This window comes from Brevundimonas sp. TWP2-3-4b1 (assembly GCF_049897665.1).
GTDB classification, from domain to species: Bacteria; Pseudomonadota; Alphaproteobacteria; order Caulobacterales; family Caulobacteraceae; genus Brevundimonas; species Brevundimonas subvibrioides_B.
The window spans coordinates 333551-445014 of record NZ_JAFCWQ010000001.1 but is presented as its reverse complement, the minus strand read 5'-3'; the positions used below and the strand labels follow the sequence as shown (position 1 = coordinate 445014).

Here is a 111464-nt window from a genome sequence, read left to right as displayed (position 1 = left end):
GACGGTCGAAAACGCGAACAGCGAGCTCTCGCACGCCGTTCAGCTGACTGGCTCCGCCCGCAAGCACGAGACCCGCGCCCGGTTCAAGGCCGACGCCGGCGTTCCTCAGGCGGTCGCGCAGCAGTTCGAGGGTCTCCTCAACACGCGGTGCGATCACCGTCTTCAGCATGGCCCGGGGCACGATGACCGGGCCAGACCCGGCGTCCTCGCCGCGCGGCGGGGCTTCGAGCATCTCGCGGTCCTCGTTGGCGCTGGCCATGGCCGAGCCGTGCAGGGTCTTCAGTCGCTCGGCGCCCGCCCTGGACGTCGACAGGCCGCGCGCGATGTCGGCCGTGACATGATCGCCGCCGACATTCAGTGATTCGATGTGCAGCAAGGACCTGCCGCCCCACACGGCGGCGGAGGTCGAACCGCCGCCCATGTCGATGCAGACGCAGCCGAGATCCATCTCGTCCTCTTCCAGCGAGGCGAGCGAGGAGACCACCGGCGCGGCGGCGACGCCCTGGAGGTCGAGGTGCGCCAGCTCCAGACAGTGGCTCAAGGACGCGAAGGCCCCCTCCGCCATCGACACGACCAGCAGGTCAAGGCCCAGCGAATGTCCGCGCATGGCGCGCGGGTCGTGGACTCCACGCGCGCCGTCCACCGACCAGGCGATGGGCAGGACGTGGATCGGCCTCCGGTTAGGCAGGCGTATCTGGGCCAAGGCCATGCCAATGGCCCGGGCCAGGTCAGCGTCGCTGACCGGGTTGGCGCCGAGAGAGACGCGGGCCTGCACCCGATGGCTGGCCATCTGGCCGATGGCCGTGGTGACGATGACGCCAGAGACCGGAGCGCCCGCGGTGCGCTCGGCGCGTTCGACGGCGTGACCGATGGCCTGTGCGGCCTCGTCCATGTTGACGATGGCCCCGCCGCGCACACCCTTGGACTGGACGTGGCTGGCCCCGGCGACGCGGATGGTCCGGTCGGCGTGACGCACGCCGTCCGGCTTCATGATGAAGCAGGCGACCTTGGACTGGCCCAGATCAAGCGCGGCGACCACGGGCGCGCGCGCCGCCGCACGGCCGTCGTTTCTGGCCGCTTCCGTCGTCGGATCCGCCTTCTTGCCCGCCATGATGCCTGCCGCCCTACTCGAAACTGTGTGTTGTTAGACGCCGGCGCCCGGCCGGACCGCGACCTGGCCCTCGGTTCGGAGGTCGATGCGGGAAAAGCCCAGCTCCAGCAGCCGCTCGCGCTGGTCCAGGGCGTCAAGCTGGATCAGGGCCGCCTCCTGTTTGACGGCCGGCAGCTGAATGATGCCGCCGTCCTTCAGTCGCAGGTCCCAGCGGCGCTCGTCGACACGCACCAGGGCGTCGATCCGGCTCATCAACCGGGGACGTTGCGTCAGCAGAGGCAGGATGTCGCCCGCCGCCTTGTCCGCTCCGACGCCGACGACCAGCGGCAAGCCCGGATAGCGTCCGGCGTCGGCGCCCGGGATGGCGCGGCCCTCGCCGTCGATGACGAAGACGCGCCCGCCGGTCTGCCACACAGCCAGGCGGTCATGTTCCCTGACCTCGACGATCAAGGTATCGGGCAACAGTCGCACCACGCGCGCCTCCTTGACCCAGCCGACAGCCTGGATGCTGGCCTGCAACGCATCGAGATCCAGGCTGGTGATCGGCTGGCCTGCCTCAACGTTCAGCGCGCGTTGGATCGCGGGGGTTGCCTCGGCCGAGGCGCCGGTGATGTGCACACGGCGGAGCTTCAACCCCATGCCGGTGGTGATCTGGTCCATGCCGTGTGTGACCGACTGGCCGATGCGCTCGGCCCGGGCGCCGGTGGCCAGCACCAGGGCCAGAACGCCGAATCCCGCGCAGATCGAGAGAACAACGGCGCGCGGAGTCAGATCCAGCTTGCCCAGCGCGGCCATCTTGCCGGGAACGCCGCCGGCGTTGCGAGGCGCGCCTCCGCGCGAGCGCCCGCCCTGCCCTTTCGGACCCCCGCTTCGCTTGGGCGCAGGCGCGACATTCGCGCGCCGACCGCCGCGAACTACCGCGGGCATGAGGCGTCCTCCACCATCCACCGGACCAGATCTTGATAACCCATCCCGACGTAGGCGGCCTGCTCCGGAACCAGAGAGGTCGGCGTCATGCCGGGCTGGGTATTGACCTCCAGAAGGACCAGTTCGTCCTTAACATCGTCATAACGGAAGTCGGTTCGCGACACGCCCCGACACCCCAGCGCGGCATGCGCCTGCTCGGATTCCCGAAGCGCAGCCTCGAAAACATGAGCGGGGAGATCGGCTGGAAGCTTGTGGACGGATCCGCCAGGCGCGTATTTGGCCTCGTAGTCGTAGAAGCCTTTCACCGGGGTGATGTCGGTGACGGTCAGCGCGCGCGGGCCGGTCACCTCGCCGATCACGGCGACGGCCAGCTCCTTGCCCGGAATGTAGGGCTCGACCATCACCCTCTCGCCATAGGTCCAGTCGTCGGCCCCGACCTCGGTCTGCGGGCCGTTCGCCCCGGCGAGCACCAGATAGACGCCGACCGACGACCCCTCGGCATTGGGCTTGATGATGTAAGGCGGCTCGATCACGTGGCGACGCGCCACCTCGCGCCGGTCGAACAGCCCGCCGCCCGGCACCTTGACCCCTGCCGCGCCCAGCACGGCCTTGGTCTTGTCCTTGTCCATCGTCAGGGCCGAGGCCAGTACGCCGGAATGGCTGTAGGGAATCTGGAGCGTCTCGAGGATGCCCTGGACGCAGCCGTCCTCGCCCCATTCGCCATGCAGCGCATTCAGGACGACGTCGGGCTTCAGATCGGCCAGCACCTGGGCCAGGTCGCGGCCGGCGTCGATGCGGGTGACGCGGGCCGCCTGCCCTTCCAGGGCCTTGGCGCACTGCTCGCCCGAGGACAGCGACACGTCCCTTTCGGAGGACAGTCCGCCCATCAGGACGGCGACGTGCAGTTCTGACAGGGGACGGGTCATCTGGGTTCTGGGAGCGTTCTGCGGTTACAGGGGTCGGCCGACCCTCTTGATCTCCCATTCGAGGTTTACGCCGAGTTTACTTTGAACGTCGGCGCGGACAGTTTCCCCCAATCCCTCGATGTCGGCGGCGGTCGCCTCACCCGGGTTGATCATGAAATTGGAGTGCAGCTCGCTGAACTTCGCGCCGCCACCGCTGACGGCGTGCAGCTTTCCGCGCCAGCCCGCCTCGTCGACCAGTTTCCACGACGAATGGCCGGGTGGATTTTTGAAGGTCGAGCCGCCGGTCTTTTCCCGGATCGGCTGGGTCTGTTCGCGGCGAGACGTGATCTCGGCGATGCGGGCGGCGACCGCCTCGGGCGCGTCCGGCGTGCCGCGATAGACAGCCTCGATCCAGATAATGTCGGCGGGCGCCTCGGAGTGGCGGTAGGTGTAGCCGAAGTCGGCCAGCGAATAGTCGACCCGCTCGCCCGACCGCGTCAGACCCCAGGCGGAGACGAGGATGTCCTTCGTCTCGGAACCATAGCAGCCGGCGTTCATGGTAAGGGCGCCGCCGATCGTGCCCGGGATGCCGGCGTAGAACTCCAGCCCCCCCAGCCCTGCCCTGGCCGAGGCCTTGGCGACCATGGCGTCCAGCGCGCCGGCTCCGGCCGTGATCGTGTCGCCTTCGGTCGTGATGCCGACGAAGGGACGGCCGGCCAGACGAATGACCACGCCCTCGATCCCGCCGTCCCTGACGATGACGTTCGAACCCACGCCGAGCACCGTGACAGGTACGGCCGGATCGATGGCCTTCAGGCATGCGGCCAGATCGTCGGCATCAGCCGGGATGAACAGGACTTCGGCGGCGCCGCCCACCCGGAACCATGTGAAGGGCGCCAGCGGCTCATCGACGAGGAGCTTGCCGCGTACGGCAGGAAGGGTGTCACGCCAGCTCATGCGTGCCCTCCCCTTTCGTCATCCTTCGGCGAAGCGCAGCGGAGACCGGGGGACCCAGCGGCGCCGAAGGCGATCTGTGCAGGCACGATGTTGGAAACAAGGGTGCAGGCGACAGGTTCGCGCTCTCGCACGCCGCTGGGTCCCCCGGTCGCTTCGCGCCGGAGGATGACGAAAGAAGAAGAGATCACTGGGCCAACGCTTCCAGCTGCGCCGGCAAGGCGTAGGCCCAGGCCGTGATGTCACCGGCGCCCAGCAGAACGACCACGTCACCCGCCTTGGCTTCCTCGGCGATCACGCGTGGCAGGACGGCGGCGTTCTCCAGCGCCGAGACCCGAAGGTGGCCGTAGCGACGGATGCCGTCCACCAGCGCCTGTTTGTCCACGCCCTCGATCGGCGCCTCACCCGCAGCGTAGACGTCGGCGACGATGACGCTGTCGGCATCCGAGAAGCTGGTCGAGAACTCATCCATCAGGTCGCGCAGCCGGGTGAAGCGATGCGGCTGGACCACGGCGATGACGCGTCCCTCGGCAACCTGGCGGGCGGCTTTCAGGACGGCGGCGATCTCGACCGGGTGATGCCCGTAGTCATCGACGATGCGCACGCCGCCCACCACGCCGGTGGTGGTGAAGCGCCGCTTCACACCCGCGAACGCCGCAAGACCTGACCGGATCGCGTCGTCCGAGACGTCCAGCTCCCGCGCCACGGCAATGGCGGCCAGGGCATTGGCGACATTGTGCCAGCCGGCCATCGGCAGGTGCAGGCCGGTGATCCGCACCGGCTCCTCCAGCGCGGCGAGGCCACGCCCCTGGATCACGACGTCGAACCGGCAGCCGTCCGGGCTCATCTGGCAGTTGTCGGCGCGGACCATGGCCTGAGGGTTCATGCCGTAGGTCACGATCCGGCGGTTATCGATCTGGGCGACCAGCCGCTGGACCTCGGGGTGGTCGAGACAGACGGCGGCGAAGCCGTAGAAGGGGATGTTTTCGACGAAGTCGCAGAACGCCTTCCGCACCGAGTCGAAGTCGCCGTAGTGGTCCAGGTGCTCCGGATCAATGTTGGTGACGATGGCCACGGTGGATTTCAGGCGGAGGAAGCTGCCGTCCGACTCGTCTGCCTCGACCACGATCCAGTCGCCGTCACCGACCTTGGCGTTGGTGCCATAGGCGTTAATGATGCCGCCATTGACCACGGTCGGGTCCAGACCCGCCGCGTCCAGCAGGGCTGCGACCATGGAGGTCGTCGTCGTCTTGCCGTGGGTGCCGCCCACAGCGATCGAGAACTGCAGCCGCATCAGCTCGGCCAACATCTCGGCCCGGCGGACCAGGGGGATGCGACGCTCGCGCGCGATCATCATCTCCGGGTTCGTCGCCTTGACCGCCGTGGAAAAGACGACGGCGGAAACGCCGTCGCCGACATGGGCGGCGTCGTGGCCGATGAAGATCCTGGCGCCCAGAGCTGCCAGCCGCTCGGTGTTCGCCGACGACTTTGCGTCCGAACCCTGAACCGAATAGCCGATCTTGAGCATGATCTCGGCGATGCCGCTCATCCCGATCCCGCCTATGCCGACGAAGTGGACGGGACCGAGGTCGAACGGAACGGGGCGAAGGCGAGCGATCATCCCTGCGTCATAGCGACGGCTTTTCGGGAATGCACGAGTGTGACGGAATCAACTCCGCCTTAACCGTAAGGATTCACTAGTTCAGGCTCCACTCCCCGGGAGCGTATCCGTGACTGACCTGAAGACCGACATTATCCACCGGGGCGACTGTATCGAGATCCTGCGGTCCCTGCCGGACAAGTCCGTCGACATGGTCTTCGCCGACCCGCCCTATAATCTCCAGCTGGGCGGCGACCTGCTTCGACCCGACAACTCCAAGGTCGATGCGGTCGATGACGACTGGGACAAGTTCGACAGCTTCGCCGCCTACGATTCCTTCTGCCGCGACTGGCTGAAGGAATGCCGCCGCGTCCTCAAGGACGAGGGCTCGATCTGGGTGATCGGCAGCTATCACAATGTCTTCCGCCTGGGCTCGGCGATCCAGGACCTCGGGTTCTGGGTGCTGAACGACATCATCTGGCGCAAGACCAACCCGATGCCGAATTTCAAGGGCACGCGTTTCACCAACGCCCACGAAACCCTGATCTGGGCCGCCAAGAGCCGTGAGCAGAAGCGCTATACCTTCAACTACGACGCGCTGAAGGCTTTCAACGAAGACACCCAGATGCGCTCGGACTGGACCTTTGCGCTCTGCACCGGCGAGGAGCGGATCAAGGGCGAGGACGGCAAGAAGGCGCATCCAACCCAGAAGCCCGAGGCCCTGTTGCACCGGGTGATCCTGGCCGCGACCCGGCCCGGCGATGTGATCCTGGACCCCTTCTTCGGCACGGGAACCACCGGCGCGGCCGCCAAGCGGCTGGGCCGTCACTACATCGGCATCGAACGCGATCCCGAATACGCCAAAGTCGCCGAGACGCGGATCAAGGCGGTCATCCCGGCCCGGCCGGAGGACCTCGTGGTCACGGGCTCCAAACGCGCCGAGGTCAAGGTTCCGTTCGGCGCCCTGGTCGAGGCCGGGCTGCTGTCGCCGGGCGATGTCCTCTACTGTCCCAAGGGCGAGCGCGAGGCTCGCGTCCGGGCCGACGGGTCGCTGGTATCAGGGGCCATGACAGGCTCGATCCACAAGCTGGGGGCGCTGTTCGAGAACGCGCCGGCCTGCAACGGCTGGACCTATTGGCGCTTCCGCACCGACACGGGCCTGCGCTCGATCGACGCCCTGCGCGCCGAGGTGCGGGCTGGGATGCAATAAGCCTCGACCAGGTCCTGCACCGGCTTGAGGCGGATCGCAGAAGTGTCGGAAAGCGGACCTTGGGTCCGCGCTAACGCACCGCAATCCTTGCTGAAATTCTTCGTTCCTCAGGGAACTGCGCCGTTGCGATATCATTGATGTCTACGGCCCGGCTGAGCGGGTCGGAGTAAGCCATCATGAAGATCGCCCAGGTCACTCCGCTTTACGAGGCCGTCCCTCCCAAGCTGTACGGAGGCACCGAACGGGTCGTCGCCCACCTGACCGACGCCCTGATCGATCTGGGCCATGAGGTGACCCTGTTCGCATCGGCAGAGGCCCAGACCCGGGCCAGGCTGGTGCCTGTCCGGGACCAGGCGATCCGGCTGGATCCGGCGCCGCTCAAGTCGGATCTGGCCTCGCACATGAGCATGCTGGCGGAGGTCCTGCGTCGCGCGGACGACTTCGATGTCATCCATTTCCACACTGACATGATCCATTTCCCGTTCTTCGAGCGGATCGCGAACAAGACCCTGACCACCCTGCACGGGCGGCTCGACATGAAGGACCTGCCCGAGGTCTATGAGCGCTGGCCGCAGTTCGGTCTGGTCTCGATCTCGGACGATCAGCGGCGCCCCCTGGCATTCGCCAACTGGAAGGCCACCGTTCACCACGGGATGCCGGCGGAGCAGTATGTCTTCTCGCCGAAGTCCAAGGGCTACCTCGCCTTCCTCGGTCGCATCTCGCCCGAGAAGCGTCCCGACCGGGCGATCGAGATCGCCACCAAGCTGGGCAAGCGGCTGAAGATGGCGGCCAAGGTCGATGCGGCGGACCGGGTCTACTACGAGACCAGGATCAAACCGATGATCGACGGCAACCCGTTGATCGAGTTCATCGGCGAGATCGGCGATCACCAGAAGTCGGAGTTCCTTGGGGGCGCCGAGGCCCTGCTTTTCCCGATCGACTGGCCCGAGCCCTTCGGCCTGGTGATGATCGAGGCGATGGCCTGTGGGACGCCGGTCGTCGCCTTCCGCTGCGGCTCGACCACCGAGATCATCGAGGACGGCGCGACAGGTTTCCTGGTCGATACCCTGGAGCAGGCCGTAGCCGCCGCCGATCGCGCACCCATGCTCGACCGCGAGGCCGTCAGGGCCTGTTTCGAGCTGCGGTTCTCGGCTGCGGCGATGGCCCGGCGCTATCTCGATGTCTACGGCGACCTGCTGGCGAAGAAGCCTTACGCCGAAGCGATCCTGGACGATGTGGTGGTTCCGCTTCACGAAGACCGGAGCTTTGCGGTTTCCGCCTGAACCTAACCTCGCCTCGGCCATTGTCCTATCGCATTCGCACGCCAGGCTGGTGCCAGGCGGGGGCGCCAGCGAGGTCCCATGGACGACGGCTATTCGGTTCAGCAGACGGCCGCAGAAAGCGCGGAGACCGGCGGCCTGGATACTCTGCAGGCTCTGAAGGACGGCGACACCTTCCTGGTGGCGGACAACTGGGGAGACCTGAGGGGCGGGGCCGACGGCCTGTTCGACCGCGACACCCGGATCCTCTCACGGTTCGTGATGACCGTGGGGCTGGCGAGGCCATCGCGGCTGAGTTCGGGCGTGTCGCGAGACAACGTCTTCTTCACGGCCCACACGACCAACAGGCCCCTGCCGCCAATGGGTGGTCGGTCGGCGCCGGCGGGGGTGCTGCATATCGAGCGGCGTCGGTTTGTCTGGGACCGGCGGCTGTTCGAGCGGGTCCGGATGGTGAACCACGGGATCGAGGACGTCCTGTTACCGCTGGCTTTCGAGTTCGGAGCCGATTTCGCCGACATCTTCCAGGTGCGTGGCACCCTGCGCGAGAAGCGCGGCGCAGGCGAGGTTCCGACCACCGACGGACGTCGGGTCACCTTCCGCTATACCGGGCTCGACGCGGTGGTGCGGACGAGTTGCCTGGCGTTTTCCGAACCGCCCGCCCGACTGAACGGCTCGCGAGCCGAGTTCATGCTCAGCCTGCCTATGGGCAAGGAACTGGATCTCTATATCGAGTGCGGTCCCGAGATGTGCCTGACGCCGGACGCCCAGCGCTGGCGTGAGAACGCGGTGCAGGCGCGGTTGGCGATGCGGCGCCGGCGTCGTCGGGGAGCCTCGCTGAGGGGCCCACGAAGCCCGCGCTTCAACGCCTGGCTGGACCAGTCGCGATCCGACATCGCCCTGCTGACCACCGACCTGCCGACAGGGCCGTATCCCTATGCAGGGACGCCGTGGTTCTCGACGCCGTTCGGGCGGGACGGGATCATCTCGGCCTGGCAGATGCTGTGGCTCGATCCGTCGCTGGCCAAGGGGGTGCTGACCTATCTGGCTGCGCGACAGGCGACAGAGGTCTCGCCCTTCCAGGACAGCCAGCCCGGCAAGATCATGCACGAGACCCGGGGCGGCGAGATGAGCGCGCTCGGGGAGGTGCCCTTCGGCCTCTATTACGGCGGGGTAGACACCACCTGTCTGTTCGTCGCCCTGGCCGGCGCCTGGTTCCGCCGAACCGGCGATCAGGAGACGATCCGGGCGCTGTGGCCCAATCTGGTCGCCGCGACGGAGTGGATGCGGGACTATGGCGACAGCAATGGCGACGGGCTGATCGACTACGCCCGGGCGGCCGAAACGGGCCTGTCAAACCAGGGCTGGAAGGATTCCGAGGACTCCATCTTCCATTCCGACGGCCGGTTCCCGAAGGGGCCGATCGCCCTTCTGGAGGTCCAAGGCTACGCCTTTGCGGCCTGGCGGGCGATGGCCGATCTGGGCGCACTGCTGGGCGACGCACGGGCCCCGGCCTGGAACCAGCAGGCCGAGGAGGTCCGGCTGCTCGTCGAGGACCGGTTCTGGATGGAGGATGAGCAGTTCTACGCCATCGCTTTGGACGGCGACGGGAACCCCTGCGAGGCCATCGGGTCGAACGCCGGCCATCTGATGTTCACCGGCCTGCCGTCTCCGGCGCGGGCCGCAGCTGTGACGAAGCGGCTGCTGGGCGCGGAGTTCCGCTCGGGCTGGGGCCTGCGGACGCTGGCGAGGGGGCAGGCCCGGTTCAATCCGATGAGCTATCACAACGGCTCGGTCTGGCCGCACGACACCTCGCTGGGGGTCGCCGGCATGGCCCGCTACGGCGAGAGGGACGCGGTCGGGATGATCCTGGGCGAGATCTACGCCGCAGCCAGCCATTTCCAGATGCGCCTGCCGGAGCTGTTCTGCGGCTTCGAGCGGGAGCCGGGCGAGGGACCGATCGCCTATCCGGTCGCCTGTCTGCCCCAGGCCTGGGCGGCAGGGTCGGTATTCCTGATGCTGCAGGCTTCGCTGGGGGTGTCGATTGACGCCCTGACGAAGACCGTGACCATCGACGCCCCCACACTGCCCGCCGGGATCGAGCGGCTGACCGTCAGCCGGCTCCAGGTCGGCGACGCCGTCCTCGACCTGGCCTTCGAGCGGCTGGGTGACCAGGTGGTGGTCATGCCGAGGAACCGCGTCGGCGAGGTCAGGATCGTGACGACGCGGTAGGCCGCCCTCCGTGCAACCGGGGAAGGCCGCAGGGCCAGATCACCGATGGGGATGGCCGGGATTGCGCAAAGGTTTGTGGGCCTTAGCAGCGAGTCTTCCATCTGGACCCCGGCCTTCGCCGGGATGCACGGAGGTGGGTTGCATTGCCAGAGCCCGTTCCAGCGCCTTGCGGAACACCGTCGGCAAGGCCGCCAGGGCCTCGGCTTCCGGCGTCCAGAGGAAGTCGCCCTGCCCCGTCGCGACGCGCACGGCCAGCGTCAGGGAAAAGTGGGTGAAGACGTGTTCGACGGCGCCCGCGTCTTTCCAGATCAGGGCGGGCCAGTCGGCGGCGACCGGCGGGAAGGCGTCCGGCGTGCCCCCGGTCCAGTCGCTGGTCGGGAGGCCGACCATGCCGCCGAGGAGACCCTTGTCCGGGCGGCGGACGAGGGCGATGCGGCCGCCGTCGTCGCGGAGGACCCAGGCGACGCCCTGACGATGCGGTCGGGCGGCCTTCTTCGTCCTGACCGGATAGTGTTCGGGCTCTCCGGTCGCGCGGCCGGCGCAGAAGCCTGAGATCGGGCACATCAGGCAGAGCGGGGACTTCGGGCGGCAGATGCCGGAGCCGAGGTCCATCAGGGCCTGGGCCCAATCCCCGGGGCGGTCATCGGCGACGAGGGCCGCGGCGAGGCGTTTCAGCTCGGGCCGGGCGGCGGGGACGGGCGTCTCGACGGCGAACAACCGGGCGACGACGCGCTCGACATTGCCGTCCACGACATTGGACGGCCGGTCGAAGGCGATGGCGGCGACGGCGGCGGCGGTGTAGGCGCCGACCCCCGGCAGGGCCAGAAGGGCGACCTCTGTGTCGGGGAAGACGCCGCCGTGATCGTTGGCCACGGCGCGGGCGCAGGCCAGCAGGTTGCGGGCGCGGGCATAGTAGCCGAGCCCCGCCCAGGCGGCCATCAGGTCTGAGTCCTCCACCGACGCCATATCTTTGACGGTCGGCCAGCGCGCGGTGAACCGCTCGAAATAGGGGGCGGCGTGAGGGACGGTGGTCTGCTGCAGCATCACCTCGGACAGCCAGACGCGGTAGGGGTCGGTCCGTTCGGCCGCACCCGGCGGCGCGCGCCACGGCAGGGTGCGGGCATGGGCGTCGTACCAGGCCAGCAGGGCGGCGCGCAGGGTGGCGATGTCGGCGGGAGGCATTGCCTGTTCTTATCCCGTCATCCTCCGACTTGTCCCCTCCCCGTGCACCCCGGCCCCCGGGTCCGGCTTCGCCGGCCCGAGGATAAACCAAGGGCCGGGGTCCAGATCACAGACAGGGACAGCAGGGATGTCTTATGAATTCCGCTGATCCCACCACCGCATCCGCCATCCGGATCCCGGCCTTCGCCGGGGTGCACGGTGATTGTTTCAACGGGTTGGGTTAGGGTGTGGTCATGGCGCGCGATCTGCCCACAGACGCTGAGACCCGCGAGATCCTGTCGCGGCGACGGACCCGGCCCATGCCGCGCCCGACGCCTCCGGCCGGTCGGGCCCTGGCCCCTCTGATCCGCGAACTGGACGAGAAGTTCGGGCGCGGCGCAGGCGCGCTGGAGCCCCGCTGGCGCGAGATCGTCGGCGACCAGCTGGCTCGCGTCACCCGACCGCAGAAACTGACCAAGGGGCGGGCCGGAACCGGCGGGACGCTGGAGCTGCGCGTCGCGGGCCCGGCGGCCCTGCTGGTCCAGCATCAGTCAGCCGACATCCTGGCGCGGGTGAACCTGTTCCTCGGCCCCGGAGCGGTGGACAAGCTACGCATCGCCCAGGGGCCGGTAAAGCCCCTGGCCCAGATCGCCGCCTCGACGAAGGGCGCGCGGCGGCGGATCGACCCGCTGGACGCGGCGGCGGAGGCGGAGCTGACGAAGTCGGTCGAGGCCGCGCCGGACGCGTTGAAGGCGGCGCTGGCGAACCTGGGCCGGGCCGTGCTGTCGGATGCGGCGAAGGGGCGCGGGCGGTAGGGGTCAAGCCCCCTCTCAACGACCATCGTTCTTTCTGGTTGTCAGAAATAGACAGGGTCAAGCGTCTGACTTGGTTCGAAAAACCAGCATTACGGAAAGCGTATGGTCGGACCCATGCCGTCTTCACGCGCAGGGGGAAAACCAGTGCATCCATCGCCCGTTTCGGGGGCGTTTCGCCCCGCCTTTTCGGTCCGCCGTCTGTTCGGCTGGCTCGCCCTAGCGGCGGCTTGCGCCGCCACGCCCGTGTCGGCCCAGACCGCCTGGATCGGCCATCGCGGCCCGGAAAACGTGCTGCGCATCAACACGGCGACGGACACGGTCGTGGCGGGGACAGCGCCAGTGGGCAATAACCCCTACGGTCTCCTGGCGACCCCGACCCGCGTCTATGTCACAAACCTGGGTTCAGACACCGTCACGGTGATCGATGCGGCCACGGCCACGGTCATCACCACCGTGAACGTCGGAGTCCAGCCTTTCGGTCTGGCGATATCGCCCGACGGAACGCGCCTGTTCGTCGCCAATCAGGCGTCGCAAACCGTATCGGTCATCAATACCGCGACCAACGCCGTGGTCTCGACTCTCACCGGAGGAAACCGTGCTGCGGGCGTGGTAGTGAGTTCGGATGGCGCGACCCTCTATATCGCCAACGAGCTCGGCAATACGGTCACGGCGCGGACCATCGCCACCAACGCTCTTGTCGCGACCTACACAGGCTTTTCGGGACCCAAGCAGATCGCCCTTTCGCCCGACGGGCTGACGGCCTACGTGCCGAACTACAGCGCCAATACAGTCAGCGTCCTGACCTTGGCGGGGGGCGCGGTGACTACGGTCCCGGTCGGTACGGGCCCTTGGGGGATCACCCGCTCGCCCGATGGGTCGGCAATCTATGTGTCGAACTTCTCGGCAGGCACTGTCTCGCGCATCGCGACGGCCAACAACGCCGTCACCACCGTGGCGGCCGGAACCGGCCCCATCGGCGTCTCGACGACGCCCGATGGAAGCAAGCTCTATGTCGCCAATCAGAACAGCAGCAACGTCAGCGTCTTCAATGCGACGACGATGGCGCTGATCACGACCATCGGCGTGAGCCCCGGGCCCGTGTCGATGGGCCAGTTCATCGCGCCGGCTGCGGCGCCGGCGCCTGTGCCGACGATGTCGGAATGGGCGATGATCTTGTTCGGACTGATTCTGGCGGGTGGCGCTGCGCTCTACATCCAGCGGCGGCGGCTCGCGGCCTGACCTTCGCCTGACTCAGGACGGCCCCTCTGGATGCGGCGGCGGAGGCGGAGTTGGCCAAGTCGGTCGAGGCCGCGCCGGACGGGCTGAAGGCGGCGCTGGCGAACCTGGGCCGGGCCGTGCTGTCGGATGCGGCGAAGAGGCGCGGGCGGTAGGGGGCGCGTGAGCCTTTTGAGGCCGGTGGGCGTCCGCTTCTGGCAGCGGAGCGAATGTGAGCCCACCGCCGGTGCATGAATGTCCGGTTCTGGCGCCGAGCCGACAGGATCAAGCGTGCCGGCCAGTTTTCGCTGCCGCGCGAGCTCACTCCCAACTGCCGGCAGCTGTCGCCTGGTCGACGGGTCTTACCGGTTCAGACTCGCAGATCGGCCAGGGCCGCCAACTCATCGTAGATTGCGTCGCCCGTACGACTCCTGGCGTTCCCCCAACTGGTTGCCGTCGTTGGGTTCACCAGAACGCCGTCACCTGTAAGCACCAGCACATTCGGCAGACCCGGTAACTCCTGAATGCCGAACCGAGTGGCGATGCCCAGATTGTGTCCGTCACCGCTGCTTGGCATTCCGATGTTCACGAAGACCAGTTCGTACTTGCGTTCGATCAGTTCGGCGAAGCGATCGGTCGCCAGCCAACCCGCGAGGGCGCGGCTGTCGCCGCACCAGTTGGCTCCCATCACCAACAGGACCCGTTTGCCCGACTGCCTGGCCCGCGCCAACGCAGCGTCCACGTCGGCCGACGCGTTCTCGCTCACGTGGTAGGAGCGGGCTTCTGGCTTGGGCGCAGTCGCCGGCGCGGACGCGCAAGCCGCCACGGCCAACGCCGCCGAGAGGATCAGCGTAACTCGTTTCACCGGGCAATCTCCCATGGACGGCGCGTTCAGCGGTGATCAGTCCCGCGATGTCGCCGTGCAGAAGCCCCGCTTCGACACGAATTCGAGGATGGGTCAAGCTGCGGCCGCGTCCCGGGTCACCCGTCCGCTACCGATCGGCTGGTCGGTGTGCCGTGGAGCCGCTCCGTCTTCGCATGACCCGCCATCGTAGTTTGGTCGAATGTCCGTTTTCCGGCAGCATCCTGTGTCCGCTCGTGGCGCAAATCAGACGTCTACCGAGAGGAGACTGAAGATCCGCTTCCGGCGGCATGACCTCCACAATGCGTCGCTACCCCGTCGCCGCCCAATCAGATTCCGACGGCTGGCTCTTGACCTTTTTCCGCCGCACCTGTTCTCGACAACCATGGAATTCGCGCAGCCGTCGGGGAATCGCGCGATCATCCGGAACTTGAGTTCTTAAGGAAGACGCCATGCGCGCCAGCGGCCCGTTCAAATACGCCTCCATGAGCCGCCGCGCGGCCGTGACCGGAGCCGCCCTGGCGGCCATGACGATGCTGGCGGCCTGTTCCGGCGCCCAGACCGGCGCCCCGGCCGAGGGCGACATGGCGCTGGGGGCCCCGGAAGGCGCCAAGGTCACTGTGGTCGAATACGCCTCGGTCACCTGCAGCCACTGCGCCGCCTGGCAGGATCAGGTCTGGCCGGAGTTCAAGACCAAATACGTCGACACCAACCAGGTCCGCTACATCTTCCGCGAATTCCCGACCGCGCCTGAATCCGTGGCCGTCGCCGGCTTCCTGATCGCGCGCTGCGCCGGGCCGGACAAATATTTCCCGGTGATCCACGAGATCATGGCCAGCCAGAACGAGATTTTCGGCGGCGTCCCGCCCCGCTCCGTCCTGCTGCGCATCGCCAACGGCGCGGGCCTGTCGGAAGAGCAGTTCCAGGCCTGCGTCACCGACGCCGATGCGATCAAGGCGATGGACACGCGCATCAAGTCGGCGCTCGACGCCGGCGTGACGGGCACCCCCTATTTCATGGTCAATGGCGAACATGTCGCCGACAGCTCGCTGAGCGGGCTGTCGGAAAAGATCGACGCCGCCATAGCTGCGAGCTGATCCGATGATCCTGTTCCGCAACCTGTTCCTCGCCCTTTCCGCCCTGGCCCTCGCCTCGTGCGGGGGGTCGAAGGCGGTCGTCGACGGCGACATGGCCTTGGGCGCCGCCGAAGGCGCCAAGGTCACCGTGGTCGAATACGCCTCGCCCACCTGCCCGCACTGCGCCCTGTGGCAGCAGAACACCTGGCCGGCATTCAAGGCCGCCTATGTCGACACCAACAAGGTCCGCTACGTCTTCCGAGAACTGCCGACGCCGCCGGCCGAGGTCGCCGCAGCCGGCTTCCTGCTGGCCCGCTGCGCCGGACCGGACAAGTATTTCGACGTCATCCACGCCATCATGGAGAGCCAGACGGAATGGCGCACGGGGACCAACCCGCGCGACAGCCTGATCCGCATCGCCGGCGGCGTGGGCATCGACGAGGCGGCGTTCACCCGTTGCGTCACCAACCCGGAAGCCATCGCCGCGCTCGAGACCCGGGTGAAAGCGGCGACGGACGCGGGCGTGATCAACACCCCGACCTTCTTCGTCAACGGCCGCCAGGTGTCCTCGCCCGGCGGCGAGGGCACGGTCATGGCCGACCTGGCCCCAGCCATCGAAGCAGAGTTGGCCAAATGATCCGTTCGCTGGTCCTGATGCTGGCGCTGGTCGCCACCCCGATGGCGGCGTCCGCCCAGACGCCCGCACCGCCCGCCGTGACGAGCGCCGACCGGGTGCTGGGCCGCGCCGACGCCCCGGTGACGGTGATCGAATACGCCTCGTTCGTCTGCTCGCACTGCGCCCACTGGCACACGACCGTCCTGCCGGCCTTCAAGGCGCGGTTCATCGACACCGGCCAGGTTCGGCTGGTTTACCGTAACCTGCCGACCGCGCCGGGCCAGGTCGCGGCGCGCGCCGCCGGCATCGCCCGCTGCGCGGCTTCGGCGCGATTCTACGAGGTGGCCTCGTCCTTCATGACCGGTCAGGCTGCGATCATCGACGGCGCGCCGCTGGCCGACTGGTATGCCGCAGGGGTCGCCGCCAGCGGCCGGACCCAGGCCGAGATCGACGCCTGTCTGGCCGATCCGGCGACGCTGAACGGCATCCGCGCCGAGATCGCGGGCGCCACGGCTGCCGGGGTCCAGGGCACGCCGAGCTTCTTCGTCAACGGGCGCGCCGTGTCGGACACCTCGCTGGACGGTCTGTCCGCTGCGATCCGGCCCCTGCTGCCCCGCAGCTGACGAAGGCATGCAGTTCCAGCGCCTCCGGCTCGTCGGCTTCAAGTCGTTCGTCGACCCGGCGGAGGTCTGGATCGAGCCGGGCCTGACGGGGATCGTGGGACCGAACGGCTGCGGCAAGTCGAACGTGCTGGAGAGCATGCGCTGGGTCATGGGCGCGAACTCGGCCAAGGCCATGCGCGGCACGGGCATGGACGACGTGATCTTCTCCGGGGCCTCGAACCGCCCGCCCCGGAACCACGCCGAGGTCCAGCTGACCATCGACAACGCCCAGAGGCGCGCGCCCCAGCCCTTCACCGACAGCGCCATCATCGAGGTGTCGCGCCGGATCGACCGGGGCCAGGGCTCGACCTATCGCATCAATGGCAAGGAGGTGCGGGCGCGGGACGTCCAGCTGCTGTTCGCCGACGCCTCGACGGGGGCGAACTCTCCGGCCCTGGTGCGTCAGGGGCAGATCAGCGAGCTGATCGCGGCCAAGCCGCAGAACCGGCGGCGGATCCTCGAGGAGGCCGGCGGGGTGGCGGGCCTGCACACTCGGCGGCACGAGGCGGAGCTAAGGCTGAAGGCGGCCGAGGCCAATATGGAACGGCTGGACGACATCGGGCGCGAGCTGGAGACGGCCCTGACGCGGCTCAAGCGCGAGGCGCGGCAGGCGGAGAAGTACAAGAAGATCTCGGCCGAGATCCGGGCCCTGCAGGCGGCCCTGCTGTTCGTGCGCTGGAACGACGCGCGGCTGGCGGCGGAGGCGGCGGCGTCGGAACTGGCGGCGGCGGACCGGGCGGTCGCCGAGGCGACGGCGAACGCGGCGAAGGCCCAGACGGCGGCCCTGTCGGCGCAGGAGGGGCTGAAGCCTGCGCGGGAAGAGGATGCGGTGGCGGCAGCCCTGCTGCACCGGGCCTCGCTGGAGCGCGACCGGCTGGACATGGCCGAGCAGTCGGCGCGGGCGGAGGTCGACCGTCTGACCGCCGAGGCGCAGCGGATCGCCAATGACACCGAACGCGAGATCGCCATGTCGGGCGACGCCGAGTCGGAATTGACCCGGCTGGGCGCCCAGCTGGAGGTGCTGACGGCCGAGATCGCGGCGGCGCCCGGGCGCGGGCCGGAGCTGGAGCGGGCGCTGGAGGCGGCGGAAGAGAGTCGGCGCGCGGCCGACGCCGAGGTCGAACGGCTGGCGGGCTCGCTGGCGGCGGTCGAGGCGCGCGCGAATGCCGAGACGGCGCGGAAGCGGGACGCCGAGGCGCGGGTGGCGCGGGCGGTCGCGGCCCTGAACGGCGCCAGACGGGAGCGCGAGGCGCTGGGGCCGCTGGAGACGCCGGAACTGGCCGCCGCGCGCGAGGCGCTGGAGACGGCGACGGCGGCGCTGACCGAGGCACGGGCGGGTGTGGAAGCCGCCGAGGCCGATCGGGCGGAACGCGCGCGGGCCGAGCAGGAGGCGCGGACGACGGCGCGGGCGGCCGAGGATCGGATGGGGCGGTTGCAGACCGAGGCGCGGGGGCTGGCGTCGCTGCTGGTCTCGGGGCGGCGGGACCATCCTCCGGCGCTCGACCAGGTCGGGGCGGACAAGGGATACGAGGCCGCTCTGGCGGCGGCCTTGGGCGACGACCTGGACGCGGCGCTGGATGCGAAGGCGGCGGCTTATTGGGGCGGGGCGGACGTGCCGGAGCCCTTGTGGCCTGTCGGGATCGACCCGCTGGGCAAGCATGTGACGGCGCCGGCGGCGCTGGCGGCGCGGCTGGCCCTTTGCGGGGTGGCGGCGAAGGCGGAGGCGGCGGGTCTGGCAAAGTCGCTGCCGGTCGGGGCGCGGCTGGTGACGCGCGAGGGCGACCTCTACCGCTGGGATGGGTTCGTCAGCCGGGCCGATGCGCCACGGCCGGCGGCCGTAAGGCTGGCCCAGCGCACGCGGCTGGCCGAACTGGAAGCGGACATCGATGCGGGCAAGCCGGCGCTGGAGACGGCGCAGGCGGCTTTGAAGGCGGCGACCGAGGCGTTCCGCGTTTCGGAAGAGGCGGTCAAGGCGGCGCGGCTGCTGCCCTTCGCGGCCGACAAGGCCGTGACCACGGCGCGGGACGCGGTGCAGCGGCTGACCAATGAACAGGCGCGGCGCGAGGCGCGGGCGACGGCGCTGGACGAGACGCTGGAGCGGCTGGCGGTCGAGCATGAGGCGGCGGAGGCGGCGCTGGCCGAGGCGCTGGCGACCGACGCGCCATCCGAGACGCTGGCGGGACTGAAGGCCGAGCTGGCGACGGCGCGCACGGCGGCGGATGCGGCGCGTGGCGCTGCGGCCGGGGCGCGGGCGGACCGGGATGCAGAGGCGCGGGACCGGGCCGGACGCGAGCACCGGCTGGGCTCCCTGACGCGGGAGCGCGACAGCTGGGCGGCGCGGGCCAAGGATTCGACGGCGCGGATCACGGTGCTGGAGGGCGACACGGACAAGACGGCCGCGTTGCTGTTGCAGGCCGAACGGGCGCCGGAAGCGTTGGCTGCACAGCGATCGAAGCTGATGGACATGCTGACCTCGGCCGAGACGCGGCGGAAGTCGGCGGCGGATTCTCTGGCGGTGGCGGAGGCGCAGGCCGGCGAGGCGGATCGCACCAGCCGGGCGGCCGATGCGACGGCGGCGAGCGCGCGCGAGGCCCGGGCCGGTCTGGCGGCGCGGTCGGAGGCGGCAGCCGAACGGCTGCTGGACGCCGGGAACAACGTCCGCGAGACGGCACAGATGTCGCCGGAAGAGCTGGGCCAGAAATTGACCGACGACGCCATCGCCCGGCCACCGGACGCGGCGGGGGCGGAGAGCCTGCTGTTCGGTCTGGAGCGCGAGCGGGAGATGCTCGGCGCGGTCAATCTGTTGGCCGAGGACGAGGCCGAGGAGTACGGCGAGCGGCTGCAGACCATGCGGCTGGAGCGGTCGGACCTGACCGGCGCCATTGCGAAGCTGCGCGACGGCATTGACGAACTGAACGCCGAGGGGCGTGAGCGGCTGGTGGCGGCGTTCGACGTCATCAACGACAACTTCAAGAGCCTGTTCGAGGCCCTGTTCGGCGGCGGGCAGGCGGAGCTGAAACTGGTCGAGTCCGACGATCCTCTGGAGGCCGGACTGGAGATCTTCGCCTGTCCGCCGGGCAAGCGACTGTCGGTCATGTCGTTGATGAGCGGCGGCGAGCAGGCCTTGACGGCGGCGGCGCTGATCTTTGCGGTCTTCCTGGCCAATCCGGCGCCGGTCTGCGTGCTGGACGAGGTGGATGCGCCGCTGGACGACGCCAATGTCGATCGCTTCTGCCGGATGCTGAACGAGATGCGGAACCGGACGGACACGCGGTTCATCGTCATCACCCACAACCCGGTGACCATGAGCCGGATGGATCGGCTGTACGGCGTGACCATGCCCGAGCGCGGCGTGTCGCAGCTGGTCAGCGTGGACCTGACCCAGGCCGAGACGCTGGTCGCGTGATCCAGGACGCTGCGCCTCTCCCGCCCGAGGCGCATGCGCTGGTCCTGACCGGGATCGGGCGGTTCGTCGTGTTCGCGGATGCGGCCACGATCCGGCGGGAGCCGGACGGGGTGCGGATGCGGTCGCTGCAGGTCGTGGAGGAGGACTTCACGGTCGGGACGACACGGTATCTGGGGGGCTGGTCCTGGTGGCGGTTCGGCTGTGATGTCGGGACGGCGGACCGGCTGGACTTCGCCTCGGTGGCGGTCGGCGGAGCCGAGGGACCGAGCACGCCGGAAGGGCAGCCGGCCTATCCGGCGGCGCCCGGCGGGGATGCGGCGGAGTTGCTGGCGGTGGCGTGTGGGACCGTGGAGCAGAAGGTTGTGGCGACGACGGTGGAGGCTGCGGTCAGGATCGGGCGGGCGGCGATGGCGGAGTAATCCCTCTCCCGGTGGGAGAGGGCTTGAGCGCCTGGGAGCCGCAGGCGATCAGACTTGCGCGAAAGGGTGAGGGTCGAACCCCACCGGAAACGCACGGCCCTCACCCTTTCGGCCAAGGCGCATCGCTATCGCTCTGCGGGCCTCAAGCCCTCTCCCACCGGGAGAGGAGAGGGGTTTCGCTCGATGGCGATGCGATCTTGAGGCAAGGCTTCCGGGCATTCGTCCCGCATGAAGGCCAGCATCTTCTCCCTGATCTCGCAGCGCAGGTCGAAGGCCACCGGGGCCGAGCGGGCGCTGGCGAGGCAGCGGACCTGGGCGACGCGGTCGGTGATGTCGGTGACCTGGAGGTTTACGATATCGCCGTCCCACAGCGGAGACGCCTTGCAGATGCGTTCCAGCTCGGCGCGGAGGCGGTCCATCGGGGCCTCGTAATCGACGCAGAGCATGGCCGTGCCGATCAGGCGTGACGTCTCTCGTGTCCAGTTCTGGAACGGCTTCTCGATGAAATAGCTGAGCGGCAGGATCATCCGCCGCCAGTCCCACAGCTTGATCACGACATAGGTGGAGGTGATCTCCTCGACCGTGCCCCACTCCCCTTCCACGATGACGGCGTCGTCGATGCGGATGGGCTGGGCGGTGGCGATCTGGATGCCGGCGATCAGGTTGGTCAGATAGGGCTGGAGCGCGAGGCCGGCGATGATGCCGACCACGCCGGCCGAGGCCAGCAGCGAGACGCCCCACTGACGCACGGCCCCAATGGTCATCAGGGCCAGGGCCACGGTGATCAGGCCGATGAGGATGACGGCGGCGCGTTGCAGGATGCGCGTCTGGGTGACGTGCTTGCGTGCGACCAGGTTGTCCTCGGTCTGCATGTTGAACTTACGGAGATGGACCACGGCCCACATGTCGACGGCGCCGGCGACGATCCAGCCGAGGACGAGGATGGTCAGGAACAGGATGACGGCGCGGACGCTCTGGGACGGCTCCGGGTCCAGCGGCGAGACGGTGATCGAGAAGCCGATGGCGATCAGGATAATCAGGATGCGCAGTTTCTTGCGGACCCGTTCGAGCACCCCGCGCCAGTACAGGTCGCGGTTCTTCACGACGCGGCGAAGAATGGAGAAGACGATGCGGTGGATGATCCAGCCGGCGCCGACGAAGACGGTCACCACGATGGCGACCACGAGCCACTCCGGCAGCCAGTAGAACTGGCGCCACAGGGTGACGATCTGGCGGGTCAGGTTGGTGATTTCGGGGGGCATGGACGCAAACAGCGTGTCAACGGCGTCTTCCGTTCCCACCGGCGGCAGGGCCGCGCCGGTCATCCGGCCGTAGCCTCGGCGAGGTCCGCGAGGCGTTGGGCCGCGTCGGGTATGGCCACGGAGCGGGCCGCGGCGCTCATGGAGGCAAGGCGCGCGGGGTCTGCGAGGACGCCCGCGACGGCGGCGGCCATGGCGGCGACGGTGACGTCGTCCTCGAGGATGACCTCGGCGGCGGCGACGTCGGTCAGCAGTCTGGCGTTGAGACGCTGGTGGTCGTCGGTGGCGATCTTCAGCGGGATCAGGATCGACGGCATGGCCGCGACCGCCAGCTCGGCGCAGGTCGAGGCGCCGGCGCGGCCGATGACCAGGTGGGCGGCGGACAGGCGGGAGGCCATGTCGCGGAAGAAGGGGGCGACCTCGGCCTCGATCCCGGCATCGAGGTAGATCTGGCGCGAGGTCTCCAGGGTTTCGGGGCGGGACTGCTGCTGAACCTTGAGGCGGCGTTTGATGGCGTCCGGCAGGGCGGCGAGCGCTCGAGGCGTGGTCTCGGAAAGAAGGCGGGCGCCCTGGCTGCCGCCGGTGACGAGGATGCGGATGAGGCCGTCGCCCGGAGGCGCCCAGGCGCGGTCGAACAGGGCGCGGATGTCGGCGCGGACCGGGGCGCCGACGACCTGGGCGCGGGCCTTCACGGCCGGCGAGGCGCGCTCCAGCGTCGGGAAGGACGAGGCCACGGCGCGGACGTGGGGGGCGAGGGCGCGGTTGGTGCGGCCGAGGACGGCGTTCTGTTCATGGATCAGGGTCGGGCGCTTCTGCAGGATGGCGGCGACCAGGGCGGGGGCGGACGGATAGCCGCCGAAGCCGACGACGACACTGGCGTCCAGGCGGTTGAAGGCGGTCTGGGCCTGACCGATGCCGCGCACGATGGCGACGCCGGCCTTGATCAGGCCGATGGGACCGGCGCCGGTGGCGGCGTCGAGGGCGAGACGCTCCTCGGCCGGGAAGGCCTGGGCATACTGTTCGCCGCGATGGTCAGTGGCCAGGACCACGCGCCAGCCGCGCGAGGCCATCTCGCGGGCGAGGGCCTCGGCCGGGAACATGTGGCCGCCGGTTCCGCCGGCGGCGACGACGCAGAGTTTGGTCATGGAGGTGGCTTAACCGACGCGCCGCCAGTCGTCATCCTCTCCCTCCCCCTCGGGGGAGGGTGGTCGGAGCGAAGCGGAGACCGGGTGGGGGCGACCCCGCGATCCGGACACGCCTCCGGGAACTTGCCTTGCCGCCCCCACCCGGTCGCTACGCGACCTGCCCTCCCCCAAGGGGAGAAGGGAAAAGGCGTTTACGGCATCAACAACCGGCGCGGCCGCTGGAGGCTTGCTCCGGGCTCGTAGGCGCCGGGACGACGGCGCGTCAACGCCAGGGCGAAGCCCATGGTCAGGCCCATGGCCATCATCGAGGAGCCGCCGTAGCTGATGAAGGGCAGGGTCATCCCCTTGGTCGGGATCAGGTTCAGGTTCACCGCGACATTGATGGACGCCTGCAGGCCGATCAGCATGAACAGGCCGGCCGCCGCCGTCTGTTCGAATGGATCGTTCAGCTTCATCGCCCGGCCCATGCCGCGGAAGACGATGAAGGCGTAGAGGCCGATCATGACGAGGCTGAGGACCAGGCCGAACTCCTCGGCGCCGACGGAGTAGATGAAGTCGGTGTGCAGGTCGGGGACGGAGCGTTTCATGACCCCCTCGCCCACGCCGCGTCCGACCAGGCCGCCGGCGCGGATGGCCTCGGAGGCGCGGTCGATCTGGTGGGTGTCCTCGACGCCGGGCGAGACGAACTTGGCGACGCGCGCCTGGACGTGGGGAAACAGCAGATAGATGGCGGTCATGCCGGCGACGAACATCCCGCCCAGCACCGCGACCCAGCGCAGGGGTACGCCGGCCATGAAGAAGACGGCCATGAAGGTGGTGGTGATCAGAAGCGTCTGGCCGATGTCCGGCTGGATCAGCAGCAGGGCCACGGTCACGACGTAGAAGCCGAAGGCGATGGAGACGCCGGGCACGCCCTGCCCCTTCTGGCCTTCGGCGAACATCCAGGCGGCGAAGACGATCAGGCTGGGCTTGGCAAACTCGGAGGGCTGGAGGCTGAACGGGCCGAGGTTCACCCAGCGGGCCGCGCCCTTCACCGTGTCGCCGATGAAGGGCAGCATGGCCATGACGACAATGGAGCCGAGCAGGCCCAGGACCGCGATCCGTCGCACGCCGCGGGGCGACAGCAGCGACATGGTCAGCATCAGGCCGATGCCGCCGCTGGCCCAGACGATCATGCGCCAGGCATAGTGGAAGGGGTCGGTGATCGACTCGTCGGCCAGGATGGCGGCCGGGGACGAGGCGAACGACAGCATGACGCCGAGGCCCATGAGGGCGAGCGCCGCGCCGAGCAGGCCGCGATCCACCGTCCAGAACCACTGGGCGATCGGGCTCTGGTCGTTGCGCGAGAAGGGGTGGGAGTAGACAGCCTGGGTCATGGTTTCTCAACCCTGAACGAAAGGCGTAGCCCCGAGGTTAAGAACGGCGGCCCGGAACGCCTCTCCGCGCGCCTCGAAGTCGGGGAACTGGTCGAAGCTGGCGCAGGCGGGGCTGAGGAGGACGACGGGGTCGCCGCCGGCTTTCGCGGCGTCCTCGGACGCGAGGGCGACGGCCGTGGCCATGTCCCTGGCGATGACGTGGGGGATGTCGCCGAGGGTGGCGGCGAAATCCTCGGCCGCCTCGCCGATGAGGTAGGCCTTGGCGACGCGGGGGAAGAGGTCGGCCAGTTCGGCGATGCCGCCGTCCTTGGCCCGCCCGCCGGCGATCCAGAAGCTGGTCGGGTAAGACATGAGGGCCTGACGCGCGGCGTCGGCGTTGGTGGCCTTGGAGTCGTTGACGAAGCGGACGGCGCCGAGCTGGCCGACAGTCTCCATGCGATGGGCGAGGCCGGGAAAGGTCATCAGGCCTGCGACGGCGGCCTCATGCGACACGCCGATGGCGCGGGCGGCAGCGTAGGCGAAGGCGGCGTTCTGGGCGTTGTGACGACCGGGGAGCGAGCAGGCTGCGGAGACGTCGATGATCTGGCCCCCCGAGAGCACCAGACACCCTGGGTGCGCGACAATTCCTTCTCCCCTTGCGAGAGAAGTTGGCTCGCGCAGCGAGACGGATGAGGGGTCACGCTGACCGCCGAAGTTGGGGGCTTGATCGATCCGCTCCACCGGCCGGTGTGACCCCTCATCCGTCAGCCTTCGGCTGCCACCTTCTCCCGCAAGGGGAGAAGGGCGTGTGGACACGCTCAGGGCGACCCAACCAAAGGATTGGAGTTCACGGAGGATTTCCAGTCCGGGCTCTTCGTCGATCCCGATAACCGCAAGCTTCTTATCATCCGCCGGAGAGTCACATGCCCCGCTCATATGCTGGAATAACCGTCGCTTCGCCGAAACATAACCCTCCATCCCGCCGTGGCGGTCGAGGTGGTCGGGGCTGATGTTGGTCAGGATGGCGACGTCGGGGGCGAAGCTGGTGGTCAGGTCGAGCTGGTAGCTGGAGACCTCGATCACATAGGCCTGGACCTCGGCGGGGGGCGGCAGGGCGAGGACGCCGATGCCGATGTTGCCGCCGACGGCGATCTTCATGCCTGCCTGTTTCAGCACCCAGCCGATCAGGGCCGTGGTCGTCGACTTGCCGTTGGTGCCGGTGATGGCGATTACCTTGGGCCGCAGGGAGGCCGGGGTGGCGGCGATGGCCCGGGCGAACAGTTCGATGTCGCCGATGACCGGGACATTGGCAGCCTTCGCCCTGTCGACGGTCCAGTGGGGCTTCGGGTGGGTCAGTGGCGCGCCGGGCGACAGGACGAGGGCCGCGAAGTCCGACCAGTCGGCCGTGGTCAGGTCCTCGACCTCGAACCCTTCGGCCCCGGCCTGCATGCGGCCGGAGACGCCGTCGTCCCACAGGATGGGCTCTGCGCCGCCGGCCTTGAGGGCGCGGGCGGCGGTGATGCCCGAGCGGCCGAGGCCGAACACCGCGACGCGACGGCCTTCGAAGCCGGGGACCGGGGTCATGCTTCCCTCTCCCGGTGGGAGAGGGCTTGAGCGCCCGAGAGCCGCAGGCGATCGGACTTGCGCGAAAGGGTGAGGGTTCGACCTCGCCTCATTCGCACCATCCGCCCCTCACCCTTTCGGCTTGCGGATCGCTGCGCTCTCCGAGCCTCAAGCCCTCTCCCAACGGGAGAGGGAGCAGCAATGCGCGCCCTCACCGGAGTTTCAGCGTGCTGAGCCCCACCAGCGCCAGCATGGCGGCGACGATCCAGAAGCGGATGACGACGGTCGATTCCGGCCAGCCCATCTTCTCGAAATGGTGGTGGATCGGGGCCATCAGGAAGATGCGCTTCCTGGTGGCCTTGAAATAGGCGACCTGGATCATGACCGAGGCGGCCTCGATGACGAACAGGCCGCCGACGATGCCCAGGACCAGCTCGTGCTTGGTGGCGACGGCGATCGAGCCGAGCGCGCCGCCCAGAGCCAGCGAACCCGTGTCGCCCATGAAGATCTTGGCCGGCGGGGCGTTGTACCAGAGGAAGCCCACGCCGCCGCCGATGATGGCGGCGCAGAAGATGGCCAGCTCGCCCGAGCCCGGCACGTGGTGGACGCCCAGATACTCCGAAAAGATGAAGTTGCCGACGAGGTAGGAGATGATGCCGAAGGCCGCCGCCGACATCATCACCGGCACGATCGCGAGGCCGTCGAGTCCGTCGGTCAGGTTCACTGCATTGGAGAAGCCGACCATCGTGAAGGCGGCGAAGGCGACGTAGAACCAGCCGACGTTGAGCAGCACGTCCTTGAAGAACGGGAAGGCGATCGAGGTCTCCAGTCCCGGAGAGGTGGGAGACTGGGTCATCCAGAGCACCACCAGCACCCCGGCGATCACCGAGACGACGACCTGGGCCAGCAGCTTCTGTTTCGAGGTCAGGCCGGCCGAGGTCTGTTTCGTCACCTTGGCGTAGTCGTCGATGAAGCCCAGTACGCCGAAGGCCGCCGTTACGCCGGAGACGATCCAGATATAAGGATTGGTCAGGTCGCCCCACAGGAAGACGGCGACGGCGATGCCCGCCAGGATCATCAGTCCGCCCATCGTGGGGGTGCCGACCTTGGAAAGGTGCGAGACCGGCCCGTCGGCGCGGATCGGCTGACCCTTGCCCTGTTTGACCCGCATGAAGGAGATGAACCGGCTGCCCATCGCCACCGCGACGATCATGGCCGTGGCCATGGCCAGGGCGACGCGCACCGTCTGGTACTGAACCAGGTTCAGCAGCGGATACTCGTTCGCGACGTCGGCGTAGTAGAGATACAACAGATAGAACATCGACGGCCCCCGGGTGTCCCTAGCGCTCTAGCGCCGCAAGGGCGGCGGCCACAAGCGACGCTTTCGACCCGTTCGAGCCCTTGACCATAACGATGTCCGTCGGCCCGACCAGATCGGCGGCCTGGGCCGCGAGACCGGCGGCGCTTTCGGCCCACACGCCGCGACGGGCGGGCGGCAGGGCGTCATAGAGGTGGCGCATCTCCGACCCTGCGGCGTGGACGATATCGAGGCCCGCCTGGTCGATCGGGGCGGCAAGGCCGGCGTGAAGCGTTTCGGACTGGTCGCCGAGTTCCAGCATGTCGGTCAGGACGACGATGCGACGCCCACCCTCGGCGACAGGCTTGACGCCCAGCGAGCGGAAGCCGGCCGTCATGGACAGCGGATTGGCGTTGTAGCTCTCGTCGATCAGGGTGAAGGCGCCGCCGGGGATGCGGACCGTGCGGGTCTCGCCCCGGCCCTTCAGCGGTTCGAAATCAGCCAAGGCGGCGAGCGCCGTCTCGACCGGCACATCAAGCGCGTCGAGCATCAGGATGACCGCCAGGCTGTTGAGGCCCCAGTGGAGGCCGGACTGTTTCAGCGGGAAGACGTGGCGGTGACCGTAGACCTCGGCGGTGACGACGGCGCCGAAGGCATTGGGGATGAAGTAGATCAGGCGGGCGTCGTGGGCGGGCTCGGAACCGAACGCAGCCACCCGGGCGCCGACATGCAGCGCCGCCTGACGCAGCATCGGCTCCCAGACGTTGTCACCGTTGATGACCGCCAGACCGCCCGGGCCCAGGCCCTGAAAGATGGCGGCCTTCTCGCGGGCGACCCCCGCCTCGCCGTCGGCGAAGGCCTCGATGTGGACCGGGCCGACGGTGGTGACGCAGGCGGCATGCGGCTGGACCATCCTGGCCAGAGGCGCGATCTCGCCGGGCGCGTTCATGCCGATCTCGAAGACGGCGCGTTCGACCGAGGGGTACATGCGGGCCAGCGTCAGGGGCACGCCGATGTGGTTGTTGTAGCTCTTGATCGAGGCATGGGCCGGACCGGCCAGATCGAGGCCGGCCTTGATCGCCTGGGTGACGCTGGTCTTGCCGACGCTGCCGGTGACGGCGCCGCGACGGACATGGGGGGCGCGGTCGCGGGCGGCGGCGCCCAGGGCCTCCAGCGCATGGAGAGTGTCGGGAACGACGATGCAGGGGCCGCCCTCGACCGGGTGTTCGACGAGCGCGCCGGAGGCTCCGGCGGCGAAGGCCGAGGCGGCGAAGTCATGGCCGTCGCGTGCGCCCTTCAGCGCGAGGAACAGCTCGCCCGGTCCGATCTCGCGGCTGTTGTAGGTCAGGCCGTTGGCATCGAAGTCGCCGCCCTCGATCCGTCCGCCGGTGGCCGCCGCGATTTCCTGCGCGGTCCAGAGGGGCGGTGTCGTGTCAGGCATTTACGCAGCTTCTCCTGGAGCATGATCTTATCCGAAAACCGCCGACACTTTTCGGGATCACGCTCGTAGGGCCTCGGCGAGTTCGGTGGCGTCGTCGAAGGGATGAGTCGTCCCGCCCACGATCTGACCCTGTTCATGCCCTTTTCCGGCGACGACGACCACATCTCCGTCGCCCATCATGGCCGTGGCCTCGCGAATGGCGGTGCGGCGGTCGCCGATCTCCATGGCGTCGGGGCAGCCCGCGCGGACCTCGGCGCGGATGACGGCAGGGTCCTCGGACCGGGGATTGTCGTCAGTGACGATGGCGACGTCGGCAAGGCGGCCGGCGATCTCGCCCATCTGGGGACGCTTGCCCTTGTCGCGGTCGCCCCCGGCGCCGAAGACGACGATCAGGCGGCCGGTCGCGTGGGGACGAAGCGCCTTGAGCACGGTCTCGAGTCCGTCGGGCGTGTGGGCGTAGTCGACATAGGCCTCGCCCCCTCTCACGCTATCTGGCCCGCCCGAGACGCGTTGCAGGCGGCCAGCCGCGCCGGTGATCTTTTCGAGGGCGTGCAACACCCTGGCGGCCTCTTCGCCGGCGGCGATGCACAGGCCCGCCGCGACCAGGGCGTTGGAGGCCTGGAAGGCGCCGGCCAGCGGCAGCAGGACGTCGTGGCGGTCGCCGCGCACATCGAGGATCAGGCGCTGGCCCTCCGGCACGGCGCGACGTTCAATGAGGCTGAGGTCCCTGCCCCGCTCGCCTACGCCCATGACGGCCAGGCCGGACATGATCGAGGCGGCGGCAAAGGCGTTGTAGGCGTCGGAATCGGCGTTCAGGACGGCAGTGCGGCCGCGCGGCAGCAGGGTCTCGAACAGACGCATCTTGGCCGCTCGATAGGCTTGCATGTCGCCGTGATAGTCGAGGTGGTCCTGGGTCAGGTTGGTGAAGGCGGCCGCCTTCAGCGTCACGCCGTCGAGGCGACGCTGGTCAATGCCGTGGGACGAGGCTTCGAGCGCCAGGTGGGTCACGCCGCCCTCGGCCAAGGTGGCCAGAAGACGGGCGGCGTCGCCGGCGTCCGGGCTGGTCAGGCCGGGCGGGGTCAGGATCTCGGTGGTCGCACCCACCTGGGCGACGACGCCCAGGGTGCCCATGCTGGCGGCCTTGATGCCCAGGGCGGCCCAGATCTGACGGCAGAAGGCGGCGACCGAGGTCTTGCCGTTGGTGCCGGTGACGGCGACGCAGGTGGCGGGCTGGGCGCCGTAGAAGCCGCGCGCCGCGAGCGCATAGGCGCGGCGGACGTCACCGGAACGGACCAGCAGGGGCGCCAGGCCTTCCGGCGTGTCCTGGGGTGCGAGGACGGCGGCCGCGCCTTGCGACAGGGCCTGGGGGATGAAGGCGCGGCCGTCGGCGGCGCTGCCCGGCAGGGCCACGAACAGGGAGCCGGGGGCGACCTTGCGGCTATCGGCCGTCACACCCGTGATCATCGGGTCGGTCGCGACGTCGCGGCGCAACAGGTCGGAGAGGCGAACGGCGCTCATCGAGCGACCTCGGCCGCGACGGGCGGATCGATGCGGCGCTGGAGGCCCAGGAAGCCGGCGATGCGGTCTGCGACCCGACCGACGACGGGGGCGGCAATAGCCCCGCCGAGGCGCGACCCCTGGCTGGGCTCGTCGATCAGGACGAAGATGACGTAGCGCTGCGCATCCTCCGGGCCGTCGGCCGGGAAGACGGCGGCAAAGGAGCCGACGCCGTGGCTGGCGTCATAGCGGCCGTTGACCAGCTTGTTGGCCGAGCCGGTCTTGCCGCCGACGCGCAGCCCCGTCGCGTCGGCCTGACCGCCCGAGCCGCGCAGGACGTTGGCGCGCATCAACTGGCGGATGGCGGCGGAGGTCTCGACGCTGACCACGCGATGGCCTTCCGAGCCCGCGCCGCCGCGGCGCAGCGATAGCGGGCGGTAAATCCCGCCATTGACGAGGGCGACCGTGGCCGCCGTCATCTGCAGCGGGGTGATCATGATGCCGTAGCCGAACGACATGGAGGCGCGGGTCGTGTCGCTCCAGTCCTGAGGACGGCGCGGACGGGCGCTCTCGCGCAGCTCGATCGGGGCAGCGTCGAGCAGGCCCAGCTTGGTGAAATAGGAACGCATCGTGTCGGCGCCCATTTCGACGGCCAGACGCGAGGTGCCGATGTTGGAGGAGTGCAGATAGACCTCCTCCAGCGACAGGATCTTGTTGGTCGCGTGGAAGTCCGAGATGCGGCGGTTGCCGATCATATAGGCCTGGGACGCGTCGATCATGGTGTCGAGATCGGCCAGGCCTGTGTCGATGGCGGTGGCGATGGTGAAGGTCTTGAACACCGATCCCATCTCATAGTGGGCCGAGGTGACGCGGTTCAGGGCGGCGTCGTCGGAGGCCTGGCCCCGGCGGTTGGCGTTGTAGGTCGGCCATGAGGCCATGCCGAGGATCTCGCCGGTCCGGGCGTCGGCGACGACCCCGACCGCGCCCTTGGCGCCGGCTTCCGCAGCCGTGGCGGCCAGTTCGTTCTCGAGCACGCCCTGAACGCGAAGGTCGATAGACAGGGCGAAATCCGCGCCCGCCGCGCCTGCCTGGCGGATGGCGTCGTTGAAGGCCAGTTCGGCGCCGGAGACGCCCTGACCGCCGGTATCGGCGGCGCCGATCAGGTGAGCGGCGGAGCTGTTCAAGGGATAGACGCGGCGATCCTCGGGCTCGAACGAGAGACCTCCCAAGGCCAGGGCATGCACCGCCTGGCGCTCGGCCGGGGTCAGGCCGGGCTGGGCGATCAGGCGACGGTCGCCGGCCAGGACGCGGCGCAGGCGGGTCGCCGAGATCCCCGGCAGGGCGCGGCGGATCTGGCGGAAGGCGGCGTCCTTGTCCCAGACCTCGGACGGATCGATGTAGAGGCCGTAGTGGGTGATGTTGGTGGCCAGCAGGGCCCCGTTGCGGTCGGTCAGGTCCGCACGCTGCAGGGCGCCCGCGACGTGGGCGGCGCCGGACCCGCCCCTGGGCGCCAGCAGGGCCGCGCGGGCAGCGCCCAGGGCCAGCAGGCTGAATACCGCGACAAAGACCATGCGGATCAGGAAGATGCGGACGCGGGTGTCCTCCTCCGGCCGGGCATCGGCGCGAGCGCGTTCGAAGGCGTGTTCGATAAACCAGACCGCCTCGCCCATCCAGCGCAGCCAGGGCGAGACGGTCGAGGTCAGGGGGCGACTGGCGCCGGGAGCCGGACGGTAGGCGCGGGGATCCTGAACCGTCATCGCCCAGCCCCGGCGACGGTGGCGGCGGCAGCGGGGGGAGCGGGGGGAGCGGGGGGAGCGGGGGGAGCGGGGGGAGCGGGCGCGTCCCCGGCGGGTTCGGCGACGGCCGGAGCGGGAGCGGCCGGTACCGACGCGACGACCGGGACGTGGACGGGTTTCAGGGTTGGCAGAACATTCTCTTCGACCTGCCGCTCGGCCTTGACCGGAGCCAGGGCGGCGCCGCGTGACAGGGTCTCCAGACGGCCAGGCTGTTCCAGCCGCGCAGCCTCGGCGCGGAGAAGGCGAACACGCTGGGAGTTCTCGGCGATCTGGCGTTCCAGCTGGCCGATGGCGGCGCTTTCGCGTGCGGCGGCGGCCTTGGCGACATAGACCGAGAAGACCATGGCGGCGACGCACATGACGCCGACGATCTCGATCCAGCGGATGCCGCGGATCTTCCAGTCGAACAGGCGCTGGACTGGATTGCGGTTCATGCAGCCGCCTTCCAGGCCGGAGCCCCGGTGCGGACGGCGGCGCGCAGCTTGGCCGAGCGCGAACGCGGATTGACGGCCAGTTCGGCCTCGCCCGCCTCGCGCGCGCCTTTAAACTGGAGCGTGAAGCTGGGCTTGCGGGTCTCGATGGCGACCGGGGCGTGGCGCGAACCGCCGGGCGCATTGCCGCTGCGCTCGGTCAGGAAGGCCTTCACGATCCGGTCTTCCAGCGAATGGAAGGTCACAACGGCCAGACGCCCGCCCGGCGACAGGGTGCGTTCGGCGGCCTCCAGCCCCTTGGTCAGCTCGCCCAGCTCATCGTTGACGGCGATGCGCAGGGCCTGGAAGGTGCGGGTCGCCGGATGGGTCGGGGCGCCGCGACGGCCGCCGAGCGCCTTCTCGACGACGTCGGCGAGATCAAGGGTGCGGGCGAACGGTTGAGCGATACGGCGGCGCAGGATGGCGGTGGCGATACGGCCGGACTGACGCTCGTCACCGTATTGCTTCAGAATATGGGCCAGCGGGCCGTGGTCCCAGCCGTTGACGATGTCGGCGGCGCTCTCGCCCTCGCTCGACATGCGCATGTCCAGCGGGCCGTCACGCATGAAGGAGAAGCCGCGCTCGGCCTCGTCCAGCTGCATCGAGGAGACGCCGATGTCGAAGACGGCCCCATCGAGCTTCGTCTCACCGGCATCAACAAAGGCGTCGGCGAGGCCCGAGAAGGCGGTGCGGATCAGCTGGAACTGGCCCGGGAAGTCGTTGGCCACGGCGTCGGCGTGACGCTGGACCGTCGGGTCGCGGTCCAGAGCGATGACCCGGGCGCCAGTGGCGAGGATCGCGCGGGTGTAGCCGCCGGCGCCGAAGGTCGCATCGATGATCACGTCGCCCGGCTTCGGGGCCAGGGCCTCGATGACTTCATCCAGCAGGACGGGGGCGTGCGGGCCGGTCACGTGTCGTTGCCCGGCATGCGGCGGCGAGCGACGTCGCCACGTTCGCGCATGGCCTTCCTCGCCAGCACGCGGCGCTCGTCCTTGCGGGCGTTCCAGCGGGCGCGATCCCAGATCTGGAAGCGGGGGCCGAGACCGACGATGACCACGTCCTCGCCGAGGCCCGCTTCCTGGCACAGGCTTTCCGGCAGGGTAATGCGGCCGCCGCCGTCATAGGCGAGCTGTTTCTGGCCGCCGTAGACGGTCTCTTCCAGGGCTGTGCGCCAGTCATCGCCGAACGGCAGGGCCTCGATCATGGCGACATACTCGGCCATCAGCTTGTCGCCGCCGGCCTCGAGGCAGTCGGACTCGACCGAGAAGAAGCAGAAGACGCCCAGGTCGGCGCCGTTTTCGGAGGTGCGGAACTCCTGCGGGATCAGGAGACGGCGCTTGCCATCCAGCTGCTTCTCACTGGTTCCGAGAAACACGCCCGTCCCAATCGAGCCTGTCGGCCCGCCCCTGAGTTCATCCCCGCGCCTGAATCGCCGGCGCCGCCAATCCCCGCGTAGTTGTTATGGGATAGCATGGGATGAACTGGGTCTCAATGGGAATGGTTGACGATATTTAACCAAGTTGCCGATGTTGCAGGATCGCGACAGCACAAATCAGAACATACACAGAACACGACAAGTATTAACAGGCTGGGGAGTGTGTGCCGTGGTTTGGTCCCAGGGGTTAATGCGGCGTGGCCAGAACCCCTCCGTCACGACGCGAAGATGCGCCGCGCCACCTCCCCATCCGCCAGGCGGCGGACAGGGAGGAGACTGCCCTCATCGGGCTAAAGCAGCGAGCGACCGCGTCGCGAGCGGCAGCCCCCAACAAGGATCAAAATGCCAGACGGCCTGTAAGCCGGGTTCTGTTCCGCCCGAAAGCGGTGACGATCATTCCTCTGGACCGCCCGTTGCCGGACGGTTCTCGCGACCTACCCGGACGCCTCGGGCGGTGAACCCTGCGACCGAAGTCGCGCGACGTCCCTATTCGGTCTTGCTCCAGGCGGGGCTTGCCATGCCGTCGCTGTTACCAGCAACGCGGTGGGCTCTTACCCCACCCTTTCACCCTTACCCGCGTCGAAACGCAGGAGGTTTGCTTTCTGTGGCGCTGTCCCTCGGGTCGCCCCGGGCGGGCATTACCCGCCGCCTTTTCACCGTGGAGCCCGGACTTTCCTCGACGGGAGCAAGTCCCGCCGCGACCGCCCGGCCGTCTGGCGGGGGTTCAGTGCGCGCTCAGGCGGCGAAGGTCAACGCCGGGCGTCAGTTCAGCACGCCGGTCACACTATCGGCCGTCGCCAGCTGCAGCACGCCCATCAGCGTCGCGCGGGTCTCGCCGTCGGCGATGCCGTCGACCTTCGACGGACGCCAGTGGCGTTGGAAGGCCTCGACAATGATGCGTGTCTCGTCGGTGTATTTGCCGTCTGGCAGAGGCTCGTAGCCCAGGCGGTGCAGTCCGGCCTGCAGGACGTGGACGCCGAGGCCTTCGTCGCCGATCGTCAGGGGCGGGCCAAGGGCGGCGATGCGCTCGGGGGCGGGTTCGAACCACAGGCCCTGGCGATGGGCGGCGAGGGTCTTCCACGGGAAGCGTTCGCCGGGATCCTGTTTCCGGGCCGGCGCGACGTCAGAGTGGCCGAGGATGCGGGCGTCCTCAATGGCCCAGCGAGCGCGGATCCCGTCGATCAGTTCGATGACGGAGGCGACCTGGGCATCTGGAAAATCGCGATAGCCAAACTCATGGCCCGGATTGACGATCTCGATGCCGATGGAGACGGCGTTGATGTCGGTCTCGCCCTTCCACCAGGACTTGCCGGCGTGCCAGGCGCGGCGCTGCTCGGGCACGAGACACAGGATGCGGCCGTCCTCGTCCACGACATAGTGGGCCGAGACCCTGGCCTCCGGATCGCGCAGGCGCGCGACGGCGGCCTCAGCGGTCTGCATGCCGGTGTAGTGGAGCAGGACCATGTCGGGCGGACCGCGACGCTGGTCGAAATTGGGCGAAGGCGCTTCGGCGATAGTCGGCATGGGCTTAGCGCCGATGCCTAGCGATGGGGACGTTCCCAGCCGTAGGCGACCCAGGTGTCGCCGACCTTCTCGGCCTCGATCACATCGTCATTGCGCCGGGCGCGGACGGTGACGCGACGACGGGCCCGCATGGCCAGTCCGGCGAAGAAGATCAGGATACTGGCGCAGAGGGCGATCACGGCGACGGCGGCGGCCGTGAAGACCGCCAGCAGCGCCCCTACGGTCAGAGCCGCCACGGTCGCGATCAGGCCGCACAGCCACATGATCGGCGCGAGCAGCCCTTGGGGCCGACGGCGATTCTGAAAACCGAGGGTGGCGAACGGATCCTGCGTCATCTCTATTCCTTGTCGAGCGTCCCGCAGAACGCCTGAACACCAATGTCGGTCCACAGAGGCGAACGGTCAATGACCGGCCGCTTCACAGGCGAGTGTTAATCGCCGCACCCCGACGGGGGAGGATTACAGAGGCTGGTCGGCGAGGACCGAGGCCCCCTGCCCACGCATCCGCTCGGTCTCGACGCGCGACAGGACGGCCTGGGCGCGCGGGTCGGCCATGACGCCGCCGAGGGCGACGAGGCTCCGGGCGGCCTCGGACTGGACGCCAAAGGCCGACGACAGCGCTTCCCACGGCGACTGGGGCGTGGGGAAGCGTTTGAAGCGGACCGACTGCGACTCGGGAATCCCGGCCAATTCCCTCGCCTTGCCGATGGCCTCGGTCAGACCGCCCAGTTGATCGACGAGGCCCAGGGTCTTGCCCTGGGCTCCCGTCCAGACGCGGCCGCGGGCGATTTCGCGCACGCGGGCGATCGGGATGCGGCGGCCGGTGGAAACGCGCTGGACGAACTCCTCGTAGGTGCGATCCATCGAGGTGGAGAAGGCCGCACGCTGCGATTCGGAGAAGCCGGACGAGGGGCTGAAGGCGTTGGAGTATTCGCCGCCGACCGACAGGCCGCGCAGGTCGACGCCGAAGCGGCCGAGCGCCTCGGACACCACGAACTTGCCGCCGAAGACGCCGATCGAACCCGTCAGGGTCGAGGGCTGGGCCACGATCCAGTTCGCCTCCGACGAAATCCAGTAGCCGCCCGAAGCCGCATAGTCGCCCATCGAGACCACGACCGGCTTGCCCGCCGCCTTGGCCGCGCGGACGGCGGCCAGGATCTGTTCGGAGGCCTCCGGCGAGCCGCCCGGCGAGGAGACGCGGAATACGATGGCCTTCACCGACCGGTCCTCGATGGCGTCGTAGATAGCCTCGGCCGTAACGTCGGAATGGATCGAGGATCCGCCGCCGAAGCCGCCGCTTCCGCCCGTCCCGGTCATGATCGCGCCCTCACCGCCAACGATGGCGATGGCGTCGCGGCCGGAGCCCATGCGCTCGCCCTGGGACGAAGCGTAGTCGGAGAATTCGATGATGTCGGCGCCCTTGCCCGCGCGACGCCTGGCCTCGGCCTCGGCCTCCTCGACCTGACCGATCTTGTCGATCAGCTTCAGCTGGAGCGCCTGGGTTGCGGAATAGGGGCCGGCTTCGATCGTGGTCTTCAGCGCCGGCGCCTCGACCCTGCGGTCGACGGCGGCGTTGGCGAGGGCGGAGTCGTAGATCGATGTCATCCAGGCCGTCATCGCCTCGCGGTGGGGGCCGGTGTAGTCGGACTGGGTGAACTCGTTGACGGCATTCTTGTACTCGTAGCGCTGCTCGAACTCGGCGCGGACGCCGTAGCGTTCAAAGGCGCGCCCCAGGAAGACGCTGTCGGCCGAAAAACCCGTCGCCTGGAAGTTGGCGGTGTTCTGCATCCACAGCTCGGAGGCGGCGGCCCCGACCATATAGCTGGAGATCACCGTGCCGACGGGCATGAAGCCCTGGGAGTGGGCTATGACCGGCTTGCCCGAGGCGCGGAAGCGGCGGACGGCCTGACGGATCTCGTCGGCGGCGGCCGGGGCGAGGCCCGCTTCCGGCAAGCGGATCAGCAGAACTTTGACGTGGGTGTCCTTTTCCGCCTGGGCCAGGGTGTCGACAATGCCGACGACGGAGAGGCCCGAGCCGCCGAAGGCGGCGAAGGGATTGGTCGAGACCTGGTCGGTGAGGCCTTCGCGCAGGTCCAGCTCGAGGACGGCGTTGGCGGGCGTGGCCGGCTCGCTCGACGAGGCCGCAGCCGCGATGATCAGCACGATCGGCAGAACGACGAGGAACAGGATCAGGCCGGTGAAGACACCAAGCACCGTCAGGAAGAATTGTTTCATGGGCGAGGGGGCGTCCGGTCCGGCGGCCAGGGTCGGCCTGGGCCTGAACATAGGGACCGCGGCGTTGCGGTCAAATGAACGTGGTGCAACAGGGGAATCCGTAAGGGCAGGTCATTCTGCAATCGCAGCATTGCGATTGATGGCGGGCCGGGAAATCCCATATCAGCGACCTGCGAGCGGGGGCCTATGCCCCGCGTCATGACTGGACCGCACCTCCCATGCTGGTCACCCTGATGAAGGCCAAGCTGCACCGCGCGACGGTGACCCAGGCCGATCTCGACTACGAAGGCTCCATCGCCATTGACGGCGACCTGCTGGATGCGGCCGGGATCTTCCCCAACGAGCAGGTCGATGTGCTGAACATCACCAACGGCGCGCGCTTCACGACCTATGCGATCGAGGCCCCCCGCGGGTCGAGGGTCATCGGCGTCAACGGCGCCGCCGCGCGCTTGGTGCAGAAGAACGACAAGATCATCGTGGTGACCTATGGCCAGTTGCCGGCCGAAGAAGCGCGCCAGTGGTCGCCAAACGTAGTGCTGCTGGACGAAGGCAATGCGATCAAGAACGCCGCCTAGTTTCCTTCTCCCCTTGCGGGAGAAGGTGGCAGCCGAAGGCTGACGGATGAGGGTCACGCGGACCTCACCGATCATCTCTCCTGAACCTTGACCACCGGCCGGTCTGACCCCTCACCCGACCGCGCAAGAACGACGGCTGACGCCGTCGTGCGCAGGCTCCCTCTCCCGCAAGGGGAGAGGGGCTAGGCCCTCACCGCCCCGCGCGCGGCGGCCACCCCCAGCGCCTTCAGCGCCGACGCCGCGATATGCTCCGCGTCCAGTCCCGCCTCGGCGTACTGCGCCGCCGGGCTGTCCTGGTCCTGGAAGACGTCGGGCAGGTGCAGCGTCCGTATCTTGAGGCCCGCATCCAGGGCGCCTGCCCCGGCCAGATACTGAAGCACGAAGGCGCCGAAGCCGCCCATTGCGCCCTCCTCCACCGTGATCAGGGCTTCGTGCTCACGCGCCAGGCGGGTGATCAGGTCGTGGTCGAGGGGCTTGGCGAAGCGGGCGTCGGCGACGGTGGCCGAGACCCCGTGGGCGGCCAGGATATCGGCGGCCTTGAGCGATTCCTGCAGGCGGGTGCCGAAGGACAGGATGGCGACGGCCGTGCCTTCGCGGACGATCCGGCCGCGACCGATCTCCAGCGGGGCGGACAGTTCGGGAATTTCCACGCCGACGCCGTCGCCACGCGGATAGCGGAAGGCGGACGGGCGGTCGTCGATCTCGCAGGCTGTCGCGATCATGGCGGCGAGGTCGGCTTCGTCCGCCGCGGCCATCAGCACCATGCCCGGAAGCGCGCCCATGTAGCCGATGTCGAAACTGCCCGCGTGGGTGCAGCCGTCGGCGCCGACCAGACCGGCGCGGTCCATGGCGAAACGGACCGGCAGCTTCTGGATCGCCACATCGTGGACGACCTGGTCGTAGCCGCGCTGAAGGAAGGTCGAATAGATGGCGCAGAACGGCTTCATCCCGTCGGCGGCGAGGCCAGCGGCGAAGGTGACCGCATGCTGCTCGGCGATGCCGACGTCATAGGTGCGGTCCGGGAAGGCCTGGCCGAACAGGTCGAGGCCGGTGCCCGATGGCATGGCGGCGGTGATGGCGACGATCGCAGGATCGTGAGCGGCTCGCTTGATCAGTTCGGCGCCGAACACCTTTGTGTAGCTGGGAGCGTTGGACACGGACTTGTTCTGCTTGCCCGAGACCACGTCGAACTTGACCACCGCATGCAGCTTGTCGGCGCTGCTTTCGGCCGGGGCGTAGCCCTTGCCCTTCTGTGTCACGACGTGGACCAGGACCGGGCGGTCGGTGATGGCGGCGGCGTTTTTCAGGATCGGAACGAGGTTGTCCATGTCGTGCCCGTCGACCGGGCCGATGTAGTAGAAGCCGAGCTCCTCGAAGAAGGTGCCGCCGACGATCATGCCGCGCGCATATTCCTCGGCCTTGCGCGCCGCATTGCGGAACGGGCGTGGCATGTGTTCGGCGACCTTCTTGCCGAACTCGCGCAGGTTCCTGTAGGCGCCGCCAGAAACCTGTTTGGCGAGATAGGCGCTCATCCCGCCGACCGGAGGGGCGATCGACATGTCGTTGTCGTTGAGGATGACGGTCAACTGGCCGGTCGTCTCGGCCGCGTTGTTCATCGCCTCGTAGGCCATACCTGCAGACAAGGAGCCGTCGCCGATGACGGCCACGACCTTGTTCTTCTCGCCCTTCTGGTCGCGGGCGGCGGCGAAGCCGAGGGCGGCGCTGATCGAGGTGGAGGCGTGGGCCGCACCGAACGGGTCGTATTCGCTCTCGCTGCGCTTGGTAAAGCCGCTGAGGCCGCCGGGCTGGCGGAGGGTGCGGATGCGGTCGCGGCGGCCGGTCAGGATCTTGTGCGGATAGCACTGGTGACCGACGTCCCAGATGAGGATGTCCTTCGGCGTCTCGAACACATGGTGCAGGGCGACGGTCAGCTCGACTACGCCGAGGCCGGCGCCGAGGTGACCGCCGGTCGTGGAGACCGCGTCGATCGTCTCGGCCCGCAACTCGTCCGCCAGCTGACGCAACTGCGCAGCGTCGAAGCCGCGCATGTCAGCGGGGGTGTGGACCTTGTCGAGCAGGGGGGTGTCAGACATCAATAACTCTAACGCGCGTCAAGACCGACGGTTTAGCACGAAGTCCACGCTCGCCTTGAGATTTTCAGCGTCGGAACCGAACACGTCGAGGTGGCTGCGGGCCTGATCGGCGAGGTGCGCGACGCGATGTCGCGCCGCGTCGACGCCCAGCAGGGTGACGAAATTGGTCTTGCCCTGGGCGGCGTCCTTGCCATTGGCGGCCTTGCCCAGGATGTCCTCGTCGCCGTCCACGTCCAGCAGGTCGTCGACGATCTGATACGCCAGGCCGATGTCGTGGGCGAAGCTGGTCAGAGCCTGGCACTGGTTGTCGCGCGCGCCGGCGATGATCAGCGGGATCTCAAAGGCGTAGGTAAACAGGGCGCCGGTCTTCAGCCGCTGCATCCGGGCGACGCCGCCCAGGTCGTCGCGGACTCCGAGCAGGTCGATCATCTGGCCGCCGGCCATGCCGCGTGCGCCGGAGGCCAGCGACAGCCGGGCCGCGAGGGCGCAGCGGATGGCGGCGTCCTCATGGGTGTCGGGGTGCAGGATGATGTCGAAGGCGGCGGTCTGGAGCGCGTCGCCAGCGAGAATGGCCGTCGCCTCGTCATAGGCGATGTGCAGCGTCGGCCGGCCGCGACGCATGTCGTCATTGTCCATCGCCGGCAGGTCGTCGTGGACCAGCGAATAGGCGTGGACGCATTCCAGGGCGCAAGCGGCGCGCAGCACCGGACGCTCCTCGATGTCGAACAGCCGGGCCGCCTCCATCGCGAAATAGGGACGCAGCCGCTTGCCGGGCCCGAGCGCCGCATAGCGCATGGCCTCGGTCAGGCGGGACTCCGGCCCGTCGGCGCGGGGCAGAAGCTCGTCCAGCGCCACGGTGACGAGGTCTGCGACCTCGGCGACACGGTCGATGACGGACTGCTCCGGAGAGTTGGCGGCGTGGGGTTTCGCGAGAGGCGGCTGGGTCAAAACAGCCTCCCGCCTATCACCGCATCGCGATCGACGCCGGCCAGCACGACCTCGCCGTCCGCGTCCGGGAAGCCGAGCGTCAGGACCTCTGACATGAAGGGACCGATCTGGCGCGGCACGAAGTTCACCACTGCCGCCACCTTGCGGCCGGTCAGTTGGTCCAGGGTGTAGTGGCGGGTGATCTGGGCCGATGAGCGCTTCACCCCGATGTCGGGTCCGAAGTCGATGGTCAGCCTGTAGGCGGGCTTCCGCGCCTCCGGGAACGGCTCGGCGCGGAGGACTTCGCCGATGCGGATATCGACCTTCATGAAGTCGTCGAAGGCGATGCGGTCGGCGACAGGGCTGGCGGCGACGGCATTGGTCATCAGCTGAACTCGGCCGGTTCGACGCCCTTGGCGGAGCCGTCCGCGCCGACGACGATCTTGTCGACCCGCAGCTGGGCAGCCTTCAGACGGGCCTCACAATGCTGCTTCAGCTTCGCGCCCTGCTCGTAGAGGCTGATGGATTCCTCCAGCGGTGCCTGGCCGGACTCCAGGCGCGAGACGATGGTCTCCAGACGCGACAGGGCGTCCTCGAAGCTGAGATCGGCGGGAATGGAGGGCGCTGCGTCTGACATTGGAGCGACCCTAGAGGCGAGCCGCTTTCGCTTCAACGGGGAACAGGCCTCGCGGGGTAAACGGCTTTCAGCCGCGCTCGTAGCGACGCTGGGACCAGTATTTGAAACCCTGGTTGTGAACCAGCTTCCAGCCGTCAGCCTTCAGTCGTCCGCCGACCATGTGGTTGAAATAGCCGTGGGCCAGGACCAGCACGTCCTCGCCGGCCTCGGAGCGGGCGATCAGCCGCTGCGCCGCCTGTTCGGCCCGAACCTCGGCCTGGGCCCGGGTTTCCTGTCCATCGTGGTGGTCGAAGGCGTGCCACCAGAAGCGGGCCACCGCGCCCCAGTATTTCGGCGGCAGCTTGAACCACGACGGGAAGTGCGGCGGCGGCAGGGGCGCCTCGATGAACATGACGTCCGAGGTGATCTCGCGGCCCGCCGAGATCGCGAGCGCGGTTTCCTGGGCGCGCTGGCGGGTCGAGGCGAAGATGACGCCGGCACCGGCCGCTGTGGTCAGCAGTTCCGGCGGGGGAGTCTGGCCGGCCAGGAGGCCGCCGAGCTCATACTTCGCCCACCAGTCGCGGTACTGGTCGGACGTCAACATGCACTTTCGCGACAGGGCCGGCTCGCCATGACGGGCGAGGGTGATCGAGCCGGGGCGCGAAGGCTTCAGCATCTGGCCGGCATCTTGTTCGACACTGTCTGACGTCATGCTGCGGATGAAAGGGAAGACGGCCCAGGATAACCGGGTGCCGACATGGACCTTCCTTACGCCTCCCCCAGGGCCCGCACATGGGCGAGGGCCGATTGGCCCAGTCCTTCGAGGTCGTAACCGCCCTCCAGCGAAGAGACAACCTTGCCGCCGCAATGCCGCCGCGCGACCTCCAGCACTGCGCGGGTCGCCCAGGCGAAATCTTCAGCCTCAAGGCTCTGGTGGGCGAGCGGATCCCGCCGGTGGGCGTCGAAACCGGCGGAAATGATCACAAGACCCGGAGCGAAGGCGTCGAGCGCCGATATCAGTCCCCCGGAGAAAGTGGCGCGCCATGATTCGCGGGCGGCGTGCGGCTCGACGGGCGCATTGACGATATTGCCGACCCCCGTCTCCGAGGGCGCGCCGGTGCCTGGATAGAGGGGCATCTGGTGGATGGAGGCTAGGAACAGGGTCGGGTCGGCCTCGAACGCCGCCTGGGTGCCATTGCCGTGGTGGACGTCGAAATCGACGACCGCGACCCGGGCCAGGCCGAGAGACTGAGCCACACGGGCGGCGACAGCGACGTTGGAGAAGAGGCAGAAGCCCATGGCCTGGTCCGGTTCGGCATGGTGGCCGGGTGGGCGGACGGCGGCGAAGGCGCGTTGGGTCTGGCCGGCGGCGATGGCCCGAACAGCGTCGATGGCGGCGCCGGCGGCGAGACGGGCGGCGCGGACGCTGCCCGGCGACAGGATGGTGTCGGCGTCGAGCTGGGCCCGGCCGGTCGAGGGCGAGGCCTCGATCATGCGGGCGACGTAGGCGGCGGGGTGGATGCGCTCGAGATCAGCGACGGCGGCCTCGGTGGCCTCGCGGCGATCCAGCTTCAAGTCGGCGTCCTCCAGGGCGGCGAGGACGGCGGCGAGGCGCTCGGGCCGTTCGGGGTGACCCGCGCCGGGGGCGTGGGCGATCATGTCGGTGTGGGTGAACAGGGCGACGGACATCGCGTCAGCTTACAAGCGCATCGGGATGCACGGAATAAAATGTTGAGCGATCGCGTCGACCAAGCGAAACCCTCCAGATGACAGACGCCGTGATCCGCCCCCCTCGCCCCGAAGACGCCGCAGCGCTCGGCGCGCTGGGACGCCAGACTTTCATCGACACCTTCGTGGCCGAAGACGGATTCGCCATCCCCTACCCTGCCGACGACCTGGCGGCCTTCCTTGACGCCAGCTTCAGCGCCGAGGCCACCGCCAGGAAACTCGCCGAACCGGACGCAGCCTGGTGGGTGGCGGAGCGCGGCGGCGACCTGCTGGCCTTCGCCAATGCGGGGCCCAACACCCTGCCCCACCCCGAAAGCGCGCCGAGCCAGATGGAACTGAGAAGGCTCTACGTCGGAAAACCGGCACAGGGGCTGGGTCTCGGAACCCAACTGCTCAAGCTGTCGCTGGGCTGGATGGACGCCAACAGCACCGGGCCTCTGTGGATCGGTGTCTGGAACGGGAATCTGAAGGCCCAGAAGCTTTACGCGGCCTACGGATTCACGAAGGCGGGCGAGTACCAGTACCCCGTCGGCGCCTGGCGGGACGACGAGTTCATCTTGCGGCGCGGCTGACCTGGGTCCAGGGTTTCAGCCATGCTCCTCCCCTTCTTCACCGCCCTGCGCCAGGCGAAAGTTCCGGTCTCGACCAAGGAATGGCTCCATCTGATGGAGGCCATGGACAAGGACGTGGCGGGGGGACGGGTCGAGGACTTCTACCACCTGTCACGCGCGGTGCTGGTCAAGGACGAGAAACACTACGACCGGTTCGACCAGGTGTTCGGCGCGGTGTTCAAGGGGATCGAAACGATCGGGGCGGGGGAGGAACCCAGCCTGGACGTACCCGAGGACTGGCTGAAACTGCTCAACGAAAAATTTCTGACCGAGGAGGAGAAGGCCGAGATCGAGGCGCTGGGCGGCTTCGAGAAGCTGATGGAAACGCTGAAACAGCGGATGGAGGAGCAGGAGAAGCGCCACGAGGGCGGGAACAAGTGGATCGGCACCGGCGGGACCAGCCCGTTCGGCCATGGCGGCTACAACCCCGAGGGCGTGCGCATCGGCGGACCGGCCAAACAAGGTCGCGCGGTCAAGGTCTGGGAGAAGCGCGAATACAGGAACCTGGACGACACGGTCGAACTGGGGACGCGCAACATCAAGGTCGCCCTGCGTCGCCTGCGCCGGTTCGCACGCGAAGGCGCGGCCGAGGAACTGGACATCGACGGCACCATTGACGGCACCGCGCGCCAGGGCTGGCTCGACATCCGCATGCGGCCGGAGCGGCGGAACACCATCAAGGTGTTGCTGTTCCTCGACGTCGGCGGGTCGATGGATGGGCATATCAAGCTGTGCGAAGAGCTGTTTTCCGCCGCCAAGACCGAGTTCAAGAACCTGGAGTTCTTCTACTTCCACAACTGCCTCTACGAGGGTGTGTGGAAGGACAACCGGCGTCGCCATGGCGAGAAGATCCCGACCTGGGACCTGCTGAACAAATATCCCGGCGACTGGCGGGCGATCTTCGTCGGCGACGCGACCATGAGCCCCTATGAGGTCACCATGCCCGGCGGCTCGGTCGAGCACTGGAACGAGGAGGCCGGCGCGGTCTGGATGCGGCGCGCGCGGCTGCAATGGGACAAGTCGGTGTGGCTAAACCCCGTGGCCGAGCGGTTCTGGAGCTATACGGCGTCGGTGAAGCTGCTCAGCGAGGTCATGGACGAGCGGATGTATCCACTGACGCTTGACGGACTGGACCGGGCCATGCGGGCGCTGACGCGCTAGGACGGGTTCGCTGACACGCAGGCGTGAGGTGTCCAAACCCACGTTTCATGCGAACCTCGCGGCTGTTCAGGAGGGCTCAGAATGCTGACCGTTTTCGCCATGACCCTGGTGATGCAACAGGCCGCAGGGGCGGTGAGCTGGCAGGCGCCCGCACCGGACCTCGATCCCCGACCAGAACCTGCCATCGTCTCGACAACCCTACCCGCCTGGGCGCTGGCCGATCCGTTCGCCTGGGAACGATCGCAGTGCAGTCCGCTGGTGAGCCGCGAACCGCTGGATGTCTGTCAGGCGAGGGTGCGGACCGAGCTGTCAGCGGTGCTGGGCGACCGGTTGCCGGCGGGATTGAGGCCTGCGGGCGAACCGGTGCCATGCCTGGCCACGCCGGGCGACGACGGCGCCTATCCGGTCCAGTGCGGTACGCCTGAGCGACAGGCGGCGGCAACCGCGACGCCACCTGTTCCCGACTGCCGTCCCCGTCCGCAGCGTCAGGGCGAATCGGTGGCCTTCGTCACCGATTGCCGCGCGGAGAACGCGGGCGACCGTGGATTGTCGGTCCGGCTGTTCGGCAAGGACTGAGCCCGGACAGAAAAAGGCCGCCCCGAGGGACGGCCTTTCATGTTTCGACTCTGACGGTTGTCAGTGCTTTTCGTTGATGGCGTCCTTGATGCCGCCGATGGTGTTCTGGACCTTGCCTTCGACCTGTTCGGCCTTGCCTTCGGCTTTCAGCTTCTCGTCGCCGGTCACGTTGCCGACGCCTTCCTTGATCTTGCCGCCCATATTCTTTGCGGCGCCTTCGATGCGATCATTGTCAGCCATGGGGGGAGCTCCTGGTACTGGCGTCGCCCCGGCGGCGGCGCTTCACCTTGGAGAGCGGACAAAGGCCATTGCCGTTCCGTATGGCGATGCTTAGGCCTTGTGCCTCAACCACCGGGCCACGGCCCAGGCGTGGGCGTCGTGCCGCAGTTCGGCCAGCGCCGTGCGCGGATGCAGCCAGACCAGTTCGTGGTCGTCCTCGACCTTCCTCGACGGATCGAGCGCGAGCATCCCGGCGACCCAGAAGCCGCCGACATTGTTGACCGCCTCGCCGTCGGACTTGCGGAAAAACTGCCCGGCCTCGGCGATGCGCTCGATCAGGCGGACGCTCATGCCGGTCTCTTCGCCGTACTCGCGGACCAGGGCCTGTTCCTCGGTCTCGTCGCCGTCCACCGCGCCGCCGGGCAGGTCGTAGTAGGGGGTGTCGCGAGTGACGCGGACGCAGGCGATCTTCTCATCATGAAAGACCAGGCCGAAGGTCGCGGGGCGGAACAGATAATCGACGCCGTCGTCGGCGCGGCCGAACTGGAGCGAGGGCTTCACAGGTCGAAGGCCAGACGGGCGCGGACGCCCTTGTGGGCGCCGTCGAACTCCACGGCGGAACGCAGGCCCGAGGCCATGGCGGTGATGATCTTGCCGCCGAGGCCAGTGCCCTTGGGCTTGCCGTCGCCCAGGCCCGGGCCATCGTCCTCGACCGTCAGGATGGCGCGGCCCGAAGGGTCGGGCGCCAGGCTGACACGGATCTCGCCCGCCTCGCCGGTCGCATAGGCGTATTTCACTGCGTTGGTGACCAGTTCGGTGACGATGACGCCCAGCGACACGGCCTGGTCGGTGGAGACGCGCATCGGCTCGGCCTGAAGGGTGATGTTCGGCGAGGCGGCGTCGGATCCCAGCGACTTGGTCAGCTCGCCGACCAGACCGTCGAGATAGGCCTGCATGTCCACCGTCTCCATGTCGCCCGAGGTGTAAAGGCGGCGGTGCACATGGGCGACGGCCTCAATGCGAGCCTGGGCTTCGCGGAGCGCATCGCGGGCGCCCTCGTCGGCCATATGACGCAGTTGCAGCGACATGAAGGTCGAGACGAGCTGGAGCGAATTGCCGACGCGATGATTGACCTCGCGCAGCATGGCCTCGGCGCGGTCCCGGGCAATGCGGACCTGTTCCTGGGCCTCCTCGTTCTCGCGTTCGAGGCGGCGACGCAGCAGGGCGTCTTCGAGCGCCGAGCGCAGCAGGGCGGTGAAGTCCTCTGACACGTCCTTGATGACATAGTCGGCGGCCCCGGCGCGCAGGGCGGCGACGGCGATCCGGCCCTCCTGGGCCCCCGTTACATAGACGACAGGCGGGGGCGCGGGGCGATGCAGGATGTCGGGCAGGACGTCGAGGCCGTCCCGGCCGGGCATGTAGTGGTCGAGCGCGCAGATATCGAAATCGTCGGCATCCAGCGCCGCCACGCCCGCGTCTCCATCGGCGGCGAGAGTGACCTCATAGCCGTGACGGCCGAGTTCCTTCTGTACGAGCCGCGACAGGCCGCGGTCGTCGTCGATGTAGAGCAGCCGGATGGGCGGCCTTTCGGTCGTCATTCGATCTCGGGCGCTTGCATGACGGAAAGGAACAGGCCCAGCTGGCGGATGGCGCCGGCGAAGCTCTCATAGTCCACCGGCTTGGTGATGTAGACGTTGCAGCCCAGATCGTAGCAACGCTGGATCTCGACCTTGTCGTCGGTGGTTGTCAGCACCACGACGGGGACGCGTTTCAGCCGTTCGTCCTTTTTGACCTCGGCCAGGATGTCGGTGCCCTGCATGTCCGGCAGGTTCAGGTCCAGCAGGATCAGCATCGGGCCGTTGGCGCGGACGTCCTCGCTGAACAGATAGTCCAGCGCCGGCTGGCCGTGGTCGAAATGAACGATCTCGTTGGAGATGTTGGCCCGGCGGATGTTCTTTTCGATCAGCTTGGCGTGCCCATGGTCGTCCTCGACCATAACGATCTTTACGGGGTTGCTCACTGGGTGTCTCCGGCCTCGTCGAGGATCAGGCGTTTGGGGAATTTCAGACGGAATGTCGAGCCTTCGCCGAGCGCGGATTCGACGTCGATGGAGCCGCCGAGACGGCGAACGCTGTTCCGCACAAAGGCCAGCCCCAGCCCCTCGCCCGAACGGTCCTGGCGGCCTGAGCGGCGGAACAGTTCGAAGATGCGTTCGTGGTCCCTGGGTGCGATGCCACGACCCTGGTCCGCGATGGCGATCTCGACCCACCCGCCAGCCAGATCGCGGCCGCTGACCTCGATACGGTTGGGGCGGGAAGCGTGCGAGTATTTGACGGCGTTCTCGATCAGGTTGCCGATGATCTGCTCGATCGCCAGACGGTCGCTTTCGAAGGCGACCATTTCGCCGATCACGACCTCGGTCCCGGTCTCTTCCAACTGATGGCGGATGCTGTCGGCGGCGGCCCTGGCCATTTCGCCGACGTCGATCGTTTCCGCGACAAGACCACGCCGGCCGTCGCGCGACAGCTTCAGGATGGCGTTGATCAAGCGGTCCATCTTCTGGGTTGAGGCGCGGATGAAGCCGATCGCCTCAGGCATGTCCTCACGCGCGGCGACGATCGCGTCCTTCTCGATCAGGTCCGGCGCGACGGTCTCCACCTTGGTCAGCTGCAGGTCGATGGTCCTGCCGGCCTGTTCCAGCTCGGCGGTGTAGCCCATGACGTTGACGAGCGGCGAGCGCAGATCATGGCTGACGATATAGGCGAAGCGCTGCACCTCTTCATTGGCGCGGGTCAGGGCGGCGGTGCGGGCCTTGATCGTATCCTCCAGTCCGGCGTTGACGCGATCGAGATCGGCGCGCGCGCTCGCCAGGTCCATCAGGTATCGACGAATCAGGATGGCGACGATGCCGCCGAGGACAAGAATCAGGACGCCGGCAAGGGCGTTGACGATGATGGTGAAGACGGCGGACCCCTCGGACCTCGCCTGCTGGGCCGACAGCCGGGCGCCGAGCTGAGAATCGAGGGTGGAGATTTCGGTGTCCATCTGCTCCATCAAGGTCTTGCCTCGACCGGAGCGGACCTGATCCCGCGCCTGGGCGTTCTGCCCGCGCCGCGACATGTCAGTGATGCTCGACATCTCCAGGAATTTGTCGCGCGACAGCCGCGTCAGGGACTCCACCGAAGCCTGACCGACCTCGTCGTCGCCGGCGAGCTCGGTCAGCCGCTCGAGCAGCCGCGGTGCGGCCTCGGCGCTCTGGTCGTAGGTCAGCAGAAAGCTGGTCTGGCCGGTGAGCAGATAACCGCGCTGGGCTGCCTCGGCGTCCTTGATGTTCAGCAGGACGGTCCGCGCCGCGCGACGCAGCTGCCATGTCGCGTCGACTTGCTCGTTGAAGGCCGCGGTGCGCTGGATCAGGATGAAGGTCGAGAGGTTGACCAGCAGCAGCAGGGCGATCGCGCCCGCCAGCAGGAGGAAGATCGATCGGCCGAGCGTCCCCTCGCGCAGGAACCGGCCGAACTGCGAGAGGGTTTGGGGAAAGATCGACGACATATGGCGCAAGCTTTAGCGGCGCACATTCGCGTGTCCAGTGAAGTCATTCGCCGGGCAACCTGTGCAGGACCAAAGTGTTCCGTTAACAAGCTTTGCAGTTTCGGGAGTGGATTGAATGTTCTGGTGGTGGTGGATCGCACCGACGGCCGTGGCCATCATCGGCGTCCTGATTCTGTTCGGCGGACTGGGCTCGCTGTTCAAAGGCAAGTTCTTCGGCGGGTTGTTCGGTACGGCCGGGGGCGCGGCGTTGCTGGCGGCAGCCCTGGCGGGCGGTCTTCTGGGCCAGAACGTCCAGACCTATTCGCGCCTGACCTATGAGCGGCCGGTCGCGAGTTTGTCGATCCGGCAGCTGGCGCCACAGTATTTCGAGGTCGTCGTGACCCAGCCCGCCCAGGGCGAGGCGCCCGCCCGCACTGCCGTCTATCCGGTCAACGGCGACGAATGGCGGATGGAGGCCCAGGTCCTGAAGTGGAAGCCGTGGGCCAATGTGGTCGGTCTGGATTCCCAATACCGGCTCGACCGTCTCTCGGGCCGCTATCAGACCATTGAGCAGGAACGCACCGGCGCCCGCAGCGTCCACGCCCTGTCGGGGGGCGACGTGAAGACCGGGCCGCTGGCCTATGTGCCGTGGACCCTGAGCGTCTGGGACGTGGCGCGGAAATACCGTCGCTATGTCGACGCGGTGGACACCCTCTATGGTTCCGCAGCCTACATGCCGATGGCGAACGGGGCGACCTATGAGGTCTGGATCACCCAGTCCGGCCTGATCGCGCGGCCGACCAACGATGCGGCGCGCGAGGCGTCGGCGGGCGGGTTCGTACGGGTGAACTAGACGAAGTGCGCTTCTCCTCCCCGTCCGAAGGACGGGGAGGAGAGCCCTTACACCGACCCCAGCGTCCGCAGGCGCGCCTTGGGGTGCACCTCGTTCTGGCTCATCACCACGGTCTGACCGCGGAAGCGTTCGATAATGGAGCGGACGTAGGGACGGATCTGGGGGCCGGTCAACAGGACCGCGCTCTCGCCAGACATGGCGGCGCGTTCGAAGACGTCGCGGACAGCGCGGATGAAGTCCTGGAGCCGCGAGGGAGCCATGGCCAGCTGCTTGTCCTCGCCCTGGCCGACCAGGGCCTCGGCGAAGGCGGCCTCCCAATCGGGGGACAGGGTGATGATCGGCAGGGCGCCGTCGTCGCCCTTGTTCTGCCAGCACAGCTGACGGGCCAGGCGGGTGCGGACGTGTTCAACCAGGGTAGTGATCGACGACGAGTGCGGCGCGGCCTCGGCCAGGCCTTCCAGGATGGCGCCAAGATCGCGGATCGAGACCTTCTCGCGCAGCAGGGTCTGGAGCACGCGCTGCAGGGTGGTGACGGTGACGACGGAGGGCACGAGTTCTTCGACCAGCTTCTTCTCCTCCGGCCCCAGTTCCTTGAGCAGCTTCTGCACCTCGGCATAGGTCAGCAGGTCCGCCATATTCTCCTTCAGGATCTCGGTCAGATGCGTGGTCAGCACCGTCGACGGATCGACGATGGTGTAGCCGCGGAAGGTGGCCTCCTCGCGCAGGCTCTCGTCGATCCAGGTGGCGGGCAGGCCGAAGGCGGGTTCTTTGGTGTGCTCGCCGGGCAGTTCGACCTGGCGGCCGGCCGGGTCCATGGCCATCAGCGAGCCCAGACGGACCTCGCCGGCGCCGGCCTCCATCTCCTTGATGCGGATGGCGTAGCCCTGGGTCGGCAGGCGCATGTTGTCGAGGATCCGCACCGACGGCATGACGAAGCCATACTCCTGGGCAAGGGCGCGACGCAGGGCGCGGACCTGGTCGGTCAGGCGGCGGCCCTCCAGGTCGTTGATCAGGGTCAGCAACGAATAGCCGAGCTCGATCTTGACCTCGTCGATGGTCAGGGCCGTGCCGATGGGCTCTTCCGCATCGTCCTTGGGCTTGCCGGCGCCGGCGGCGGCCGCGAGTTCGGCCTCGGTGGGCTGAGGCTTCAGTTTCGCCCGCCCGTGATGCCAGGCCATGTAACCCGCGCCGATGGCCAGACCGGCGAAGGGCAGGATCGGCATGCCGGGGATCAGGGCCAGCAGGGCGGATGCGGCGGCGACCATGCCGAGGCTGACGGGGTTGGTGGCCAGTTGGGCGACCAGGGCCTTGTCGGCGGAACCCTCGACGCCCGCCTTGGACACCAGGAAGCCGGCGGCGATCGAGATGATGATGGCCGGAACCTGGGTCACCAGGCCGTCGCCGATGGTCAGCTGGATATAGGTGTTGGCCGCTTCGCCGATCGGGAGGCCGTGCTGGATCGTGCCGATCAGGATGCCGCCGATGGCATTGATGGCGACGATGATCAGGCCGGCGACGGCGTCGCCGCGCACGAACTTCGAGGCGCCGTCCATGGCCCCGAAGAAGGTCGATTCCTGCTCCAGCTCCTTGCGGCGCAGCTTGGCCTGATCCTCGGTGATCAGGCCGCTGGACAGATCGGCGTCGATGGCCATCTGCTTGCCCGGCATGGAATCCAGGGTGAAGCGGGCCGAGACCTCGGCGATCCGGGTCGAACCCTTGGTGATGACCACGAAGTTCACCACCAGGATGATGGCGAAGATGATGATGCCGATGATGAAGCTGCCGCCCATCATCAGGGCGCCGAAGGCGTTGATGACCTGACCGGCGGCGTCATGCCCCTCATGGCCATGGGTCAGGACCAGACGTGTGGACGCCAGGTTCAGACCGAGGCGAAACAGGGTCGAGATCAGCAGCACCGTGGGGAAGATGGCGAAGTCCAGCGGGCGCTTCATCATCAGCGCCGTCATCAGGATCAGCACGGACGAGACCAGCGAGATCGCCAGCAGCAGGTCCAGCAGCATCTTCGGAACGGGCAGGATCAGCAGCAGGATGACGCCGATCACGCCGACCGCCATGCCGACCTCGCCGCGCATCAGCCAACCGCGGATGTCCCCGCCGGTCGGACGGGCCATGCCGTCCTTCATCATGACCGGCGTGTCGGTCATGCGCGACCCAGCTGAGCCAGGGCCCGACGGGTCGCCTCGGCTATGACGGCCTCGTTGGCCGGCGCGTCGGACGCGGCATGGTAGTAGGCGGCGACGATGATCGGCTCGCCGGTCGGCGGATACAGGATGCCGATGTCGTTGGTCGGGCCGTAGCCGCCGGTGCCGGTCTTGTGCGCCACGCGCCAGTCGGCCGGCACACCCGCCTTGATGCGATCGACGCCGGTCGGCGAGGAAAACATCCAGCCCAGCAGCATCGTCTTCGAGTCCTGCGACAGGGGCGAGGCCGGATCCATGAACAGGCGGTGGATGTTGGCGGCCGACTGGGTCGGGGTGATGGTGTCCTTGTCCCCGTCGAGGCGGTTCATCTCGGGCTCGAACCGGTCCACGCGCGTCGAGGCGTCGCCGATGCCGCGATAGAAGGCCTGCATCGGCGCGATGCCGCCCAGCGCCTTCAGCAGAAGGTTGGCGGCGGGGTTGTCGGAGACCTCGACCACGGCCTGCATCAACCGCTCGACCGTCAGGCTCGAGCAAATGGCCGGCTCGGTGACGGGGGCATGGTTGACCATGTCGGCGCGGGTCACGGGGATCAGACGGTCGAGCTGTTCGTCGCCGGCCTGGACGCGCAGCAGGATCGCGGCGGCGAGGTACATCTTGAACGTCGAACAATAGACGAACCGCTCGTCGCCGCGCGCCGTCAACTGGCGCCCCGTGCCGAGGTCATGGGCGAACAGACCGAAGCGACCACCGTGCGCCTGTTCCAGACCGGACAGGTCGAGCGTTTCCGGCGCGGGCGGCGCGACGGGAGCAGCGGCCTCGCCCCTGGGCGAGCAGCCGATCAGACCGAGCGCGCCAAGCCCCGTCAGGACCATCCGACGATCGGTCACGCTGCGTTGGCGCCGTAGGCGCTCGTGGCGATGCCCGTCTGGGGCGCCATGATCTGCGTCCCCTCATCCGAATACTCATTCAGCTTGTTGCGCAGGGTGCGGATCGAGATGCCCAGGATGTTGGCCGCATGCGTCCGGTTGCCCAGGCAGTGGGTCAGGGTGTCCAGGATCAGGGTCTTTTCCATCTGGGCGACGGTCTGGCCGACATAGGCGCGGGAGACGGCGTCGGCGGTCTGGGCGGCGCGGGCGGCGGGACCGACGTCGGAACCGGCGATCGCGCCCGTCAGCGGCTGACCGTCCGGCAGGCGGATGGCCTCGGCGTCGATCTCGGCGCCGACGGCCAACAGGACCGCGCGGTGCATGGCGTTCTCAAGCTCCCGCACATTGCCGGGCCAGCGGTGGGCGGCCAGTGCGCGGCGAGCATCCTGGGACAGCGGCCGGGCCGGCACGCCGTTGGCGGCGGCGTATTTCTTGACGAAGTGATCGGCCAGCACGGCCACATCGCCAGGACGTTCGCGCAGAGACGGAAGACGCAGGTTCACGACGTTCAGGCGATACAGCAGGTCTTCGCGGAACGTGCCCTCCGCCACGGCCTTGGCCAGGTCGCGGTTGGAGGTGGCGATGATGCGAATATTCACAGGTACGGGCCTGGTGCCGCCGACGCGGTCGATGACCCGCTCCTGGATCGCGCGCAGCAGCTTGGCCTGAAGCCGGGCGTCCATCTCCGAGATTTCGTCCAGCAGCAGCGTACCGCCGTCGGCCTCCTCGAACTTGCCGATCCGGCGGGCGACGGCGCCCGTGAAGGCGCCCTTCTCGTGCCCGAACAGTTCGGATTCCAGCAGGTTGTCCGGGATGGCGGCGCAGTTGACGCTGATGAAGGCCCGCTCGGCGCGCTTGGATTGCTGGTGCAGATAGCGCGCCATCACTTCCTTGCCGACGCCGCTTTCGCCGGTGATCAGGATGGAGGCTTCCGAGCGCGCGACCTGGTCGGCCAGTTTGATCACGGCCTGCATAGACGGATCGGCCGAGATCAGCGGGCGCTCGTCGTCGGCGACCGCGGCCAGGACGGCGGCGATCAGGTCGGCGTCAGGCGGAAGCGGAATGAACTCCTTGGCTCCGGCGCGAATGGCGGCGGCGGCTTTTTCGGCGTCGTTGTCTACGCCGCAGGCCACGACCGGCACGAAGATCCGCTCAGCGTCGTTGGCGGCGATCAGGGCCCCGATGTCGAGATTGTAGTCGACCATCAGCAGGTCGGCCCCCTGCCCGCGCCGGAGCTGTTCCGTCGCCTGATCCGTGCGTTCGACGTGGCTGACCTTGGCGCCGTGCGCCATGGCCATCTTCACCGCCGCCGCGAGCTGGCCCGAAAGCCGACCGACCACCAGAAGCCGCATGGGTCTTCTCCCTTAATCCGTACCGGAACCGGCGCGCCCTAGGCGGCCGAATCCTCTGTCTTGATGATTTCCGTCATGGTCACGCCCAGGCGATCCTCGACGACGACGACCTCCCCGCGCGCGACCAGACGGTTGTTGACGAAGATGTCGATGGCCTCGCCGACCTTGCGGTCCAGCTCGAGCACCGACCCGCGATTGAGCTTCAGCAGCTGGGCCACCGTCATATGGGCCTTGCCCAGGACGGCGGAGATATTGACCGGTACGTCGAAGACGGTCGACAGGTCGGCGGCGGACTTGTCCCCGGCCTCGTCCATCATGGCGAGGGATGTCGACTCGGGAAACTCTTCCAGGGCGAGATCGTCGGCGGCCATCAGAGGTCACTTCCGTTGATGAGGGGTTCGGCATGCCCGGCCTCGGCGGCGAGGGCGGAGGTCAGGACGGCGGCGATCCGGTCGGCGGCGGCGGCGGGATCGAAGTCGGCCCGGCCGTCGGCCCATTCCAGCTGGAAGGCCGCGAGCGGCAGGGACAGGTCTTCGCGGAAGGCGACCACGCCGGTGAAGCCGGCATCGATACAGATCGCCTGGATCTTCTCCTGGACCCCAGGCTCCAGGCCCGAGGCGCGGACCACGAGACGGGGCGAGCTGTCGATCTCCTGGCCCAGGCTTTCCAGCGCCGATTGCAGCGGGCCGATCGGCAGCCGCTCCAGGGCGGCGGCGGCGATGACGCGGGCGGCGGCGAGCGCGAGACCGGCCGATTGCTCGCGATGGGTCTGGGCGACATGGGTCAGGGCCGGAATGGCCTGCCCCATGGCCTGACCGATGGCGGCGACGCCCATGGCCTCGATGCTGGCGGCCTCGGCCAGGGCCGCCTCGCGCGCCTCGAACCGGGCCTGGGCGACCAGGGCCTCGACCTCGGACGGCATATAGGCGCGCTTGGTCGGACGGAACTCGGAGGCGTGCACGACCGAGCCCGCGCCGTCGAACTCGGTGTCGAAGGCGAAGGGGCGGCTGGTGATGGGAGCGTGATCGGTCATGTCAGTAGATCAACTCGTCGTCGCCGGCCGCACCGGCCAGCATGATCTCGCCGCGCGCCGCCAGATCCTTGGCGACCTGGACCATGGCCATCTGGGCGGTGTCGACATCCTTCAGGCGGACGGGCCCCATGGATTCCATGTCCTCGCGCATGATCTTGGACGCCCGCTCGGACATGTTGGTGAAGAACATTTCGCGCAGGCTTTCCGAGGCGCCCTTCAGGGCCAGGCCCAGAGAATCCTTCTCGACCGACCGCAGCAAGGTCTGGACGCCGCCGGGGTCCAGTTTGCTCAGATCCTCGAAGACGAACATCAGGGCGCGGATGCGTTCGGCGGACTCGCGATTGCGCTCTTCCAGGGCGCCGATGAAGCGGGCCTCGGTCTGGCGGTCGAACGAGTTGAAGATGTCGGCCATCGCCTCGTGGCTGTCGCGCTTGGAGGTGCGGGCCAGGTTCGACATGAACTCGTTGCGGAGCGTCTGTTCGATCTTGTCGAGAATTTCGCGCTGGACCGGCTCCATGCGCAGCATCCGCTGGACGCATTCGAGGGCGAAGTCCTCGGGCAGGGAGGTCAGCACGCGTGCGGCGTGGTCGGGCTTAACCTTCGACAGGATCACGGCGACCGTCTGCGGGTATTCGTTCTTAAGATAGTTGGCGAGGACGGCCTCGTTCACATTGCCCAGCTTGTCCCACATGGTCCGGCCGGCGGGACCGCGGATCTCCTCCATCAGCCCTTCGACCCGGTCGGTCGGCATAAAGGAGGCGAGCAGGCGTTGGGTCTGTTCGAAGCTCCCCATGAGCGAGCCGGAGCCCGACATGCCGGACACGAACTCGATCAGCAACTCCTCGACCACTGTCGAGCTGACGGTGCCGAGGCCGGCCATGGCCTGCGAGATTTCCTTGACCTCTTCGTCGTCAAGACCCTGCCACAGGCGGGTGTGCTCCTCGCCGAGCGACAGCAGGATGACCGCCGCCTTTTCCGGGCCGGACAGTTTTTTGGCGTCGTCGACGGATGCTTTCTTGTTTGCCATCCTTGCGACCATCAGCCTTCGTGGACCCAGCTGCGCAGGATGGACGTCGACTCATCGGGATGCTTCTCGACGAAGTCCGCGACCTTCTTGACGGACGACGCCTTCACCTGACCCTCGATACGGGCGATGTCGAGCCGCTGGTCCATGTCAGACGGACCTGCCAGCTGGCCCGCGCCGCCGACCACGCTGGTTTGCAAAGAGGTGACGCCGATCTGGCCGCCACCCGCGCCGGCCAGGGCGGACATGCCGCCGGGACCGGTCGCCGACTTCAGCAGCGGTCGCAGGACGAAGAAGATTAGCAGCAGGCCCGTGATCAGAAGAACAAGCAGCTCAACGCCGCGCATGATGTCGTTCTTGGTGAAGTTGAACAGCGGCGAGCCGCCATCGGTGCCCCCGGCCGACACCAGGGCGTCCCGGTTGAAGCGCACATTGGTGACCCGCACCTGGTCGCCGCGCGTCTGATCGAAGCCCATGGCCGCCTTCACCAGATCCTCGATCTGGGTGATTTCTTCCGGCGTGCGGGCGGTGTAGGTCGGCTCGCCGCCGGCCTCGACGGGCGGAGTCAGCTTGCCGTCCACGGCCACGGCCACCGACAGCTTGCGCACCTCGCCCGGCTCCTTGGTCGTGGTCGTGGTGGTATTCGAGATCTCGTAGTTGGTGGTCTCGCCCGTGACGCTCTCGGTCGAGCCCGCCGGGGTGACCGCCGGGGCCTCGCCGCCGGGGATGTTGTTCGTCGCCGTGGCCCCGCCATCGGCCGTTCCCTCACTGTCCTGGGACTGGGAGCCGTTGGACGAGGTCGAGCGCACGACCTGGCCGTCGGGATCATATTTCTGCTCCTGGGTGGTGGAGCGGCTCATGTCGATGTCGGCGGTCACCTGAACGCGCGCGGCACCCGGACCGACCACGCCCTCGACCAGATCCTTGATGCGGGCCTGAAGCTGGGCTTCGGTATCGGTCTTGGCGGCTTCGGCGGTGGCGGAGGAGAAGCCCTCCTCATCGTCGGCTGCAGCGAGGGTCTGGTTGGTCTCATCGACCACGGTGACCTTGCCGGGCTTGAGGTTCGGCACGGACGAGGCGACGACATTGCGGATGGCGCGGACCTGGTCAGCGCTCAGGGCGCGACCGCCCAGGCCGACGACGACGGCGGCTGTGGGCTCGGCGGCGTCCTGGGCGAACAGTTCGCGGCGCGGCAAGGCGATCTGCACGCGGGCCGAAGAGATGCCGCGCATGGACATGATGGTGCGGGACAGTTCGCCCTGCAGGGCCCGCTGTTCCGAAATCTGCTGCTGGAACTCGGTCTGGCCCAGCACCGACTGGTTGTCGAACAGCTCGTAGCCGACCGAGCCTGAGCTCACGAGCCCCTTGCCGGCCAGCATCAGACGGGCCGTGCCGACGTCGTCGCGATTGACCATGATGGTCGAGCCGTCGCCACGGGTGGAATATTTGATGCCCGCCTGCTCCAGCGAGGACGTGATCTCGCCGGCCTCGCGCAGGTCGAGGTTGGAATACAGCAGGGCGTCCGGCGCCTGGCCGACACGCATCATCACGGCCACGAGGATGGCGGCGACGCCGGCCCCGACGCCGAGGATCATGGCGAGCCGCCCGATCCCAAATCTCTGCAATGCCGCCGTGAAGCCGCCCACGCGTCCCCGCCCAAATACTGTCACGGGGGAGCCGACTGCCCTCGCTAGGCAGAAACTGCCGCCCGCGTGGTTAACGGCGGTTTAAGTGTCGGGGTTGGCTGGCCGATTTTCGGGGTTAACGTCGAAGTTCCTCAAGCACCGGGCCGGCGCCGGACGGCAGGGTGGCGTTCGGATCTCGCAGCACCGCCTCCACGTCGCGGAACATGACCTCCGCCTGCCAGTCGCGGTTCAGCAGGTGCCAGCCGTCGGGATACCAGCCGGTGCGCAGGTTCGGCGGATCGCCGGCGCGGATGAGGGCGCGGCGCATGGGGCCCTGTTCGATAATCTGGTCCCTGGCGCCGTACAGCAGCAGCGTCGGCGCCCTCACCTGCCCAAGCTTGAGGGTCGCGCTCTCCATCAGATCGACGAGGCCGGCCAGGGCGTCGAACCGCGTCGAGCGGATGAAGCCTGGATCGTTCCCGTTGGCGACCAGTTCGATCAGGTTGTCGGTGGCCCGGATGCGCCGGACCGCCCAGTCCGGCGGCGTAATCGAGCGAGACCCCATCAGCCGCGCTGCGGCCCACAGGCTGGCGCGGTTGGGCAGGCTCTGGCTGGACCAGCCCCAGACAGCGGGGGCCAGCAGGATCAACTGGTCGGCGACAGGCGGCCGATCCGAAGCGAAGGCCGAGATGGCGACTGCCCCGCCCATGCTCTCGCCCGCCACGGCGATGCGGGCGTTCGGATGGCGGGCGCGGACCAGGGCGACGACCGTGCGCAGATCCTCCGCCATCCGTGCCTCGCCCGCCCACACGCCCCGACCGGGGGACGCGCCGAAGCCGCGCTGGTCATAGGCGTAGGTGGCGATGCCGCGCTCCGCCCACCACGGACCCGCGAGTCGGAAGGCGGCGGCATGGTCGTTCATGCCGTGCAGGCCGATAACGATCACCTCCGGCTCCTCAGGTCCCCAGCGCAGGTAGGGCAGCCTCGCCCCGTCATCGACAACGAAGGCGCCCGGCTCGATGCGGGGACCAGCGAAACCTGCGGGCGGCGTCAACGGCGGCTGGACATGGGGCGTGGCGCAGGCGGCGAGGCCTAGCAGCATCATGGACAGGGCCAGCGCGCGGATCATGCGAACAGGATGCCCCGGACCCTTTGGCGAAGATACGGCACGACCTCGGCCTCAAACCACGGATTCCGCCTGAGCCAGGCGGTGTTCCGCCACGACGGATGGGGCATGGGCAGGATGTCAGGGGCGTAATCCCGCCAGGCGCGGACGGTGTCGGTCATATTGGCCCTGGCCCGCTCGCCCAGCGCCCAGACCTGGGCATGGCCGCCGACCAGCAGGGTCATCTCCATCGGGGGCAGGGCCTCCAGCAGCCGGGGCCGCCACAGGGTCGCGCAGCGCTTCGGCGGCGGATAGTCGCCGCCGCTTCTTCCATTTTTCTGTGGCGCCGTGCCGGGATAGCAGAAGGCCTGGGCCGCCACGCCGATGCGGTGGTCGGCGTAGAAGGTCTCGTAGTCCACGCCCATCCAGTCGCGCAGCCGGTCGCCGGACGGATCGGTGAAGGGCAGGCCGCTCTCATGCACGCGGCGTCCCGGCGCCTGGCCGCAGATCAGCAGGCGGGTCTCGGGAAAGACCCGGACCACCGGTCGCGGTTCGTGCGGCAGGTCGCCGAGACACGCCCGGCAGGCGCGGATGTCCGAAAGGACGTGTTCGAGGCACTCCCCCTTCCGCTCATCCCCGCGAAGCCGGGGATGCTCGGATCTAGTCGTCGGCGTCTTCATCCGCCTTGGGCGGCAGGGCGGCGAGGGCCGCGGCGGTCTCCGACCCGGTCGGCAGGCGCAGACGGGTCACGCCGCGGAAGTTCGCCGGATCGACGACCTTGCCCTTCTTGGTGATGGTCAGCTTGCCCTGACGCATCAGGCCAAGCGCCGTCGCCCGGACCTTGGGCAGGACGCGCTGCCACTGTTCGGTCTGGATATGTTTGGCCACATCCGCCGGTTCCACGGACTTGCCGCCGACGCCCTTGGGGTCAGCTTTCGCCAGGGTCTCGTAAATTGCTGCTTCGATTGGATCGCTCATGGGCCCTATATGCTGCACTGCGACACTGAAAAGAAGGCGAGTTCGGAAATGGTCGAGAAGATCACGGTCACGGAGGGCGAGTTCACCGGTTGGCAGACGTACGATCTGCACGGCACCTTCGACCAGGTCGTGGGTCCCTTCTACTTCAAGCCGGATCCGGATGGGAGGATGCGCTGCGCCTTCCGTGCCGAGCCCAAACACATGAACGCAGGGCACAGGATGCACGGCGGCTGCCTGATGACCTTCGCCGACATCGCCCTGTTCCAGACCGCGTATCAGCAGATGGAGGGAATGAACGGCGTGACCGTACAGCTCGATTCCACCCTGATCGACGGGGCCTACGTCGGCGAACTGGTCGAGGCGACGGGCGAGGTGGTGCGCGCGGGCGGGTCGCTGATCTTCGTGCGGGGCCAGATCAGCACGGGCGAGCGGACGTTGATGACCTACAGCGGGATCATCCGGAAATTCACGCCGCGGACCTGAACTCGAAGCACCCGGCCGCCTCCCATGGACCGCCGCGATAACGCCAGACTAGCAGCGCTTCTGCCCTGGCGGTCCACGGGGCGAAGTCGGCGGCCAGACGGTCGTGTAACGCCAGGGCCTCGGCAGGGTCCACCTTGTTCTGGATCGTGACGTGGGGACGAAAACCCTGCCGGTCCTGAGGCGTGAGAACATCGGCGAAGCGTGAGGCCAGCCTGCTCCTCACAGCTGCAAGAGCCGAGCTTTCCAGCGAGAAGCCGACGCCTCGCCCCAGCTTTCGCAAGCCGGTGACGCGCATATCGAAGGCCGTAACGTCGTCGGCTGTCTCGGCCACCGCTGCAGCCACCCCAGCCAGTCCATCGCCCGGCAGATGGTGAAACAGCGTCAGATGCGCGGGGATCGGGTTCAGGGCTGCCGGAAAATGGGCGCGTCGCAGGTCATCGAAACACTCGAAGGATGCGCGATCGAAACCGAGGCTGAGGATCAGAGGATCGGCATCGCCGGTCACACCCCGACCTTCGCCGCCGGACGGGCGCGGCAGTCTTCAAGCCAGCGGGACAGGTGGGTGAACTCCTCGGGCGGGCGGTATTTGACGAGGCGCGCGAAATCGAAACCGACGGCGGCGACGATGTCGGCGATGGTGAACCGGTTCACCGCAATGAACTCATGGTCGGCCAGGCGCCGGTCCAGGGTGCGCATGAAGCGTTCGGCGGCGACGCGGTTGTAGTCAGCGACCTGGGGCTGCTGCGCCGATTCCAGCGCCGCAAGCGCCGGATGGGTCAGGCGCACGTTCAGCATGATCGGGTTGGCCAGATAGAACTCGCAGCGGCGGGTCCACATCTCGACGATGGCCTGTTCGCGGGCGTCGACGCCGAACAGGTTCGGCTCCGGATACATCGACTCCAGATAGCGGCCGATGGCGACCGACTCAGAGATGGTGGTGCCATCGTCCAGTTCCAGCGCAGGGACGTGGGGGACGCCGACGCGGGCTCGGTATTCCGGCGTCTTGTGCTCGCCCGACATGATGTCGATCGGCACGATCTCGACGTCCTCGATGCCCTTCTCGGCCATGACCCAGCGGACGCGCCGGGGATTGGGGGCGCGGTGGCTGTCGTAGAGCTTCATCGAGCGGGTCTCCGGTTCAGCGGAATATGGAGGCTGGCATGGCGCCGACAACCGCTGCCGTCATCAAGGTCGCCAGGAATCCGGCGAACAGCGCCTTCCACACCATGCCCAGCACCTCTTCGCGGCGCTCGGGGATCAGGACCGACAGGCCCGTGACCGTGATCCCGACCGAGCCGATGTTGGCGAAGCCGCACAGGGCATAGGTCAGCAGCATCCGGGTGCGTTCGCTCATCTCGCCGGCCGGAACCTCGCCCAGACGGATGAAGGCCACGAACTCGGTCAGGGTCAGCTTGACGCCCAGCAGCCAGCCCGCCTTGCCCGCCTCGGACCAGTCGATGCCGATCAGCCAGGCCAGGGGCATGAAGATCCAGCCCAGCAGGCGCTCGACCGTGATGTGGTCGCCGAACAGCCAGAAGCCGCCCAGCATGATGTTCACGAGGGCGACCAGGGCCACGAAGACGATCAGGACGGCGGAGATGTTGAGGACGACCATCAGGCCGTCGGCCGTGCCCTTGACGATGGCGTCGATGGCCGAGTCGTATTTCAGCGCCGAGCCGTAGTCCGCGACCTGACCACCCTCGCCCGGCTTCTCGGGGATGATGATGCGGGCCAGCAGAACGCCCGCGGGCGCGGAAACGATGGAGGCCACCAGCACATGACCGGCGGCGTTCGGCAGGGTCGCCGACAGGATGGTCGCGTAGGCCACCATGGTCGAGCCGGCGACCGTCGCCAGGCCCACGACCATCATGAGGAAGATCTCGGACCGGGTCAGCTTGTCGAGATAGGCCCGGATCACTATCGGGCTCTCGATCATGCCGAGAAAGATATTGGCCGCGACCGCCAGGGCCGAGGCGCCGCCCAGGCCCATGGTTTTCTGGAACAGGATGCCGAAGCCGTGCGTCAGCCACTTCAGGATCTTCCAGTGCCACAGCAACGCAGACAAGGCCGAGATCACGAGGATCATCGGCAGGACGTTGAAGGCGAAGGTGAACAGGCCGCCCGCGTTGGTCACGGCATAGGGCTGGTCTCCGCCGGCGAGATAGCCGAACACGAACTTCGCCCCCTCGGACGTCGCCCGCGACAGGCCGTCGACGGCGCCGGTGATCGCGGCAAGCACCGTCTGCGAGCCCGGAATGGCGAACAGGGCCAGCACCAGAAGAGCCTGCACGCCGATGGCGCCGAGCGTCAGCCGCCAGGGAAAGGCGCGCTTGTTCTCCGACAGCCCCCAGCAGGCGGCGACAATGACGAACAGACCCAGAAGGCTCTGAAGATTCAGAATGCTGAACATGGAAACGACGGTCTTCCCCACACCGGCGTCGCCGGGTCCGTTGCCGGTTGAACGCGAGTGCGCGCCGGGCCGCAAGTCCATTTGTCGCAGCCCATAAGGCAGAACGGCCCGGCGTCGCCGCCGGGCCGTTCGTCTTGTCTCGAAGGCGTCGTCTTATTTGATGCGGCGAACCAGCTTGCCGTAGTCGTCCATCAGGGTCAGCGACAGGTCGCCCGGCGTGAAAGCGTACTCGCCGATCGACTGGACCGGCGTCACCTCGGCGGCCGAACCGGTCAGGAAGCACTCGCTGAAGGTCGACAGCTCTTCCGGACGGATGTGGCGCACCACGACCTCGATGCCCTTGGCGCGGGCGATGTCGATCACCGTCTGGCGCGTGATGCCGTTCAAGATGTGGGTCACGTCCGGCGTGTGGATCACGCCGTCCTGGACGAAGAAGACGTTGGCGCCGGTCGCCTCGGCGACATAGCCGCGCCAGTCCAGCATCATGGCGTCGGCGAAGCCGCGCTTCTCGGCCGCATTCTTGGACATGGTGCAGATCATATAGAGGCCGGCGGCCTTGGCCGTCGTCGGGGCCGTCAGCGGGTCAGGGCGGCGCCACTTGGCCCACTCCAGCTTGATGCCCTTCTTCTTGACCTCGGGGTCGAAATAGCTGGGCCAGTCCCAAACGGCGATGGCGACGTGGACCTTGTTGTTCAGGGCCGAGACGCTGACCTGTTCCGCGCCGAGGTAGGCGACGGGGCGGATGTAGGCGTCCTCCATACCCATCTTCGCGCAGGTTTCCCTGCAGGCCTGATCGATTTCAGCGGTGCTGTAAGGCAGCTCGAAGTCCAGAAGGTTCGCCGAACGGGCCAATCGCTCGGAATGCTCTGTCAGCTTGAAGATTTCCCCGCCATACATACGCTCACCCTCGAACACCGACGAACCGTAGTGAAGGGCGTGGGTCAAAACGTGCGTTTTCGCTTCCCGCCACGGAATGAATTCGCCATTCATCCAGATCCAACCGTCACGATCGTCGAAAGGAACCAAGGCCATTGAACAACGTCTCCTGCGCAGATTTGCCGGTTAGAACGCCCGAAGCGCCGAAGGTCAACGGCGCGCGCACGGGAATGTTCGCATGAGCAGCAGCCGTTCAGGACCTGTGGCGGGCGCAGGCGTCGGTCGCCACCTGCTGATCGTCGACGACGACGACCGGATTCGCGAGCTGCTGAAGGAGTATCTGGCGCGCGAGGGCTATCGCGTGACCGGGGCCGCGCACGCCGCGGCGGCGCGTCGCCTGATGGAGTTGATCGAGTTCGACCTGGTCGTGCTTGACGTGATGATGCCGGGCGAGAGCGGGCTGGAGCTGACCACCTGGGTGCGGTCAAAGGCGCAGTTGTCCAGGACGCCCGTGTTGCTGCTCACCGCGCGCGGCGAGGCATCGGACCGGATCGACGGCCTGTCGCGCGGCGCCGACGACTATATGTCCAAGCCCTTCGACCCGAAGGAACTGGCCCTGCGTATCGACGCCATTCTGAGACGGACGGGCGTGAAGCCGATCATGCCGCGCGAGATCAAGCTGGGCACGGCCACGTTTGATCTGGAGCGCCTGGAGCTGACCCGGGACGGCGCGCCGATGCGGCTGACCGAGGCCGAGGGGCAGTTGCTGAAGACGCTCGCCCTGCACGCCCACGCGCCGGTCGAGCGGATGGACCTGTCGCCGGACACGGCCGACATCACCGGCCGCGCGGTCGACGTTCAGGTGACCCGCCTGCGCAGGAAGCTGGAAGCCGATCCGAAGAACCCGCGCTATCTCCAGACGGTGCGCGGCGTGGGCTATATGCTGGCGCCCGACTGACATGAGGCTGCTGCCCTTCCCCGTCCTGGCGCGGTTTCTGAAGCGGCAGTTGCCCACATCGCTTTGGGGGCGGTCGCTGCTGATCATCGTCCTGCCGATCCTGATCATGCAGGGGGCGGTGACCTGGGCCTTCTTCGACATGCACTGGCAGACGGTGACCGCGCGCCTGTCCGAGGGGCTGGCCGGCGACGTGGCCTGGGCGGCGGAGAGCTATCGCGACGAACCGACCGAGGCGAACCTGGCGGTGATCGCCGACCGGGGCGAGCGGTCGATGCAGTTGTCGATCGCGCTGCGGCCCGGCGCCACCCTGCCCGAGGAACAGCGACGCGGGGCGATCGGTGTGGTGGACCGGACACTGGAGGCGGCGCTGGCGTCGCGTCTGGACCAGCCCTTCTGGTTCGATACGACCCGCTATCCCGCCTATGTCGACATCCAGGTCCAGCAGCCGACAGGGGTGCTGCGCATTATCGCGCCGCGGGAGCGGGCCGTGGCGACCCAGGCGCATATCTTCGTCCTGTGGCTGATGCTGGCGACGGTGCTGCTGATGAGCGTGGCCATCCTGTTCATCCGCAATCAGGTCCGCGCCATCGAGCGGCTGGCCGAAGCGGCGGAAGCCTTCGGCCGGGGCGAAATGTCGCCGAAATTCAAGCCGCACGGCGCGCGCGAGGTGCGTCAGGCAGCGGTCGCCTTCCTGGCCATGCGCGACCGGATCCAGCGGCATATCGAACAGCGGACGGCCCTGCTGGCCTCGGTCAGCCACGACCTGCGCACGCCCCTGACCCGGCTGCGGCTGGAGCTGGCGCTGGCCCCGCAGTTCAAGCGTCAGGCCGCCATGAAGGGCGACCTCGACGAGATGGAGCATATGATCGACGAATACCTCGCCTTCGCGAAGGGCGAGGCCGGCGAGGCGCCGCAACCCGTCGATGTCTCGGCCCTGCTCAAGGCGGCGGGCGAGGACGTGAAGCGGGCGGGCGCGGAAGTCGAGATCGCCGCGCCAAACGACCTGACCGCCTCGTTGCGACCGCTGGCCTTCAAGCGGGCGCTCACCAACCTCGCGGGCAATGCGGCGGCGCATGGGGAGCATGTGCGGCTGTCGGCGCGGGCTCTGGCGTCGGGCGGACTGGAGATCGCGATCGAGGACGACGGTCCGGGCATTCCAGACGATATGCACGAGGAGGCCTTCCGCCCGTTCAGCCGGCTGGACGAGAGCCGCAACCAGAACCGCAAGGGCGTCGGGCTCGGCCTGGCGATCGCGCGGGACGTGGCGCGGGGGCACGGCGGCGACATCACCCTGGCGCGCAGTGATCTGGGGGGCCTGCGGGCGCTGATCCGCCTCCCGGGCTGAAGGCTTCAGCGTCACGGAGGCGTCTCTCTGGCGCGGCCCTTGCGCAAGGATTGCGGAGACGGGCCGCTGAGCCCATCTTGCCCCTGACAGGGACTTCCCGGAGATCGTCATGCGCAGCTTCGCCTTTCTCGCCCCCCTCGCTCTTGCCGCGGCCCTCGCGGCGCCCGCGTTCGCCCAGACGCCTCAGGTGACGGTGACCGTCGGCGGCGATCTGACCGAAGAGGTCAACAGGCTCGGTCAACGCGACGTGGATCGCCAGCTTGAACGGCTGCAGACCGTCGTCGAACGTCGCCTGGCCCGCGACGGCGCGCTCGAAGGCGCGACCATCAACCTTGTGATCACCGATCTGCAGCCGAACCGTCCGACTTGGCAGCAGGCCGCCGACAGGCCCGGACTGTCGATCATGGACAGCTTCTCCATCGGGGGCGCGACGGTGGAGGGTGAGGTCATCACCGCCGACGGCCAGCGACTGCCAGTGCGCTATTCGAACTATTCGAGTTCGATCGCCGAGGTGCGGGGCTACAACACCTGGCAGGACGCCGAGCAGACTTACAACCGGTTGGCGAACAATCTCGCCTCAGGCCGGCTGGTCGCCCGCTAGCGCCCTCGCCCGGGCCACGGCGGCCTGAACCGCCGCACGGCCCGCCGCGTCCAGATCGAAGTCCTTGAGCGCGTCAAGCCCGGCGCGCGTCGTGCCGCCGGGCGAGGCGATGCGCGCGATCAGATCATCCAGCGATGCGTGCGTTCCCGCGCCTGATCCGGCCGAACGAAGCGCGCCGCGTGCCAGCCTTTCGGCCGCGTCCAGCGTCAGCCCCACCTCGACACCGGCCTGCGCGAGCGCCTGGGCCAGGGCGTAGAAGAAGGCGGGCGCGGATCCGGCCACCGCAGTCGCGGCGTCGATCAAGGACTCTTCGTCGAGATCGACCGTGTCGGCGACAGGGTCGAACAGGGCGTGGGCCAGGGCGCGCGCGGCCGTATCATCGGACCAGATGGCGGCGACGCCCTGAGCCTGGGCCACAGCGGTCGTGGGCATGACGCGGGCCACGGCCCGGCCCGGCAAGGCGGCGGACAGGTCAGCGGCGCGGACGCCGGCCATGACGGAGATCACGGTCGCGTCGGCCGGCAGGGTCGCCAGCACCGGGGCAACGGCCCCGCGCCAGGCGGCGGGCTTGACGGCAATCACCAGGGCCCGGGTGTCAGGCGGGCAGACCGGCGGGACAGCGCGGGTCAGGACGGTGGGGCAAGGAACCGTCCCGGTCAGCCGCCAGCCCTCGGCGATCGCGGAGCCGAGGCGGCCATGGCCGAGGAGGGTGACCTGCATCAGAGTCCTCGCAGGGGATCAGGCCGTGCCGACGGTCTCGAACAGGCAGCTGTCGATCGCATCCTGGGGCTTCTTGTGGCCACGGATCATGAAGTCGAAGGCCGGGTAGTAGCGGTCGGCGGCCTCGACGGCGGCATCGATCATCGACGCGGCCTGGGCCAGGGTCGGCCGCTCGCCGTGCGGCAGGGCCAGGGAGTGACGGAAGACGATCTCGCCATCCTCGGACCAGACCTCGAAATGGCCCATCCAGGTGCGCTGGTTGACCATGGAGACGAGTTCGTAGGCGGCGTTGCGGCGGGACTTGGTCGCGCGCAGGTCCAGGGCGCAGCACAGCTGCAGACAGTCGCCCTCGGGGCGCCATGCGAACCAGAGTTCGTAGTCCTTCCAGTCGCCGGCAAGAGCGAAGGCCAGGTCGCCGTCGTCCGTCCGGTCGAACGGGAGGTTCTCGGCGTTCAGCACATGCTCGACCACGTCCAGCGGATCGTAGGGGACGTCGACCTCTTGGGGTCCGGCAGCATCCATCAGGTGAACTCGATCTCGCGGGAGGGCAGGGACGACAAGGTCTGGGGCGACTCAGGGCCGCCTTCGAAAAGACGGTAGGCGTGTTCGGAGATTCGGCTCAACCGGCTGCGTCCGGGAGACGAGTTCCATCTGTGGAGGTTCCCGTCTGAGGCTTCTTCGCCTTGGTCGGGGCGGCTCTCAGCGTGGCCAGCTCGGCGCGCAGGGCGGCGACCTCGGCCTTCAGGGCGTCGAACTCGTCGCGCCGGACCAGGTCCATCTCGGCGACGACGCGGTCGGACTGGGCGCGGAAGGCGGCCCTGGCCTCTTCGCCGGCGGCCTGGGCCAGGCCCATGGCGCTGGTCGAGAGCTTGGCGAACTCGTCGAGGATGGGGTTGCGCGCCTGCATGGTCGTCTCCGGCCCGCGAGCGGCGGGCGTCGTTAAGGGAAGGTTGCCTGATATGGTGAACGAAACCTTTCCAGACACCCCCTGATTGGGGGCAATCGGGGCCGAAACGTGTCACGCTCGCGCGACCGAGCGACGCTTGCTAAAGGCGGAGCGAATCGTCGCAGGAGCCTTGCTTGACCTTTCCCGAGTTCGATCCGGTCCTGATCCATCTGGGGCCGTTGCCGATCCGCTGGTACGCCCTGGCCTATGTGGCCGGCATCGTGCTGGGCTGGATCTATGCCGCGCGGATCCTCAAGAGCGACCGGGTCTGGGCGCCGGGCAAGCCGCCGCTGGCGGGCCCGCAGCTGGACGACCTGATCCTGTGGATCACCCTGGGCATCATCCTGGGCGGCCGGTTCGGTTACGCCCTGTTCTACAAGCCGGTCATGTTCCTGCAGCTGTTCACGGGTTCGAGCCTCGGCGAGCGGCTTGAGCTGTTCCAGCTGTGGACCGGCGGGATGTCGTTCCACGGCGGGATGCTGGGCTGCACGCTTGCGGTGCTGATCTACGCCTGGAGGACGAAGGCCAATGCGCTGAGCATCGGCGACATGGCCCTGGCGGCCGCGCCGATCGGCCTGCTCTTCGGACGGATGGCGAACTTCGTGAACGGCGAGCTGTGGGGGCGGACGACGGACGTGCCCTGGGCCATCCGCTTCTGCAACGCCCGCATCGAACAGATGTACGGCTTCTGCCCGGCCGGAAACGAACCGCGTCACCCGAGCCAGCTGTACGAGGCGGGGCTGGAGGGGGTTCTGCTCTTCATCGTGCTCGGCCTGGCGGTCTGGAAATGGAAGCTGCTGGCCAAGCCCGGCTATGTCACCGGCCTGTTCCTGGTCGGCTACGGCGCGTCGCGGGCGCTGCTGGAGAATGTGCGCCAGCCCGACGCCGGGATGGAGAACTTCCCGCTGGGCCTGACCATGGGGATGATGCTGTCGATCCCGATGATCCTGGTCGGGGCGTGGTTGATCCACCGCGCGTGGAAGCGTCCGCCGGTCGCCGCCGCAGGCTGAGATGTCGCTGAAGGATCGACTGGCGCGGGAGATCGCCCTGACCGGGCCGATGACGGTGGCCGACTATGTCACCCGCTGCCTGCACGATCCCAGGGACGGCTACTACGCGACGCGTCCGGCTCTGGGAGAAGGCGGTGACTTCATCACCGCGCCCCTGGTCAGCCAGATGTTCGGCGAACTGATCGGCCTGTGGGCGGTCGAGGCCTGGCATCGGCTGGGTGCGCCGGAGCGGTTCCGGCTGGTCGAGGTCGGGCCCGGCGACGGCGCCCTGATGGACGATGCGCTGCGGGCAGCACGCGTCGCGCCGGGGTTCCTTGAGGCCTGCGACCTGATCCTGATCGAGCCCTCGGGGCCCTTGCGGGAGATTCAGGCGCGCAGGCTGTCCCAGGCCGACGTCTCGCCCCGCTGGGTCAGGTCGCTGGGCCAGATCGACACCGATGCGCCGGTCATCCTGATCGCCAACGAGGTGCTGGACTGTCTGCCGGCGCGTCAGTTCGTGCGGACCGACGGCGGCTGGGCCGAGCGGCGGGTCGGGGTCACCGACGACGGCGGACTGACCTTCGGACTGGTGGGGATCACCGGCGGGTTCGAACGGCCGCCGTTCGAGGTCGAGCCGGGCCAGGTGGTCGAGGTCTCGGACCAGCAGGCCGCGTTCGGGCGGGATCTGGGCGCCCTGCTGCACCAGACGTCGGGGGCAGCGCTGCTGATCGACTACGGCCGCGACCGGCCGGGCGTGGGCGATACGCTGCAGGGCTTGCGGCGGCATGCGAAGGTCGATGTGCTGGCGACGCCGGGCGAGGCGGACCTGACCCAGTGGGCGGACTTCCCGGCGGTGCAGGAGGCGGCGATCCGGACCGGCGCCGACGTCACGGGCTGCGTCGGCCAGGGCGAGTTCCTGAGGCGGCTGGGGATCGAAGCGCGAGCCGAGCGGTTGTCCTCGGGAAGGCCCGAGGCGGCGCCCGTCATCGCCCGCCAGCTGGCGCGGCTGACGGCGGCGGACCAGATGGGCGACCTGTTCAAGGCGGCTGCGATCTTCTCGCCCCGCAGCCTTACCGTTCCGGGGTTCGAAGCATGACCGAGACGACGCCGATCACCCATCCGCTGCTGGATAAGGCGGGCCTTCGCCACGGCTTCTTCACGCGGCGGGGCGGGGTTTCGACCGGGCTCTACGAGGGGCTGAACACCGGCCTGGGGTCGGCGGACGACCCGGCGGCGGTCGAAGAGAACCGGCGGCGGGTGGCGGCGACGCTGGGCGGCGGGCCGGACGATCTGGCGGCCTGCTACCAGATCCATTCCAGCCTGACACGGATCGCGACCGGGCCTTGGGCCGGCGAGCGGCCGGAGGGCGACGCGGTGATCTCGGCGACGGTCGGGGTGATCCCGGCGGTGCTGACGGCGGACTGCGCGCCCGTGCTGCTGGCCGACGCCGAGGCACGGGTGGTGGGCGCGGTCCACGCCGGCTGGAAGGGGGCCCTGGGCGGGGTCGTGCACTCCGCCCTGACGGCGATGGAAGCGCTGGGCGCACGACCGGACCGGATCGTCGCCGTGGTCGGGCCCTGCATCGGCCAGGCCAGCTATGAGGTCGGGGCCGACTTCCAGGAGCGGTTCGATCACCATGACCCGGGCGCCGAGAGGTTCTTCATCGAGGGCGCGACGGCGGACAAGCGGATGTTCGACCTGCCCGGCTTGGTCCTGTGGCGGCTGGAGCAGGCGGGGGTGGGCGAGGCAGCGTGGACCGGGCACGACACCTGCGTCGACGCGGCGGCCTTCTATTCGAACCGGCGGGCGTTCCAGCGCGGCGAGCCGGACTTCGGGCGGCTGATGTCGGCGATCCGGCTGGTCTGAGGGTCTGCCGGGCCGTCGGACTGGACTCTAAAAAAACAGAGTCCAAGAGTGCAACTCGAAGGAAATCAGGAAGTTATCGGCAACTCCGAATTGCACTGCGTGGCACTGTGCATCCTGGGCCCCAGGCGTTGACGGGCCTGCCCACGACATGGAGCTGGCCAGCCTTCGCGCAAGGGGCGCGATAGGAATAAATCCTCCCAGCAACTTTCGTCATCCTGGGGCGGCTCTTTACCGAGAGCAGCAGTCGCGCGTCGTAGCGATTTGACGTCCGAGATCGGCGCGGCGACACGATCCACGATGACGGGCGACGGTGCATCGGTCGTTGGCGCGCTTTGCTGACCAGCCACCACCCGCATCGCCACCGGTCGGCCATCGTCGGAGCGCCGAGGATGGAAGAACAACCCGAACATTTCCGTCTCCCGACCTCTGGCAGACGCTGAGATGGTGAGAGGAGCTCTATCGTCAAGGTTGAAAGGAGGACGGTCCACTTCCCAGCCCCAGGGGACCTCCAGGGCGTCCGCCGCTGGGCGGGTGACGCGAGGCCCGCTGTCGGACGGGAGGCCGAGGACCGCTCCCGACCCATATCGGACATTCCCGGCGCGGGATTGCCAAGTCCGAGAGTGACTCGTCTGAGACGCTCGGAAGGTCCGCTTTCGAGACGGCCACTCCAAGATTTGCTTGACAACGCAAGCGTGAGGTTGGCTGCGATGTCGAGCATTGAACGCTGTCGATGTTTGCGTCAGGACCGCGTCGGGATCAGCAGTAGATCAAGTCCGCATGCCGGAAACCATCATGTTGGCGTACGTTTCGCCAATCTCGCGCGCGCTCTGGGGCGAGGTCTCGGGGCGGAACCAGCGATGGGTCCAGCCGACGACGCCCAGCATTCCGTAGGCCACCACGCGCGACGGCCCGACGTCGCGCAATGTGCCGTCGGCATAGCCTTCCTCGATGATTGAAATGAAAGCGTTCTCGATCATGCGGTTCACCTGCCGCATGTCCGATGACCATTTCGAACGGGTGCCCGAAACGCGACCGAGGTTCTCGCGAATGTAGATGAAGAGCAAAGGATAGTGCTCGCCGTAAGATTCCATGATCGAGACGATCAGTTTCCACAGCTTGTCCGGCGCCGGCAGCGTGCTGGCGGCGATGTCGGTGGCGATCTGCGAGTTTCGTTCGGCCACGGCACGCAGGACCTCGTCGAACAGCTCTTCCTTGGATGAAATGTAATAGTAGACGGAGGCGCGATCGATGCCGAGCTCGGCAGCCACCGCGCTGATGCTTGCGCCCTGCAGGCCCAGACGGTCGAACACACGGACGGCCGCCTCCGCGATCTCTCGCCGACGCCGTTTGTAGGCGTCGGAACTTTCTTCCTTCGCCGCCTTCCGGCGCTTGCCGATACCGCTGGTCTTGTCGCTGGTGGGGCTCATACTGCGACCTGATTAGCGAGCGAGGGGCGAAAGACCAACCCGTCCCATTCAGCCGCGCGGCCCGCCTGCCACGAACAAAACCTGACCCGAGACGAATCCGGATCGCGGGTCGGCGAAGAAGGCGACAGCGTTGGCGATGTCCTCGGGCTGGCCCGGCCGGCCAGCAGCAATATCGCGCACGACGTCCGCGATCATCGCCTCGAAGGTCACGCCCAGCCGCTCGGCCACGGCGGCCGTCATAGGAGTGACGACGAAGCCCGGGGCCACCACATTGGCGGTGATGCCGGATTTGCCCATCTCCAGCGCCAACGTCTTGGTCAGGCCGATCAGCCCCGCCTTGGCCGCGGCATAGTTCGCCTGCCCATAGGCTCCGAGCGCGGCGATGCTTGCCAGGTTGACGATTCGGCCATGCCCCTGTCGGCGCATGGCTGTCTGGACCTCACGACACATCAAAAAGGCCCCTCGCAGGTTCACGTCCTGGACGACCTGCCAGTCGTCGAGCGTCATCTTGGCCAGGGTCTTCTCGCGCAGGACGCCGGCGTTGTTGACCAGAACGGCGGGCGGTCCCAGCGCGGCTTCGGCCGCTTCGACAGCGGCCTGGACCGAAGCCTCGTCGGCGACATCAACAGCCACTGCGACCGCCCGACGTCCCAGCGCCTCGATCCGCGCAACGGTGTCGACGCAGGCGCCCGGGTCCAGATCCATCACCGCGATGTCGCAGCCGTCCGCGGCCAGGCGTTCAGCGATGGCGGCCCCGATGCCGCGTGCGGCCCCGGTCACGAGGGCGATTCGGGAGACTTCGGTCATGACAGGCCTAGACGTTCGCTAGCCAACCGGGACAGCAGGAATTTGCGCGGTCGCCCTGACGGCGTCAGCGGCACCTCTTCCGCCGCGATCGGCAGGACGTGGCGCGGCACCTTGAAGCGCGCGAGCCGTTCGGCGCACCAGTCGATCAGGGCCTGAGGCTCCAGCACGTATCCCGGGCGCGTCACGATCAAGGCAATGCCGATCTCACCCATGCGGTCATCTGGCACGGGGGCGACGTGAGCTTGCAAGACGGACGGGTGGCCCATCAGCACATCCTCGATCTCTGAGGGCGTGACCTGTTCGCCGCCGCAGCGGTAGCTTTCCTTGACCCGCCCGACGAGGCTCAGATAGCCGTCGGCATCGATCCGGCCGAGGTCGCCGGTGTGCAGCCAGCCCTCGGCATCGAACGCTTCGGCCGTGGCCTCCGGCTTGTCGTAATAGCCGGCGGTCACGCCGGGCCCCCTCGCCATCAGCTCGCCGACCTCTCCGGGCGGCAGTACCGCGCCCGACTGCGGGTCGACGACTCGGTAATCGACGATGCGGTGTCCAATGGCCGGATCACCCGCCGGCCCGACGTCTCGCAGGCGACCATTGGTCGTCACAAGCCGGTCGGTCGGGTCGTCCGGCCGGGTCACGGTCGTGGAGGCCGTGCATTCGCTCATGCCATAACCGGTCGTGATCTCGATGCCGTCGAAGGTCGCGAGAATACGATTCCACAGGCCCGGCGGTGTGCGCCCCCCGGAGGACAGCATCCCTTTCAGCGATCTCGTGCCGACCGGTGTGTCGACGAGGGCATCGAGCACGGCCAAGGTCATCGTCGGGATCAGCAGGAGGTCGCTAACCTCGTGGCGCTCGACGGCCCGCAGCGTTTCTCGCGGATCAAACTTCAGGTGAGGTACGATCGCGCCACCGACGAAGAGGGCCGCCAGAAGCCCCTCGACATAGCCGTATACATGGTTCATCGGCAGGCTGAAGTGGATTCGCCGCCCGTCCTCGAACGCCCTGGCATAGGCGCTCCCGAAGGCCGCGCGCAGCAGCATGTCGTGGGTCAGGACGACGCCCTTGGGTGAGCCGGTCGTGCCTGAGGTGTAGATGATGTCTGCAGGCGCCGCCGGGTCAACCTCGGGAAGCGCGCCCGCACCGCCATGGAGATTTTCGAACGTGGTCGCTCCGGCCCGCCCGCCGCCTTCGGCCTGGAAGATCGCGACCGAGCGCAGGTCGGGCAGAGCCGCGCCGCCTCCATCGCTCTCCCAACCCGGGGCGATCTCGTCCAGCATCCCCAGGTAGTCGAGGTCCCGGAACCGGTCCATCGTGACCAGCATGACGGCCCGGGACTGGCGCAGCACATAGGCCAGTTCGTCCCGGCGGTTGAGGATGTTGACCGGAACGGCCACGGCACCGATCGCGGCAACGGCAAACTTCACAGCGGCGAAGGCTGGATAGTTGGCCATGACCAAGGCCACGTGCTCGTCAGGCCGAACCCCGGCGGTGACCAGGCCGCCGGCGACCGACGCCACCCAGTCGGCCATCTGGCGATAGGTCCACGTCCGGGTGTCTGTGATCAGATAGGGGCGATCCGGATGCCGCTCCGCCGCATGAACCAGCATGTCGTAGAGGGTGCGCGGTCGCCACGGATCGAAGCCCCGCGCCATGGCGGCCTGACGTTCGGCAACGGGAGGAAGGAACGCGCTGGCAGGCATGATCGGTTCTTGGACGCTCTCGAAGGCCATCGTCAGGGGTTCAGGATCTCATGGTGCTTGCGATAGTCACGCCGTCCCCAGCCAAAGGCCAGAGCGGCCAGCAACGTGGAGATCGACAAGGTGATGCCCAGTGAAAGGCCGAGCGCGGTTTCGGAATGGAAGATGTAGTCGTTGAGCAGTCCGGGCAGCAGGGGCCCCATGGTCAGTCCGCCCAGGTTGGCGACGAACAGGATCAGCGCGAGGGCCTGGCCCCGGACCTGGTTGGGCAGGACCATCTGGGACGCCGCATAGCAACTGCCCGCTGGCATCGCGAGAAGAACGACCCCGATCGCAAAAACCGTGACCGTGGCGGTGGCTGAAAAACCCTGTGCCCAGATCAGCGCCCCAAAGGCGAGGGTGCCCAGAATGGAGCTGAAGGTCGCGATGCGAAGCGCGGCGTCCCGTCGACCGGCCACCAGGCCGCTGTCGCTGAGGCGCCCTCCCATGAGCATGCCGAAGCTGCCGCCGATCAGCACGACCAGACCCATCACGAGGCCTGTCTGTTGCGGCGTCCAGTCGAAGGAGCGCTGCAGCACGCCCGGCGACCACAGCATGAAGGCGTAGAGGGCAACGGCCTGGAACATCAGACCCAGGGCGATCGAGGCGACGGCGACCCGCCGTTTGGCGATTTCCGCCATGGTCTCGCGGATCGTGAGGCGTGCGACGGCTCCGTCGGCGGCGACGATCACCTTGCGTCGGGCGGGCTCGCGCAGCGTCAGGACCCAGAGGGCGACGAGGAGGCCGGGAATACCCGTGACCAGGAAGGTCGCGCGCCATGAAGCGATCTCGCCGAAGATAGGCAGGGTCAGGGTCGCGGTCTGGGTGACCAGTTGCACCACCAGTCCCCCGACCAGCAGCGCCAGACCCGAACCCAGATAGATGCCGACGCCATATAGGCTCATGGCGGCACCCAGCTTTTCGTTCGGGAAGGTGTCGGAAATCATGGAGACGGCGGCGGGGGCCAGGGTCGCTTCTCCGACACCCACGCCCATGCGGGCGAGGAACAGGCCCGGATAGCCCATGGCGACCGAACAGGCCGCGGTCATCAGGCTCCAGAAGAAGACGCCCGCGGCTATGATGTTGCGGCGGTTCAGCCGGTCGACCAGACGGCCCGCCGGAAGGCTGACGATGGTGTAGAAAAGCGAAAAGGCCAGGCCGCCCAGTAGCCCGACTTGGGTGTCCGACACCGCGAACTCGGCTTTGATCGGACCGACCAGCAGGCTGAGGATTTGGCGGTCGATGAAAGACAGGGTGTAGCAGACCGTCAGAACCGCGACCGTGTACCAGGCGTAGCCGGTGGCGGGCGGGGCTCTTGACGACGAAACCGCCGGATCTTTCGATCCGGCGGCCTGGGTCGTGTCCGTCATCAGAACTTGGCCGAGAACTGGAGCGCCACTTCGCGGCCCCGCGCAACTACGCCTCGCTGCTCGCCGATCGCGCCGGGCACGCTGGCTCCGCCCGTCCGGTCCGCCGCATAGAGGATGTAGTTCTCGTCCGAGAGGTTGCGCCCGATCAGTTGCGCGGTATAGCGCCCGTCCGGCGACGTTACCGTCACCCCGGCGTTGTAGCGCCAGAAGGCCTCCTGCAGCGTGGCGGGAGCCATGGTTTCCGCCGCATAGTAGCTGTCGCTGTAGAAGCCGTCGCCGGTCAGGGCCACGCCGAACCCGGCGATCTGGGTTTCATAGGTGAAGCCTGCGCTTCCCGACCACTGGGGCGCGCGGGCGGGTGCGCGACCATCGAAGTCCTGTTGCAGGGTCAGGGCCGTCGTGTTGACGAACGAGCAGTTCGTCGGAGCCACCGCTGTCGCCCGCACCGTGCCGGTCGGGAAGGCGTAGGAGTAGCACTGCCCCACGAAGTCGTTGAACTGTGCATCAACGTAGGCGATCGCCCCGCGTAGCGACAGGGCATCTGTGGCCTGCCAGGCGCCGTCGGCCTCGAACCCGCGCTGCTGGACCTCACCCGCATTGTTGATGGTGTAGGCGATCCGCGCCGGATCGTAGGTGTTCACCTGCAGGTCTTCAAAGCTGTATGCGAAGGCTGCGATGTTGGCGCGCAGGCGACCGTCGGCGAATATGCCCTTGGCCCCGGCCTCGAACCCGCTGGCGGACTCGGAACCGAAGTTAATGTCGCCGATCTCCGTCCCGGTCTGCAGCGGGCTGGTCAGACCAAACCCGCCGGACTTGTAGCCCGTCTTGTAGGCCACGAAGACCGTATGATTCCTGTCGGGACGCCAGGTGATGGTGGCTTCCGGTGAAAGATTGTCGTCCTCGAACTGACCCTGGATTTCGCCGACAATGGTCGACCCGGCATAGTTCGTGTTCTGGGTCGCGAAGGTGCCGATACCGTAAAGGTTCCTCTTCGCGAAATCCTTGGATTCGCGCGTCCAGCGCACCCCTCCTGCGATCTCGATGGTGTCGCTAAGGTCGTAGATCAGCTGACCGAAGACCGACTGGGTTTCGCCGCTCTGTTTTGCATAGTCCTCATAGGTGGAGAACCGGCCGGACGCGGCCTGGTAGTTGCTGTCGCGCAGCTTGGTGTCGTTGGTCGTGAACAGGTCTGTCGCCTGGAAGAAGGCGCCCAGCATGAAGTTCAACGGACCCGCGTAGTCACTGCTCAGGCGGAATTCCTGGCTGATCTCCTGGTTGGTCTGTCGATTGTAGAAGGCCAGCTGCGAATAGGTCGTCTGGTCCAAGCCGGACAGGAATTCATACTGGGTCGAGTTGTAGCCAGTTGTGGACGACAGGTTCAGCGTGTCGGTCAGGGCCCAGTCGAAATCCAGCACGCCGGTGAACACGTCCAGCTCGCCATAGGCTTTGTTGTTGCGGCGATAGCCGCGCATCGTTCTCGCGATCGCGTCGGGGAGGTCGCCGCTGGTCGTCCGGTTGTCCGCGACACAGTCCGCGAATGGATCGGCGATGCCTGCGACGCGCGGATTAGGCCCGCCCGAGCACGATCCGATGTTCTGGGTTGCGACGCCTGGGCCGGCGTCCTCATTATGGCCCATGAACAGTTTCAGTCGCCCGGTAATGGTCGGGGCGATCTCGGCCGTGAGGGTCAGGCGGCCGAGGATTTCCTCGTCACCGGGGCGGCTGTCCGAGACGCCCGGCAGCGTCGCGGCGCCGATCGGGGCCCCGGACGCGACCGTATAGAACGGATTTGCGATCGGCTGGGCGGTGTTGGTGAGCCAGCCGTCCAGGTTGCGATAGCGCAGGGCCAAACGGGCATTCAGGCCCTCGGCGAGTGGGCCAGAGACATATCCGTCGATGGTGGCCTCATCGCCTTCAAATTCGTAGCCGGCGCGGAAGCCGGCCTCGAACTGGTCGGTAGGGTCGGCGGACTTGATCGAGATAACCCCGGCCGGGCTGTTCTTGCCAAAGAACAGGGCCTGGGGTCCCTTCAGGACTTCAACTTGCTGAAGGTCGAAGAAACCCATCTGGGTGATACGGCCGTCGCTGGTCTGGACGCCGTCGATGGCGACCGACACGGCCTGTTCGAAGCCGGTCTGGTTGGCGGGTGAACTGATGCCACGAATGGCGATCGAACCGCCGCCGTTCGACTTGTAGGCGCCGACGACCACGGTCGGTGTCAGCTCGCCGATGCGCGACAGGTCGTCGGCGCGGTTCCGCTCGAGCGTTTCGGCTGTGACCACGTTCACCACGACCGGCACACTGATCAGGGTCTCTGACCGGCGCCGCGCGGTGACGACGATGTCGTCGACCGACGAAGTGTCTTCCTGCGCCGTGGCGCTCTGTGTTCCGGCCGATTGTGCGAACGCAGGTCCTGAAGCGACCATCAGCAAGGCTGCGGCGCTACCCGCTATCAACAGCGATTTCGTAGATACAGCCATGGCTCTCCCCTGACTTTCCAATCCCTGTCGCCATCCGCTCGTCTGGTGCGAGTCCTTGCGACCGGCTCAGAAAGACGGTTGCCGTGCGATCTGTCAATACCGGTGTTGACAAAAATCAACGACCGCGTTGATAGTATGTCGCAGGGGCTCAAGACGGTCGAGCGTTGCGACCATGGCCCCCGGCAACGACCATCGGGGTCGTGCAGATGGGAGTGTGGATTAGCCATGGATGGCACCGGAACATCGCTACCACTGGACCTGGCGATCACGCCGGCGACGCCGGTCGGTTACCGACTTCAGAGCCTACGAAAGAAAGCCGCGATCCAGCTGATGGGTTCGCGTCTATGGGGCCGCTTCAACCCCAATCACTGGGATCCGGTCTATGCCGCCGAAACCGGCCTGAAGGCCCCGATCCAGACCGGTGAAATGTCATCGGCCTACATCGCCGAGATGTGCGTGAACCACTTCGGCGCGGCCTTCTTCAAGGGCTCGCGCGTGGTCCTCAAATACGTCGCGTCGACCTTTGCCGACGAGATCATCTCGACCCAGGGTGTGGTGCGCGAGAAGCAGCCCAAGGGCGGCGGCTACCGCTTCATTGTCGATGTCTGGGCCGAGAACGAGGCCGGTGAGAAGAAGACGGCCGGCTGGGTCGAAGTCGATGTCGGCGCTTGATCGCGCCCCCGTTCAAGGAAATGACGCCATGACCCCCCAGATCCATTCACAGCAGCCTGCCACCGACGCACTCAAGCCCATGAGCCCGGTGCAGGCCCGACAAACTCGCGCCTTCATCGACGGACTGGCCTCAGAGGCGCGTCCCTATTGGGACATGGTCGAGATTGGAGACGAGCTGTCGCGCGACCTTCATCTCTCCGCTGAGCTGGTGATCCTGTATTCGGACGGTGTCGAGGACTTCAATCCCTGGTACGAGGGCTGGCGGATGAATAGCTGGCACATCGAGGGTGAATCACCCTTCGGCGGGGCGATCGTGCCGCCGTTGCTGGTCTCGCACTTCGTCCTGTCGGTGCAGTTCGACGCCACGCGACCGTTCTCGATCGGCTCGATCCACACCTATCATGACTCCGAAATCCTCGAGCCGATCCCCGTCGGAGCGACGGTAAGGATCACGACCCGGGCGACCGAAAAGTTCGAGAAGCGGGGCCGCCGCTACGTGCGTCATGCGGTCGAGGTCACCGACGTGAGCAACGGTCTCCTCTACTTCCGCGAAACCCGCGACATCCTCTCGCTTTGAGGGGCCGTTGATGACGGACTCTGCCATCACCGCCGTCGTCGCCGAGGCGCTCGCACTGGACGAGGCCGCGCCGGCCTTGCTGGGCACCCGCTGCGGGGATTGCGGGACGCTCTACTATCCCCAGGTCGTCAGCTGCCGGAACCCGGAGTGTGACGGTAAGCATGTCGCTCCGGCACGGATCGCCGGACGCGGCACCCTCTACAGCTTTACGATCCAGCGTTACCGGCCGCCGGCCCTGTTCGCGCTCGAGCCATGGCATCCCTATGCCTTGGGGCTTGTGGATGTCGAGGACGGTCTGCGGGTCATAGGGATAGTCGATACGCCGACAGGCGATATCCGGATCGGCATGCCGCTTCGCCTTTCCACGCTGGTTTTGAACGATGAGGCGGAGGACGCCGTCGTGACCCACAGCTTCGTCGCCGACCATGGAGCCGGGGCATGAGGCCGGTCTATGTACTGGGCGTCGGGGCGCACCCCTGGGGCAAATGGCCGGAAACGACACAGGTCGAGCTGGCCATCCATGCCATGAAGGCGGCGCTGGGCGAGGCGTCGCTGGAGTGGGGCGACTTGCAGGGCCTGGTCGCCGCCAGTTCGCGCTTCGAGGGCGGGATGGGGTGGGGCCTGCACGCGAACGAACTGGTGCAGGCCGTTTCCGAACACGGCCTGGCCTGTATCAACGTTGGCGGTGCCTGCGCGGCCGGAGCCGTCGCCTTCCATACCGCCCATATGCTGGTCGCCAGCGGCCAGTACGACACGGTCGCGGCCATGGGGGCCGAGAGGATGCCCAAGGGGTTCATCCCGCGTCCGCCCGGCTCTGCGGATGATCCGGCCGACCATGACTTCCTGCGCTGGAAGACCATGGGTGCCACCAATCCGGCCTATTGGGCCATGGAAGCCCGGCGCCGGATGCACGATCACGGCACGACGGCCGAAACCTTCGCCGCCGCCTCGGTCATGATGCGTCGTCACGGGGCGCTGAACCCTTACGCCCGCTTCCGTACACCCTCGACCATGGACGAGGTCCTGGCCTCTCCAATGGTCAGCGATCCCTTGCACCTGCTCGAGATCTGCGCGGTCAGCGACGGGGCCGCCGCCGTCATCCTGGGATCCGAGGACCAGGCGCGCCGGGCGGGTGGTCCGATGATCGAAGTCGCCGCCAGCGCTATTGCCACCGGCCGGTTCGGCGACCCTGCCGCGCGCATCCCTACCGTTGGATCGACGCCGCGTCCCGGCGTTTCGCACACCAGCGAAGTCGTCTCAGCGGTCCACAAGGCGTGGACCCTGGCCGGCATCGGAGCCGAGGACATCGATTTGGTCGAGATCGCCGACAACACCGCCTGGCACATCCTGGCCTGGCCCGAGCTTTTCGGCTTCTTCGAGCCGGGGCAGGCCGATCGAATGCTGCTGTCCGGGGAGATGACACTGGGTGGCGGCCTGCCGGTCAATCCCAGCGGTGGCTTCCTGTCGTTCGGCGAGGCTACGACGGCCCAGGCCTTGATGCAGGTTTGCGAACTTGCGTGGCAACTGCAGGGCCGGGCAGGCGAGCGCCAGGTCGAGGGTGCCCGCATAGCGATGTCGGCCGTTCTGGGCCTGGGGGCCAACGGCGGCTCCGTAGTGCTGAAGCGATGACCGAAGCCGTTCAGATCGAGGTCCGCGATCGCGTTGCGGTCCTGACGTTGTCGCGGCCCGACACCGGTAACGCCATCGATCAGGAAATGGCGGACAGCCTTCTAAGGGCCACGCTTCACGTTGCCGCGGACGACGCGGTGCGAGCGGTGCTCCTGACGGCGCAAGGGCGGGCATTCTGCGTTGGGGGCGACGTAAAGGCCTTCGCCGCAGCCGGCGCGAAAGCGTCGGCCCTGGTGGAGAATCTGACGGCGTCCTTGCACATGGCAATCGCCCGGCTTGCCCGCATGGAAAAGCCTCTGGTGACGGCGATCAACGGCGCAGCGGCCGGGGCCGGTTTCGGACTGGCCATCCTCGGCGATGTCGCCCTCGCGGCGAGGTCGGCGAAGTTCGCCATGGCCTATGGCGCGATCGGCCTGACGCCGGATGGCGGCGCGACCTGGCTCCTGCCGCGCCTGGTCGGGTTTCGCCAGGCCCAGCGACTGGCACTGACTGACGAGCGCATTGATGCCCAGGAAGCCAATCGGATCGGTCTGATCACCCGTGTGACCGACGACGAGTCGTTGCACGATGAAGCCTTCACCCTCGCCCGGACTCTTGCCAAGGGGCCGCGACGCGCCCTTGCGCAAACGCGGGCTCTGCTGCATCAGTCCCTGTCCAACGGGCTCGAGACACAGCTGGAACGCGAGGCTCAAGGCATCGCCGGAGCCATCGCCGGGTCGGAGGGGCAGGAGGGGATCGCGGCCTTCATCGCCCGGCGGCCCGCCGACTTCAGCAGCCTCTGAGGGCGTTCAGGTCAGGGCGGCGACCAACCCCTCTGCCAGACGATCGAGCGCCTCGACGCTGCGTTTGCTGCATTGGGGCAATCCGGCGAACCCATGGATCATATCGGGATAGTGGTGGGCGCTGACCTTCACCCCCGCCGGCCTCACCCGATCGATCAGGGCCTGACCTTCGTCCCGAAGGGGGTCGAACCCGGCGGTGATCACCACGCTTGGGGGAAGGCCGGACAGGTCGGCCTTTGTCAGATCGGGCATAGCTTCGGTCGCGAACATGCTCCACGCCCACAGCATGAAGTCTCGCGTCAGCATGTGGTCTCGACCGAAGGCCATCTGGGACGCACTGGCGCAACCCGCGTCGACCGCCGGATAGAGGAGGCCCATGGCATCAACGGGCTGTTGCAGGGCCCCAAGTTCAAGAGCGGCAGCAACCGCCAGCCAGGCCCCGGCGCTGTCGCCCGCCAGCCCGACGGCGACCCCGGGGTATCGGGATCGGACCCACCGGACGGCCGCAATGGCGTCATCAAGTCCGGCGGGATAGGGATGCTCGGGTGCAAGGCGGTAATCGACCGCAACGACGGTAAGGCGGCTGCTCAGGGCCAGGCGTCGGCACAGGCCGTCGTGGGTGTCCAGGTTGCCGAAAACGAAGGCTCCGCCATGCAGGAAGACCACGATCGCCCGATCCGGTCCGGCCGCGGGCCGATAGACACGCAGAGCTAGGGGGCCGCCCGGCCCGGTGATCTCCAGGTCCTCGACGGCGTGGATGTCTGGTCTGGGCGCCCGAGCGAGATAGCCGTTGGCTCCCGCCCGAAAGGCCGAAAGATCCGTGGGTACCCGCAGCGCCACGCGTGGATCCTCGAGCCACCTGGCGAGATCGGGATCCAGCGACCCGTCAGGAGGCGGCACGCGTCGCCTCGCCGCCCCGCAGGTCGAACCCGTCATAGCCGTTGGCCGCGGCCTTTTCGAGGATGCGGCGATAGCCGCGGACGCCTCCGGAATAGGGCATGAAGACCCGAGGCTTACCCGGCATCTCCGCCCCGATGTAGTAGGACGGCGTCTTCATGTAGAGGGTTTCGTTGGCGCGGGCGTTGACGTGGTCCACCCAGTCCGCCTGGGCCGCCTGTGTCGCCTCGATCTCCGATACGCCCCGGTGTCGCGCGGTGTCGAACAGGGCCGCCAGCCAGTCGATCTGTTCCTCGCTGGACAGGATGACATTGCTCAGCAGGGACGGGCTGCCGGGTCCTCCGATGAAGAACAGGTTGGGAAAGCCGTGGACGCCGATGCCCAGATAGCTGGCCGGGCCGCCGGCCCAGGCGTCCTTCAGGGGCTGGGCGTCACGGCCCACGATATCGATCTTGAGGATCGAGCCGGTGAAGACATCGAAGCCGGTCGCGTAGATGACGACGTCGAACGGCAGCTCCTGCGCCGTGGTGCGAAGCCCGGTCGGGGTGAAGCGCTCGATCGGCGTCTCGCTGATGTCGACCAGCGACACATTGGGTCTGTTGAAGGTGGCGAAATATCCGCCATCGACCGAGGGGCGACGCGTTCCGAACGGAAAGCCTTGGGGCACCAGTTTGTCGCGCAGCACGGGGTCCTCGATCTGCTCGCCGATCTTTCGTTGCACGAACGCCGAGGCGATGTCGTTGGCGGCCTCGTTCAATAGGATGTCCTTGAACGTCAGGGCGAAGCCGAACCCCAGGCGGTTCCAGGCCGCCTCGAACGCGCGTTCGCGCTCGTCCGGATCGACCTCGGCGGCGGACCGGGGATCGGGCGCAAACCCCAGGCCGCTGGGCGAGTTTCGTGCCGCCTCGCGACGGGCCCGGTAGTTCGCCTTGACCGCCGCATCCTCTTCGTCCGAGACGGGCGCATTGGCGGCGGGGATCGAATAGTTCGCCGTCCTCTGGAACACCGTCAGATGCTCGGCTTGGGCTGCGATAATCGGCGTCATCTGCACGCCGGACGAACCGGTGCCGATGATCGCCACGCGCTTCCCGTCCAGCGCAACGGGCTCGCGCGGCCAGCGCGCGCTGTACAGCACCTGGCCCGCGAAGGTGTCCTGCCCCGGATAGGTCGTGGCCTTCGGCATCGACAGCTGGCCGACGGCCATGACGAAACGTTGGGCAGACCACCTGCGGCCGTCCTCCGCCTCGATCTGCCAGCGGCCCGTCGGCTCATCGAGCTCGGCACGGCGAACGCGCGTGTTCAGGCTGACATCACGACGCAGGTCGAACCGATCGGCGACATGGTTGATGTATCGCAGGATCTCCGGCTGCTTCGCGTATCGCTCGCTCCAGCGCCATTCCTGTTCCAGCTCTTCGGAGAAGCGGTAGGAGTAGTCGAAGCTCTCGACGTCACAGCGCGCGCCGGGATAGCGGTTGAAGTTCCAGACACCGCCGATTTCGTCCGACGCCTCCAGGACCTGGACCCCAAATCCTTGCGCCCGGAAGGTGTGGAGCGCCCGAAGCCCGGCCAGGCCTGCCCCGATCACGAGGATGTCGATGTGAACGTCTTCAACCATGTAGGTCTCCCTGCTGAAAAGTTGCCATGGCCGGGCGCATGCGTCAACGATGGTGTTGATAAGGGGCTGACGCATGGCTAGGACAGGGAGGAACTCGCTGGTGCGATCGCCCCTGCCCAGCCCTGGCATCCGAGGATCAGCATGCGCGACATCAACCATTTCATCGACGGCGCATCCTTCGCCGGCGCCTCGGGCCGGTTCGCCGATGTGTTCAACCCGAACACCGGTGAGGTCCAGGCCCGCGTCCAGCTGGCCTCGGTCGCGGAGATGGATCGTGCGGTTCAATCGGCACAGGCCGCCTTCGAAGGCTGGTCCTCCATCAATCCCCAGCGCCGCGCCCGGGTCATGTTCGAGTTCAAGCGGCTGGTCGAAGCCAACATGCAGGAGCTGGCCGAGCTGCTGTCGTCCGAGCATGGCAAGGTCGTCGCCGACTCCAAAGGCGACATCCAGCGCGGTCTGGAAGTCATCGAGTTCGCCTGCGGTATCCCCCACGCCCTGAAGGGCGAATACACTTGGGGCGCGGGTCCCGGCATCGACGTCTATTCGATGCGCCAGCCTCTGGGCGTGGTGTCCGGCATCACCCCGTTCAACTTCCCGGCCATGATCCCGATGTGGATGTTCGGCGTGGCCATCGCGGTCGGCAACACCTTCATCCTGAAGCCGTCGGAGCGCGATCCGTCGGTGCCGGTCCGCCTGGCCGAGCTGATGATGGAGGCGGGCGCTCCCGCCGGCGTGCTCAACGTCGTCCACGGCGACAAGGCGGCGGTCGACGCCATCCTGGAGCACCCGCTGGTCCATGCCGTCAGCTTCGTCGGTTCGTCCGACATCGCCCACTATGTCTATCAGGTCGGAGCCGCCAACCATAAGCGGGTCCAGGCCATGGGCGGGGCCAAGAACCACGGTATCGTCCTGCCCGACGCCGACATGGACCAGGTGATCAAGGACCTGTCGGGCGCCGCCTATGGCTCGGCCGGCGAACGCTGCATGGCCCTGCCGGTCGTGGTGCCGGTCGGAAAGAAGACCGCCGACGAGCTGCGCGAGCGGATGGTGGCCGAGATCCCGACCATGCGGGTCGGTGTCTCGACCGACGCCGGCGCCCACTACGGCCCGGTCGTCACGGCCCAGCACAAGGCCCGGGTCGAGGGCTGGATCGAACAGGGCGTCAAGGACGGGGCCGAACTGGTCGTCGACGGTCGCGGCTTCAGCCTGCAGGGGCACGAGAAGGGATACTTCATCGGCCCGTCCCTGTTCGACCACGTCACACCCGGAATGGAATCCTACAAGGAGGAGATCTTCGGCCCCGTCCTGCAGATCGTCCGCGCCGCCTCGTTCGAGGAGGCCCTGTCGCTGCCGTCAAAGCACCAGTACGGCAACGGCGTCGCCATCTTCACCCAGAACGGCCGTGCGGCCCGCGACTTCGCCGCCCGGGTCAATGTCGGCATGGTGGGGATCAACGTGCCGATCCCGGTGCCGGTTGCCTATCACACCTTCGGCGGCTGGAAGCGCTCTGCCTTCGGCGACACCAATCAGCACGGCATGGAAGGCGTGAAGTTCTGGACCAAGGTCAAGACGATCACCGCGCGGTGGCCGGACAGCGATCTGGAGCACGCCGACAGCTCGTTCGTCATCCCGACGATGGGGTAGCCGTCACGTTAATGTCGATACGTTGGACGTCTCCTTTTGGCGACTGGCCCAATGTCCGATCGTGGCGCTATGCAGGCACTGCTGCCTCGTCAACGGCAATGTCTGATGTCCACCAGTTTCAGACATCCAGGATGTCCGCTTTCGGCGCCGGGGCCCCGCCTTGTCGGTCACGATCTATCCCCTCATTTCAGGGCGAGCGCGGCGCGACCGGGGAATGACGAAAGAAGGCGGAGAGGGGGACCTACCCCTCGGCTTCGCCCTCGACGACGCTGTTCTGGAAATAGGGTTCGACCACGCCTTGCAGCTTGACGGTCAGGGCATTGCCCTTGCGGTCGACGGCCTTGCCCACGGCGAGGCGGACCCAGCCTTCGGAGACGCAGTATTCGTCGACGTTGGTCTTTTCCTCGCCCTTGAACTTGATGCCCACGCCGCGCTGAAGCACGTCGGCGTCATAGTATTTGTTGTTCGGGTTGACCGAGAGACGGTCGGGGGGCGTGTCGGACATGGCGGGGCCTTCGGAAGTGACAGGCGCGGTGCATAGCCGCCCGCGCCCGATCCGACAACGCTGGACTACCCCAGGCCGCTGAACCCGCGCCCCACGCTCCAGCCGCCGTCGGCGGGCAGGACGACGCCTGAGACATAGCGGGCGTAGTCGGAGGCCAGGAACAGGCAGACGTCGGCGACGTCGTCGACCGTGCCCAGCCGGTTGAGCGGCACGGCGCGGGCGGCGGCGGCCTTGGCCTCGGGCGTGGGAGCCAGGCGGTCCATGCCTTCGGTGCCGTCGATGGGTCCCGGCGAGACGGAGTTCACCCGCACCCCTTCCCCGCCCCATTCGATGGCCAGGGTCTTGGTGATCATATCGACGCCGGCCTTGGCGGCGCAGACGTGGACCTGAAGCGCCATGGGGATCCAGGCCTGGGGCGCGGTGATGTTGATGATGCTGGCGCCGGGCTTGGTCAGGTGCTCGTGGGCGGCGCGGAGCACATGGAAGGTGCCCAGGGTGTCGATGTCGGTGACGGTGCGAAAGCCGTTGGAGCTGAGGGCGGCGGCCGGGACCGGGAAGTTGCCGGCCGCGCCGGAAACCAGCACGTCGATCGTGCCACGCTTGTCGCGGAAGTCGGCGATCGCGGCCTTCACCGCGTCGAAGTCGCGGACGTCGAGGCTGTAGCCCAGCGCCGGCGTGTCACGGGACAGGCTCTCGACGGCCGCATCGACCTTGTCCTGGCTGCGGCTGGCGACGCCGAGCTTTGCGCCGGAACGGGCGAAGGCCCTGGCGATGCCGAGATTGATGCCGGACGTGCCGCCAAAGACCATCACGGTCTTGCCGGTGAAATCGAACGCCATGGAGCCCCTCCCCGGGTTGTTGTTCGATCCACCGTGCACCCTGGCGAAGGCCGGGGTCCAGATGGAAAGATCAGGCTTTTGGTCAGCGAGCCCGGTGCGACATCCGGGCAGTCAGCGTCCGTGATCTGGACCCCGGCCTTCGCCGGGGTGCACGGAGGTCGGGTTCTATTGGACTGACTGGCGCGGCGCGGCCGGGTTGGCGGCGCCGGATGCGCCCGCCGACGGCGCGTAGGGCTGGGGTCCTGCCGGCGCGGGAGGCGTGGCGGCCGGGGTCGTCGCGCGCGGCGTCTGACGCGCCGGGGTGCGAGGGGGCGTGCGGGCCGGGGCGCGGTTGACGGCCGGCTGCGCGGCCGGAGGCGTCGTGGCGGCGGGCGCGGCAGTCTGGGTCGGGGCCGTAGCGTTCGGCGCCGGGGGGGTCGCAGCAGTCTGGGCCGGGGTAACCGGAGCGGAGGCGGAGGCGGAGGCGGAGGCGGCGCGGGCGGCCAGTTGCTGGGCCTGGAAGCGACGCGCCAGTTTCTCGGTCAGCTCGCGGGCGGCGGGGGCCGGCATCTGGGCCAGGATCGCCGAGAGGCCGCGCGGCCGCATGGCCGCGGCGATCGGGAGGCGCACGCTGTCGTCGAGGGCCGTGAAAATAGGCGCGGCCTCGCGCGGGCGCATGGCGGAATAGACGGCGACCAGACGGGCGGTCTCGGCAGCCTCGCGCTCGTCGACCTGACCCAGCAGGGCCTGGACCTCGGCCTTGATGGCGTTGAGGGCGGTGATTTTGGCGTCCAGCTTCTGTTCGGCTGCGACCATCAGCGGCAGGGTGGTGGCGAAGTCGGCGTCGCGGGCGTCCAGTTCGGTGCGCCGGGCGCTGAGCGACTGGATGATGCGCAGTTCGGCCGGCGAGATGCCGGCCTGCTGGGCCAGTTGCTCCGGCGTCAGGGCGCAGACAGCGGGCGGGGGCGTGCGCGCGGCGGCGGGCGAGGCGACGGTTTCGCTAACGGCGGCGGTGGCTTCCGCGGCCCAGGCGCTGGCGCCCTGGAACAGGTCAGGCCCGGCGCCGACGGCGCGCACGGCCACGACCCCGCCGATGGCGACGGCGATCAGGGGCAGGAGGCGGGGCAGCTTGGCCATTGCGTCATCAGTCCAGTTTCGCCCTCAGGTCGCCGAGTACTGCGGGCGAGGCATGGGGCGCAAAAAAGCGTTAGGCGGCGAACATGTCGTCGTCGGGGGCGAGGTTTACGCGCGCACGGTTGAGGGTTTGCTTCGCGGCTTGGTTAGCGGTCAGGGCGTGGAGGATGGCCTGGACGTTGCCCGCGCCGGCGGCGGCGGGGACCGGCGCGGCCATGCCGTGGATACGTTCGGCGAGGGCGGCCATGCGGAAGGCGCGGTCCTCGGGGTCCTGCGTCACCGGGATGGGCCGTTGCTGCGGCAAGAGCCCCTCCACCGCTTCGCGGTCCCCCTCCCCATCGCGAAGACGCGATGGGGAGGAGACGGTGCGTCGCGTCTCCTCCCCATGCGCAGCATGGGGAGGAGGCTCGGAGCGAAGCGGAGAGACGGAGGGGGTCTTGCCCGCCCGCGCGATCAGTTGCTCCAGCTCGGTTTTCAGCGTGCGGGCCTTGATGATGCGGTCGTGGAGCAGGTCGGCTTCCTCGCCCGAGGCGCGGAGCGATCCCAGGGCGTTCTCGGCGCGGGCGCAGGCGGCGTTCAGTTCGGTCACGGCGCCGGCGAAGGCGATCTGTCCGGCGCGAAGCTGGCTAAGCTTCTTCTCCAGGCGAACGCCGTAGCCGAGGGCGGCCACCAGCAGCAGCATCAGGATGGCGTCCAGGATCATGCCGGTCATGTCAGCGCCTTCCCTTGGTCAGGCTGTTGGCGGTCTCGACGCTGATCGGCGCCTCGACCCGTACTGCGATATACTGGCCCTTGCGGCCCATCTTGCCGGTTGTGACCGGGATGTTGCCGCAGCGGATCGAGACGTCGGAATCCGGCGTCGCGTTCAGCATGAAGGTGTCGCCGACCTTGAGCCCCAGGGCCTGGGACAGGGGCACCTGCTGCTCGTCGAGGACGGCGCGGACCTCGGTGTCCGTGGTCCAGAGCTCGGTGGCCAGGTGGCCTTCCCAGATATTGTCGCGACCGAACTTCTCACCCATGAACTGCTGCAGCAGCATCTTGCGGATGGGCTCCAGCGTCGCATAGGGCAGCAGCAGTTCGACCCGGCCGCCGCGGTCCTCCATGTCGATGCGCAGCTTGACCAGGATGGCGGCGTTGGCGGGGCGGGCGATGGCGGCGAAACGCGGGTTGGTCTCAAGGCGGTCCAGGTTGAAGTGGACCGGGGTCAGGGGCTCGAAGGCGGCCTGGGCGTCGGCCAGGATGACCTCGACCATCCGCTGGACCAGCACCCGCTCGATCGTGGTGTAGGGCCGGCCCTCGATGCGCAGGGCCGCGGTGCCGCGACGACCGCCCAGCAACACGTCGACGATCGAATAGATCAGGTTGGAATCGACCGTCAGCAGGCCGTAGTTGTCCAGCTCCTCGGCCCGGAACACCGCCAGGATCGCCGGCAGGGGGATGGAGTTCAGATAGTCGCCGAAGCGGATCGACGAGATGTTGTCGAGCGAGACCTCGACGTTGTCCGAGGTAAAATTGCGCAGGCTGGTCGTCATCAGCCGCACCAGACGGTCGAAGACGATCTCCAGCATCGGCAGACGCTCGTAGGAGACGAGCGCGGAGTTGATGATGGCGCGAATGCCGGTCCGTTCGGAACCATCGTCGCCGCCGAGGTCGAAACCGAGGAGGTTGTCGATCTCGTCCTGGTTCAGGACGCGTTCGGAGGCCGCCGCGCCGGCCCGGTCCTCGCCGAAGGAGTCGGCGGCGGCGAAGGGATCCAGTTCGCTGTCGGCCACGCCGGCGTCGCTCATCGCGTCCGCCGGATCTCGTCAGGCGACCGCCCCATGCCGGAGCATGAGCTGGTCAGAACACCGCTGATGCGTCTCGGGCTCATACTTACTGAACCAGCATTTCTTCGATGAGCACGGCCTCGACCGTGGCCGGGGCGGCGACCAGGTTCACGCGACGAAGGATTTCGGCGCGCAGCTGGAACTGACCAGCCGAACCGGCCAGATCCTCGGGTCGCAGTTCACGCAGGAATCCCTGGAACATGTCCTGCATGCGCGGCATCTCGCTCTGAAGCCGATAGGCCAGATCGATGTCCTTCATCTCGAGCGTCAGGCCCAGCTTCATCACCGTGGGACGGCCGTCCGGGGACTGAATGTTCACCACCATGTCCGGCAGGGTCAGGAAGGTTACGCCGTCAGGCCCCTCGCTGATCTTGCCGAGCGACGGGTCGGCCTCCCCCTCGGGCGCAGCGCCGTGGCCGCCGCCGCCCTTCTTTTCCTCGCCGTGACCGCCGGCCTTCTCCTCGCCGTGACCGCCCTTGGCCGCCTCTTCGCCTGTAGCGGCGGCCGGCTTGGGCTGGAGCATGAAGAAGGCCCCGGCCCCGCCCCCGCCCAGGACCAGCAAGGCCACGGGCGCGATGATGAAGAGCAGCGGCAGCTTCTTCTTCTTGGGCGGTTCGTCGCCATCGACTTCCGCGCCATGCGCGACGGCCAGGTCGGTCGCCCCGTCCTTGGGCGCCTTGTCCTTCTTCTTACCGAGTTTGATCATGCGGAGCCTGCCCCGGAAATTCCCAGAGACCGGGATGGCCCCGGTTTGGTTAACGCGAGGTGTAAATCCGGCAAGATTTGCCGGGCGTCGACGGCCTGACACCGGGCGAAACGCCCGCAGGACGGGCATTAACCGTGTTGGCACGGTCGTTGCGTGGGAGGGAGCGAAGGAGCTTCGGAGCCCACGTGGAAAACGCCGCCTACATCGGACTGTCACGGCAGATGACGCTGCGTCGCGAACTCGACATCGCGGCCAACAACATCGCCAATGCGGACACCACCGGCTTCAAGTCCGAGCAGTTGCTGCTGGGCACCGAGGTCGGCAACCGCGCGCGCAACGACTCGGTGCGGCCGGGCGTCAGCTTCGTGCTGGACAAGGGCGTGGGCCGCGACTTCTCCCAGGGCACGCTGGAGCAGACGGGTCGTGACCTGGACTTCGCCATCGACGGCGAGGGCGCGTTCTTCAAGGTCCAGGACGGCGCCAACGAGGCCTATACCCGCGACGGCGCCTTCACCATCAGCCCCGAGGGCGAGCTGGTCACCAAGGCCGGTCTGCCCGTGCTGGGCGAGAGCGGACCGATCGTCATCGACCCGGCCCGGGGCCCGATCACCGTCGCCGACGACGGCAACATCAGCCAGAACGGCATCGCCATCGGCCAGCTGGGCCTGGCCCGGTTCGACAACCTGGCGGTCCTGTCTAAGGAAGGCGACGGCCTGTACCGTAACGCCTCCAACGCCACCCCCATCGATGCGACCGGAGCGCAGGTGCGCCAGGGCATGCTGGAGGGGTCCAACGTCAATCCCCTCGTTGAAATCACCCAGTTAATCGAGATCAGCCGCGCCTACGAACGCGCGTCCAAGATGATCGAGAACGTCTCCGATCTGTCCCGTCGCGCCGTCGAGCGGCTGGGCAAGTCGAGCTAAGGAACACCTGAATGCGCGCTCTCAGAACCGCTGCCTCCGGCATGGCCGCCCAGCAGCTGAACGTGGAGGTCATCTCCAACAACATCGCGAACATGAACACCGTCGGCTACAAGCGCCAGCGGGCCGAGTTCCAGGATCTGATCTATCAGAACGTCGAACGGATGGGCGCGCAGTCGTCCAGCCAGGGCACGGTCGTCCCGACCGGCGTCCAGGTCGGCCTGGGCGTCAAGGCGGGCAGCGTCTATCGCATCACCGACCAGGGCACGCCGCAACAGACGGGCAGCGACTACGACGTCGCCATCGACGGCCAGGGCTATTTCCAGATCACCCTGCCCTCCGGCGAGATCGGCTTCACCCGCGCCGGCAACTTCTCCCTGAGCGGCGAGGGGCAGCTGGTCACCGAGGACGGCTATTCGGTCGAGCCGGCGATCTCGATCCCGCAGGACGCGGTCGACGTCATCATCTCCAAGACCGGCCAGGTGCAGGTCATCACGGCCGGTTCGCCCGAGCCGGCGACCGTGGGTCAGCTGGAGCTGGCGACCTTCTTCAACGAGGCAGGGCTGGAAGCCATCGGCGACAACCTGCTGCTCGAGACCGCCGCGTCCGGCCCGGCCACGACCGGCACGCCCGGCGAGACCGGCTTCGGCCAGTTGCTGCAGGGCTATACCGAGGCGTCGAACGTGGACGCCGTGACCGAGATCAGCTCGCTGATCATCGCCCAGCGCGCCTATGAGATGAACTCCAAGGTCATCTCCACGGCCGACGAGATGATGAGCGTCGCGTCCCAGGTCAAAGGCTGATGATCCGGCTTCTGACGCCAATCCTGACGATGGGCGTGGCCGCGCTGGCGCTGGTCGCCTCCCCCGCCCTCGCCGACCCGGTGATGCTGCGGGCCAATCCGGTCGACGACGACGGGCGGGTGACCCTGGGCGATATCTTCGACGGAGCCGGAACGGCCTCGGGCGTCGTGGTGGCCAATCGCGCCGGGCCGTCGGTCGTGTTCGAGGCCGGCCAGCTTCAGGCCATGGCCGCGCGCGCCGGACTTCAGTGGGCCAACCCGCAGGGTCTGCGCCGCGTGGTGGTCCGCAACGCCGCGCTCGCGCCGGGCGCCGCCGCTCCGACCACCGCCGGCGTCGCCGCCGCCCCCGCCGCAACCCGGGGCGCCACGACCGAGGTCCTGATCTATGCCCGCAACCTGGCCGCCGGGGAGGTGGTCCAGCCGGAGGACGTCATCTGGTCCACCGTACAGGCGCATCTGGCACAGGGCGGCTCGCCCTCCGACGCCGAACAGGTCATCGGCCTGAGCGCCCGACGGGCCCTGCGCGCGGGAGCCGTGGTCGGCGCCCGGGATCTGGTCTCGCCGCGTGTCATCGCCCGCAACGACATGGTCGAGGTGGCCTTCATCGCCGGAGGGGTGAGGCTGACCGTCACCGGACGCGCGACGCGCGACGCCGCCGTCGGCGAGCCCGTGCCGATCCTGAACACCACGTCCGGCCGCACCATCGACGCCGTCGCCTCCGGACCCGGTCAGGCCCTGGCCGGCGCCGGGGCCCGCGCCGCCGCCTCCAACCAGTTCGCCCGCCAGGGAATGTAAGTCATGCGTCAGTCCGTCCTCGCCGCCGCCCTCGCCGCCCTGTCCCTGGGCGCCTGCTCCACCGTCGTCGAGACGGTGCAGGGCCCGCAACTGGCCCCGATCGGCTATCCGGCCCAGCTGGTGCCGGTCAGCCAGACCTATACGACGGTCCCCGAGCCGCGCTCGGCCAGCGCCAACTCCCTGTGGCGGACGGGCGCGCGCGCCTTCTTCGGCGACCAGCGGGCGCGAAACGTCGGCGACATCCTGACCGTCAGCATCAACATCGACGATCAGGCCCAGACGTCCAACACCACCAACCGCAGCCGCACGAACGACATCACCGGCGGGGTGACTAATTTCTTCGGGCTGGAGAACAGCCTGGGCCGCGCCTTCCCCGGCGGCTTCGACCCGCAGGCCCTCGTCGGCGTTCAGGGCCAGTCCAACGCCAACGGCACTGGCTCGGTCAACCGTTCGGAGCGGGTCAACCTGACCATTGCGGCCGTGGTCACCGACATCCTGTCCAACGGCAACCTCGTCATCCAGGGTCGGCAAGAAGTGCGCACCAACCGCGAGGTCCGCGAACTGACCGTCGCCGGCATCGTGCGGCCTGAGGACATCTCCTCGGCCAACACGATCGCCCACACCCAGATCGCCGAGGCGCGCATCAGCTATGGCGGGCGCGGCGACATCAGCCGGGTCCAGGCCACCCCGGCCGCCCAGAGCCTGGTGGAGCGGTTCAGTCCATTCTAGGGCGCCAACGCGCGCGACGCGGTCGCGCGCTGCTTGAGCGCGGCCCCACCGGGGACGCTACCGCTCGACGCGCAGCGTCTCCCTGCTTGGGCGCGGCCCACTCTCTCCGTGCACCCCGGTGAAGGCGGGGTACACGGAGAGAGGGAGCGGTTAACACCGTGTCCTGAACATCACGGGTCCGTCAGGACCGAAGCTCTGCCGTGAACCGTTAACGGAAACCCGCGTTTGGTCTTCAGACGTAAGGTTTCCAGTGATGTTCAAGGTTCTCGTTCCCGCCGTCGCCGCTCTCGGTCTGGTCGCCTTTGCGGCCCAGTCCAGCGACGTCGCGCCCGAAGTCGCGACCGCAGGCGTAATGGCCGCGCCGGTCATGAGCTGGAGCGTGCATCACGAGGGCGCCCTGGCGAAACTGGCCTATGGCGTGGCCAACTCCGATCAGCTGGCGCTCATGGTCACCTGCATGCCGGGCGACCGCACCGCCGTCGTCTATGGCGACGTCCAGGTCGAGGGCGCGCGCCTGACCCAGGCCAGGATCGAGATCGATCCCCTGTCGGGCGGCGCCGCCGAGGACACCACTCTTGCGGTAAACGATCCGGCCCTGGCCGGGCTGGCCCGAGACGGGCGAATGACGGTTGTCGGCGACGCCGGCCGCTTCCAGCTGGCCGCGAGCACCGAGGAACGTCGCCTCGTGCGCGATTTTCTGTCCTATTGTTCTCCGGGCCGGGCATAGCCACCCTGTCCGGGCGGGGGGCCTGAACCATGACACTGCTGACGATGATCGCTGCGATTGCAGCCCTCCACGGGGCTGCGCCTCAGGGCGGCTGGACCTGGACCCTTTATGAGGGCGGGCCGCTGGTGCTGGCCAACGAGGTCCCCGACACGCCCCGGCTGAAGGCCATTCTGGAATGCCAGCCGGGCGCCGGCGTGGCGAGGCTGGACCTGTTCGGCGCGACGGCGGCAGGCATCGCCACCATCGTCTCGGGAACGGCCACCGCGACCGGAGAGAGCGAAGCCTTCTCCGACCATCAGTCGGTGGCCCTGCGCACCGATCATCCGGTCTTCGGCCAGTTCCTGGTCACCGGCGCGCTCGACGTCGCCGTGGGCGGCACCCACCAGGCCGTGGCGGTGCCGACGGCCCACCTTGCCAAACTGCGACGCTTCACCGAGCTTTGCAGCGGGTGAAACGGGGAGGTCGCATGCGAATTCTATGGCTGCCGGTCCTGGCGCTGGCCGCACTGACGAGCGCCTGCGCCAGCGTGGAGACGCCTGAACCCGTGGTCGCGGCCGCGGCATCGCCGGCGCCCGGGCCGGTGGCCGGCTACGACTGGCACTATACGCCGGACGGGGACGTCGCCCGGCTGGCTTACGGCGTCGAGGCCAGCGACGACCTGCGCCTCGGCCTCGACTGCACGGCGGGGTCCGGCAAGGTCGATCTGACCGCGCTGGGCCAGACCGGCGATCGCGAAATATATCTGGAATCCGGCGGCGAGACCGAGCGGTTCCCCGCCGAGGGCGAGCCGTCGCAACTGCATGACGGCGACATTCTGACCGCCACGGCGGCGACCAGCGAACCCGTGCTGCAGCGCTTCCGCCGCGTCGGCTGGATCGCGCAATGGGTAGACGGAAAGCGGGAGGTCTATGCGCCGCATCCGGGGTCGGAGGCGGGGGTGGAGCGGTTCTTCGCGCTGTGCGGCTGACCTGGAAGCAGGGCCGTGGCGGACAGAGAGGGATTCGAACCCTCGGTAGGCTTTCACCTACACACGCTTTCCAAGCGTGCGCGATCGACCACTCCGCCACCTGTCCGTTTCACCACAAGGGCTAACGCCCGGGAGGTCGCCCGGGGAGGGAGGGCTGATAGAACAGCCGGGCGCTTCGGGCAAGCGCCGCGCTGGTCAAAACCGCGGGGCCTTCCCATATGGTCGTCCTGTCCCTTTTCTCACGGATCGCATCGATGCTGAGCCACAAGACCACCCTGCCCAACGCCGCAAGCGCCCTGCCCGGCCGTTCGACGCCGCTGGCGACCGACGAGGTCCATTTCGTCAACGGCCGCCCGCTGAAGGGGCCGCATCCCGAAGGGTTCGAGACCGCCGTGTTCGGCATGGGCTGTTTCTGGGGCGTGGAGCGCAAATTCTGGTCGCTGCCGGGCGTCTGGGTCACGGCCGTCGGCTATTCCGGCGGGATCACGCCCAACCCGACCTATGAGGAGACCTGCACCGGGCTGACCGGCCAGACCGAGGTGGTCCAGGTCGTCTTCAATCCGGCCGAGACCTCCTATGCCGAACTGCTGAAGACCTTCTGGGAGGGGCACGACCCGACCCAGGGCATGCGCCAGGGCAATGACATCGGCTCGACCTATCGTTCGGCGATCTACTATCTCGACGATGAGCAGCGTCAGGAGGCGGAAGCCTCGCGCGACGCCTATCAGGGCGCCCTGACCAGGGCCGGTCGCGGCGAGATCACGACCGAGATCACCGGGGCCGGACCCTTCTATTTCGCCGAGGGCTATCACCAGGGCTATCTGGCCAAGAACCCCGAGGGCTATTGCGGCATCGGCGGGACGGGCGTCGTCTGCCCGATCGGCGTCGGCGTCACGGCCTGAGGATGGCCCCGTCCCCTCATGGATAGGGCGGGCATAGGTAAAGTCTGCCTGGCCCTGCCCGGGGTCACGCTCGACCATCCGTTCGGCGACCCTCACGACGCCTACCGCATCGGCGGCAAGATGTTCGTGATGGTCGGCGCGGAGGGCGGGGTGTCGTTCAAGGTCTCCGACATCGCCTATGAAGTCCTGACCGAGACCGGCAGGGCGCGGCCGGCGCCTTATCTGGCGCGGGCCAGATGGGTGAACCTGCCCGATCCCGAGGCCTGGGATGACGACGAACTGGCCGGGCATTTCGCCATCGCCCACCGGATCGTGGCGGCGAAACTGACCAAGAAGGCGCGGACCGGACTGGGCCTCTGAGACCGTTCGGCGACGAGCCGTCCGAACCCGCCCAAAGCGTCACCTCGCCATCACCGCCCCGTCGCTCGGGCGCCGCCAAGCCTGGCTAGAGAGCAGGACAGCAACAGGGGCTGTCATGTTCAATCGCACTCACTCCAGAACCATCCTCATGGGCTGCGCCGCCGCGTGCGCGCTGGCCACCTCCGCCAACGCCCAGATGTCGGCCGACCAGGCGTCACAGCTGGAAGAGGTGATCGTCACCGCCCAGCTGCGCGCCCAAGACCCGATCGAGGTCCCGTTCGCCCTGACCGCCTACAGCGGCGAGTTCCTGGACGGGCTCGGCGTTCAGGACTTCGAGGAGCTGTCGGCCTTCGTGCCCGGCCTGCTGGTGCAGAACCAGTCGCCGAACAATCCGGGCTTCGTGATTCGCGGCCTGACCTCGGACTCGACCGGCGCCTCGGATGAGCCGCGTGTGTCGATCTACCAGGACGGCGTCTCCATCTCGCGCGCGCCCGGTGCCTTCGTCGAACTGTTCGATGTCGACCGGGTCGAGGTCTCCAAGGGCCCCCAATCGACCCTGTACGGGCGCGGCGCCCTGATCGGCGCGATCAATGTGATCCAGACCAAGGCCGATCTCGACGGCTTCGCCGCCGAGGGCCGCGCCGCTATCGGCAACTACGACTACCGCATGGTCGAGCTGATGCTGAACGCGCCGGTCGGCGACATGGCCGCCTTCCGCTTCGCCACCCGCATGAAGACCCGCGACGGCTATGTCGAGAACCTGCTGGACGGTCGCGACTACAACGGCGTCGATACCCAGGCCTTCCGCGCCCTGGCCGCCTTCGAGCCGACCGACGGCCTGCGCGTCGACGTGATCGCCAACTACCAGCAGGACACGCCCTCGGGCGTCAGCTTCCGCTCGATCTATTACAACGCGCAGGATCCGAACACGGGCGCGGTCCTGGGCACCGACCGCGATCCGGGCTCCCCCGCCGCCCTGACGCCGGGGTCGAACATCCCGGGTGGCAGCGAACTGGGCATCGACCGCGAAGTCTGGGGCGTGACGGGTCTGGTCCGTTATGACCTGTCGGACAGCCTGACCCTGAACTCGGTCAGCGCCTATCGTACCTTCGAGACGGCCGAGACCTTCGACCCGGACGGGATCTCCCTGCCGATCCTGACCGGCATCGGCATCTCCGACGGCGAGCAGTGGAGCCAGGAGCTCCGCGTGAACTGGGACAATGGCGGCGCCTTGTCGGGCTTCGTCGGCGCCAGCTATTTCCGCGAAGAGAACCAGTCGTCCTCGCCGATCGAGATCGACGAACGCCTGGCCCTGGCCCAGCTGGCCGGCATCCTGGACGGCACGCCGCTGGCCGTCCTGCCGACCGCCCTGCCCCGCTCGGTCTATGCGTCGCAGGCCTTCCTGCAGCCGCTGCTGGCCGGGCTCGGCATCCCGACCGCGGCCCGCGCCGGCATCGCCAACAACCTGAAGGCCAGCCACATCGAGACGGCGGCCACCGACACCGAGCTGCAGTCGTTCGACGTCTTCGGCGACCTGACCTGGAAGCCGACCGACCGGCTCGAGTTCGCCGCCGGCGTTCGCTACACCTCGGATGAGAAGACCACGGCGTTCGGCTCCTCGGTCCTGAACGGCCGCTCCATCGCCGGGGGCCTGCTGGCCGTGCAGCAGCTGCAGGGCCAGATCAACGCCCTGATCGCCGTCGGCACCCCGGCCGCCCTGGCGCAGGCAGGCGCGCTCGGCGCCTTCGCCAACGGCCTGGTGATCCAGCTGGCCACCCCGGGCGCCGCCAACGCTCCGGTTTCAGCCGCCTTCCCGCTGTTCGGCCTGACCTTCCAGCCCACGGCCGGCAACGGCAACGTCACCGCCCGCGATCTGGAGGACGACGGCCTGACCTACCGCCTGACCGGCCGCTATGCCGTGTCGGACGACGCCAGCCTCTACGCCACCTACGCCCGCGGCCGTCGTCCGGCGGTGCTGGCCGTGACCGTGCCGTCCACGCCCTTCGGCGCGCCTAACTTCACCGAGGTCCCGGCCGAGACCGTCGACAGCTACGAGGCCGGCTTCAAGTGGGCCCTGATGGATCGCCGCGTCCGCCTGGACGGCGCGGTCTATTTCTACAGCTATGAAAACTTCCAGACGACCGAGCAGGTCGGCACCCAGTTCATCACCACCAATGCCGGTGAAGCCGAGGCCTATGGCTTCGAGGGCCAGGCCAGCTGGATGGCCAGCGACTGGCTCGATCTGTTCGCCACCTATGGCTACAACCACGCCCGCTTCCAGACGGGGGCCCGCGAGGGCAACCGCCTGCGCCTGTCGCCCGACCACCGCGTCTCGATCGGCGCCCTGGTGACCCTGCCCGTCACGGGCGGCGCCTTCGAAATCCAACCGACCTACAGCTGGCAGTCGGAGGTCTTCTTCGACGACAACAATGACCGGACCAACCTGCAGACCACCGGCTTCGTGCCCGACCGGATCGTCGACGAGTTCCAGGACAGCTACGGCCTGGTGAACCTGCGGGTCCGCTATGTCCCCGACGGCGCGAACTGGTCGGTCGAGGCGTTCGGCGACAACCTGCTGGACGAAGCGTTCATCAAGGACGCCGGCAATACCGGCGACAGCCTGGGCCTGCCGACCTTCATCGCCGGCGAGCCCCGGACCTACGGCGCGACCGTCACGGTCCGCTACTAGACTACGCCTGTCTCGACGGCGCCCCGGTTCGCCGGGGCGCCGGTTCCTGTTGTCGCCGGAGCCCGCCATGACCATCGACCGCCGCAGTCTTCTGGGCCTGATCGGGGCCGGCTCCGTCGCCGCACCCGCCTTCGCCGCCCCGGCGCACAGCCCGGCGGTCGCCTTCCTGCACGGGGTCGCATCCGGCGATCCCGACGCGCGTTCGGCCGTCTTCTGGACCCGCGTGACGCCCGCCGACGCCTCGGGGGCCGACATCGAGGTGACGCTGGAGGTCGCGCGCGACGCCGGTTTCTCCGACAAGGTGCGCACCGCGTCCGGCCTGCGCGCCCGCGCCGCGCGTGACTTCACCGTCAAGCATGACCTGGATGGTTGCGGGCTTGAACCGGGCCGGGAGTATTTCTACCGGTTCATCGTCGGCGACGTCGTTTCGCCCGTCGGCCAGGTCCGCACCCTGCCCGAGGGCGTGACGCCCGACGTCGTCCTCGCCGTCGTCTCCTGCCAGCTGTATCCCGGCGGTCTGTTCAACGCCTATGACGCCCTGTCGAAGGAGCCGCGGCTCGACGCCGTCGTGCACCTGGGCGACTACATCTACGAATACGGCGCGGCGCCCGACGACTACGGTCTGTCCACCGGAGCGGCCCTGAGCCGCATTCCCCAGCCGCCGCACGAGATCCTGACGCTCGAGGACTATCGGCTGCGTCATGCCCAGTACAAGTCGGACCCCGATCTTCAGGCCGCCCACGCCCGCGCCGCCTTCATCTGCGTCTGGGACGACCACGAGGTGGCCAACGACGCCTGGTCGATGGGCGCCGAGAACCACACCGAGGCGACCGAGGGCGACTATGCGGCCCGCAAGGCCATCGCCCTGCGCGCCTATTATGAATGGATGCCGATCCGGGAGCCGCGCGCAGGGCTCGGCCTCGACGCCATCAACCGCAGCTTCGAGTTCGGCGACCTGGCGACCCTGGCCATGGTCGAAACCCGGCTGCTGGCGCGCAACAGGCAGCTCGACTACGCGACCGACATGCCGATGGTCGACGGCGTGCCCGACCTCGTCGCCTTCAATGCGACCCTGAACGCGCCGGACCGGGACCTGCTGGGCGATACGCAGCGGAACTGGCTCAAGGGCGTGCTGGCGGCGTCGAAGTCTGCGAAAAAGCCCTGGCAGGTGCTGGGCAATCAGGTCGTGATGGCCCGGGTCATGGGGCCGGACGTCACGAAGATCGCGTCAGAGGCCCAGATCGAGGGCATGATCGGCGGCCTGCCCGAGGCGGTTCAGGGCGAGCTTCGCCAGATGATCCAGCTCTACAAACTGGGCGTGCCGTTCGGCCTCGACAGCTGGGACGGCTATCCGGCCGGTCGCGAGCGTCTGTACGCCGCCTTCAAGGAGGCCGGGGTGCAGCCAATCGTCCTGGCCGGCGACAGCCACGCCTACTGGGTCAATGACCTGAAGGATGCCGCCGGCGAGCGTCGCGCGGTTGAGTTCGGCACCAGCGCCATCTCCAGTCCTTCGCCCGGCGACGCCGTCGCGCCCCTGCCGCTGGGGCCGCTGCTGTCGGCCAACAACGACGAGGTCGTGTTCTGCGACCAGACGGCCAAGGGCTATGTCCTGCTGACCCTGACGCCCGAGCGGGCGGAGGCGAAGCTGCAGACCGTCTCGACCATCCTGGCCAAACCCTATGTGGCGCGCACCCTGTCGACCTGGGTCGTGACCCGGGACGCGGACGGCGTCACCGGGCCGACGCGGGCCTGATCTATTGCCAGGTCAGAAGCCGCAACGGCGTGACTTCGACCGTCACCCAGACGCCGGCCGTCGTGTAGGGCTCCTGCGCCACATAGGCGTCGGCGGCCGCGCGGTCGGGAAACTCTCCGATCATGGCCGATCCGATCGGCGACCCGGCGTCGTCCAGCAGGGCGCCGACCTCGACGACCTCGCCCGCCGCCCGGCGCGCCTTGAGGCCTTCGATGTGCGCGGGACGCGCGAGCTGGCGGCGGGCCGGAGCGTCGGCGTCGGGACCGTCGCGGCCGATGATGAGGAACTGCATGTGTTCTGGACCCTGGTGTGCATTTCGCTGACGACGGGAATGCCGATCCGGGTGGTTTAGCGCGCAGCACGCACACACAACAGCGGAACGGCGGTCTCTACGCGTGGTCCAGGCGCTGGCGTCACAGCAGGGGGCCTGCCCCCGGGCGGACTCAGCTCGCCGACGGTCTGCGCACGAACGTGTCGTAGACGTGGGTCGTTTCCGCGAACGTCACGCGCGCCGGCTGGCCGGCGAACGGCTGATGCGAGAACCAGGGCTCGGTCAGCGAGGCCGCGATCGGATCGGCGATCTTGTCGACGTTCCAGCCCAGCAGGAGCCGACCTCCTGGCTTGAGTATCCGCGACAGGGCCTGGAGCGCTCGACGTTGCTGTTCGGGCGCATCGACGCCGAAGCCGAGCACGCCGTTGCAGACGATGGCCTCGAACATCTGGTCTGCGAAGACCACATCGGCCTCGCAGACATCGCCGGTACGGTGCCGGCCCACGACGCCCCAGCGCGCCGCGCCGGGGTCGATGTCGGTGGTCCAGACCTCGCCGCCCCCGGCCTCGAGCACCGGATAGTCATCGGCGGTGTAGGCGCGGCATCCGACCCACAGGATCTTGCCGCCCTCGACGGCGAAGGCGGGGATATAGGCTTCGGCCAGCAGTTTGCGGTCCGGCAGGTTGCGGATTTTCAGCGCCCGACGGCTCTTCATCGCCAGCACGGCCGCATCGCCCGCGAAAAGCCTGGTTAGAAACGTGCGTGCGCCCACTCGACTACCTCTTGCCTCAAACAGAAATGCGGGCCGGATGGACGCGATGTCCAGCCGGCCCGTCGACGATCGCCGCCGTGAGACAACGCCGATCGATCCATCGCACGTTCAGGGACGCCCGATGGAATGGTTGAACGCCTCAGGTCCCCGTCAGGGGGCCCTGAGGCCTTGGCCACGTCCAGGCCCAGCGCGGGGCCGACACCGGCAGAGCCGCCGAGATCATCTGGACGAGCAAATTCTCGCGGACCGTCGGCGCGACGCGCCGGGCCACCAGGGTTTCCCGCAGCGTGTCGAGCTGGGCTGCGCGAACGGCAGGGGTGTGGTTTGCCACGACGAAAGCCTGACCCGCGCGGGCCATCTCGACGCGAGCGACCGGATCGAGGATCAGTCCGCTCAGCGCCTCGACCAGGGCCGGGGCCCACGGGTCTTCGACATATACGGCATGCGGTCCGCTGGCCTCGCGCAGTCCGCCGCGTCCGGACGAAACCAGGGCCGCGCCGGCCGCATGGGCCTCCAGCGCCGCCAGGCCGAGGGCCTCGGCGATCAAGGACGGCGTCACGGCGATGGCGGCGCGGCGCGTCACCGCCCTGACCTGCGAAAGCGATGCCGACCTGTGGATCGCGACCCGGTCGCCGAAACGCTCGAGCGGCTGCAGGCGCGGCTGGGCCCAGTCGGCATGACGATCCCAATCCCCGAGCATCAGGGCCGCTTTCCAGTCGGGGAACCGGTCCAGCACGACTTCAAGCGCCTGACACAGGGGCTCCAGCCCCTTCTCGGCCATGGCGCGGCCGGAGAAGACGATCAGCTTTTCGCGGTCGTCGGGGTCGGCGGTCCAGCCCTTCACGTCGATCGGATTGCAGATCGCCGAGGCCCGATCGGCGAAGCGGGGATAGTCGGCCGCGAACTGCGCCCGCGCGGCCTCGCTGACGAACACCAGGCGGTCGAAGGCAGCCAGGCGCGCGCCATATCGCATCCGGTTGACCAGCCCCCGCGCCGGCTTGATGCGCGTGTGGCGATAGAGGACGTGGACGCAGCCAGGCAGACGGCGCGCCAGGGCGGCCGAGGAGGCGATCTGCTGGTGGTATTCGACATAGTCGGGGTTCAGGGCCTCGATCGCACGGGCGACGACGGCGGCGCGGCGCGACCTGCTCAGACCTTCCGGCACGGCCACGAGGTTGGGCAGGGCGGGATCAGATGCGCCGGCGTCGCAGATGACGTGGGTCTGGTTCTTCAGGCGGCTCGGCTCCAGCAGGGCTCCCGCCACCGTCTCCATGGAGTTCGGCCTGGCGCGGCTCATCTGCGCCCCCCGAGGCATGACGACGGCGACGCGCATTCTAGATCCCCCGTCCGGCGAGCACCGGCGGCGTTGTGGACGTCGTTGCCGACGGAGGCCGGCGCCGTGCGCGCGGTCCGTTGAGCCCGAGCAGGCGGCGGACCTTGTACTGGGTGCGGACCCAGCCCTCGGCGGCCGAGCGCTGGATGCGCTTCACATCGATGAAGGTCGTGTCGCCGCAGCCCGAGAGGGTGTGGAAGCCGTCCGCATAGCCGGTCAGCAGGTCCCCGGCCTCGAACCGGCGGACGACCGAGGCTTCGAAGGCATCAGTCGTCAGGGTTTCGATGCGCAGGAGGGTGATCGCCGCCCCATAGGTCCCGGCGCAGTCCTGGATCGGCAGGTGCAGCGCGCCATTCGCCTCGAACGCCGTCCCGCCAGGCCGCGAGGCGTGGAAGCCGGAGCGCACGGGATTGGCGGGGTGTTGCGTCCAGGGACCGGCAAGAGCGTCGGAGAAGGCGACATGCAGCTCTCGCATCGCCCGGTCCGCCGGACCCGGAAGGGCATGGAACATCCACCACTTGCCGTCATGGCGAACCAAGGTCGCGTCGATGGCCGGCACATCGAGGATCCGGTGCGCCGGTTCCCATTGGTCGGGAAAGCGGACGCAGCGGTAGAGGGTCAGGCCGCCGCTCTTGTACGCCTCCGGCAGCATGTAGAGTTCGCCGCCATCCTCGATCAGCGAAGGGTACGACAGGTGATGCGGCTCAGCCAAGGCAATACCCTCGCCCACCAGGGCGTTGGTCGCGTCATACTGGAAATAGCGGATCTCGCCGCGGCGGCTGCGATAGTCGAAATGCTCGGCGAAGACGGTCAAAACGCCGTCGCGGTCGATCCCGAAAGGGTCGGCGAGATAGGCGAACAGGCCCTGATCCGGCAGCCAGGTCACATCGCGCGCGTCCAGGCCGCCGGCGACAAGGCTGGTCAGCGAGCGTCGGACGAAACCGGATCGCCAAAGGTCGTACATCGAGGCCCCCGCACCGGCCGCCGTCGCGGCCTCAAACGGAAGACGTCGTCGCCGGACCGTCACCTCACAGAAAAATCGCGCAAGTTCTCGGCTTGCCTCATCAAATTCAGCACGGCATTAGTTTTTGACGGTGAACTCAGGCGCGCGAAGTCGTTCCGGAAACCGGACCTGGAGGATTTCGGCCTTTGACCGCGCTGCCAGCGCCCGCGTTGCTGTCGACCTATTTCGAACAGCGAGAGGCTATGCGGCGCTTCTTCCTGGCGCGGCTGGGGCCTGCCGCCGATGTCGAGGACCTGTTGCAGGATCTCTACCTCAAGGTCGTCGGCGTCGATGGGACCTCCGAGGTGCGCGAGCCGCGCGCCTATCTCTATCGGCTGGCATCGAACCTGATGATGGATCGCTGGCGTTCGAACCGTCGCGCAGCCGCCCGCGACGCTGCATGGCGGGACGTCGCCCATGTCTCAGGTCCGACCGAAGACCTGGACGACGCGCCATCGGCCGAAACCGTGGTCGCCGGACGCGAGCGACTGGCCCAGTTGATGACGGCGCTCGACGGGCTGCCGGACAGGACCAGAACCACCTTCCGGTTGCACAAGTTCGACGGCCTCAGCTACGCTGAGGTGGCCCGAAATCTCAATGTCTCGAAGAGCACGGTTGAGAAGCACATGATGGACGCCTTGAAGATTCTGGCCGCGAAGGTTCGACAATGAGGGCGCACGGCGAGCAGAATCCTGCGACCTTTGGTGGAGGTGGCGCCATGGCGGCGCCGTCTAACGGTCAGGCGCCGGTGTCGGCGACGCGAACTCGGCTGGCGCACGCATGACGACCTCGGACATCCATGATCAGGCGCTGAACTGGTTCGTCCGGGTGGGCGACGCCGACGCGCCGGAAGGCGCATGGCTCGAGTTCCAGACCTGGCTGGAAGCCAATCCCGCCCGAGGCGAGGCCTATGGCCGGATCGAACAGATCTGGGTCGCGCTGGAGGCCCATGCCCCCGCCGAAGCCGTCGTCGCCCCGATCGCGGCCAACGACGTCAAGCCCGCCCGCGGCCGCTTCAGCCGCGCCTGGCTGACCCCGTTGCTCGCCACCGCCGCCGCGGCCGTCATGGTCGTGGGTTTCTGGCCGGAAATCAGCGGCGAAGGCCGTTTCAGAACCTACAGCACCGACGGCGCTCCGCGAGAGGTGGTCCTTTCGGATGGGTCGCGCCTGTCGATGAACCGCCATTCCGACCTGCGGGTCCGCATCGGCGCGCGCGATCGCGAGGTCGCCATTGCGGGGGGCGAGGTCGCCTTCGACGTGACGCATGACCCCGCACGCCCGTTCCTGATCGCGGCCGAAGCTCACGAGATTCGCGTTCTGGGCACCGTATTCAACGTGCTGTCCCACGACGGACGGTTCTCGGTCGGCGTCCGGCGCGGCCTCGTCGCGGTGTCCGGGGACGCAATGCCTGAAACTGTCCAGCTGGGCGTGGGCGAGCAGTTGGTCCAGGACGGGTCGGCGGCCGCCGTCGTGTCCAGAATCGATCCTGGCCAGGCGTCCGCCTGGCATGAGGGCGTGCTGGTCTATCGCGAAACTGATCTGGGCACGGTCGGAGAGGATCTGTCGCGTTATCTCAACAAGCCGGTTAGTGTATCAGAGTCCGCCCGGGCGCTCCGGTTCACCGGCGCGCTTCGTATCGGCGACGAGGCTACGATGTTGAGACAGTTGCAGGATTTCGTTCCGATCAGGGCGACCCGAGAGAACGACGGGATCCGCCTGACGGCGCGTGACGGCGCCTGAGCACGCGCGTCGCCGCCCGGCGACCCGATGGATGAGACTGACGCTGCTTCTGGGAGCGGTCGCGATTGAGTCGCCGGCGCTGGCCCAGAGCCGCGCGTCCGAGACCTTCAACCTGAACATACCGCAGCAGCGGGCAGATGAGGCCCTGCTGACCCTGGCGTTGCAGACCCGTCGCTCGCTGGGCGGGGATATTCGCGCCTGCCGCGGCGTGGTGCCCGGCCTTCGGGGCGCTATGTCGGTGGGGGTCGCTCTGGACCGACTGCTGGCAGGATCGGGGTGCGCCGCCTCCGTTCGCGCCGATGGAGCGATCCTGATCCGGAGCGCGCGCCTCCCGCCTCCACCCGCCGGGTCGAGGCCCGTCGCCCCCGCGTCGGAGGCCGTCAACCGCGAGGCGGCGGACACGCAACTGGGCGACATCGTCGTCACCGCGGAACGCCGCCCCGAGACGCCGGAAGAAGTCGCCGCCGCCCTGACTGCCATCGCCGGGCTGCAGCTGGAGCACGGCGGCGTCGCGGACATGATCGGCGTCGCCTCCCTCACCGCCGGGATGACGGTGACCAATCTGGGATCGGGCCGGAACAAGATCCTCCTGCGGGGCATGTCCGACGGCGCCTTCACCGGTCTGACCCAGTCGACGGTCGCCCTGTATCTCAACCAGATCCCGATCACCTACAACGCCCCGGACCCGGACCTGAAACTGGTCGATATCGACCGGATCGAGGTGCTTCGCGGGCCGCAGGGGACGCTCTACGGGACAGGCCCGATCGGCGGGGTAATCCGCACCATCACGCGACAACCTGACACCGAGGCCTTCTATGGCGAGGTGTCGCTGACGCGGTCGGAAACCCGTTCCGGTGGACCGAACAGCGACTATTCGGTGATGGCGAACCTTCCGATCCTCGGTGGGCGGGCGGCGATCCGCGCGGTGGCCTACGAGGAGCAGTATTCCGGGTACATCAACGATGTCGCGCTCAACCTGCCGCAGGTGAACGAGGGCCGTCGCAGCGGCGGCCGGGTCGCCCTCGCCGCTCGCCTGGGACCCGACTGGAATTTCGGCACCGGCCTCGTGCACCAGTCCATCGACACGGAAGACACCCACTATGTGATCCGCGGTCTCGGCAGGTTCCGGCGTGCCAACCTCGTGCGCGAGCCGCACGAGAACGATTTTAACGCCGCCTACGTGACCCTGGACGGACAGGCCGAATGGGGGCGATTAGACGCCTCGATCGGCTATGTGCGGCACGATTTCCGGAGCCGCTTCGACGCGTCCCCGGCGCTGCTCAAGTTCGGCTCACGGCAACTGATCGGCGCGCTCGACGAAGACAAGGACATCGAGCTGCTGACCGGTGAGTTGTCGCTGGCCTCGCCCCAGGACAACGATTTCCGCTGGCTGGCGGGCGCCTTCCTGTCCACCAGCGACACGCGCACCGACACGACGGTGTCCGCCCTGCAACCCGTCCCGGGCGTTGCCTACGCCGAGCGGCGATCGGATCAGCTGGACGAGGTTGCGGTGTTCGGCGAGGTCACCCGGGATCTGACGTCCAGACTGAGCCTGACCGCCGGCGCCCGCTACTATGACGCCTCCTACAGCGTCGGATCGCGGGTGGCCCAGGGCGCCGCGCAGAGGCGGTTCAGTGACGCGGGCCGGGCCAACGGCTTCTCGCCCAAACTGGCCCTCGCCTATCGCCTCGATGACCAATGGAATTTCTACGCCCAGGTCAGCCGGGGACACCGCGTGGGCGGGTTCAACACCGCGGGGCCGGCGGGTCAGAAATTCACCAATGCGGTCGGGATGCCGGGCCGGGAGTACGGGGCGGACAGCCTGTGGAACTACGAGGGCGGAGCCAAGGGGTTTCTCTGGAACGGGACACTGCGGGCCCGCATCGCGGTCTTCATGGCGCACTGGCGGAATATCCAGAGCGACCAATTCCTGCCGAGCGGACTGGCCTATGCGGTCAATGTCGGCGACGGCGCCAACAAAGGGCTGGAGATCGAGACCACCTGGCGGCCGATGTCCGGGCTGGAAATCCGCGCCAACGCCCTGTTCGCCGATCCCGAGATCACCCGGCCGAGCGCGGCGTTCAACTCGCGCGGCGACGCGGGCCTGCCGGGGGTGCCGGAGGTCTCGTCCAACCTCGTGGCTTCCTACCACCGGCCTCTGTGGAACGGTCTGGAGCTGCGGGCGGACGGCCATCTGGCCTATGTCGGAGCGTCGCGCCTGACGTTCGACGCCGAACGCCGTTCACGCATGGGTGACTATATGAGCGGGAGGGTCTCGCTCGGCGTGGAGGCCGCGTCGTGGTCAGCGACGGCCTTTGTCGACAATCCATTCGACACCCAGGCCAACACCTTCGCCTTCGGGGACCCTTTCCGCCTGCCCGAGGGTCTGGCGATGACCCCGCTGCGCCCCCGGACTATCGGCCTGACGCTGAACTGGCGGCCCTAGCTCGTCCCCAGACGAGACGGCGCCGGACCGCTCTGGTCCCGCAACCATGACATCGTTACCGACCTGCGGATCTCCGGCGACAAGAACCAGACGATCGATGAGGACGTGAGCGATATTTTGATCGGTCGGCGCGCCGCAGAGCGCGCTGGACGCCTATGCGGTCTGGAATCCCGCCCATCCGGGCTGATCAAGCCAGGCCGCCGGCCACATAGCGTGAATGCAGGATCGGCTTGCCGAGCCAGTAGCAGAGCTCGGCCGGACGGGTGACGTCCCAGACCGCGAGGTCGGCCGCCTTGCCGACCTCAAGGGTGCCGATCTCGTCAGCGAGACCCAGCGCCTTGGCCGCATGGCGGGTCGCGCCCGCCAGCACTTCCTCCGGCGTGAGACGGAACTGGACGCAGGCCAGGGTGAGCGCGGCGGTCATCGAGGCGAGCGGCGAGGTGCCGGGGTTGCAGTCGGTGGCCACGGCCATCGCCACGCCGTAGAGACGCAGCATCTCGATCGGCGGCGGGGTCGTCTCTCGCAGCATCAGATAGGCGCCGGGCAGCAGGACGGCGACGACGCCGGCCTTGCCCATCGCCCGGACGCCCGCCTCGCTGGAGTGTTCGATGTGGTCGGCGGACAGGGCGCCGTAACGGGCCGCCAGCGCCGCGCCGCCGCCGTCGGACAGCTGGTCGGCGTGGAGCTTGACCGGCAGGCCGAGCGCCTTCGCCTTCTCGAACAGGCGCGAGACCTCGGCGTTGGAGAAGGCGATGGGTTCGCAATAGGCGTCGACCGCGTCGACCAGTTCCTCTGCATGAGCGGCGGGCAGGATCTCGTCGATGGCGAGATCGATATAGGTCGAGCGGTCGGCCCGATGCTCCGGCGGAACGGCGTGGAG

The 111464-nt window shown here is 68.0% G+C and carries 109 protein-coding genes, 1 tRNA gene and 1 other RNA gene (2 of these 111 running past the window's edge); 42 read left to right on the top strand and 69 right to left on the bottom strand.

Annotated features, from left to right (window positions below; genetic code table 11):
* The 5 genes from ftsA to murC form a co-directional block, all read right to left on the bottom strand.
* Nucleotides 1-1111: the 5' portion of a cell division protein FtsA gene (ftsA, locus tag ACP7A5_RS02215; RefSeq protein WP_426040367.1), read on the bottom strand. The gene continues 227 nt to the left of window position 1, outside the view; 1111 of the gene's 1338 nt are visible here — the first part of the coding sequence; it begins with the start codon at nucleotides 1109-1111; its stop codon lies beyond the left edge, outside the window.
* Nucleotides 1112-1144: 33 nt separating this feature from the next.
* Entirely contained in the window at nucleotides 1145-2038 is an 894-nt protein-coding gene (locus ACP7A5_RS02210) for a cell division protein FtsQ/DivIB (RefSeq protein ID WP_426040366.1), read from the bottom strand.
* Nucleotides 2026-2964 (bottom strand): D-alanine--D-alanine ligase, encoded by a 939-nt coding sequence (locus ACP7A5_RS02205; RefSeq protein ID WP_426040365.1) that lies wholly within the window; start codon nucleotides 2962-2964, stop codon nucleotides 2026-2028. Before ACP7A5_RS02205 ends, ACP7A5_RS02210 begins: the two co-directional genes overlap by 13 nt.
* A gap of 24 nt (nucleotides 2965-2988) precedes the next feature.
* Entirely contained in the window at nucleotides 2989-3900 is a 912-nt protein-coding gene (gene murB, locus ACP7A5_RS02200; protein ID WP_426040364.1) for a UDP-N-acetylmuramate dehydrogenase, read from the bottom strand.
* A gap of 184 nt (nucleotides 3901-4084) precedes the next feature.
* Nucleotides 4085-5518, bottom strand: coding sequence for a UDP-N-acetylmuramate--L-alanine ligase (gene murC, locus ACP7A5_RS02195; protein WP_426040363.1), 1434 nt, complete (start codon nucleotides 5516-5518; stop codon nucleotides 4085-4087).
* 109 nt (nucleotides 5519-5627) lie between these two features.
* On the opposite strand from murC, the gene ACP7A5_RS02190 reads away from it, so the two are divergent.
* The 3 genes from ACP7A5_RS02190 (at nucleotide 5628) to ACP7A5_RS02180 (ending at nucleotide 10216) form a co-directional block, all read left to right on the top strand.
* Nucleotides 5628-6707, top strand: a complete 1080-nt coding sequence (locus tag ACP7A5_RS02190) for a site-specific DNA-methyltransferase (protein ID WP_425991291.1) — start codon at nucleotides 5628-5630, stop codon at nucleotides 6705-6707.
* A 176-nt stretch (nucleotides 6708-6883) separates the two neighbouring features.
* Nucleotides 6884-7990, top strand: coding sequence for a glycosyltransferase family 4 protein (locus ACP7A5_RS02185; protein ID WP_426040362.1), 1107 nt, complete (start codon nucleotides 6884-6886; stop codon nucleotides 7988-7990).
* Nucleotides 7991-8068: 78 nt separating this feature from the next.
* Complete coding sequence (locus tag ACP7A5_RS02180; RefSeq protein ID WP_426040361.1) at nucleotides 8069-10216, top strand: glycogen debranching N-terminal domain-containing protein; 2148 nt, start codon at nucleotides 8069-8071, stop codon at nucleotides 10214-10216.
* 39 nt (nucleotides 10217-10255) lie between these two features.
* Here ACP7A5_RS02180 and mutY read toward each other — a convergent pair whose 3' ends face one another.
* The gene (gene mutY / locus ACP7A5_RS02175) at nucleotides 10256-11398 is read right to left on the bottom strand and encodes an A/G-specific adenine glycosylase (RefSeq protein WP_426040360.1); all 1143 of its coding nucleotides are present in this window, start codon (nucleotides 11396-11398) and stop codon (nucleotides 10256-10258) included.
* A 233-nt stretch (nucleotides 11399-11631) separates the two neighbouring features.
* Here mutY and ACP7A5_RS02170 point away from each other — a divergent pair, with 233 nt between their 5' ends.
* A complete protein-coding gene (locus tag ACP7A5_RS02170; protein ID WP_426040359.1) occupies nucleotides 11632-12192 on the top strand; it encodes a DUF721 domain-containing protein in 561 nt (186 codons plus the stop codon).
* A 144-nt stretch (nucleotides 12193-12336) separates the two neighbouring features.
* Nucleotides 12337-13431, top strand: a complete 1095-nt coding sequence (locus tag ACP7A5_RS02165) for an IPTL-CTERM sorting domain-containing protein (protein ID WP_426040358.1) — start codon at nucleotides 12337-12339, stop codon at nucleotides 13429-13431.
* A 346-nt stretch (nucleotides 13432-13777) separates the two neighbouring features.
* Here ACP7A5_RS02165 and ACP7A5_RS02160 read toward each other — a convergent pair whose 3' ends face one another.
* Entirely contained in the window at nucleotides 13778-14272 is a 495-nt protein-coding gene (locus ACP7A5_RS02160; RefSeq protein WP_426040357.1) for a thioredoxin family protein, read from the bottom strand.
* A gap of 449 nt (nucleotides 14273-14721) precedes the next feature.
* Here ACP7A5_RS02160 and ACP7A5_RS02155 point away from each other — a divergent pair, with 449 nt between their 5' ends.
* Genes ACP7A5_RS02155 through ACP7A5_RS02135 form a run of 5 tightly spaced genes read left to right on the top strand, consistent with a single transcriptional unit; the run spans nucleotide 14722 to nucleotide 20448 of the window.
* Entirely contained in the window at nucleotides 14722-15366 is a 645-nt protein-coding gene (locus ACP7A5_RS02155; protein WP_426040356.1) for a DsbA family protein, read from the top strand.
* Between the two features lie 4 nt (nucleotides 15367-15370).
* Complete coding sequence (locus tag ACP7A5_RS02150) at nucleotides 15371-15982, top strand: thioredoxin domain-containing protein (protein ID WP_426040355.1); 612 nt, start codon at nucleotides 15371-15373, stop codon at nucleotides 15980-15982.
* Nucleotides 15979-16584: a thioredoxin domain-containing protein gene (locus ACP7A5_RS02145; protein ID WP_426040354.1), complete on the top strand. Its 606-nt coding sequence runs from the start codon at nucleotides 15979-15981 to the stop codon at nucleotides 16582-16584. Before ACP7A5_RS02150 ends, ACP7A5_RS02145 begins: the two co-directional genes overlap by 4 nt.
* 7 nt (nucleotides 16585-16591) lie before the next feature.
* Complete coding sequence (locus ACP7A5_RS02140) at nucleotides 16592-20029, top strand: AAA family ATPase (protein ID WP_426040353.1); 3438 nt, start codon at nucleotides 16592-16594, stop codon at nucleotides 20027-20029.
* Nucleotides 20026-20448, top strand: a complete 423-nt coding sequence (locus tag ACP7A5_RS02135) for a hypothetical protein (RefSeq protein ID WP_426040352.1) — start codon at nucleotides 20026-20028, stop codon at nucleotides 20446-20448. The genes ACP7A5_RS02140 and ACP7A5_RS02135 overlap by 4 nt, the downstream gene beginning before the upstream one ends.
* A gap of 125 nt (nucleotides 20449-20573) precedes the next feature.
* Here ACP7A5_RS02135 and ACP7A5_RS02130 read toward each other — a convergent pair whose 3' ends face one another.
* From ACP7A5_RS02130 to sppA, 15 genes are all read right to left on the bottom strand, one after another.
* Nucleotides 20574-21773 (bottom strand): mechanosensitive ion channel family protein, encoded by a 1200-nt coding sequence (locus ACP7A5_RS02130; RefSeq protein WP_426040351.1) that lies wholly within the window; start codon nucleotides 21771-21773, stop codon nucleotides 20574-20576.
* Nucleotides 21770-22852 (bottom strand): undecaprenyldiphospho-muramoylpentapeptide beta-N-acetylglucosaminyltransferase, encoded by a 1083-nt coding sequence (gene murG / locus ACP7A5_RS02125; protein ID WP_426040350.1) that lies wholly within the window; start codon nucleotides 22850-22852, stop codon nucleotides 21770-21772. The genes ACP7A5_RS02130 and murG overlap by 4 nt, the downstream gene beginning before the upstream one ends.
* A 191-nt stretch (nucleotides 22853-23043) precedes the next feature.
* Nucleotides 23044-24228 (bottom strand): peptidoglycan glycosyltransferase FtsW, encoded by a 1185-nt coding sequence (locus tag ACP7A5_RS02120; protein WP_426040349.1) that lies wholly within the window; start codon nucleotides 24226-24228, stop codon nucleotides 23044-23046.
* A gap of 6 nt (nucleotides 24229-24234) precedes the next feature.
* Entirely contained in the window at nucleotides 24235-25791 is a 1557-nt protein-coding gene (locus ACP7A5_RS02115; protein WP_426040348.1) for a Mur ligase family protein, read from the bottom strand.
* Between the two features lie 190 nt (nucleotides 25792-25981).
* The gene (mraY, locus tag ACP7A5_RS02110) at nucleotides 25982-27091 is read right to left on the bottom strand and encodes a phospho-N-acetylmuramoyl-pentapeptide-transferase (RefSeq protein ID WP_425991319.1); all 1110 of its coding nucleotides are present in this window, start codon (nucleotides 27089-27091) and stop codon (nucleotides 25982-25984) included.
* 19 nt (nucleotides 27092-27110) lie between these two features.
* Nucleotides 27111-28508 carry a UDP-N-acetylmuramoyl-tripeptide--D-alanyl-D-alanine ligase gene (locus ACP7A5_RS02105; RefSeq protein WP_426040347.1) on the bottom strand — a complete coding sequence of 466 codons (1398 nt, stop codon included), beginning with the start codon at nucleotides 28506-28508 and terminating at the stop codon, nucleotides 27111-27113.
* Between the two features lie 57 nt (nucleotides 28509-28565).
* Nucleotides 28566-30026, bottom strand: coding sequence for a UDP-N-acetylmuramoyl-L-alanyl-D-glutamate--2,6-diaminopimelate ligase (locus tag ACP7A5_RS02100; RefSeq protein ID WP_426040346.1), 1461 nt, complete (start codon nucleotides 30024-30026; stop codon nucleotides 28566-28568).
* Nucleotides 30023-31675 (bottom strand): peptidoglycan D,D-transpeptidase FtsI family protein, encoded by a 1653-nt coding sequence (locus ACP7A5_RS02095; protein WP_426040409.1) that lies wholly within the window; start codon nucleotides 31673-31675, stop codon nucleotides 30023-30025. Before ACP7A5_RS02095 ends, ACP7A5_RS02100 begins: the two co-directional genes overlap by 4 nt.
* A gap of 83 nt (nucleotides 31676-31758) precedes the next feature.
* Nucleotides 31759-32235 carry a cell division protein FtsL gene (gene ftsL, locus ACP7A5_RS02090; protein WP_426040345.1) on the bottom strand — a complete coding sequence of 159 codons (477 nt, stop codon included), beginning with the start codon at nucleotides 32233-32235 and terminating at the stop codon, nucleotides 31759-31761.
* A complete protein-coding gene (gene rsmH / locus ACP7A5_RS02085; protein ID WP_426040344.1) occupies nucleotides 32232-33182 on the bottom strand; it encodes a 16S rRNA (cytosine(1402)-N(4))-methyltransferase RsmH in 951 nt (316 codons plus the stop codon). Before rsmH ends, ftsL begins: the two co-directional genes overlap by 4 nt.
* Entirely contained in the window at nucleotides 33179-33646 is a 468-nt protein-coding gene (locus tag ACP7A5_RS02080; protein WP_303696320.1) for a division/cell wall cluster transcriptional repressor MraZ, read from the bottom strand. Before ACP7A5_RS02080 ends, rsmH begins: the two co-directional genes overlap by 4 nt.
* 401 nt (nucleotides 33647-34047) lie before the next feature.
* Nucleotides 34048-34423: RNase P RNA component class A (gene rnpB, locus ACP7A5_RS02075), an RNA gene on the bottom strand.
* 45 nt (nucleotides 34424-34468) lie between these two features.
* The gene (locus tag ACP7A5_RS02070) at nucleotides 34469-35230 is read right to left on the bottom strand and encodes a peptidoglycan recognition protein family protein (protein ID WP_426040343.1); all 762 of its coding nucleotides are present in this window, start codon (nucleotides 35228-35230) and stop codon (nucleotides 34469-34471) included.
* A 17-nt stretch (nucleotides 35231-35247) separates the two neighbouring features.
* A complete protein-coding gene (locus ACP7A5_RS02065; RefSeq protein ID WP_303696324.1) occupies nucleotides 35248-35565 on the bottom strand; it encodes a hypothetical protein in 318 nt (105 codons plus the stop codon).
* 123 nt (nucleotides 35566-35688) lie between these two features.
* Nucleotides 35689-37464, bottom strand: coding sequence for a signal peptide peptidase SppA (sppA, locus tag ACP7A5_RS02060; protein ID WP_426040342.1), 1776 nt, complete (start codon nucleotides 37462-37464; stop codon nucleotides 35689-35691).
* 218 nt (nucleotides 37465-37682) lie between these two features.
* Between sppA and panD the strand changes: the two genes are divergently transcribed.
* Nucleotides 37683-38039, top strand: a complete 357-nt coding sequence (gene panD / locus ACP7A5_RS02055) for an aspartate 1-decarboxylase (RefSeq protein ID WP_426040341.1) — start codon at nucleotides 37683-37685, stop codon at nucleotides 38037-38039.
* Nucleotides 38040-38221: 182 nt separating this feature from the next.
* Here panD and dxs read toward each other — a convergent pair whose 3' ends face one another.
* From dxs to ACP7A5_RS02025, 6 genes are all read right to left on the bottom strand, one after another.
* Nucleotides 38222-40135: a 1-deoxy-D-xylulose-5-phosphate synthase gene (dxs, locus tag ACP7A5_RS02050; RefSeq protein ID WP_426040340.1), complete on the bottom strand. Its 1914-nt coding sequence runs from the start codon at nucleotides 40133-40135 to the stop codon at nucleotides 38222-38224.
* A 15-nt stretch (nucleotides 40136-40150) separates the two neighbouring features.
* The gene (locus tag ACP7A5_RS02045; protein ID WP_303696368.1) at nucleotides 40151-41023 is read right to left on the bottom strand and encodes a polyprenyl synthetase family protein; all 873 of its coding nucleotides are present in this window, start codon (nucleotides 41021-41023) and stop codon (nucleotides 40151-40153) included.
* 53 nt (nucleotides 41024-41076) lie between these two features.
* Entirely contained in the window at nucleotides 41077-41445 is a 369-nt protein-coding gene (locus tag ACP7A5_RS02040; RefSeq protein ID WP_426040339.1) for a tRNA-binding protein, read from the bottom strand.
* On the bottom strand, nucleotides 41445-41696 hold the full coding sequence (locus ACP7A5_RS02035; RefSeq protein ID WP_303696330.1) for an exodeoxyribonuclease VII small subunit: 252 nt from the start codon (nucleotides 41694-41696) through the stop codon (nucleotides 41445-41447). The genes ACP7A5_RS02040 and ACP7A5_RS02035 overlap by 1 nt, the downstream gene beginning before the upstream one ends.
* 67 nt (nucleotides 41697-41763) lie before the next feature.
* The gene (locus tag ACP7A5_RS02030) at nucleotides 41764-42351 is read right to left on the bottom strand and encodes a histidine phosphatase family protein (RefSeq protein ID WP_426038935.1); all 588 of its coding nucleotides are present in this window, start codon (nucleotides 42349-42351) and stop codon (nucleotides 41764-41766) included.
* Nucleotides 42352-42443: 92 nt separating this feature from the next.
* Nucleotides 42444-43364, bottom strand: a complete 921-nt coding sequence (locus tag ACP7A5_RS02025; RefSeq protein WP_426040338.1) for a histone deacetylase family protein — start codon at nucleotides 43362-43364, stop codon at nucleotides 42444-42446.
* 89 nt (nucleotides 43365-43453) lie between these two features.
* Here ACP7A5_RS02025 and ACP7A5_RS02020 point away from each other — a divergent pair, with 89 nt between their 5' ends.
* The 3 genes from ACP7A5_RS02020 to ACP7A5_RS02010 all read left to right on the top strand — a co-directional run bounded on the left by ACP7A5_RS02020 (nucleotide 43454) and on the right by ACP7A5_RS02010 (nucleotide 45751).
* The gene (locus ACP7A5_RS02020) at nucleotides 43454-43975 is read left to right on the top strand and encodes a GNAT family N-acetyltransferase (RefSeq protein ID WP_426040337.1); all 522 of its coding nucleotides are present in this window, start codon (nucleotides 43454-43456) and stop codon (nucleotides 43973-43975) included.
* Nucleotides 43976-43996: 21 nt separating this feature from the next.
* Nucleotides 43997-45175 carry a vWA domain-containing protein gene (locus tag ACP7A5_RS02015; protein ID WP_426040336.1) on the top strand — a complete coding sequence of 393 codons (1179 nt, stop codon included), beginning with the start codon at nucleotides 43997-43999 and terminating at the stop codon, nucleotides 45173-45175.
* Between the two features lie 81 nt (nucleotides 45176-45256).
* The gene (locus ACP7A5_RS02010; RefSeq protein WP_426040335.1) at nucleotides 45257-45751 is read left to right on the top strand and encodes a hypothetical protein; all 495 of its coding nucleotides are present in this window, start codon (nucleotides 45257-45259) and stop codon (nucleotides 45749-45751) included.
* Between the two features lie 60 nt (nucleotides 45752-45811).
* Here the strand turns inward: ACP7A5_RS02010 and ACP7A5_RS02005 are convergent, their stop codons facing one another.
* The 5 genes from ACP7A5_RS02005 to ACP7A5_RS01985 all read right to left on the bottom strand — a co-directional run bounded on the left by ACP7A5_RS02005 (nucleotide 45812) and on the right by ACP7A5_RS01985 (nucleotide 49519).
* Nucleotides 45812-45991, bottom strand: a complete 180-nt coding sequence (locus tag ACP7A5_RS02005) for a CsbD family protein (RefSeq protein WP_426038930.1) — start codon at nucleotides 45989-45991, stop codon at nucleotides 45812-45814.
* Nucleotides 45992-46081: 90 nt separating this feature from the next.
* Nucleotides 46082-46531 (bottom strand): NUDIX domain-containing protein, encoded by a 450-nt coding sequence (locus tag ACP7A5_RS02000; RefSeq protein ID WP_426040334.1) that lies wholly within the window; start codon nucleotides 46529-46531, stop codon nucleotides 46082-46084.
* Entirely contained in the window at nucleotides 46528-47568 is a 1041-nt protein-coding gene (locus ACP7A5_RS01995; RefSeq protein ID WP_426040333.1) for a sensor histidine kinase, read from the bottom strand. Before ACP7A5_RS01995 ends, ACP7A5_RS02000 begins: the two co-directional genes overlap by 4 nt.
* Nucleotides 47565-47966, bottom strand: coding sequence for a response regulator (locus tag ACP7A5_RS01990; RefSeq protein WP_426040408.1), 402 nt, complete (start codon nucleotides 47964-47966; stop codon nucleotides 47565-47567). Before ACP7A5_RS01990 ends, ACP7A5_RS01995 begins: the two co-directional genes overlap by 4 nt.
* Nucleotides 47967-47986: 20 nt before the next feature.
* Nucleotides 47987-49519, bottom strand: a complete 1533-nt coding sequence (locus tag ACP7A5_RS01985) for a sensor histidine kinase (RefSeq protein ID WP_426040332.1) — start codon at nucleotides 49517-49519, stop codon at nucleotides 47987-47989.
* Between the two features lie 115 nt (nucleotides 49520-49634).
* Here ACP7A5_RS01985 and ACP7A5_RS01980 point away from each other — a divergent pair, with 115 nt between their 5' ends.
* Complete coding sequence (locus tag ACP7A5_RS01980) at nucleotides 49635-50351, top strand: hypothetical protein (protein WP_426040331.1); 717 nt, start codon at nucleotides 49635-49637, stop codon at nucleotides 50349-50351.
* A 47-nt stretch (nucleotides 50352-50398) separates the two neighbouring features.
* Here the strand turns inward: ACP7A5_RS01980 and flhA are convergent, their stop codons facing one another.
* From flhA to ACP7A5_RS01930, 10 genes are all read right to left on the bottom strand, one after another.
* Nucleotides 50399-52498, bottom strand: coding sequence for a flagellar biosynthesis protein FlhA (flhA, locus tag ACP7A5_RS01975; RefSeq protein ID WP_426040407.1), 2100 nt, complete (start codon nucleotides 52496-52498; stop codon nucleotides 50399-50401).
* A 14-nt stretch (nucleotides 52499-52512) separates the two neighbouring features.
* Nucleotides 52513-53400 (bottom strand): class A beta-lactamase, encoded by an 888-nt coding sequence (bla, locus tag ACP7A5_RS01970; RefSeq protein WP_426040330.1) that lies wholly within the window; start codon nucleotides 53398-53400, stop codon nucleotides 52513-52515.
* Nucleotides 53397-54791 (bottom strand): sigma-54 interaction domain-containing protein, encoded by a 1395-nt coding sequence (locus ACP7A5_RS01965; RefSeq protein WP_426040329.1) that lies wholly within the window; start codon nucleotides 54789-54791, stop codon nucleotides 53397-53399. Before ACP7A5_RS01965 ends, bla begins: the two co-directional genes overlap by 4 nt.
* Nucleotides 54792-54829: 38 nt before the next feature.
* The gene (fliN, locus tag ACP7A5_RS01960) at nucleotides 54830-55162 is read right to left on the bottom strand and encodes a flagellar motor switch protein FliN (RefSeq protein WP_425991374.1); all 333 of its coding nucleotides are present in this window, start codon (nucleotides 55160-55162) and stop codon (nucleotides 54830-54832) included.
* Nucleotides 55162-55824 (bottom strand): flagellar assembly protein FlbE, encoded by a 663-nt coding sequence (locus tag ACP7A5_RS01955; protein ID WP_426040328.1) that lies wholly within the window; start codon nucleotides 55822-55824, stop codon nucleotides 55162-55164. Before ACP7A5_RS01955 ends, fliN begins: the two co-directional genes overlap by 1 nt.
* Before the next feature lies 1 nt (nucleotide 55825).
* Nucleotides 55826-56863, bottom strand: a complete 1038-nt coding sequence (gene fliG, locus ACP7A5_RS01950) for a flagellar motor switch protein FliG (protein ID WP_426040327.1) — start codon at nucleotides 56861-56863, stop codon at nucleotides 55826-55828.
* Nucleotides 56863-58494 carry a flagellar basal-body MS-ring/collar protein FliF gene (gene fliF / locus ACP7A5_RS01945; RefSeq protein WP_426040326.1) on the bottom strand — a complete coding sequence of 544 codons (1632 nt, stop codon included), beginning with the start codon at nucleotides 58492-58494 and terminating at the stop codon, nucleotides 56863-56865. Before fliF ends, fliG begins: the two co-directional genes overlap by 1 nt.
* A 115-nt stretch (nucleotides 58495-58609) precedes the next feature.
* Nucleotides 58610-59602, bottom strand: a complete 993-nt coding sequence (locus ACP7A5_RS01940) for an alpha/beta fold hydrolase (RefSeq protein ID WP_426040325.1) — start codon at nucleotides 59600-59602, stop codon at nucleotides 58610-58612.
* Complete coding sequence (locus ACP7A5_RS01935; protein ID WP_426040324.1) at nucleotides 59599-60258, bottom strand: uracil-DNA glycosylase family protein; 660 nt, start codon at nucleotides 60256-60258, stop codon at nucleotides 59599-59601. Before ACP7A5_RS01935 ends, ACP7A5_RS01940 begins: the two co-directional genes overlap by 4 nt.
* The gene (locus ACP7A5_RS01930) at nucleotides 60239-60556 is read right to left on the bottom strand and encodes a DUF3253 domain-containing protein (protein WP_426040323.1); all 318 of its coding nucleotides are present in this window, start codon (nucleotides 60554-60556) and stop codon (nucleotides 60239-60241) included. Before ACP7A5_RS01930 ends, ACP7A5_RS01935 begins: the two co-directional genes overlap by 20 nt.
* Nucleotides 60557-60604: 48 nt before the next feature.
* Between ACP7A5_RS01930 and ACP7A5_RS01925 the strand changes: the two genes are divergently transcribed.
* A complete protein-coding gene (locus tag ACP7A5_RS01925) occupies nucleotides 60605-61039 on the top strand; it encodes a PaaI family thioesterase (RefSeq protein WP_426040322.1) in 435 nt (144 codons plus the stop codon).
* Here the strand turns inward: ACP7A5_RS01925 and ACP7A5_RS01920 are convergent.
* The 4 genes from ACP7A5_RS01920 to ACP7A5_RS01905 form a co-directional block, all read right to left on the bottom strand.
* Nucleotides 61023-61544: a 2'-5' RNA ligase family protein gene (locus ACP7A5_RS01920; protein ID WP_426040321.1), complete on the bottom strand. Its 522-nt coding sequence runs from the start codon at nucleotides 61542-61544 to the stop codon at nucleotides 61023-61025. The genes ACP7A5_RS01925 and ACP7A5_RS01920 overlap by 17 nt on opposite strands.
* The gene (locus ACP7A5_RS01915) at nucleotides 61541-62161 is read right to left on the bottom strand and encodes a glutathione S-transferase family protein (RefSeq protein WP_426040320.1); all 621 of its coding nucleotides are present in this window, start codon (nucleotides 62159-62161) and stop codon (nucleotides 61541-61543) included. Before ACP7A5_RS01915 ends, ACP7A5_RS01920 begins: the two co-directional genes overlap by 4 nt.
* 16 nt (nucleotides 62162-62177) lie before the next feature.
* A complete protein-coding gene (locus tag ACP7A5_RS01910) occupies nucleotides 62178-63449 on the bottom strand; it encodes a NupC/NupG family nucleoside CNT transporter (RefSeq protein ID WP_303696352.1) in 1272 nt (423 codons plus the stop codon).
* Nucleotides 63450-63602: 153 nt separating this feature from the next.
* Nucleotides 63603-64481, bottom strand: a complete 879-nt coding sequence (locus ACP7A5_RS01905; protein ID WP_426040319.1) for a branched-chain amino acid aminotransferase — start codon at nucleotides 64479-64481, stop codon at nucleotides 63603-63605.
* Nucleotides 64482-64563: 82 nt separating this feature from the next.
* Here ACP7A5_RS01905 and ACP7A5_RS01900 point away from each other — a divergent pair, with 82 nt between their 5' ends.
* The 3 genes from ACP7A5_RS01900 to ACP7A5_RS01890 all read left to right on the top strand — a co-directional run bounded on the left by ACP7A5_RS01900 (nucleotide 64564) and on the right by ACP7A5_RS01890 (nucleotide 67229).
* Nucleotides 64564-65283 (top strand): response regulator, encoded by a 720-nt coding sequence (locus tag ACP7A5_RS01900; protein WP_303696354.1) that lies wholly within the window; start codon nucleotides 64564-64566, stop codon nucleotides 65281-65283.
* 1 nt (nucleotide 65284) lies between these two features.
* A complete protein-coding gene (locus ACP7A5_RS01895) occupies nucleotides 65285-66628 on the top strand; it encodes an ATP-binding protein (protein WP_426040318.1) in 1344 nt (447 codons plus the stop codon).
* Between the two features lie 109 nt (nucleotides 66629-66737).
* On the top strand, nucleotides 66738-67229 hold the full coding sequence (locus ACP7A5_RS01890; RefSeq protein WP_426040317.1) for a hypothetical protein: 492 nt from the start codon (nucleotides 66738-66740) through the stop codon (nucleotides 67227-67229).
* On the opposite strand, the gene ACP7A5_RS01885 is transcribed toward ACP7A5_RS01890, so the two are convergent.
* From ACP7A5_RS01885 to ACP7A5_RS01875, 3 genes are all read right to left on the bottom strand, one after another.
* Nucleotides 67206-67949 carry a pyrroline-5-carboxylate reductase family protein gene (locus ACP7A5_RS01885; protein ID WP_426040316.1) on the bottom strand — a complete coding sequence of 248 codons (744 nt, stop codon included), beginning with the start codon at nucleotides 67947-67949 and terminating at the stop codon, nucleotides 67206-67208. The genes ACP7A5_RS01890 and ACP7A5_RS01885 overlap by 24 nt on opposite strands.
* An 18-nt stretch (nucleotides 67950-67967) precedes the next feature.
* The gene (locus ACP7A5_RS01880; RefSeq protein WP_425991404.1) at nucleotides 67968-68471 is read right to left on the bottom strand and encodes a YbjN domain-containing protein; all 504 of its coding nucleotides are present in this window, start codon (nucleotides 68469-68471) and stop codon (nucleotides 67968-67970) included.
* Nucleotides 68472-68568: 97 nt separating this feature from the next.
* Complete coding sequence (locus ACP7A5_RS01875) at nucleotides 68569-68856, bottom strand: accessory factor UbiK family protein (RefSeq protein ID WP_426040315.1); 288 nt, start codon at nucleotides 68854-68856, stop codon at nucleotides 68569-68571.
* Between the two features lie 173 nt (nucleotides 68857-69029).
* Here ACP7A5_RS01875 and lgt point away from each other — a divergent pair, with 173 nt between their 5' ends.
* The 3 genes from lgt to pgeF are packed head-to-tail and all read left to right on the top strand — an operon-like array spanning nucleotide 69030 to nucleotide 71750.
* The gene (gene lgt, locus ACP7A5_RS01870; RefSeq protein ID WP_426040314.1) at nucleotides 69030-69905 is read left to right on the top strand and encodes a prolipoprotein diacylglyceryl transferase; all 876 of its coding nucleotides are present in this window, start codon (nucleotides 69030-69032) and stop codon (nucleotides 69903-69905) included.
* A gap of 1 nt (nucleotide 69906) precedes the next feature.
* Nucleotides 69907-70980, top strand: a complete 1074-nt coding sequence (locus ACP7A5_RS01865; protein WP_426040313.1) for a class I SAM-dependent methyltransferase — start codon at nucleotides 69907-69909, stop codon at nucleotides 70978-70980.
* Complete coding sequence (pgeF, locus tag ACP7A5_RS01860) at nucleotides 70977-71750, top strand: peptidoglycan editing factor PgeF (protein ID WP_426040312.1); 774 nt, start codon at nucleotides 70977-70979, stop codon at nucleotides 71748-71750. The genes ACP7A5_RS01865 and pgeF overlap by 4 nt, the downstream gene beginning before the upstream one ends.
* A 767-nt stretch (nucleotides 71751-72517) precedes the next feature.
* Here the strand turns inward: pgeF and ACP7A5_RS01855 are convergent.
* The 5 genes from ACP7A5_RS01855 to ACP7A5_RS01835 are packed head-to-tail and all read right to left on the bottom strand — an operon-like array spanning nucleotide 72518 to nucleotide 79570.
* Nucleotides 72518-73177, bottom strand: a complete 660-nt coding sequence (locus tag ACP7A5_RS01855; RefSeq protein WP_426040311.1) for a TetR/AcrR family transcriptional regulator — start codon at nucleotides 73175-73177, stop codon at nucleotides 72518-72520.
* A 48-nt stretch (nucleotides 73178-73225) separates the two neighbouring features.
* Nucleotides 73226-73984, bottom strand: a complete 759-nt coding sequence (locus ACP7A5_RS01850) for an SDR family oxidoreductase (protein WP_426040310.1) — start codon at nucleotides 73982-73984, stop codon at nucleotides 73226-73228.
* Complete coding sequence (locus ACP7A5_RS01845; RefSeq protein WP_426040309.1) at nucleotides 73981-75684, bottom strand: class I adenylate-forming enzyme family protein; 1704 nt, start codon at nucleotides 75682-75684, stop codon at nucleotides 73981-73983. Before ACP7A5_RS01845 ends, ACP7A5_RS01850 begins: the two co-directional genes overlap by 4 nt.
* 32 nt (nucleotides 75685-75716) lie before the next feature.
* The gene (locus tag ACP7A5_RS01840) at nucleotides 75717-77090 is read right to left on the bottom strand and encodes a spinster family MFS transporter (protein WP_426040308.1); all 1374 of its coding nucleotides are present in this window, start codon (nucleotides 77088-77090) and stop codon (nucleotides 75717-75719) included.
* The gene (locus ACP7A5_RS01835) at nucleotides 77090-79570 is read right to left on the bottom strand and encodes a TonB-dependent receptor (RefSeq protein ID WP_426040307.1); all 2481 of its coding nucleotides are present in this window, start codon (nucleotides 79568-79570) and stop codon (nucleotides 77090-77092) included. Before ACP7A5_RS01835 ends, ACP7A5_RS01840 begins: the two co-directional genes overlap by 1 nt.
* Before the next feature lie 225 nt (nucleotides 79571-79795).
* Between ACP7A5_RS01835 and ACP7A5_RS01830 the strand changes: the two genes are divergently transcribed.
* The 5 genes from ACP7A5_RS01830 to ACP7A5_RS01810 are packed head-to-tail and all read left to right on the top strand — an operon-like array spanning nucleotide 79796 to nucleotide 83230.
* Complete coding sequence (locus ACP7A5_RS01830) at nucleotides 79796-80242, top strand: MaoC family dehydratase (protein ID WP_426040306.1); 447 nt, start codon at nucleotides 79796-79798, stop codon at nucleotides 80240-80242.
* 28 nt (nucleotides 80243-80270) lie between these two features.
* Nucleotides 80271-80819 carry a MaoC family dehydratase gene (locus tag ACP7A5_RS01825; RefSeq protein WP_426040305.1) on the top strand — a complete coding sequence of 183 codons (549 nt, stop codon included), beginning with the start codon at nucleotides 80271-80273 and terminating at the stop codon, nucleotides 80817-80819.
* Nucleotides 80820-80829: 10 nt separating this feature from the next.
* Entirely contained in the window at nucleotides 80830-81261 is a 432-nt protein-coding gene (locus ACP7A5_RS01820; protein WP_426040304.1) for a Zn-ribbon domain-containing OB-fold protein, read from the top strand.
* Entirely contained in the window at nucleotides 81258-82448 is a 1191-nt protein-coding gene (locus tag ACP7A5_RS01815) for a lipid-transfer protein (protein WP_426040303.1), read from the top strand. The genes ACP7A5_RS01820 and ACP7A5_RS01815 overlap by 4 nt, the downstream gene beginning before the upstream one ends.
* Nucleotides 82445-83230, top strand: coding sequence for an enoyl-CoA hydratase/isomerase family protein (locus tag ACP7A5_RS01810; protein ID WP_426040302.1), 786 nt, complete (start codon nucleotides 82445-82447; stop codon nucleotides 83228-83230). Before ACP7A5_RS01815 ends, ACP7A5_RS01810 begins: the two co-directional genes overlap by 4 nt.
* 6 nt (nucleotides 83231-83236) lie before the next feature.
* Here ACP7A5_RS01810 and ACP7A5_RS01805 read toward each other — a convergent pair whose 3' ends face one another.
* Together ACP7A5_RS01805 and ACP7A5_RS01800 are read right to left on the bottom strand one after the other, a co-directional pair.
* Complete coding sequence (locus ACP7A5_RS01805) at nucleotides 83237-84070, bottom strand: alpha/beta hydrolase (RefSeq protein WP_426040301.1); 834 nt, start codon at nucleotides 84068-84070, stop codon at nucleotides 83237-83239.
* A gap of 46 nt (nucleotides 84071-84116) precedes the next feature.
* On the bottom strand, nucleotides 84117-85742 hold the full coding sequence (locus tag ACP7A5_RS01800) for a flavin-containing monooxygenase (RefSeq protein WP_426040300.1): 1626 nt from the start codon (nucleotides 85740-85742) through the stop codon (nucleotides 84117-84119).
* Nucleotides 85743-85883: 141 nt separating this feature from the next.
* On the opposite strand from ACP7A5_RS01800, the gene ACP7A5_RS01795 reads away from it, so the two are divergent.
* A complete protein-coding gene (locus tag ACP7A5_RS01795) occupies nucleotides 85884-87386 on the top strand; it encodes a CoA-acylating methylmalonate-semialdehyde dehydrogenase (RefSeq protein WP_426040299.1) in 1503 nt (500 codons plus the stop codon).
* 241 nt (nucleotides 87387-87627) lie between these two features.
* Here ACP7A5_RS01795 and ACP7A5_RS01790 read toward each other — a convergent pair whose 3' ends face one another.
* From ACP7A5_RS01790 to ACP7A5_RS01765, 6 genes are all read right to left on the bottom strand, one after another.
* Nucleotides 87628-87891, bottom strand: coding sequence for a DUF3297 family protein (locus tag ACP7A5_RS01790; protein ID WP_303696363.1), 264 nt, complete (start codon nucleotides 87889-87891; stop codon nucleotides 87628-87630).
* A gap of 65 nt (nucleotides 87892-87956) precedes the next feature.
* The gene (locus ACP7A5_RS01785) at nucleotides 87957-88730 is read right to left on the bottom strand and encodes an SDR family oxidoreductase (RefSeq protein WP_426040298.1); all 774 of its coding nucleotides are present in this window, start codon (nucleotides 88728-88730) and stop codon (nucleotides 87957-87959) included.
* 165 nt (nucleotides 88731-88895) lie between these two features.
* Nucleotides 88896-89846 (bottom strand): MotE family protein, encoded by a 951-nt coding sequence (locus tag ACP7A5_RS01780; protein WP_426040297.1) that lies wholly within the window; start codon nucleotides 89844-89846, stop codon nucleotides 88896-88898.
* 70 nt (nucleotides 89847-89916) lie between these two features.
* Nucleotides 89917-90555: a DUF6468 domain-containing protein gene (locus ACP7A5_RS01775; protein WP_426040296.1), complete on the bottom strand. Its 639-nt coding sequence runs from the start codon at nucleotides 90553-90555 to the stop codon at nucleotides 89917-89919.
* 1 nt (nucleotide 90556) lies between these two features.
* Nucleotides 90557-91630, bottom strand: a complete 1074-nt coding sequence (fliM, locus tag ACP7A5_RS01770; protein ID WP_426040295.1) for a flagellar motor switch protein FliM — start codon at nucleotides 91628-91630, stop codon at nucleotides 90557-90559.
* 85 nt (nucleotides 91631-91715) lie between these two features.
* Nucleotides 91716-92375 (bottom strand): flagellar basal body-associated FliL family protein, encoded by a 660-nt coding sequence (locus ACP7A5_RS01765; RefSeq protein WP_426040294.1) that lies wholly within the window; start codon nucleotides 92373-92375, stop codon nucleotides 91716-91718.
* A 185-nt stretch (nucleotides 92376-92560) separates the two neighbouring features.
* Between ACP7A5_RS01765 and flgF the strand changes: the two genes are divergently transcribed.
* The 7 genes from flgF (at nucleotide 92561) to ACP7A5_RS01730 (ending at nucleotide 97315) form a co-directional block, all read left to right on the top strand.
* Nucleotides 92561-93298 (top strand): flagellar basal-body rod protein FlgF, encoded by a 738-nt coding sequence (gene flgF, locus ACP7A5_RS01760; RefSeq protein ID WP_426040293.1) that lies wholly within the window; start codon nucleotides 92561-92563, stop codon nucleotides 93296-93298.
* 11 nt (nucleotides 93299-93309) lie between these two features.
* Nucleotides 93310-94098, top strand: a complete 789-nt coding sequence (flgG, locus tag ACP7A5_RS01755; protein WP_303693909.1) for a flagellar basal-body rod protein FlgG — start codon at nucleotides 93310-93312, stop codon at nucleotides 94096-94098.
* Entirely contained in the window at nucleotides 94098-94892 is a 795-nt protein-coding gene (flgA, locus tag ACP7A5_RS01750; RefSeq protein ID WP_426040292.1) for a flagellar basal body P-ring formation chaperone FlgA, read from the top strand. The genes flgG and flgA overlap by 1 nt, the downstream gene beginning before the upstream one ends.
* A 3-nt stretch (nucleotides 94893-94895) precedes the next feature.
* A complete protein-coding gene (flgH, locus tag ACP7A5_RS01745) occupies nucleotides 94896-95621 on the top strand; it encodes a flagellar basal body L-ring protein FlgH (protein WP_426040291.1) in 726 nt (241 codons plus the stop codon).
* A gap of 253 nt (nucleotides 95622-95874) precedes the next feature.
* Nucleotides 95875-96348: a hypothetical protein gene (locus ACP7A5_RS01740; RefSeq protein ID WP_426040290.1), complete on the top strand. Its 474-nt coding sequence runs from the start codon at nucleotides 95875-95877 to the stop codon at nucleotides 96346-96348.
* A 29-nt stretch (nucleotides 96349-96377) separates the two neighbouring features.
* Nucleotides 96378-96800 carry a hypothetical protein gene (locus tag ACP7A5_RS01735; RefSeq protein ID WP_426040289.1) on the top strand — a complete coding sequence of 141 codons (423 nt, stop codon included), beginning with the start codon at nucleotides 96378-96380 and terminating at the stop codon, nucleotides 96798-96800.
* Nucleotides 96801-96814: 14 nt separating this feature from the next.
* Nucleotides 96815-97315: a hypothetical protein gene (locus ACP7A5_RS01730; RefSeq protein WP_426040288.1), complete on the top strand. Its 501-nt coding sequence runs from the start codon at nucleotides 96815-96817 to the stop codon at nucleotides 97313-97315.
* Between the two features lie 16 nt (nucleotides 97316-97331).
* On the opposite strand, the gene ACP7A5_RS01725 is transcribed toward ACP7A5_RS01730, so the two are convergent.
* Nucleotides 97332-97421: transfer RNA gene (locus ACP7A5_RS01725), tRNA-Ser, on the bottom strand.
* Between the two features lie 148 nt (nucleotides 97422-97569).
* Between ACP7A5_RS01725 and msrA the strand changes: the two genes are divergently transcribed.
* The 4 genes from msrA (at nucleotide 97570) to ACP7A5_RS01705 (ending at nucleotide 103019) form a co-directional block, all read left to right on the top strand.
* The gene (gene msrA / locus ACP7A5_RS01720; protein ID WP_426040287.1) at nucleotides 97570-98217 is read left to right on the top strand and encodes a peptide-methionine (S)-S-oxide reductase MsrA; all 648 of its coding nucleotides are present in this window, start codon (nucleotides 97570-97572) and stop codon (nucleotides 98215-98217) included.
* A gap of 18 nt (nucleotides 98218-98235) precedes the next feature.
* Nucleotides 98236-98577, top strand: coding sequence for an MmcQ/YjbR family DNA-binding protein (locus ACP7A5_RS01715; RefSeq protein ID WP_426040286.1), 342 nt, complete (start codon nucleotides 98236-98238; stop codon nucleotides 98575-98577).
* Between the two features lie 115 nt (nucleotides 98578-98692).
* Nucleotides 98693-101266 carry a TonB-dependent receptor gene (locus tag ACP7A5_RS01710; RefSeq protein WP_426040285.1) on the top strand — a complete coding sequence of 858 codons (2574 nt, stop codon included), beginning with the start codon at nucleotides 98693-98695 and terminating at the stop codon, nucleotides 101264-101266.
* A gap of 67 nt (nucleotides 101267-101333) precedes the next feature.
* Nucleotides 101334-103019: an alkaline phosphatase D family protein gene (locus ACP7A5_RS01705; protein ID WP_426040284.1), complete on the top strand. Its 1686-nt coding sequence runs from the start codon at nucleotides 101334-101336 to the stop codon at nucleotides 103017-103019.
* 1 nt (nucleotide 103020) lies between these two features.
* On the opposite strand, the gene ACP7A5_RS01700 is transcribed toward ACP7A5_RS01705, so the two are convergent.
* The 4 genes from ACP7A5_RS01700 to ACP7A5_RS01685 form a co-directional block, all read right to left on the bottom strand.
* Nucleotides 103021-103311, bottom strand: a complete 291-nt coding sequence (locus ACP7A5_RS01700) for a YciI family protein (RefSeq protein WP_426040283.1) — start codon at nucleotides 103309-103311, stop codon at nucleotides 103021-103023.
* Nucleotides 103312-103462: 151 nt separating this feature from the next.
* Nucleotides 103463-104062: a class I SAM-dependent methyltransferase gene (locus ACP7A5_RS01695; RefSeq protein ID WP_426040282.1), complete on the bottom strand. Its 600-nt coding sequence runs from the start codon at nucleotides 104060-104062 to the stop codon at nucleotides 103463-103465.
* Between the two features lie 139 nt (nucleotides 104063-104201).
* Nucleotides 104202-105395, bottom strand: a complete 1194-nt coding sequence (locus ACP7A5_RS01690) for a glycosyltransferase family 4 protein (RefSeq protein ID WP_426040281.1) — start codon at nucleotides 105393-105395, stop codon at nucleotides 104202-104204.
* A gap of 1 nt (nucleotide 105396) precedes the next feature.
* The gene (locus ACP7A5_RS01685; protein WP_426040280.1) at nucleotides 105397-106359 is read right to left on the bottom strand and encodes a glucosamine inositolphosphorylceramide transferase family protein; all 963 of its coding nucleotides are present in this window, start codon (nucleotides 106357-106359) and stop codon (nucleotides 105397-105399) included.
* A 185-nt stretch (nucleotides 106360-106544) separates the two neighbouring features.
* Here ACP7A5_RS01685 and ACP7A5_RS01680 point away from each other — a divergent pair, with 185 nt between their 5' ends.
* From ACP7A5_RS01680 to ACP7A5_RS01670, 3 genes are all read left to right on the top strand, one after another.
* Complete coding sequence (locus ACP7A5_RS01680; protein WP_426040279.1) at nucleotides 106545-107069, top strand: RNA polymerase sigma factor; 525 nt, start codon at nucleotides 106545-106547, stop codon at nucleotides 107067-107069.
* 109 nt (nucleotides 107070-107178) lie between these two features.
* Nucleotides 107179-108138: a FecR family protein gene (locus tag ACP7A5_RS01675; protein ID WP_426040278.1), complete on the top strand. Its 960-nt coding sequence runs from the start codon at nucleotides 107179-107181 to the stop codon at nucleotides 108136-108138.
* Between the two features lie 31 nt (nucleotides 108139-108169).
* Nucleotides 108170-110584 carry a TonB-dependent receptor domain-containing protein gene (locus ACP7A5_RS01670; protein ID WP_426040277.1) on the top strand — a complete coding sequence of 805 codons (2415 nt, stop codon included), beginning with the start codon at nucleotides 108170-108172 and terminating at the stop codon, nucleotides 110582-110584.
* A 187-nt stretch (nucleotides 110585-110771) separates the two neighbouring features.
* Here ACP7A5_RS01670 and hutI read toward each other — a convergent pair whose 3' ends face one another.
* A protein-coding gene (gene hutI / locus ACP7A5_RS01665) for an imidazolonepropionase (protein WP_426040276.1) crosses the window boundary here: on the bottom strand, nucleotides 110772-111464 show its 3' portion. The gene runs 513 nt beyond the window's last position; only the last 693 of its 1206 coding nucleotides appear in the window; the start codon falls outside the window, past its right edge — the gene reads right to left on this strand; it ends in the stop codon at nucleotides 110772-110774.

Coding starts and splice junctions, on each gene's coding strand:
- ACP7A5_RS01985 (WP_426040332.1), bottom strand. CDS start 49,519: ATGTCGTCGATCTTTCCCCAAACCCTCTCGCAGTTCGGCCGGTTCCTG.
- ACP7A5_RS01790 (WP_303696363.1), bottom strand. CDS start 87,891: ATGTCCGACACGCCCCCCGACCGTCTCTCGGTCAACCCGAACAACAAA.
- ACP7A5_RS02145 (WP_426040354.1), top strand. CDS start 15,979: ATGATCCGTTCGCTGGTCCTGATGCTGGCGCTGGTCGCCACCCCGATG.
- msrA (WP_426040287.1), top strand. CDS start 97,570: ATGCTGAGCCACAAGACCACCCTGCCCAACGCCGCAAGCGCCCTGCCC.
- ACP7A5_RS01995 (WP_426040333.1), bottom strand. CDS start 47,568: ATGACGACCGAAAGGCCGCCCATCCGGCTGCTCTACATCGACGACGAC.
- ACP7A5_RS01910 (WP_303696352.1), bottom strand. CDS start 63,449: ATGTTCAGCATTCTGAATCTTCAGAGCCTTCTGGGTCTGTTCGTCATT.
- murG (WP_426040350.1), bottom strand. CDS start 22,852: ATGACCAAACTCTGCGTCGTCGCCGCCGGCGGAACCGGCGGCCACATG.
- ACP7A5_RS02150 (WP_426040355.1), top strand. CDS start 15,371: ATGATCCTGTTCCGCAACCTGTTCCTCGCCCTTTCCGCCCTGGCCCTC.
- ACP7A5_RS01850 (WP_426040310.1), bottom strand. CDS start 73,984: ATGACCGAAGTCTCCCGAATCGCCCTCGTGACCGGGGCCGCACGCGGC.
- ACP7A5_RS01675 (WP_426040278.1), top strand. CDS start 107,179: ATGACGACCTCGGACATCCATGATCAGGCGCTGAACTGGTTCGTCCGG.
- ACP7A5_RS01980 (WP_426040331.1), top strand. CDS start 49,635: ATGTTCTGGTGGTGGTGGATCGCACCGACGGCCGTGGCCATCATCGGC.
- ACP7A5_RS01685 (WP_426040280.1), bottom strand. CDS start 106,359: ATGTACGACCTTTGGCGATCCGGTTTCGTCCGACGCTCGCTGACCAGC.
- ACP7A5_RS01830 (WP_426040306.1), top strand. CDS start 79,796: ATGGATGGCACCGGAACATCGCTACCACTGGACCTGGCGATCACGCCG.
- ACP7A5_RS01990 (WP_426040408.1), bottom strand. CDS start 47,966: ATGGTCGAGGACGACCATGGGCACGCCAAGCTGATCGAAAAGAACATC.
- ACP7A5_RS01840 (WP_426040308.1), bottom strand. CDS start 77,090: ATGACGGACACGACCCAGGCCGCCGGATCGAAAGATCCGGCGGTTTCG.
- ACP7A5_RS01930 (WP_426040323.1), bottom strand. CDS start 60,556: ATGAGCGATCCAATCGAAGCAGCAATTTACGAGACCCTGGCGAAAGCT.
- ACP7A5_RS02155 (WP_426040356.1), top strand. CDS start 14,722: ATGCGCGCCAGCGGCCCGTTCAAATACGCCTCCATGAGCCGCCGCGCG.
- ACP7A5_RS01735 (WP_426040289.1), top strand. CDS start 96,378: ATGACACTGCTGACGATGATCGCTGCGATTGCAGCCCTCCACGGGGCT.
- ACP7A5_RS02015 (WP_426040336.1), top strand. CDS start 43,997: ATGCTCCTCCCCTTCTTCACCGCCCTGCGCCAGGCGAAAGTTCCGGTC.
- ACP7A5_RS02115 (WP_426040348.1), bottom strand. CDS start 25,791: ATGACCCCGGTCCCCGGCTTCGAAGGCCGTCGCGTCGCGGTGTTCGGC.
- ACP7A5_RS01705 (WP_426040284.1), top strand. CDS start 101,334: ATGACCATCGACCGCCGCAGTCTTCTGGGCCTGATCGGGGCCGGCTCC.
- ACP7A5_RS01855 (WP_426040311.1), bottom strand. CDS start 73,177: ATGAGCCCCACCAGCGACAAGACCAGCGGTATCGGCAAGCGCCGGAAG.
- ACP7A5_RS01765 (WP_426040294.1), bottom strand. CDS start 92,375: ATGATCAAACTCGGTAAGAAGAAGGACAAGGCGCCCAAGGACGGGGCG.
- ACP7A5_RS01670 (WP_426040277.1), top strand. CDS start 108,170: ATGAGACTGACGCTGCTTCTGGGAGCGGTCGCGATTGAGTCGCCGGCG.
- ACP7A5_RS01800 (WP_426040300.1), bottom strand. CDS start 85,742: ATGGTTGAAGACGTTCACATCGACATCCTCGTGATCGGGGCAGGCCTG.
- panD (WP_426040341.1), top strand. CDS start 37,683: ATGCTGGTCACCCTGATGAAGGCCAAGCTGCACCGCGCGACGGTGACC.
- ACP7A5_RS02105 (WP_426040347.1), bottom strand. CDS start 28,508: ATGCCTGACACGACACCGCCCCTCTGGACCGCGCAGGAAATCGCGGCG.
- ACP7A5_RS01835 (WP_426040307.1), bottom strand. CDS start 79,570: ATGGCTGTATCTACGAAATCGCTGTTGATAGCGGGTAGCGCCGCAGCC.
- ACP7A5_RS01710 (WP_426040285.1), top strand. CDS start 98,693: ATGTTCAATCGCACTCACTCCAGAACCATCCTCATGGGCTGCGCCGCC.
- ACP7A5_RS01845 (WP_426040309.1), bottom strand. CDS start 75,684: ATGCCTGCCAGCGCGTTCCTTCCTCCCGTTGCCGAACGTCAGGCCGCC.
- ACP7A5_RS01730 (WP_426040288.1), top strand. CDS start 96,815: ATGCGAATTCTATGGCTGCCGGTCCTGGCGCTGGCCGCACTGACGAGC.
- fliN (WP_425991374.1), bottom strand. CDS start 55,162: ATGGCCGCCGACGATCTCGCCCTGGAAGAGTTTCCCGAGTCGACATCC.
- ACP7A5_RS01690 (WP_426040281.1), bottom strand. CDS start 105,395: ATGCGCGTCGCCGTCGTCATGCCTCGGGGGGCGCAGATGAGCCGCGCC.
- flgG (WP_303693909.1), top strand. CDS start 93,310: ATGCGCGCTCTCAGAACCGCTGCCTCCGGCATGGCCGCCCAGCAGCTG.
- murC (WP_426040363.1), bottom strand. CDS start 5,518: ATGATCGCTCGCCTTCGCCCCGTTCCGTTCGACCTCGGTCCCGTCCAC.
- flgA (WP_426040292.1), top strand. CDS start 94,098: ATGATCCGGCTTCTGACGCCAATCCTGACGATGGGCGTGGCCGCGCTG.
- ACP7A5_RS02025 (WP_426040338.1), bottom strand. CDS start 43,364: ATGTCCGTCGCCCTGTTCACCCACACCGACATGATCGCCCACGCCCCC.
- fliG (WP_426040327.1), bottom strand. CDS start 56,863: ATGGTCGCAAGGATGGCAAACAAGAAAGCATCCGTCGACGACGCCAAA.
- ACP7A5_RS01890 (WP_426040317.1), top strand. CDS start 66,738: ATGCGCAGCTTCGCCTTTCTCGCCCCCCTCGCTCTTGCCGCGGCCCTC.
- ACP7A5_RS01955 (WP_426040328.1), bottom strand. CDS start 55,824: ATGACCGATCACGCTCCCATCACCAGCCGCCCCTTCGCCTTCGACACC.
- ACP7A5_RS02120 (WP_426040349.1), bottom strand. CDS start 24,228: ATGACCCAGGCTGTCTACTCCCACCCCTTCTCGCGCAACGACCAGAGC.
- ACP7A5_RS01965 (WP_426040329.1), bottom strand. CDS start 54,791: ATGCGGCTTCTGGTGGTCGGTCGGCTTTCGGGCCAGCTCGCGGCGGCG.
- ACP7A5_RS02010 (WP_426040335.1), top strand. CDS start 45,257: ATGCTGACCGTTTTCGCCATGACCCTGGTGATGCAACAGGCCGCAGGG.
- ACP7A5_RS02140 (WP_426040353.1), top strand. CDS start 16,592: ATGCAGTTCCAGCGCCTCCGGCTCGTCGGCTTCAAGTCGTTCGTCGAC.
- ACP7A5_RS01820 (WP_426040304.1), top strand. CDS start 80,830: ATGACGGACTCTGCCATCACCGCCGTCGTCGCCGAGGCGCTCGCACTG.
- mraY (WP_425991319.1), bottom strand. CDS start 27,091: ATGTTCTATCTGTTGTATCTCTACTACGCCGACGTCGCGAACGAGTAT.
- ACP7A5_RS01825 (WP_426040305.1), top strand. CDS start 80,271: ATGACCCCCCAGATCCATTCACAGCAGCCTGCCACCGACGCACTCAAG.
- mutY (WP_426040360.1), bottom strand. CDS start 11,398: ATGCCTCCCGCCGACATCGCCACCCTGCGCGCCGCCCTGCTGGCCTGG.
- ACP7A5_RS02205 (WP_426040365.1), bottom strand. CDS start 2,964: ATGACCCGTCCCCTGTCAGAACTGCACGTCGCCGTCCTGATGGGCGGA.
- ACP7A5_RS01865 (WP_426040313.1), top strand. CDS start 69,907: ATGTCGCTGAAGGATCGACTGGCGCGGGAGATCGCCCTGACCGGGCCG.
- ACP7A5_RS02070 (WP_426040343.1), bottom strand. CDS start 35,230: ATGCCGACTATCGCCGAAGCGCCTTCGCCCAATTTCGACCAGCGTCGC.
- ACP7A5_RS02170 (WP_426040359.1), top strand. CDS start 11,632: ATGGCGCGCGATCTGCCCACAGACGCTGAGACCCGCGAGATCCTGTCG.
- ACP7A5_RS01785 (WP_426040298.1), bottom strand. CDS start 88,730: ATGGCGTTCGATTTCACCGGCAAGACCGTGATGGTCTTTGGCGGCACG.
- ACP7A5_RS02065 (WP_303696324.1), bottom strand. CDS start 35,565: ATGACGCAGGATCCGTTCGCCACCCTCGGTTTTCAGAATCGCCGTCGG.
- ACP7A5_RS02185 (WP_426040362.1), top strand. CDS start 6,884: ATGAAGATCGCCCAGGTCACTCCGCTTTACGAGGCCGTCCCTCCCAAG.
- ACP7A5_RS01795 (WP_426040299.1), top strand. CDS start 85,884: ATGCGCGACATCAACCATTTCATCGACGGCGCATCCTTCGCCGGCGCC.
- ACP7A5_RS01715 (WP_426040286.1), top strand. CDS start 98,236: ATGGATAGGGCGGGCATAGGTAAAGTCTGCCTGGCCCTGCCCGGGGTC.
- ACP7A5_RS01810 (WP_426040302.1), top strand. CDS start 82,445: ATGACCGAAGCCGTTCAGATCGAGGTCCGCGATCGCGTTGCGGTCCTG.
- ACP7A5_RS01925 (WP_426040322.1), top strand. CDS start 60,605: ATGGTCGAGAAGATCACGGTCACGGAGGGCGAGTTCACCGGTTGGCAG.
- ACP7A5_RS01700 (WP_426040283.1), bottom strand. CDS start 103,311: ATGCAGTTCCTCATCATCGGCCGCGACGGTCCCGACGCCGACGCTCCG.
- ACP7A5_RS01940 (WP_426040325.1), bottom strand. CDS start 59,602: ATGATCCGCGCGCTGGCCCTGTCCATGATGCTGCTAGGCCTCGCCGCC.
- ACP7A5_RS02100 (WP_426040346.1), bottom strand. CDS start 30,026: ATGAGCGCCGTTCGCCTCTCCGACCTGTTGCGCCGCGACGTCGCGACC.
- flhA (WP_426040407.1), bottom strand. CDS start 52,498: ATGATGAAGGACGGCATGGCCCGTCCGACCGGCGGGGACATCCGCGGT.
- ACP7A5_RS01905 (WP_426040319.1), bottom strand. CDS start 64,481: ATGGCCTTGGTTCCTTTCGACGATCGTGACGGTTGGATCTGGATGAAT.
- ftsL (WP_426040345.1), bottom strand. CDS start 32,235: ATGAACCGCAATCCAGTCCAGCGCCTGTTCGACTGGAAGATCCGCGGC.
- ACP7A5_RS02035 (WP_303696330.1), bottom strand. CDS start 41,696: ATGTCAGACGCAGCGCCCTCCATTCCCGCCGATCTCAGCTTCGAGGAC.
- ACP7A5_RS02180 (WP_426040361.1), top strand. CDS start 8,069: ATGGACGACGGCTATTCGGTTCAGCAGACGGCCGCAGAAAGCGCGGAG.
- fliM (WP_426040295.1), bottom strand. CDS start 91,630: ATGAGCGACGCCGGCGTGGCCGACAGCGAACTGGATCCCTTCGCCGCC.
- ACP7A5_RS01815 (WP_426040303.1), top strand. CDS start 81,258: ATGAGGCCGGTCTATGTACTGGGCGTCGGGGCGCACCCCTGGGGCAAA.
- ACP7A5_RS01740 (WP_426040290.1), top strand. CDS start 95,875: ATGTTCAAGGTTCTCGTTCCCGCCGTCGCCGCTCTCGGTCTGGTCGCC.
- murB (WP_426040364.1), bottom strand. CDS start 3,900: ATGAGCTGGCGTGACACCCTTCCTGCCGTACGCGGCAAGCTCCTCGTC.
- ACP7A5_RS02095 (WP_426040409.1), bottom strand. CDS start 31,675: ATGGGCGAGGCGGTCTGGTTTATCGAACACGCCTTCGAACGCGCTCGC.
- ACP7A5_RS01780 (WP_426040297.1), bottom strand. CDS start 89,846: ATGGCCAAGCTGCCCCGCCTCCTGCCCCTGATCGCCGTCGCCATCGGC.
- ACP7A5_RS02030 (WP_426038935.1), bottom strand. CDS start 42,351: ATGCTGAAGCCTTCGCGCCCCGGCTCGATCACCCTCGCCCGTCATGGC.
- ACP7A5_RS01880 (WP_425991404.1), bottom strand. CDS start 68,471: ATGGATGCTGCCGGACCCCAAGAGGTCGACGTCCCCTACGATCCGCTG.
- ACP7A5_RS02130 (WP_426040351.1), bottom strand. CDS start 21,773: ATGACCGGCGCGGCCCTGCCGCCGGTGGGAACGGAAGACGCCGTTGAC.
- ACP7A5_RS01900 (WP_303696354.1), top strand. CDS start 64,564: ATGAGCAGCAGCCGTTCAGGACCTGTGGCGGGCGCAGGCGTCGGTCGC.
- ACP7A5_RS01875 (WP_426040315.1), bottom strand. CDS start 68,856: ATGCAGGCGCGCAACCCCATCCTCGACGAGTTCGCCAAGCTCTCGACC.
- pgeF (WP_426040312.1), top strand. CDS start 70,977: ATGACCGAGACGACGCCGATCACCCATCCGCTGCTGGATAAGGCGGGC.
- ACP7A5_RS01935 (WP_426040324.1), bottom strand. CDS start 60,258: ATGAAGACGCCGACGACTAGATCCGAGCATCCCCGGCTTCGCGGGGAT.
- ACP7A5_RS02005 (WP_426038930.1), bottom strand. CDS start 45,991: ATGGCTGACAATGATCGCATCGAAGGCGCCGCAAAGAATATGGGCGGC.
- ACP7A5_RS01885 (WP_426040316.1), bottom strand. CDS start 67,949: ATGCAGGTCACCCTCCTCGGCCATGGCCGCCTCGGCTCCGCGATCGCC.
- flgH (WP_426040291.1), top strand. CDS start 94,896: ATGCGTCAGTCCGTCCTCGCCGCCGCCCTCGCCGCCCTGTCCCTGGGC.
- ACP7A5_RS02210 (WP_426040366.1), bottom strand. CDS start 2,038: ATGCCCGCGGTAGTTCGCGGCGGTCGGCGCGCGAATGTCGCGCCTGCG.
- ACP7A5_RS01775 (WP_426040296.1), bottom strand. CDS start 90,555: ATGACCGGCATGATCCTGGACGCCATCCTGATGCTGCTGCTGGTGGCC.
- ACP7A5_RS01915 (WP_426040320.1), bottom strand. CDS start 62,161: ATGAAGCTCTACGACAGCCACCGCGCCCCCAATCCCCGGCGCGTCCGC.
- ACP7A5_RS02040 (WP_426040339.1), bottom strand. CDS start 41,445: ATGACCAATGCCGTCGCCGCCAGCCCTGTCGCCGACCGCATCGCCTTC.
- sppA (WP_426040342.1), bottom strand. CDS start 37,464: ATGAAACAATTCTTCCTGACGGTGCTTGGTGTCTTCACCGGCCTGATC.
- ACP7A5_RS01895 (WP_426040318.1), top strand. CDS start 65,285: ATGAGGCTGCTGCCCTTCCCCGTCCTGGCGCGGTTTCTGAAGCGGCAG.